Origin of the sequence: Tepidimonas sp., assembly GCF_046292505.1 — a bacterium.
In the GTDB taxonomy this organism is placed as follows: Bacteria; Pseudomonadota; Gammaproteobacteria; order Burkholderiales; family Burkholderiaceae_C; genus Tepidimonas.
This window is the reverse complement of record NZ_JBKBQX010000009.1, coordinates 1-80,929: the sequence shown is the minus strand read 5'-3', so window position 1 is coordinate 80,929 and position 80,929 is coordinate 1. Positions and strand designations below refer to the sequence as shown.

Below are 80,929 nucleotides of genomic sequence, written 5' to 3'. Positions count from 1 at the left end.
CCTCTCAGACCAGCTACAGATCGTCGGCTTGGTAGGCCTTTACCCCACCAACTACCTAATCTGACATCGGCCGCTCCAAAGGCGCGAGGCCCGAAGGTCCCCCGCTTTCATCCTCAGATCACATGCGGTATTAGCACAGCTTTCGCTGCGTTATCCCCCACCTCTGGGCACGTTCCGATGCATTACTCACCCGTTCGCCACTCGTCAGCACCCGAAGGCCTGTTACCGTTCGACTTGCATGTGTAAAGCATGCCGCCAGCGTTCAATCTGAGCCAGGATCAAACTCTATCGTTCGATCTTCAAAGTCAAGCTCACTCAAACGGAATCGAAGTGAATCCTCACTTCGCTTACTGTCTGCGCGAGCAAGTTGTCGCAGCACTCGTGCCACCTCCCCAGACAGAGTCTCCTCCGCCCAGGCCAGCAGCGCACCGCGCTTGCCCACGCTTATCGGCTGTTGTTTGTTAAAGATCCCACCGAAACCCGCCGCGATCAGCAGAGCCTCGTATTATGACACACTTTTGGGCGCTTTTGCAAGCACGTCTGTTTTTATGTGTCGGTCGACGATTGTGCTGTTGACTGTCTAGGTCGACACGTTCACGTCGTCGAGAGCCCGCTAGTATACACCTTTTTCCGCGGCCAGCGAAAGACCAAGACGACCAGCGAGCCCGGGCGCGATCTTCGAGGCTCCGGTTGTCGCGGCGCCCCCGCCTGGCCGCCTGGGATGCCCATGACTTGGATCTATTTGAAAAACGCTTCGCTGGCTTATGGCCACGTCCCATTGCTCGATCACGCGGAGTTCGTGCTGGATGGCGGCGAGCGTGTGGGCCTGGTAGGGCGCAACGGCACGGGCAAGTCGTCGTTGCTGCGGATACTGGCCGGGCTGGAGCGACCGGACGTGGGGGAGCTGCAACGCCGACAGGGGCTGCGCTGGGCTTATGTGGCCCAGGAGCCGACGTTCCAGGACGGGCAGACGGTGTTCGACGCGGTGGCCGACGGTTTGCAAGACATTCACGCCTGGCTGCGCCGTTACGCTGACCCTGGACCGGACGATGATCTGGATGCGCTGCAGAATGCCATCGAGGCGGTCGATGGTTGGCGCTGGGAGCAGCGGGTGGCGCAGACGCTGGCACGGCTGCGTCTGCCGTCCGACGCGGTCCTGGCGGCGCTGTCCGGCGGCGTGCGCAAACGGGTGGCGCTGGCACGGGCGCTGGTCGGGCAGCCCGAGGTGCTGCTGCTGGACGAGCCGACGAACCACTTGGACATCGATGCGATCGATTGGTTGGCGGACCAGTTGCGGGCCTTTCACGGCAGCGTCGTGGTGATCAGCCACGATCGACACTTTCTGGACCGGGTGACCACGCGCATCGTGGAGTTGGATCGCGGCCAGTTGCGCAGCTATCCCGGTGATTACACCCAGTACGAGTCCCTGAAGGCCGAGCAACTGGCGCAAGAGGCGGTGATCCAGGCCAAGGCCGACCGGCTGCTGGCGCAGGAGGAGATCTGGATCCGCAAAGGTGTGGAAGCGCGCCGCACACGCGCGCAGGCCCGCATTGAGCGGTTGCAGCGGCTGCGGCAAGCCCGGGCCGAGCGCCGCGAGGCGGTGGGACAGGTGCGGCTGGAGGTGGCCCGCGGTCAAGCCAGCGGTCGCCTGGTGGCCGAGCTGGACGGGGTGAGCCTGGCCTTCGGCGAGGGGGCGCAGCGGGTGGAGGTGGTTCGAGATCTGTCGACGACCGTGCTGCGGGGCGACAAGATGGGGCTGATTGGCCCGAATGGCGCGGGCAAGACGACGCTGTTGAAGCTGTTGTTGGGCGAGTTGCGGCCGGACCGAGGGCGGGTGCGGCTGGGCAGCCAGTTGACGGTGGCGTATTTCGATCAGATGCGCGCGGCGCTGGATCTGGACGCGACGTTGGAGGACTTCATCAGCCCGGGCAGCGAATGGATCGAATGCGCGGGGCGGCGCACCCATGTGCGCAGTTACTTGGCAGACTTTCTGTTTTCGCCGGCGCGGGCGCAAAGCCCCGTGCGCTCGCTGTCGGGCGGGGAGCGCAACCGGCTGCTGCTGGCGCGGCTGTTGGCTCGACCGGCCAATGTGCTGGTGCTGGATGAGCCGACCAACGATTTGGACATCGAGACGCTGGAACTGCTGGAACAGCGGCTCGCGGATTACCCGGGCACGGTGTTTCTGGTCAGCCACGACCGGCGTTTTCTGGACGCGGTGGTCACGAGCACGCTGGTTTTCGAAGGCAATGGCTGCTGGCGCGAGTACGAGGGCGGCGTCGAGGACTGGATGGCACAGTCGATGCGGCTGCATGGGCGTGTGCCGGTGTGGCCCTCGGCCTGGCGGGATGAGGGGACCGACGACAGGGGCAGGACCGACACCGCCCCCACCACGGCCCGCCCCGCCGCGGATGCCGGCACTGCGCCGCCAACCCCACGGCGACGGCTGGGCTACAAGGAGCGGCGCGAGTTGGAGGCGCTGCCCGAACGAATCGATGCGCTGGAGGCCGAGCAGCGCGCCATCGAAGCCGAGCTGGCCGACGGCACGCTGTACGGGCGCGACCCGCAGCGGGCGCAGGCGCTGGCCGAGCGGCACGCGGCGATCGAGGCGGCGCTGATGGAGGCCTTGGAGCGCTGGGAGGCGCTGGATCGCTGGGCGCGGGAAGAAACGTCCGGCAGCCGCTGATCGGCATGCCGCAGGTTCCGTGGGTATAGTGCCCTACTCCGACGACATTTGCGCGTTTCCATGCCCTGGAGTGAGTTCCTCGCCCTGTTGACGCTGGCCACGGCCACCAGTTTCACGCCCGGGCCCAACACCACGCTGTCCACCGCCCTGGCCGCTAACGGCGGTCTGCGGCGTGCGCTGCCGTTTGTGTGCGCGGTCCCGGTGGGTTGGTCGCTGCTGCTGGCGCTGTGCGCCGCCGGGGTAGGCGCGGCCGTGCTGGCGATGCCCGTCCTGCGGCAGGGGATTCTGTGGGGGGGTGTCGCTTACCTGCTGGTGCTGGCGTGGCGCTTGGCCCGCACCTCGACACTGGCCCAGTTGGGGGCGCAGCGCCTGCAGATGTCTTTTGCGCGCGGCGTGGCCTTGCAGTTTTTCAACATCAAGGCGTGGATGCTGGCACTGTCCATCGTCGCGGGGTGGATTGCCGGGCATCCGCAGGGGTGGTTCCGTTTCTGGTTGGTGCTGCCGGTGATGGTGTTTTATGCCTTTTCGAGCAACCTGACCTATGCGCTGGTGGGTTCGGTGTTGCGGGGCTGGCTGGCCGGCCCCGTGGTCGCGGGTCGACCGAGCGGACGGCGGCTGCGGGTGTTCAACCGCTTGATGGCGGCGGCCCTGGTGCTGACGGCCGTCTGGATGCTGTCGGCGGGATGGGGCGGCACGGGACGACCATGATGCGAAACCGCCCCGCCAGGGTGGCCAAGGGGATCGGTCCCCGTCACGGCCGCGACTGCCCACAAAGACCGGCAGACCCAGAATGCCGGGCATGGGAACCATCCACCTCGTGCGACACGGGCAGGCCTCCTTCGGCAGCGACGACTACGACCGGCTGAGCCCGCTGGGCTGGCGGCAGGGTCAGCGGCTGGGCGAGCACTTTCGCGCGCACGGGATGCGCGTCGAGGCTGTCTTCACCGGGACCTTGCGTCGCCACCACGAAACCTGGCAGGCGATCCGGACCGGCTGGGGGGAGGACTTGGACGCCCAGGTGTGGCCCGGGCTGGATGAATACGACAGCGCGGCGCTGATCGAGGCGCTGAACGTGCCGCCGCCGGCCGATCCGCACACGCCCGAGGGGTACCGCGAGCACTTTCGCCTGCTGCGTGATGCGTTGCGCCAGTGGATGGCGGGGGTGATCACCCCGCGCGGCATGCCACCATACCGGCAATTCGTGCGGGATGCCGTGGCGGTTCTGGACCATGTGCGCGCCGGGCATCGCGGCGACGTGCTGGTGGTGAGCAGTGGCGGGCCGATTGCAACACTGGTCGGTCACCTTCTGGGGGTCAGCCCCGAGACAACGATCGAGCTGAATCTGCGCATGCGCAACACCTCGGTGACGGAAGTGGCGCACAACCCCAAACGCTGCGCGCTGGTGAGCTTCAATGCCCTGCCACATTTGACGGGCCCAGAGCACCGCGACTGGATCACCCACGCCTGATCGCGACGGGGTGCGGGAAACGCGCGATTGACGGCAGCCCCACGGCCCTCAAGCAAGCGACGGGCCAGACACCGCGGTGGACAACGGGACGGCCACCGCATCCTGCAACAACTGGGCCAGCGACCGGCCGGCCGCCGCCACGGCTCGCCGGCCCCAATCGGCGTCCGCGGCGGCGGCGTGTCCGGCTGCGCCGGCGGGGTGAACATCCTGCATCTGCCAGGCGAACTTGGCGCTGCGCCCGTTGCCCAGCAGGGCGTAGCGGCGCGCGCGCGCTTCGGAGGTGGAGGGGAAATCGCGCAACGCATTTTGCGCGACACGGTCGGGGGCCATGGCCAGCATGACCGCGGTTTCGATCTGGCCGGCGTGCACGCCGAAGCGGCGCTCGCGCGCATCGACGTCGGCTTCCAGATCGTGGCCATCGGGCTCGATGAGCGGCAGATGGAACCAGTTGACCCCCCAGACGAGCATATCGTGCCGAGCACGCAGTTCCCGACCGACCAGATCCATCAGCCCGATGTGCCCGCCGTGGCCGTTGAAGATGATCAGCTTGCGCACCCCGGCGCGCGCGACCGAGGCGCCGAGGTCGCGCCACAGCGCCAGCGCCGTTTCGGCCGACAGGGTGAGAGTGCCGGGGAAGCGTTCGTGCTCCGGGCTCAACCCCACCGGCAGGGTGGGCAGGACATACACCGGCATCTCGGCCGGCAAATGGCCCGCGGCGGCGGCAAGGACCGCCTCCACGATAGCGGTGTCCACGTCCAGCGGCAGGTGCGGGCCGTGCTGCTCGGTGGCCCCGACCGGCAGCACCGCCACGGTGTGCGCGGGATCCAACGCGGCGAACTCGGGCCAGCGCAGGTCGGCCCAGCGTTTGAGGCGGGGCGCGGAATCGGCGGCGGGTGGTTGGCTCATGTCCTGCATCTTATCGGCCCATGGCTGGCCCGGCTGGTCGGTCCATGGATCGATCGAGGCGACGGTCAAGCCGATGGGGCTGCCCCGTTGCCATAGATCCAGCGGCGCGACCACGGCAGCTCCTGCGCGCTGCGGCCGGCCTGGCGGCACAGCACCTGGAACAGCGCGATCTGGTCGTGCTCGAACGCCCAGGCGCAGCCGGCCAGATACACGCGCCAGATGCGCCAGATGCGCTCGGGCACCATGGCACGCAGGCGCCCCCCCTTGGCCTCGAAGGTGGCGCCCCAGCACTGCAGTGTGCGCGCGTAGTGGCGGCGCAGGTTCTCGACGTCGAACGGCTCCAGCCCCCCCTCCTGCATGGTGCGCAGCACGGTGGCGATGTGCGGCAGCTCGCCGTGCGGGAAGACGTACTTATCGACGAAGCGTCCGCCGCCGTAAGGTGTCTCGCCGTCGCCGGGGTCGGTGGTGGTGATGCCGTGGTTCATCGCCCAGCCGTCCGGCGCCAGCCGCGCGCGGAGGAGGCGGAAGTAGTCCGCCAGGTGCTTGAGCCCGACGTGCTCGAACATGCCGACGCTGGTGATGCGGTCGAAGGTGCCCTCCACGTCGCGGTAGTCCTGCAGGCGGATCTCGACGCGATCCGCAAGGTCCGCGGCGGCCACCCGCTCGCGCGCCAGCTCGTACTGCGCCTGCGACAGCGTGATGCCGACGCAGCGCGCGCCGAAGCGCTGCGCCGCGCGCAGCACCAGCGCCCCCCAGCCGCAGCCGATGTCCAGCAGCGTCTGGCCGGGCTGCAGGCGGATCTTGGTGAGGATGTGGTCGATCTTCTTGATCTGCGCGGTGGCCAGATCCTCGTCGCCGCGCTCGAAGTAGGCGCAGGAATACACCATCGCCGGATCGAGCCACTCCGCGTAGAAGGCATTGGAGACGTCGTAGTGGTACTGGATGGCCTCGCGGTCGAGCTTGCGGCTGTGCGTCAGCCCCTTGACGACGCGCTGCAGCAGCGTCGGCGAGGCGGCGCCCCCGTCGGGGGCACGGCGCACCAGCGTGTGCGCCATCGCCAGCACGTCGTCGATGTCGCCCTCGACGTCGAGGCGGCCCTCGACGTAGGCTTCCCCCAGGGTGTCGAGGCTCGGGGCCAGCAACGCGGACAGCGCCGCGGCGTCGCGCACCGTGATGACCACGCGCGGGGCGTCGAACGTGCCCAGGTCCCAGCAGCGCGTCGGCTCGCCGCCCCCCACGCCCCAGCAGACGCGCAGGGGCAGGTCGACATGCTGGCGCCAGCGCTGCACCCAACCGTCGATGGCCTTGTCGATCGAAGGCATGCGTTGTCCTCCACGTCCACAGCGACCGTGCTGGATTGTTGGTCAGCGCGCGCGGCTTGTGAAGACGGCGTGCGACGATGGCGGGGATGGATTTTGGCTATTGGGCGCGTTGTCGCACAATCGGCGCCGCCCTTGGGGAACCCCCGGGGGATGCGACGGCTCCATGGATGGACGATGAGAACGATGCACGAGACGATGCGGCGCACGGCGCGCGCGCTGGTGGCGGGGCTGCTGGCCGCTCTGCTGCCGCTGTGGGGGGCGGCGCAGGGGGGGCTGGCGGGCTTGCCTGCAGCGAGCGGCACGGCCGGCACGCCGGGTGAGCGCGCCCGCACGGACTACGCCCAGGTGCAGCTGCTGGTGCACGCTCCGCAGGGCGTGGCGGCCGGGCGGCCGCTGTGGCTGGGGCTGCGCATCGAGCACGCGCCGCAGTGGCACACCTACTGGCACAACCCGGGGGATTCGGGCCTGCCGATCGAGCTGAACTGGACGCTGCCCGAGGGTGTGCAGGCCGGCGCGATCCAGTGGCCGACGCCACGCAAGTTTCCGCTGGGCGACCTGGCCAACTACGGCTACGACGGTACGGTGCTGCTGCCGGTGCCGGTGACGCTGCCGGCGGGCTGGCAGGGCGCGAGCCTGCCGGTGCAGCTGCACGCGACCTGGCTGATCTGCCGCCGCGAGTGCGTGCCGGAGGAGGCGACGCTCCGATTGGAGCTGTCGACGGACGGGCCGATCGTGCAGCACGCCGCGGAGTTCGAGGCCGCCTGGGCTGCCGCGCCGCGCGCGCTGCCGCAGGCGCGCGCCGAGCTGCGCGTCGACGAAGCCGGCCTGCACGTGCGCGCCGACGGCCTGCCGGCCGACTGGCGCGGGCAGACGCTGGAGTTCTTCCCCGAGACGGCCAACCTGATCGCCCCCGGCGCGCCGTGGACCCAGGGCTGGGACGGCGAGGTCTGGCGCGCGACGCTGCCGTTTCACCCTTACCGCAGCGAGGCGGTGCCACGGCTGGCCCTCGTGCTGGCGTGCGCCGAGACCGGTCACGGTCCAGCCAGCGCCGGCGTGCGACTGGAGGCCGACGTGCAGGGCGCTTGGCCGGCGGTGGCCGAACCCGACGCACCCCCACCCCCCGCACCGGCCCCGGCGATCGCGGCGGGCACCGGCGGGCCGACGACGCTGGGGCTGACGCTGGCGCTGCTCGGCGCGCTGGCCGGTGGCGTGATCCTGAACCTGATGCCGTGCGTCTTTCCGGTGCTGGCGATCAAGGTGATGGCGTTCCAGGCGCACGGGGCCGATGCGCGCGCGCACCGGCTGGGGGGGCTGGCCTACACGGCGGGCGTGGTGCTGTCGTTCCTGGCGCTGGGTGCGCTGCTGCTGGCGCTGCGCAGTGCCGGCGAGGCGGTGGGCTGGGGCTTTCAATTGCAGAACCCGTGGGTGGTGGCGGGGCTGACGGTGCTGTTCACCTTCATCGCGCTGAACCTGGCGGGACTGTTCGAGCTGCGGCAACTCGCGCCTTCGGGACTGGCGGGGCTGCAACTGCGCCATCCGCTGGCCGATGCCTTTCTCACCGGGGTGCTGGCCACCGCGGTGGCCTCGCCGTGCACGGCGCCGTTCATGGGCGCGTCGCTGGGGCTGGCGGTGACGCTGCCGGCGCCGGCGGCGCTGGCGGTGTTCGGCGCGCTGGGGCTGGGCATGGCGCTGCCGTACCTGGCGGCGAGCTGGTGGCCGGGGCTGGCGCGGCGGCTGCCGCGCCCCGGGCCGTGGATGGAGACGTTCCGCCAGGCGATGGCGTTTCCGATGCTGGCGGCGGCGATCTGGCTGCTGTGGGTGCTGGGCCAGCAAAGCGGCATCCACGGCGCGGCGGCGCTGCTGTTGCTGCTGCTGGCCCTGGCGTGGGTGCTGTGGGCGCTGGGGCGGCGCGCGCGCGCGCTGGCGGCGCTGGGGGTGCTGGCGCTGCTGGCGCTGGGCTGGAGCGTGGGGCCGGCGGTGGTGCGCGAGGCCGAGGTGGCGGCAACCCGCGCGCCAGCCAGCCCGGCCGACGGCGCGTGGGAGCCGTGGTCGGCACCGCGCCAGGCCGAACTGCTGGCCGCCGGGCGGCCGGTGTTCGTCGACTTCACCGCCGCGTGGTGCGTGACCTGCCAGGTCAACAAAGCCGCGGTGCTGGGCGATGCGGCGGTGCTGCGCGACGCCGAGGAGGCTGGCATCGCGCTGCTGCGCGCCGACTGGACGCGGCGCGATGCGGCCATCACGCAGGAGCTGGCCCGGCTCGGGCGCAGCGGCGTGCCGGTGTACGTGCTGCACGTGCCGGGGCGCGCGCCGCAGGTGCTGACCGAGGTGCTCAGCGTGGCGGAGGTGCGCGCGGCGTTCCAGGCGGCGCGGCGATAATGCGCCGCGATCTGCACCACCCGAGCGAACCTTCATGTCCTTTGCCCCGCTGACCAACGACACCTTCCTGCGCGCCTGCCTGGGCCAGGCCACCGAATACACCCCGATCTGGCTGATGCGGCAGGCCGGCCGCTACCTGCCCGAGTACTGTGCCACGCGCGCGCGCGCCGGCAGCTTCATGGGGCTGGCCACGAACGTTGACTTCGCCACCGAGGTCACGCTGCAGCCGCTCGAGCGCTACGCGCTGGATGCGGCGATCCTGTTTTCCGACATCCTGACCGTGCCGGACGCGATGGGCCTGGGGCTGCGCTTCGAGGCCGGCGAGGGACCGAAGTTCGAGCGCACCGTGCGCAGCGAGGCCGACGTGGCGGCGCTGGCGGTGCCGGACATGGAGCGGCTGCGCTACGTGTTCGATGCGGTGACGTCGATCCGGCGGGCGCTGGCGGGCCGGGTGCCGCTGATCGGCTTTTCCGGCAGCCCGTGGACGCTGGCGTGCTACATGGTGGAGGGCGGCGGCTCCGATGACTACCGCCATGTCAAGAGCCTGATGTACCGCCGCCCGGATCTGATGCACCGGCTGCTGGCGGTCAACGCCGATGCGGTGGCGGCGTACCTGACCGAGCAGATCCGCGCCGGCGCGCAGGCGGTGATGGTGTTCGACAGCTGGGGCGGCGTGCTGGCCGATGGGATGTTCCAGCGCTTCAGCCTGGCCTACACGCAGCGTGTGCTGGCGCAGCTGCCGCGCACGCACGACGGCGCCACCATCCCGCGCATCGTCTTCACCAAGGGCGGCGCGCCGTGGCTGGCGGAGATGGCGGCGCTGGACTGCGACGTGCTGGGGGTGGACTGGACCGTGCACCTGGGCCGCGCGCGCGCGCTGGTGGGCGGGCTGCCGGGCGGGCCGGGCAAGGCGCTGCAGGGCAACCTGGATCCGGCGGTGCTGCTCTCGAGCCCCGAGGCGGTGGCCGAGCAGGCGGTGGCGGTGCTGGAGGCGTTCGGCGCCCCGCACACCGACCCGACGCGGCGCGGGCCGACGCACATCTTCAACCTCGGCCACGGCATCAGCCAGCACACGCCGCCGCAGCACGTGCAGGTGCTGGTCGAGACGGTGCACGCGCACTCGCGGCGCATGCGCGGCACGGCTTGACCCCGCTCATCGGTCATGTGCGGCATCGGCTTTATGCACACTTTTGCGGGGACGGGACGCTCTGTCTGCTGGCTGACCCGCGCGCTGACAATTGCTGCAGCAAATTCCGCAAGTCGTTGAAAAAACTATGGTTTCATCGTTTTGCCAAAATTTTTGGCAATCCAGTCGAAGCCTTGTCGGACAATGCTTTGCGGTACCGATCCGCAGCTTGTCGACAAAGTTATCCACAGTTTCTCGGGGCAAGCGTGGAAACCCGCATGCCCGCCCGCGCATGACGTCCCTGGCACGGCCGTGACGGAAGCGCCCAGCCCCCCTACTCCGGGATCTCCGGCATCGACCTGGGTCGACGTGGTGGTGGCAGCCCCCGCCCACAGCGGGCTGGGCGACCGACTGACCTACCGCTGCGACCGCCCCGTGCCGGCAGGCACCCTGGTGCGCGTACCGCTGGGTCGGCGCGAGGTGCTGGGCATCGCTTGGGGCCCAACGCCCGCCGCTCCCATCTGCCCTCCAGAACAGGTGCGACCGGTCACCGAGGTCTGGGATGCGCTGCCGCCGCTGGACCCGGATTGGCGCGATTTCGTGGCGTTTGCCGCCCGCTATTATCAGCGGTCCCTGGGTGAAGTGGCCCTGTCGGCACTGCCCCCCGCCTTGCGGGAGCTGACCTTGGCGCAGTTGCAACGCCGACTGAAGCGTGCGGCACCGGCGCGCGCCCCGTCAGCCGACCACCCCACGCCCGTTCCCGCCTTGACGTCAGCCCAACTCGATGCGATCGCGGCTATCGAGGCGAGTGACCGGCCCGTGTTGCTGTTCGGCGCCACCGGCAGCGGCAAAACCGAGGTGTACCTGCAGGCCACCGCACGGCTGCTGGCACGCGACCCGCAGGCGCAGATCCTGGTGCTGGTGCCGGAAATCAACCTGACCCCGCAACTGGAACAGCGCTTTCGCTCCCGATTCGGCGATGCGGTAACGACGCTGCACTCGCGGCTCACCCCGGCCCAGCGGCTGCAGCACTGGCTGGCGGCGCACCGCGGGCAGGCGCGCATCGTGCTGGGCACGCGCATGGCGGTGTTTGCCAGCCTGCCGCGCTTGCGGCTGATCGTCGTGGACGAGGAGCACGACCCCAGCTACAAAAGCCAAGAGGGCGCACGCTACTCCGCACGCGACCTGGCCGTGTATCGGGCCCACCGGGGCAACGCGGACGGCTGCCGGGTGGTGCTGGGCTCGGCCACCCCCGCGCTGGAGAGCTGGCACGCCGCCGAGAGTGGCCGCTACCGCCGGGTGGACATGGCCGACCGCATGGGGGGCGCGGGCTGGCCGCGGCTGCGGCTGGTGGACCTGCGCCACCAGCCACGCGGTACCGCCCTGGCCGCCCCCTTGCTGGCCGCCATCGAGGCGCGGCTGGCCCGCGGCGAGCAGGCGCTGGTGCTGCTGAATCGGCGCGGCTACGCGCCGGTGATTGCCTGCGGCGACTGCGGCTGGAAGAGCGGCTGCCCGCACTGCAGCGCCCACCTGGTCTTCCACAAGGGCGACCGCAGCCTGCGCTGCCACCACTGCGGCCACGCAGCCCGCGTGCCCCGTGCCTGCCCCGACTGCGGCAACCTGGATCTGGCCCCCCTGGGCCGCGGTACCGAGCAGCTCGAGGAACAGCTCACCTCAGCCTTGGGAGCATTGCGGCGGCCGGACGGCAGCCCGGTGCGAATCGGCCGCCTGGACGCCGACACCGCGCGCGCGGCCGGGGCCTTGGAGCGCACCCTGGACGCCGTGCACAGCGGCGCCATCGACGTGCTGGTGGGCACGCAGATGATCGCCAAGGGACACGACTTCCGGCGCATCACTCTGGTGGCCAGCGTCAACACCGACGGGGCGCTCTTTGCCAGCGACTGGCGCGCGCCCGAACGGCTGTTTACCTTGTTGATGCAGGCAGCCGGCCGTGCGGGACGCGATGCCCGCTTCGTCGCTGCACAGGACAGCACCGTGGAACTGTGGGTACAAACCGCTTACCCCGAGCACCCCCTGTTTTCCGCGCTGGCCCGGCACGACTACGCGGCCTTCGCGGCCCAGCAACTGGACGAGCGGCGCGCCGCCGGCATGCCGCCATACAGCCACCAGGCCTTGCTGCGCGCCGAAGCGCGCCAGCTGGACGCCGCCCTCGCGTGGCTGCGGCACGCCGCCGACGCCGCGCACGACTTGCCCGGTCGCGCCCATGTCACGCTGTATGCGCCCGTGCCCATGACGCTGACCCGCGTGGCGGGGATCGAGCGGGCCCAGCTGCTGCTGGAAAGCCCCCACCGCCCCGCCCTGCAGGCGCTGCTGGCGGCGTGGATGCCGCGGCTGCATACCCTGCGCACCCACGCGGATACGCGAGGCCTGGCGCGCTGGGCGATCGACGTCGATCCGCTCAGCTTCTGACCGACGCCGCGCGAGCGCCTCATCGCAGCCAGGCCACGGCGGCCGAAAAAGTGAAAAACGCCAGCGCCGTGGACACGAGGATGATGCGTGCGACACGCCCGTTGTCGGCCCCCATGCGCTCGGCCAGCAGCGACACGTTGCTGGCACTGGGCAGCGCGGCCGTCAGCACCATCACGGTCAGCACCGCCGGCTGCAAACCAACGCCGATCTGGATGGCGCCAGCGCCCACCAGCAGCACCAGCAGCGGATGCAGCAGCAGCTTCATCAGCGCCAGCGGCACGTAATCGCGCAGCGGCATCGGATGATCGGCCTGCATTTGGGAGCGTGCCAAAACCGCCCCGATGGTGAACAGCGCCACCGGACTCGCGGCATCGGCCAGCAGCCCCACGGTCTTGTCCAACGGGCCCGGCAGCGCAATGCGCCACGCCGAGGCGAGCGCCCCCAGCCCGATCGCCCACGGCATGGGATTGCGCAGCACGCCCAGCAACGCCTGCCGCAGCGCCGCGCGCGCGCCGCCCTCGCCCGCATCCAGACGCGACAGCGCAATGCACAGCGAGCTGGTGATCACCATATCCACCACGATGACCACGATCACCGTGCCCACCGCCTGCGGCCCCAGCAGTGCGGCAATCAGCGGCACCCCCATGAACCCCGAATTGGGAAATGCGGCCACCAGCGCGCCAAAGGCGGCATCGTTCCAGCGGATGCGCCCGCCCAGGCTGACCGCGACCGCAAACCCCACCACCACCAGCGCGCACAGCAGCCACACCCCCGCCACCGCGCCGTCCAGCAGCCGGGCGATCGGTGTGGAAGCCCCAAAGCGATACAGCATGGCCGGCAACGCAAAAAACAGCACGAAGCCGTTGAGCCCGGGTATGGCCTCCAACGGCAACCAGCGTCGCCGCGCCGCCAGGTAGCCGGCCGCCACCAACGCAAAAAAGGGAAAGGTGACCAACAGGATGGAGCCCATGGGGCCCGATGGTAGCGACCGCGCCGGCGCACCGCTGTCGCCTGCTGCGCTCGGTATCATCGCGCCCTCGCCCGACGGTGAACGACCCCGATCGTCTGACCAACCGATGCACGACACCCTCAACCCCGCTCAGCTCGACGCCGTGCACCACCTGCGCGGCCCCTCGCTCGTGCTGGCCGGCGCGGGTTCGGGCAAGACGCGCGTCATCACGCACAAGATCGCGCGGTTGATCCAGGCCGGGCTGGCACCGGAGCGCATCGCCGCCATCACCTTCACCAACAAGGCCGCCGCCGAGATGCGCGAGCGCGCGCGCACGCTGGTCGGCAAGGCCGCGCAGGGCGTGCTGCTGTGCACCTTCCACGCGCTGGGCGTGCGCATCCTGCGCGAGGACGGCGCGGCGCTGGGCCTGAAGCCGCAGTTCTCGATCCTGGACACCGACGACATCGTGGGCCTACTGAAGGACTGCGGCGGCACCCCCGACGCCACCACCGCGCGCCACTGGCAGTGGCGCATCAGCCAGTGGAAGGGCGCGGGGCTGACGCCCGAGCAGGCGCTGGCGCAGGCGCGCGACGAGGCCGAGCGCCAGATCGCGCTCGTCATGGCGCGCTACCACGAGCGGCTGGCGGCCTACCAGGCGGTGGACTTCGACGACCTGATCCTGCTGCCGCTGAAGCTCTTGCGCGAGCACGCCGAGGTGCGCCAGCGCTGGCAGCAGCGCCTGGGCCACGTGCTGGTGGACGAGTACCAAGACACCAGCGCCGTGCAGTACGAGCTGCTGAAGGTGCTGGTGGGCCATGGCGAGCGGCCCGAGCCACACCTGACCTGCGTCGGCGACGACGACCAGTCGATCTACGGCTGGCGCGGCGCGACGCTGGACAACCTGAAGCGCCTGCCGCAGGACTTCCCGACGCTCAAGATCATCAAGCTGGAGCAGAACTACCGCTCCACCAACGCCATCCTGCGCGCCGCCAACGCCGTCATCGGGCCGAACCCCAAGCTGTTCCCGAAGACGCTGTGGAGCGCGCTGGGCGAAGGCGAGCCGGTGCGCGTGCTGGCCTGCGACCACGAGGAGCACGAGGCCGAGCGCGCCGTGGCGCGCATCCAAACCCTGCGCGCGCAGGGCGCGGCGTGGCGCGACTGCGCCATCCTCTACCGCGCCAACCACCAGTCGCGCGCCTTCGAGGTGGCGCTGCGCAAGGCGCAGATCCCGTACCGCGTCTCCGGCGGCACGAGCTTCTTCGACCGCGCCGAGATCAAGGACCTGTGCGCCTGGCTGCGGCTGCTCGCCAACGAGGACGACGACCCGGCCTTCCTGCGCGCGGTGACGACGCCGCGGCGCGGCATCGGCCACCAGACGCTGGCGCAGCTCGGGCAGGTGGCCGCCGGGCTCCGGCTCAGCCTGTTCGAGACGCTGTTTGCGCCGACGCTGCAGGCCACGCTGGCACCGAAGGCGCTCGCGGCGCTGCACGAGTTCGGCCGCTTCGTCAACGACCTGCAATACCGCGCGCGCCACGCGGTGGGGCACGAGGCGGCGCGCGCGGTGCTGATGGAGTGGCTCACCGACATCGGCTACGAGCGCCACCTGCACGACCACGCCGACAGCCCGCAGCAGGCCACGCAGCGCTGGGCCAACGTGCTGGACTTCGTCGACTGGATGGTGCAGCGCTGCGGCGGCCAGCTCGACGACACGGGCGGCGTGGCGCTGCAGTGCACGCCGCGGCCGCTGCTGGAGGTGGCGCAGACGGTGGCGCTGATCAGCACGCTGGCCGAGCGCGAGCAGGACCAGGACGCGGTGACGCTGTCCACCCTGCACGCGGCCAAGGGGCTGGAGTGGCCGCACGTGATGCTGGTCGGCGTCAACGAGGGGCTGCTGCCGTTCAAGCCCGACGCCGACGGCGAGGCGGCGCAGATCGCCGCGCGCATCGAGGAGGAGCGGCGGCTGATGTACGTCGGCATCACGCGCGCGCAGCGCACGCTGGTGGTGAGCTGGCTCAAAGCCCGGCGCCAGGGGCGCGAGCGCGTCGCTGCGCAGCCCAGCCGCTTCATCGCCGAGATGCAGCTCGACGCCGCCGCCGTGCCGGACGACCCGCGCGCGCGCCTGCGCGCGCTGCGCGAGGAGTTCGCCGCCCGTGCGGCGGCCGCGGTCCAAGCGCCTTCGCGTTCCTGAGCGTCGCCGAGCGCCACCCGGCCCGTGTCAGCCGCACGAGGGGGCGCCCGCCCGAACGGGTGGCGTTTGCCGTAAGATCGCGCCAAATTGTCACCTCTGATCACGACGCCGCCATGAAACATCGCATTTCGCGCAGATCGCTCGTGTTCGCCATCGCTGCGCTGGGCAGCGGGCTGGGTGGCGCCGTCGGCGCCCAACCGGGCACGCTGGCGCAGCCGAAGGAGCGGATCATCCTCACGGTCGGCGGGCAGATCGGGGTGCGCAACCAGGGGACACAGGCCGTCTTCGACCTGGCCATGCTGGATGCGCTGCCGCAGCACACCTTCACGACCCAGACGCCCTGGGACGACAAGCCGGTGACCTTTCGCGGCCCCCGGTTGCGCGACGTGCTCGCGGCCGTGCGGGCCCAGGGGCGGCAGCTGCGGGCCACGGCGCTCAACGACTACCGCATCGTGATCCCCATGGAGGACGCGCAGCGTTTCGACGTGGTCGTCGCCACGCGCAAAAACGGCGAGCTCATGCCCGTGCGCGACAAAGGGCCGCTGTTCATCGTCTATCCCTTCGACAGCGATCCGGCGCTCAAAGACAAGCGCTACTACGAACGCTCGATCTGGCAACTCAAGACGATCGACGTCGAATGACTGCGAGGCCCGCCCCGACGGCCGCGGCCTCCACCGCCACGGGCGCGGCCGAGGGCCGGCGCTTCCTGATCTGGGTCGCCATCACAACGGCCCTGCTCGGCGCGGGGCTGGCGGTGCTGCTGGCGGTCTTCCTGCGGCAGGTGCGCTCGGCGGAGGAAACCGCGCAACTGCAGGCCGACTCGCTCACGGCGATCGTCTTTCAGCACGAACGCGAGTTTTTGCGTCTGCGCGAAGAGCTCCGCGCCGCCGCTGCCCAGCCAGCCCGAGTGGATTGGGATGCCCTGGCTCTGCGGCAGGAGATCTTTGCCGGGCGGGTGGCGCTGTTGCGCGAAAACCCCACTGTGACCCCGCTGCGATCGCACCCCGACTACGTCGTGCTGCTGGGGCGTCTGCAGGGTTTGGTGGCCCGGGTGGACGCCCTGCTGCAGACCAACGACACCGGCGAGCTGCGGGCCATCGTGGACGAGATGGCGCGGCTCGGGCCCGACGTGCAGGCGCTGACGCTGACGGCCAACGGGGTGGTGGTCGGTATGATCGAAGCCAAGCTGCAGGAAGTTCGGCGCCTGCAGCACTACGTGGTCTGGCTCATGACCGCGCAGGTGCTGGTTCTGCTTGCCGCCGCGGCCGCCCTGTGGCTGCGCCAGCGCCGCCAGCAGCACGAGCGCGCCGAACTGGAGGCCCTCAACATCGCCCTGCGCGGCGCGCGCGACGCCGCCGAAGCCGCCAACCGCGCCAAAAGCCAGTTCCTGGCCAACATGAGCCACGAGCTGCGCACCCCCTTCAACGGGATGCTGGGCATGCTGGCCATGCTGGAGGACAGCCCGCTGACCCCAGCCCAACGCGACCAGTTGCAGACCGCCCGCTCCTCGGCCGAGCACCTGCTGAGCCTGCTCAACGACATTCTGGATCTGTCCGCACTGGATGCCGGGCAGATGCGCATCCAGCCCGAGCCGCTGAACCTACCGCAACTGGTGCACGACGTCCACCGCTGGCTGCAGCCGCACGCCCACCGCAAAGGTCTGGCCTTGGGCCTGACCATCGACGACGGGGGCACCCCGTGGGTGGAAGCGGACGGAACCCGGGTGCGCCAAATCCTGCTCAACCTGCTGGGCAACGCCATCAAATTCACGGAACAGGGCCGGGTGGACCTCTCCCTGCGGGCCGAGCCCGCCGGTGACAGCGGAACGCTGGTGCGCTGGACGGCCGTGGTGCGCGACACGGGCATCGGCATGGATACAGCCACCGTCGCGCGGCTATTCCAGCGGTTTCAGCAGGCGGACCCCTCCATCACCCGTCGCTACGGGGGCAGCGGGTTGGGGCTGGACATTTCGCGCACGCTGGCGCGCCTGATGGGCGGGGACGTGGTGGTGGACAGCCAGCCCGGTGTCGGCTCCACCTTCACCGCCACCTGGATTACCCGCGTCGCCGAGCCGGATGCCCAGCCTTCGGGCTTTGCGGTCACCCGGCCCAACCCGTGGCTGGCCCCGCCTCCGCCGGACGAGGCATCGCCCGCCGATGCGTCTGCACCGGCCGCCCCGTCCGCTGCCTTGGCCGCTAGCGCGGCGAGCGCCCCCGCAGCGACCCCGCCCGAAGCCCAGCGCAGTGGCTGGCGCGTACTGGTGGCCGAAGACCACCCCGTCAACCGCAAATTCATCGGCCTGCTGCTGGACAAACTGGGCCACCAGGTCGCCTTCGCCGAAAACGGCCGGCAGGCGGTCGATCTGGCCGCCGAGGGGGACTACGACATCGTGCTGATGGACGTGCACATGCCGGAGATGGACGGGCTGGAGGCCACCCAACGTATCCGGACGCTGCCGGGGCCGCGCGGGCGCGTGCCGATCGTGGCGCTGACCGCCGACATCGTGGACGACGCCGAGCAGCGCGCGCAGGCCGCCGGCATGAATGCCTTTTTGGCCAAACCGGTGCAACGCGCCCAGCTCGAAGCGGTGATGGCCCGCTGCATCGCAGCCCGGGCCGAACTCACCACCCCAGCCCCAGATGCAGCGGCAGGTACACCGCCATCCCCGTGACGATGGTGCCCAGCCCCCCCCCGCGCCAGAAGAACCACGCGGCCCCCACCGCCGCGGCATACAGCCGCGCATCCCGCCAGGTGTGGATGAGCTGACCCTGCTGCATCACCACCTCGGGCACCACTACGGCCGCCAGCGCGGCAATCGGCGCGTACTGCAGGCCGCGCTCCGCCCAGTGCGGCAACTGCCATGGCCGATCGGACAAAAAGAAAAAACCGCGCGTGATGACCGTCACCGCCGCCAGCGCGACGAAGGTCAGCAGCATCCAGGGATTCAGGTCAGCCATGCGGACGGTGGGGGGAAATGGGCGCGCCGCGCAGCCAACGCGGGCCGTGCGCCTCGGCGATCAGGCACACGACGACCGCGGCGGCGATCGCCACCACGATGTTGAGCTTGAGCGGCAGCGCCCAGGCCACGACCGCTGCCGACCCGGCCACGGCGGCCGACAACACGCGCAAGCGCGACGTGGCCAGCGAGCAGCCCACCCCCAGCAGCGCCAGAATCCCCGCAAAGCCCAGACCCCATTCGGTCGGGATGGCGTTGGCCAGCACGATGCCAATCACGCTGGCCGTCATCCAGAACAGGTAGTTGACGCCGCAGCTCCCGGCCAGGTAGGCCTCCTGATCCAGCCGTTCCTCGTCGGTGCGACCCGGGTGCGGAAAGCGCCGGGCGAAAAAGACGTAGCTCAAATCCCCCGTCAGGTAGCCGGTCAACAGCCGCTGGCCGCGCGGCAGGTGGGCCACATACGCGCGCAGGTGGATGGAAAACACCACGAAACGCAAATTGACGCAGAAGGCCGCCGCCAGGATCACCCACAGCGGCGCTCCGGCCGTGATCAGCGGCACCGCCGTGAGCTGGGCGCTGCCCGCGTAGACGAGCAGCGTCATCCACAGCGCCTCCAGCGGCGTCAGGCCGGACTTGACCATCGCCACCCCGGTCATCAGCCCCCAGGCCCCGATGCCGGTGGCCACGCTGACCAGCTCGCGCGCGCCCGCGGCGAAGGTGGGCCGACGCCACAAGACCGGGTTCAGAAACGACGCGCGCCAGAATGCGGTGGACGCCGCGGCACTCATCCGGCCGCCCCCAGGCGCACCCCGGGTGGCAACGCCGTGCCGCGCAAAAAGTCTCCGGCGGCCAGCCGCTTGCCACCCGCGCGCTGGACCTCGGTCAGCACCAGCACGCCTTGACCGGTTTGTACACGAATGCCCACCGCATCCGCCGCCAGCACCGTGCCCGGCGCGGCCGGCGGTGCCACCGCCGGCTCCGCCCGGGCGGCCCACACTTTGAGCATGGTGCCCTCCAGCGTGGTGGCCGCCCCCGGCACGGGGTCGAATGCGCGCACGCGCCGTTCGAGCAGCGCAGCAGGCGCCGACCAGTCCAGCATCGCCTCGGCCTTGTCGATCTTGTGGGCATAGGTCACGCCCTCGTCCGGCTGCCGGCGGCGGGGCAGCGGCGCGGCCTCGGCCGCCCGCAGGGCCTGCACCACCAGACGCGCGCCCAGATCGGCCAGGCGATCGTGCAGCGAGCCGGCGGTATCCGCCGGGTCGATTGGCACAGCCTCCATCGCCACGATGTCGCCGGTGTCCAGCCCCTCGTCCATCTGCATGATGGTGATGCCGGTTTGCGCGTCGCCGGCCTCGATGGCGCGCTGGATGGGCGCGGCACCGCGCCAGCGCGGCAACAGCGAGGCGTGGATGTTGAGGCAGCCCAGCCGGGGCAGCTCCAACACCCAGCGCGGCAGGATCAGGCCGTAGGCCGCCACGACCAGCACGTCGGGCCGGGCGGCCTGCAGCGCGGCGCAGGCCGCGGCCGCGTCCTCGGCCCAGCGGCCGTCCAGCCGCAATCCACGCGGCTGCGCGACCGTCCAGCCGTGCGCCTGGGCCAGCGCCTTCACCGGCGAGGGCTGCACCTTCATGCCACGGCCGGCGGGCCGGTCGGGCTGGGTCAGCACCAGCTCGACGGGAAACCCCGCCTGCGCAATCGCCTGCAGGGCCGTGGCGGCAAACACCGGTGTGCCGGCAAAGGCCACCCGCAGCGCGGGGATGGCCCCGGCCGCCGCGGTCAAAGCCGCGCCTCCGTCGGCTCCGGGTGCAGGCGGCTGCGCGGCCGAGCCTCGGCCGCAGCACGCGCGGCTTCCCGCTCGGCCTTGACGAGCTTCATCTTGATGCGCTCACGCTTGAGCGGCGAAAGGTACTCGACGAACACCTTGCCCATCAGGTGGTCCATCTCGTGCTGGATGCACACCGCCAACAGTCCTTCTGCGTCGATCACGCGGCTCGCACCGTGCTCGTCCAGCGCGCGCACGCGCACCGCCACCGAGCGCTCGACACCGTCGTAGATGCCGGGCACCGACAGACACCCTTCCTCGCCCTTACGCTTCTCGTCGCTGGCCCATTCGATCTCGGGGTTGATCAGCACCAGCGGCTGATCGCGGGCTTCGCTCACATCGATGACGATGATGCGCTCGTGAATGTCGACCTGCGTGGCCGCCAGGCCGATGCCATTGGCGGCGTACATGGTCGCCAACATGCGCGGGATGATCGAGCGCACACGATCGTCCACGGCCGCGACCGGTTTGGCCACCTTGTGCAGGCGGGGATCGGGATAGCGCAGGATGGGCAGGAGTTCGGTGGAGGCGTTCATAGGCGAATGTCGGTATTTTCGCCACTTTTGGCGGGGCCTGCCAGCACGGCGCGGGGCATGGCATTGCCAGAAGTGGGGGCAGACCGCACAATGGCAAGAGAGGAATCGCCACCCATGACCATCCCGCGCCAACGTCCCGCACCGCTTTCGCCCGCCCCGGTGCCTGCCGTCCGTAGGGGCATCGGCACAGCCCTTTCGCACTGGTTCGTGGGGGCGCTGGTGGGTGGCATGGCCTGCGTCGCCGCCGCTGCGCCGCCCTATCCCGTGACGCCGCAGCAGCGCGGCACCGCCGAGCAGGTGGCTCAGGCGGGTGTGCCCCTGTCCGAACTCGCCCCGAATGCGCCCGAGCGATACACCGTGCGCCGCGGCGATACGTTGTGGGGCATTTCGGGGCTGTATCTGCAGCGCCCGTGGCGCTGGCCGGAGCTGTGGGGCATGAACCTGCAGCAGATTCGCAACCCCCACCTGATCTACCCCGGGCAGGTGCTGGTGCTCACGCGCGTCGGCGACCGCGCCGTGCTGCAGTTCGCCGCGGACACACCCCCCACGGTCAAGCTCTCGCCACGCGTGCGCGCCGAGCGGCTGCGCGACGAGGGCATTCCGCCGCTGCCCCCGGGGGCGATCGAACCCTTCCTGGCCGACGTGGATGTCGTCGATGCCGACACCCATGAGCGTGCCCCACGCATCGTCGCCGGCCCGGAAGCACGGGTGCTGCTGGCCCGCGGCGACCGCGCCTACGCCCGCGGCCAATATGGCCCGAGCGATGCACTCACGGGCGACGCGCTGGAAACTCAGGCGGACCGCCCGCGCGTGTTGTCGATCTACCGCAATGCCGTCGCGCTGCGGGATCCGGAAAGCGGCGAGGTGCTGGGCTACGAAGCCCACGCCGTGGGTCGTGCGGAGCTGGTGCGCAGCGAACGAGCGACCGAGGGGCCCGACGGGCAGCCGACCCTCGTGCCCGCGACCGTCCACATCGTGCAGGCGCGCGAGGAAATCCGCATCGGTGACCGGCTGCTGCCCCAGGCCGGGCGCGAGATGCGCTTGTACGTCCCCCACGCCCCCGCGGCCCCGATCCGCGGGCAGATCGTCAAGGTGCACGGCGAAACCGTTCGCTACGCGGGGCAGAACCAAATCGTCGTGCTCAACCGTGGGCACGCCGACGGGCTGGAGGCAGGCCACGTGCTCGCCGTGCTGAAGGACCGTACCCGCCTGACCGACAAGACCGACGAGGCGCGCCCGGACCTCCTGCTGCCCGGGGAGCGCAACGGACTGATGATGGTGTTTCGCACCTTTGAGCGCGTCTCGTACGCCCTGATCTTGCAGATCACCGACGGCGTCAAGAGCGGGGATCGCTTCGTCAACCCCTGACGCGCGGCAGGCAGGGGGACCGGAACGGATGGCACCCGACGACTGGGTCGAGTGGTTGCGGCTGATCGCCACGCCAGGGGTGGGCTCGGCGACGGCGCGCCGGCTGCTGGCGGCGTTTGGCCCACCGGCCGCCGTGTTCGCGCAACGCCTCGGGGCCTTGGCCGAGGCGGTCGGGCCCACGGTGGCCGGCCGCCTGCAGGCCGAGCCCCCCGATTGGCCCGCGCTGCGCGCCCGCACCCAAGCCTGGCTGGCGCAGGCCGACCACCATCTGATCGCGCTGGGCGATGCGGCCTATCCGGCAAGCCTGCTGACCACCCCGGACCCGCCTCCGCTGCTGCATGTGGTCGGTAACCCCGCCGCGCTGAGCGCGCCACGGGCACTGGCGGTCGTCGGCAGCCGCAACCCCACCCCGCAAGGCGCCGACAATGCGCGCGCCTTTGCCCGCGCGCTGGCGGCGGAGGGCGTGTGCATCGTGTCGGGACTGGCCGCCGGCATCGACGCTGCCGCGCACGAGGGCGCCCTGGCCGCTGGCGGCCAGACCGTGGCAGTGGTCGGCACGGGGGTGGACCGCGTCTATCCGGCGCGGCACCGGGCGTTGGCCCACCAGATCGCGGCAGCGGGTTGCCTCGTCAGCGAACACCCTTTGGGCACGCCGCCCCTGGCGCCGCATTTTCCGCGCCGCAACCGCATCATCGCCGGGCTGACGCACGGCACGTTGGTGGTGGAGGCCTCGCTCGGGTCGGGGTCGCTCATCACGGCGGAACTGGCCACCCAGATGGGGCGTGAGGTGTTTGCCATCCCCGGCTCGATCCACGCGCCACAGGCACGGGGCTGCCATGCCCTCATCCGGCAGGGGGCCAAGCTGGTGGAAACTGCCGAGCACATCCACGAAGAGTTGCGTGCGGTCTGGGGACCAAGCGCAGATGCCCCGCCCCCCGCCAGTGGCGCGACACCGGCACCCGCCGACGACCCGGTGCTGACCGCCCTGGGCCACGACCCCACGCCGTTCGATCTGCTGCAAGTGCGCTGCGGCTGGGACACGGCCCGCCTGCAGGCCCATCTGCTGACGCTGGAGCTGGACGGACACGTGCAGCGCCTACCCGGCGGGCTGCTGCAGCGCGTGGTGCGGGCCTAGGTGGCAGGCCTCGGCGCGGGCCCGAGGCGCTCCTCCGCGCACCCTCACACCACGGCGCCGGCGTTCGGGTCGTCGCCCTCGCCCGCCTTCTTGGGCGCCTTGACCAGATCTTCGCGCCGGATGCCCAGCCACATGGCGATACCTGCCGCCACGAAGACCGACGAATAAATCCCGAACAGGATGCCGATGGTCAGCGCCAACGCAAAGTAATGCAGCGTCGGGCCGCCAAACAGCAGCATCGACAGCACCATCGCCTCGGTCGAGCCGTGGGTGATGATGGTACGGCTCATGGTCGAGGTGATCGCATGATCGATGACCTCGCGCACCGTCATCTTGCGCTGGCGGCGGAAGGTCTCGCGGATGCGGTCGAAGATGACCACCGACTCGTTGACCGAGTAGCCCAGCACGGCCAGCACCGCCGCCAGCACCGCCAGCGAGAACTCCCACTGGAAGAAGGCGAAAAAGCCCAGGATGATGACGACGTCGTGCAGGTTGGCGATGATGGCGGCGACCGCATACTTCCACTCGAAGCGCAGGGCCAAGTAAATCATGATGCCGCCGATGACGAAGGCCAGCGCGAGCAGCCCGTTGGTGACCAGCTCGCGGCCGACCTGGGGCCCGACGAACTCGGTGCGGCGCAGCTCCACCGCCGGGTCCTGGGCGCGCAGAGCCGCCAACAGTTGCTCGGTCTGCTGGCCGGAGTTCAGGCCTTCGCGCAGCGGCAGGCGCATCATCACGTCGCGCGAGCTGCCAAAGTTCTGCACCGGCACATCGGCATAGCCCAGGCCCGCCACGACCGCCCGCACCTGCCCCAGGTCGGCCGGCTGTGCGTAGGACACCTCGACCACCGTGCCGCCGGTGAACTCGACCGACAGGTGCAGGCCGCGCGTGACCAGAAAGAACACCGCCGCCAAAAAGGTGACGAAGGACACCAGGTTCAGCACCAGCATGTGGCGCGTGAACGGGATGTCCTTGCGGATCCGAAACAGTTCCATCGTCGATCTCCCGGCGGATCAGTCGGCTTTGGCGGCGCCCGAGGGCGCGACGCGAATGCCAATCGAGACGGCGCGCAGCTTCTTCTGGCGCCCGTACCACAGGTTGACCAGCCCGCGCGAGAAGAACACGGCCGAGAACATGCTGGTCAGGATGCCGATGCAGTGCACGACGGCAAAACCGCGCACCGGACCCGAGCCGAACGTCAACAGTGCCAGCCCGGCCAGCAGCGACGTGATGTTGGAGTCCAGAATCGTGTCCCAGGCGTGCTCGTAGCCCTTGTGGATCGCCGTTTGCGGCGCGGAGCCGTTGCGCAGCTCCTCGCGCACCCGCTCGTTGATCAGCACGTTGGCATCGATCGCCATGCCCAGCGTCAGCGCGATGGCGGCGATGCCGGGCAGCGTCAGCGTCGCCTGCAGCATGGACAGCACCGCCACCAGCAGCATCAGGTTGACCGCCAGCGCGACGCTGGAGAACACCCCGAACAGCCGGTAGTAGACGCACATGAAGGCGACCACCACCGCAAAGCCCCAGACCACGCTGTTGAAGCCCATGCGGATGTTGTCGGCACCCAGGCTCGGGCCGATGGTGCGCTCTTCGATGATCTCCATCGGCGCGGCCAGCGAGCCGGCGCGCAGCAGCAGCGCGGTGTCGTTGGCCTCCTGCGTCGTCATGCGGCCGGAGATCTGCACGCGGCCGCCGCCGATCTCGGTGCGGATGACCGGCGCCGTGACCACCTCGCCCTTGCCCTTCTCGAACAGCAGAATCGCCATGCGCTTGCCGACGTTCTCGCGCGTGACGTCGCGGAACACCCGCGCGCCCTTGCCGTCCAGCGTCAGGTTGACCACCGGCTCCTGCGTCTGGCTGTCGAAGCCCGCTTGCGCATCGGTCAGGTTCTCGCCGGTCAGGATCACCTCGCGCTTGACGATGACCGGCGCCCCGTTGCGGTCCAGATAGCGCTCGGCGCCAAACGGCACCGGCCCCGCATTGCGCTCGGCGGCCAACCCTTCGGGGCTTTCGTCCACCATGCGGATTTCCAGCGTCGCGGTGCGGCCCAGGATGTCCTTGGCCTTGGCGGTGTCCTGCACGCCGGGCAGCTGCACGACGATGCGGTCCAGCCCCTGCTGCTGGATCACCGGCTCGGCCACGCCCAGCTCGTTGATGCGGTTGTGCAGCGTCAGAATGTTTTGCTTGAGCGCCTGCTCCTGGATGCGGCGCGCCGCCTCGGGACGCAGGGTGAGCGCGAGCACCGTCTCGCCACCCTCGTCGCGTTCGGCCACCTGCACATCCGGAAAATCACGCGCGATCAGGTCGCCGGCGGCACGCGCCGTCGCCGCATCGCGCAGGCGCACCATCACCGCCTGCCCCTCGCGGCGCACACCGCCGTGGCGGATGCCCTTGTCCCGCAGCGCGGTGCGCACATCGGCGGCCAGGCCCTCGACGCGCTTGTCCACGGCACCGGCCATATCCACCTGCAACAGGAAGTGCACCCCCCCACGCAGGTCCAGACCCAGATACATGGGCTGCGCACCCAGGCTTTGCAGCCAGGCCGGGGTACGCGGCAGCAGGTTGAGGGCCACCACATGCATCGGGTTGGCCGGGTCGGGGTTGAGGGCCCGCTCGATCGCGTCGCGGGCCTTGAGCTGCGCATCCGTCGAGGCAAAGCGCGCCTTGACGGTCTGTCCGTCGAACTGGATCGCTTCCGCCCCCAGGTTGGCCGCCGCGAGCGCCTGCTCGACGCGGCTGACGATGCCTTCGTCCAGCCGGTGCGCGGCACGCGCCGAGGACACCTGCACGGCCGGCGCCTCGCCAAAGAAGTTGGGCAGGGTGTACAGGGTGGCGATGACGAGCACGACCACCAGGGTCGCGTACTTCCACCAGGAATATCGGTTCATGGACGAACGCCTTGCGGCGCGCACGGCGCCGCGAATGGGCTCGGGGCCGGTGGCGCCGGCCGCGGCTTATTTGAGGGTGCCCTTGGGCAGCACCTGCACGACGGCGGTGCGCTGCAGCTGCACTTCGACCCCGTCGGCCAGCTCGATGCCGATCGTGGATTCGCCCAGCTTGGAGACCTTGCCCAGCAGACCGCCGGCGGTGACGACTTCGTCCCCCTTGGCCAGGGCATCGATCATGGCTTTGTGCTCCTTCTGGCGCTTCATCTGCGGCCGGATCATGACGAAGTACAGCACCACGAACATGAGCACCAGCGGCAGCAGGCTCATGAGCGTGGAGGTGGTGTCGCCGCCCGCAGCGGCCTGGGCGTAGGCATTGGAGATGAACACGTCGGATTCCTCTGGCGTGCAAAGGGTTGGGGGCATCGCGGCCGGCGCGCACCGGCAAGCGCCAGCGGGCCATGCGCGATGGCAAACGTTCATTGTAGCCCGCGGCCTGCGCGCCGCGGGCATGCGGGGGCGGGCGTCAGTCCGGGTGCGCCTGCGCGATCACCGGCTGCGGGCGCACACGCACCCCCCACAACACCCCGGCCACCAACGTCCCGATGCCCAGCAACGACAGGGGCGCCGGCCACTCCCCCCGCCACAGGTAGGCATACAACAAGGCGGCCAGCGTCTCGAACACGATGAGCTGCCCCGCCAGCGCCGTCGGCAGCCGCTGGCTGGCCGCGTTCCAGCACAGCGTGCCCAGCCACGAGGCCAGCAGGCCGACCGACACCATCAGGCCGATGAACACCACCGGCCGTGGCCCGAACGGCATAGCAAACGGATCGCCCCGCACCGCGTCCAACCCCCAGACCAGGGCATAGCCGATGGCCGCCAGCGGCAGGGTGGCCAGCCCCTGCGCGGTGGACCAGGCGCGCGGGCTGCGGTCCGGGTGCGCGCGCAGCCAATCGGCGTTGTGCAGGGGGTACCACGTCCAGCAGGCCACCGCCCCCACGGCCAGCAGCGCGCCCAGCGCGTAGGCACCCACGTCGCGCGCGGGGTCGGCCAGCACGGCCTGCAACTCGGTGCGGTTGACCAGCGCAATGCCCAGCGCGATCAGGGCCAGGGCGGGCCACAGACGCCGCCACGGCAGCCGCCCGTCGCGCGCCGCGTTGCGGCGGTTGGCCACGATGGCAATCACCACCGGCAGGGTGCCGATGATGACCGTGGACAGGGGCCCGCCCGTGCGCTGGATGGAGCTGGCCAGCAACAGGTAGTACAGCAGATTGCCCACGAAGGCCAGCTTGAGCGCGTGCCGCCAGTCGGCGCGGCTCAGGCTGCGCAACTCGCGGCGATCGAACCACGCCAGGGGCAGGCAAATCAGCCCGAACGCCAGATAGCGCGCCACCGACTGCAGCGCCGCCGGATACTCGGGCAGCATCAGCGGCGCAACGAACACCAGCCCCCACAGGGCCCCGGCGGCCAGCGCCCACGCGACGCCGCGCCCGATCCCGCCCGCCGCTTCTGCCTCACTGCCTGCCCTGCCCGCTGCGGCCATCGCCACTCCCTTGCCTGCACGAAAAAGCGCGCAGTGTACGCGGGCCAGCGGAAGGTCGCTCCACGCCGCGTCGAGGCGGTGACAGGGCGGCCCGCTCACCGGTCGGCCGCGCCGACGCAGGCCGGCCCGCCCAGCGGGTCAGGCGACGCGCGCGGCCGGCGACGGCGCGGCCGCGGCGTCGCCCGCGCGCCACCGTCGCAGCAGGTCGTCCCACAGCGGGCGCGCTGCCCGCAGGTTGCGCTCCTTGACGTGGCCAAAACCCTTGACCCGCGCCGGCCAGCGGGCAATCTCCAGCGCCAGCGGCAGACGCTCCGCCCGCAGATCGCGCAACACCTCCTCGACCGCGGCCTCGTACTCGCGGATCAAGCCCCGCTCGGTGCGCCGCTCCTCCGTGTGACCGAAGGGGTCGAAAGCAGTGCCGCGCAGACCCTTGAGCCGCGCCAGCACGCGGAAAGCCCCCATCACCCAGGGGCCATATTCGCGCTTGACGAGTTCGCCCTTGTCGTTGCGCCGGGCCAGCAGCGGGGGCGCCAAATGGAAGCGCAGCGTGAAGTCGCCGTCGAACTGCTCGCGCAGACGTTGCAGGAAGGCACCGTCGGTGTACAGGCGCGCCACCTCGTACTCGTCCTTGTAGGCCATCAATTGCGCCAAATGCCGGGCCACCGCCTCGGTCAGCGCGGTCGAGCCCGTGCCCAGCGCCGCCTCGGCCGCCTGCACACGGCGTACCAGGGACTCGTAGCGCTGCGCGTAAGCCGCGTTCTGGTAAGCCGTCAGATGCTCCACCCGCACGCGGATCACATGCTCCAGCGTAGGCCGCGGCCGCAGCTCGACCACCTGCGCCGGCTGCAGCCAGCGCTTGACGGCCCCCTCGTCGTGCGCGGCGCGCCGTCCCCATTCGAAGGCCGCCTTGTTGGCCCCCACCGCCACGCCGTTGAGCTCGATGGCGCGCTCCAGCGACTCGCGCCGCAGCGGAATCCAGCCCTTCTGCCACGCATAGCCCAACACCATCGGGTTGACGTAGAGCGTGTCGCCCAGCACCTTGAGCGCCAGCGCCTCGGCATCGAACGCCCCCACGCCCACACCACCCACCGCCTCGGTGATGGCGGCGACGCAGCGCGCCGACGGGTTCTGCCACGCCCCGTCCTTGACGAAGGCCGCGGTCGGGGTGGCTTGTGCGTTCAGGGCGACGTGGGTGCGGCCTTCGCGCATGCGCGCCAGCGTCTCGGGGCTGGCCGCGACGATCGGGTCGCAGGCCAGGATCAGGTCGGCGGCGGCGGTGCCCACGCGCGTGGTCAGGATGTCGTCTTGGCGCGCACCGATGAGCACATGGCTCCAGGTCGCGCCACCCTTTTGCGCCAGCCCGGCGGCGTCCTGGGTGACGATGCCCTTGCCCTCGATGTGCGCGGCCACGCCGAGCAACTGACCAATGGTAATGACGCCCGTACCGCCCACCCCCGCCACGACGATGCCCCAGACCCCGGCGCCGGCCCGCAGCTCGGGCAGGGACGGCTCGGGCAGCGGCGGCAGATCCTTGAGATCGGGCCCTCCGGCGTCACGGCCGGGCTTGCGCGGCTTGGCGCCCTCCACCGTCACGAAGCTGGGGCAAAACCCCTTGGTGCAGGAAAAATCCTTGTTGCACGTGCTTTGGTTGATGGTCCGCTTGCGCCCGAATTCGGTCTCCAGCGGCTCCACGCTCAGGCAGTTGCTCTGCACGCCGCAGTCGCCGCAGCCCTCGCAGACGCGCTCGTTGATGACGGCGCGCTTGTCCGGATCGACCATCAGGCCGCGCTTGCGGCGGCGGCGCTTCTCGGTGGCGCAGGTCTGGTCGTAAATGATGGCGGTCACGCCCTCGGTATCGCGGCACTCGCGCTGCACGCGGTCGAGTTCATCGCGGTGCAGCACCGGCACGTCGGCCGGCAGCGTCAGCGTCACGCCACCCAGGGTGGTGTGCTGGGCATGGGCGTACTTGGCCGGCTCGTCGGTCACGATGAAGAGCTTGCGCACCCCCTCGCTGCGCAGGCTGTGCACGATCTGCAGCACCGAATGCCCCTCGGGCCGCTCGCCCACCGGCTGGCCGCCGGTCATCGCCACGGCATCGTTGTAGAGGATCTTGTAGGTGATGTTGACGCCGGCCGCGATGGCCTGGCGGATCGCCAGCAGCCCGCTGTGGAAGTAGGTGCCGTCGCCGAGGTTGGCGAAGATGTGCTTTTCCTTCGTGAACGGCTGCTGCCCGACCCACGGCACGCCCTCGCCACCCATCTGGGTAAAGGCGAGGGTGTTGCGGTCCATCCAGATCGACATGTAGTGGCAGCCGATGCCGGCCATGGCGCGCGAGCCCTCCGGCACCCGGGTGGAGGTGTTGTGCGGACAGCCGGAGCAGAACCACGGCACGCGCTGGGCATCGGCGGTCTGCACCTGGATGGCCTGCAGCGACCGTTCGCGCGCCTCGATCACGGCCAACTGCGCTTGCACCCGCGCTGCGATGTCGCTGCCCTCGGGCAACAGGCCGCGCTTGGTCAGCCGCCGCGCCACGGCGCGCGCGATGACGGCGGGCGTCAGATCCGCATTGGCGCGCAGCAGCGTGTGGGCGCTCGGGTTCGGCACCGACCACTCGCCGCCCGAGTGATCCCCCTCGATTTCGTCGAACTTGCCCAGCACGTCTGGCCGCACGTCCGGGCGCCAGTTGTAGAGCTCTTCCTTGAGCTGGTATTCGATGACCTGGCGTTTTTCCTCGACGACCAAAATCTCGCGCAGCCCTTCGGCGAACGCGCGCGTGAGCTGTGCCTCCAGCGGCCACACGACCGCCACCTTGTGCACGCGGATGCCCAGCTGGCGGCACGTTTCGTCGTCCAGCCCCAGGTCGTGCAGGGCTTGCCGCAGGTCGTTGTAGGCCTTGCCGCTGGCGATGATGCCGTAGCGGTCGTGGGGACCTTCGATGACATTGTGGTTGAGGCGGTTGGCGCGCACGTAAGCCAGCGCCGCATACCACTTGTAGTCCATCAGCCGCGCTTCCTGCTCCAGCGGCATGTCGGGCCAGCGGATGTGCACGCCGCCTGGCGGCATCTCGAAGTCGTCCGGCAGGACGATCTGCACCCGCTCGGGGTCGATTTCGACGGTGGCGCTGGACTCGACGATCTCCTGGATCGTCTTCATGCCGGTCCACACGCCGGCGTAGCGGCTCATCGCCCAGGCGTGCAGGCCCAGGTCCAGGATCTCCTGCACGCTGGCCGGAAAGAACACCGGCAGCCCGCAGGCCTTGAAGATGTGGTCGCTCTGGTGCGCGGCGGTGGAGCTCTTGGCCACGTGGTCGTCGCCCGCCACCGCGATCACGCCGCCCCATGGCGTGGTGCCGGCCATGTTGGCATGCTTGAAGACGTCGCTGCAGCGGTCCACCCCCGGCCCCTTGCCGTACCACAGGCCGAAGACGCCGTCGTACTTGGCACTGCCCGGAGGAGCGAAACCGAGCTGCTGCGTGCCCCAGACGGCGGTGGCGGCCAGCTCCTCGTTGACACCGGGCTGGAAGACGACGTGGTGGGCCTTGAGGTGCTCGCGCGCCTTCCACAGCGCCTGGTCGTAGCCGCCCAGGGGCGAGCCGCGGTAGCCGCTGATGAAGCCGGCGGTGTGCTTGCCGACCAGAGCGTCGCGTTGCTGCTGCAGCATCGGCAGGCGCACCAGCGCTTGCACCCCGCTCATGAAGGCGCGGCCGCGATCGAGGGCGTATTTGTCATCGAGCGAGACGGATTCCAGCGCGCGCCGGACGTGCTCGGGCAAGGGAGCGGTCATGGCAGAGAACTCCTTCGAGGCAAAACGGGCCGGTAAGCCCCCATGCGGACGTCGGGCCTGCCAACTGCGCCCAAGGTAGCCAGCACCGGGATCACCGGCTGCCGCACCTGCCCATCGCGCCCGTCCGCGCATGGGCCGCAGTGTAGGGCCGGCGCGCGCTGACGGCACGGTTTCCCGTGCCGGCGCAGGGCCATTTGCGGGTAAACCCTGATCGCACCCCCCCTGGGCCGCCCATCCTGCCCCGGGGCCGACAGGGCTGGCAACCGCGCCCGTCGGAAGGCTCGGTGCGCGGTGCTACAGTGCGGCCACTTTCAAACCATCATGGACGTCGTTGCCCCTGCTGCCAACACCGCCCTCACGCGCCACGGGCTGCGCGGGGTGGGGTACGCTCTCATCACGGCGCTGGCATATGTGATCGGCGGCTGGCTGGCTTTGCAACTGCGCGTTCCGCCGGACTACGCCATCGTGGTGTTTTTCCCCGCCGGCGTGGCGGCGGGCGCCGCGCTGGTCTGGGGCCGGTGGGCCTGGCCCGGCATCCTGGCCGGCGCACTGGCGGTGCAGATCCTGACGCACGACAGCCTCGGCGCCGACTGGCGCCACTGGGCGATCGCGGTTCCTGCGATCGGCGCGACAGCCATGGCCGCCGTATCGGCCTGGGCCATCCGGCGCTGGGTCGGCTACCCGTCCACCCTCGACGAGCCGCGCCTGGTGCTGCGGCTGCTGTTCGTGGTGCTGCCCCTGGGTGCGTTGCTCAACGCCAGCGTGGCCGTGCCCACGCTGGTGGCCCGCGGCGTCATCGCCTCCGCCGACGGCTGGGGACAGTGGGCCAGTTGGTGGCTGGGCGATGCCTTGGGCGCGGTGCTGGTCGTGCCGCTGATGTGGGTGGGCTTTGGTGAACCGCGCTCGGCATGGCAAGCGCGGCGCCGGGGCGTGGGCATACCGCTTGCGCTGGCGCTGCTGCTGGCCGGCGGTGTGGTGCGGCTGCTGGCCGACGCCCAGGCCCAACAGTTGCGGCTGCGCGCCGAACAGGCGGGGGAGCAGGCGGCGCAAACGCTGCAACGCCGGCTGGACGCGCAAATCGATGCGCTGGAGGCCATGGGCCAACTGATGGCGCGCGCCCCCGCCATGGGGCAAGACGAGTTCGAGCGTTCGGCCGAGCTGTGGCTGCGCCGCTACCCCGGCACGCAAAATTTCACGTTCAACTGGCGCGTCTCGCGCGCCGACCGTCCGCACTACGAATGCTGCGACCCTGGCTGGCCGATCCTGGCGCGCGACGCCACGGGCCGCCGCTTTCCCGCGCCGAACGCCGACGAGCACATGGTGATCACGCGGCTGGCGCCGCTGGCCACCAACCAAGCCGCGCGCGGGCTGGACATTCTCACGTACGAACCGCTGCGGCGGGCCGTTCAGCGGGCCATCGACAGCGGACGCCCACAGGCCACCGAACCCTTCCGGCTGGTGCAGGAACAAGGCTCCCAGCGCGGCATCGTCGTCTATCACGCGGTCCGCGCCACCCACGGCAGCGGCGAGGTACTCGGCATCGTTTCGACCGCATTTCGCATGGGGGACGTCACCCAGGCGGGGCTGGAGGCCGTGCCGCTGGAGGGTTTGACCCTGTGCCTCATGGACAGTGATGCCAGCCCGGACAACCGGCGTCTGGCGGGGCCGGAGGGCTGCGAGCGCACCGCGTCGCCGGACCATCTGGGCGTCCGCACCGAGTGGCCGCTGCGGTTTGCCCAGCGCGCCTGGGTGCTGCGACTGGATACCACCGAAGGCTTTTGGCGCCAGAATGCGGCCGACGCGCGCATGCACCTGACGGCGAGCACGGCCTTCCTGACCGTGGCGCTGCTGGCGGCGTTTTTGCTGGTCACCACCGGCCAGCGGCGGCGGGTCGAGCAGTTGGTGGAGCAGCGCACGCTCGAGCTGGCGCGCAGCCACGCCAGCCTGATCCAGCTCGCCCACTTCGACGCCCTCACCGGCCTGGTCAACCGCAGCTTTTGGACCGAACAGGCCGAGACGGTGCTGTCCACGGCGCGGCGCAGCGGGCAGGAGGTGGGCATCATCTTCCTGGACCTGGACCGCTTCAAGCACGTCAACGACAGCCTGGGGCACGCCCAGGGGGATCGCCTGCTGCAGACCGTGGCAACGCGGCTGCAGGCATGCTTGCGCTCGCGCGACGTGCTGGGACGCTTCGGCGGCGACGAATTCATCGCTCTGCTGCCGTGGGTGAAAGGGCGCGACGGCGCCGCCACCGTGGCGCGCAAAATCGCCCGCACCCTGGACGAGCCGATCGAACTGGACGGCGTGCAGGTGCGCGTCAGTGCCAGTCTGGGGGTGACGGTGTTCCCTTACGACGGCAGCGCGGTGGAAACCCTGCTGCGCCACGCCGACACGGCCATGTACGCCGCCAAGGCCGCGGGGCGCAACCAGTGGCGCTTCTTCGAGCCGGCCATGCACGAGCACGTCTCGCGCCGGCTCGCGCTCGAATCCGCCCTGCGCCAGGCGGTCGACGATCCGCAGCGCGGCGGCTTAAGCCTCGTCTACCAGCCCCAGATCGACGCCGATGATGGGCAGCGCCTGCTCGGGCTGGAGGCCCTGCTGCGCTGGGACGACCCCGCGCTGGGCCCGATCTCGCCGGCGGAGTTCATCGGCGTGGCGGAGGACGCCGGCATCATCGATCGCCTGGGGGCATGGGTGCTGCAGACCGCATGCCGGCAGCTCGCCGCTTGGCACGCCAGCGCCGACGCGCCCCTGTTCGCGCAGGTCCGGCTGGCGGTCAACATCTCCCCCATCGAATTTGCCCGCCCGGGTTTTCTGGACCGTGTGCGCGACGCGCTGCGGGATCTGGGCCCGGCCACCCGACTGGTGGAGCTGGAGATCACGGAAAGCCTGCTGGTGCAGGCCGGCGCCGACGTGACCGAGCGCATGCGCACCCTCACCCAAATGGGGTTGGAGCTGTGCTTAGACGATTTTGGAACCGGCTACTCCAGCCTGGGCTATCTGCAACGCCTGCCCATCGGCAAGCTCAAGATCGACCGCTCCTTCGTCAACGGAGTGCCTGGGGATCCGGACAGCGCGGCCATCGTGCGCGCCACCCTGTCCATGGCACACGACCTGGGCCTGCGGGTGGTGGCCGAAGGGGTGGAAACCCCCGAGCAGCGCGACTTTTTGCGCCAACATGGGTGCGACGCCTTCCAGGGTTGGCTGTATGCCCGCGCAATGGCGCCGGCCGAGCTGTTGGCCTGGCTGCGCGCCCGGCAAACCGTGCCCGCCTGAGCGACCCGCGCACCCACCGGCCGCGCCGGATCAGCCGACGTGCTGGCGCAAAAAGGCCAGCGTGCGCTCGCGCGCCAGCCGCGCCGCCGCCGCATCGTAGGCCCCACGTTGGTCGCAGTTGAAGCCGTGGTCAGCGGCATAGGTGTGCACCTGGACCGTGGGATGGGCCGCCGCAAAGGCCTGTACCTCCGGCAGGGGAATCCAGCGGTCCCGCTCGGCGAAATGGGCCAGTACCGGACAGCGCGGCTCGCGCGCCGCCTCCACCGGCGTCGTGACGCCGCCCCCGTAGTACGGCACCGCGGCACTCAGACCGTACAGCAGGCACGCGCTGCGCCACGCCATCAGCCCGCCCCAGCAATAACCCACGACACCGACGCGCCCACCGCTGGCGCGCGCCGCCTCGTCGATGGCGGCCTGAATGTCGGGCAGCACCCCAGGCGCCGGCAGGGCCTCCACCGCCGCCTTCAGGCCCATGCCGACCTGCATGTCCTCGGCGGTGTAGCCCAGCTCCACCCCAGGACGCACGCGGTGAAACAGCGCCGGCGCCACGGTCACATAGCCCTCGGCGGCGTAGCCGTCGGCCACGGCGCGGATGTGCGCGTTGACGCCAAAAATCTCCTGCAGCACCACCAGACCGCCGCGCACAACCCCGGCGGGGCGAGCCACATAGGCCGGAATGCGCGCCCCATCCGCGGGCGCCAGTTCGGTGACGGTGTTCATGCCGATGCCATCCTTTCACGGGCGCAGTGCCCCTGCAGGCCCGAGCGTAGCGCAATCCGGCGGGCGCGGGCGCACAATGGCCGCACAATGGCGACCATGGATCTCAAGCCACTGATCACGCTGCTGGCCATCGTCAATCCGCTGGCGATCGTCCCTTTCTTCATCCACTACACCCTGGGCTTTTCCGCACGCCAGCGCCAGCGCACCATCGCCATCTCGGCCCTGTCGGCGTTTGCCGTGATCGCCGTCTCCGCGCTGGCGGGGCTGCAGATTCTGGAGTTTTTTGGCATCTCGCTGGCCAGCTTCCAGGTCGGCGGCGGCATGCTGCTGCTCATGTCGTCCCTGTCCATGCTGAACGCCCAGCCGGCCGAAGCCAAAACCACCCGCGACGAGGTGGACGATGCGGCCAGCCGCGCTTCCATCGCCGTGGTGCCGCTGACCATTCCGCTGCTCACGGGCCCGGCAACCATGTCCACCGTGGTCATCTACGCCGACCAGGCCAAAACCTTTTGGCAGCATGCGGCGCTGGTGGGCTACGGCGTGGTCATCGCCGCCGCCACGGCACTGTGCTTCACGCTGGCCGAGCCGATCGCGCGCGTGCTCGGCAAGACCGGCATCAACGTCATGACGCGGCTCATGGGCCTGATCCTGGCCGCGCTGGCGGTGGAGGTGATGGCCAGCGGACTCATCCGCCTGTTCCCCGCCCTGGCCGGCTGAGGCGGCAACGGGCCCGATCCGGCACAATCGCCGCATGGATGCCGCGCACGAATACCGGGTCGTCTTTTTTTGTATGGGCAACATCTGCCGCAGCCCCACGGCGCACGGCGTGTTTCGTCACCGGCTGCAGGCGCGCGGCTTGCACCATCGCGTGGCGGTGTCGTCGGCCGGCACGCACGCCTACCATGTCGGCCAAGCCCCCGACGCCCGCAGCCAGCACCATGCCCGGCTGCGCGGCTACGATCTGGCCGATCTGCGCGCGCGGCAACTGGCGGCGCTCGATTTCGAACACGCCGACCTGCTGCTGGCCATGGACTGGGACAACCTGGCCCTGGCCGAAGCCATGTGCCCACCGCCGCACCGACGCAAGCTGCGGCGACTGACGGAGTTTTGCCGCCGCCACGACAGCCCCGTGGTCCCGGACCCGTACTACGGCGGCGCCGACGGCTTCGAGCAGGTGCTGGATTTGGTGGAAGATGCCTGCGACGGCCTGCTCGATCACATCGAACGCGTGCTCGCGGCCCGTGTCGATGCGCGCCACTGATCCCATGAACGCCCATCCCTCCCCAACCCAAGCGCGCGCGGGCGGGCCGCTCGCCGGCATCCGCGTGCTGGAACTCGGTCAACTCATCGCCGGGCCCTTTGCGGCCAAGACGCTCGCCGACTTTGGCGCCGACGTCATCAAGATCGAGCCCCCCGACGGCGGCGACCCGCTGCGCAAATGGCGCTTGCTGCGTGAGGGCACCTCGGTGTGGTGGGAGGTGCAGTCGCGCAACAAACGCTCCGTGCGCGCCGACCTGCGCAGCGCGGACGGGCAGGCCCTGGTGCGGCGCCTAGCCGCCGAAGCGGACGTGCTGATCGAAAACTTCAAGCCCGGCACGCTGGAGGGCTGGGGCCTGGGCTGGGACGCCCTGCACGCCCTCAACCCGCGGCTGGTCATGCTGCGCCTGTCGGGCTATGGTCAAACCGGACCTTATGCACACAAGCCGGGCTTTGGCATTTTGGGCGAGGCCATGGGCGGCCTGCGCTACCTGACCGGCGAGCCGGGCCGGGTGCCGGTGCGCACCGGCGTGTCCATCGGCGACTCGATCGCGGCGCTGCACGGCGTCATCGGTGTGCTCCTGGCGCTCTACCACCGCGACGCTCGGGGCGGCCAAGGTCAGATGGTGGACGTCGCGCTCTACGAGAGCGTGTTCAACCTGATGGAGAGCCTGCTGCCGGAATACGACGCCTTTGGCGTGGTGCGCGAGCGCGCTGGCAGCGCCCTGCCCGGCATCGCCCCCTCCAACGCCTACCGGTGCCGCCCCGGCGCGGACGGGCAGGACAGCTATGTGCTGATCGGCGGCAACGGTGACGGCATTTTCCGGCGCCTGATGCGCGCCATCGGCCGCGACGACCTGGCCCAGGACCCCGACCTCGCCCACAACGACGGCCGGGCCCGGCGCGCGGCGGAACTCGATGCCGCCATCGAGGCCTGGACCCGCGACCGCAGCGTGGACGAGGTCATCGCCACCCTGGACGCCGCCGACGTGCCGGTGGGCAAGATCTACACCGCCGCCGACATCGCCACCGATCCGCAGTACCTCGCGCGGGGCATGGTGCTGCAATCCACCGACCGCGAGGGCCGCCCGCTGAAGGTACCTGGCATCGTCCCCAAACTGAGCGACACCCCTGGAGCGCTGCGCCACCCGGCCCCGCGCCTGGGCGAGCACGATGCCGACGCGGCATCCGCGACGGGCTGGCCGCGCCCCCGGGATAGCCGAGGCAAATAACAAAAAACCCGTTGGCGAATCGCCAACGGGTTGGAATGCTTGGTTGCGCGGGATGGATTTGAACCACCGACCTTTGGGTTATGAGCCCAACGAGCTACCAGACTGCTCCACCGCGCGTCAGAAGCAGAAATTATAGCACGATTATTCGGCCTTGTCGCCAGCCGCCGCAGCGTCCGCCGCCGGCTCGGCGCGATCGACCAGCTCCATGTAGGCCATCGGCGCGTTGTCGCCGACGCGGAAGCCCATCTTCAGGATGCGCGTGTAGCCGCCGGGGCGGCTTTGGAAGCGCGGGCCCAGCTCGTTGAACAGCTTGACCACCGTGTCGCGGTCGCGCAGGCGATCGAAGGCCAGACGGCGGTTGGCCAGCGTCGGGGTCTTGGCCAGCGTGATCAGCGGCTCGACGACGCGGCGCAGTTCCTTGGCCTTGGGCAGCGTGGTCTTGATGGCCTCGTGCTTGAGCAGCGAGTTGGCCATGTTGCGCAGCATCGCCTGGCGGTGCGAGCTGGTGCGGTTGAGTTTGCGAAGTCCGTGTCCGTGACGCATGGTAGGTTCCTTTCTGTCTTGTCACCGGCGGCCGGATCAGGTACCGCCGGGGGTCACTGGGTTGAGGAAAACCGGGGTCAGTGCTTCTCCAGCCCCGCCGGCGGCCAGTTGTCGAGCTTCATGCCCAGCGTCAAGCCGCGCGAAGCCAGCACTTCCTTGATCTCGTTGAGCGACTTGCGGCCCAGGTTCGGGGTCTTGAGCAGCTCGTTTTCGGTGCGCTGGATCAGATCACCGATGTAGTAGATGTTCTCGGCCTTGAGGCAGTTGGCCGAGCGCACGGTCAGCTCCAGCTCGTCGACCGGACGCAGCAGGATCGGATCGAACGCCGGAGCGCCCGCCTTGGCGCCGGCACCGGCCTCGAACGCCGCGCCGCCCTCGAGCTGCGCGAACACCGACAGCTGCTCGACCAGGATCTTGGCCGCAGCGCGCACGGCCTCCTCCGGGCCGATGGCGCCGTTGGTCTCGATGTCCAGCACCAGCTTGTCCAGATCGGTGCGCTGCTCGACACGGGCGTTTTCCACTGCGTAGCTGACGCGCTTGATCGGCGAGAACGAGGCGTCCAGCACGATGCGGCCGATGCTGTTGCGGTGGTCGTCGCCCTTGCGCAGGTTGCCCGGCACATAGCCGCGGCCCTTCTCGACCTTGATCTGCATGTCCAGCTTGGCGCCGGGCGCGAGCGTGGCGATCGGATGCTCGGGGTTGAGGATCTCGACGTCGTGCGGCGTCTGGATGTCACCGGCCGTGACCACGCCTTCGCCTTCCTTGCGCAGGCTCAGCGTCACCTCGTCGCGGTTGTGCAGCTTGAACACCACCCCTTTGAGGTTGAGCAGGATGTGCACCACGTCCTCCTGCACCCCATCGATGGTGGAAAATTCGTGCACCACGCCCGCGATCGTGACCTCCGTCGGTGCGTGCCCGACCATCGACGACAGCAACACCCGCCGCAGCGCGTTGCCCAGCGTGTGGCCGTAGCCCCGCTCGAAGGGCTCGAGCGTCACCTCGGCACGATTGGCCGACAGGCGCTCGACTTGGATGGTCTTGGGTTTGAGCAGGTTATTCAGCATTCGGACTTCCTTCAATACCCTCGGCTCGTTACACCGATAAGGCCGATGGAGCACAAAATCCCGGATCCCGCAGGATGCGGAATCCGGGCTCTAATGGGGCACGCCCGAGGATCAACGCGAGTACAGTTCGACGATCAGCGACTCGTTGATGTCGGCGCCGAACTCGTCGCGGTCCGGCACCTTCTTGAAGACGCCTTCGCACTTGTCGGCCGCCACTTCGACCCAACCCGGGAAACCGATCTGCTTGGCCAGCTCCAGGGCTTCCTTGACGCGGTTCTGGTTGCGGGCCTTCTCACGCACAGCGACGACGTCACCCGCGTTGACCAAGTAAGACGGGATATTCACCGTCTGGCCATTGACGCTGATGCCCTTGTGCGAGACGAGCTGGCGGGCCTCGGCGCGGGTGGAGGCAAAGCCCATGCGGTAGACGACGTTGTCCAGGCGCGACTCGAGGATGGACAGCAGGTTCTGACCGGTGTTGCCACGGCGGCGATCGGCCTCGGCAAAGTAGCGGCGGAACTGACGCTCCAGCACACCGTACATGCGCTTGACCTTTTGCTTCTCGCGCAGCTGCAGACCGAAGTCCGAGGTGCGGGAACCCGAAGTGCGGCCGTGTTGACCGGGCTTGGTGTCGAACTTGGCCTTGTCGCTGATGGAGCGGCGCGCGCTCTTCAGGAACAGGTCGGTGCCTTCACGGCGAGAAAGCTTGGCCTTGGGGCCGAGGTAACGTGCCACTGGTAATCCTTTCCGTACTGCCGCAACCCACCCCAACCGGGGCCATTGCGGGAGCCAGCGGGTGGGCGCGACGCCGGCGACGGGTCTCGCTCGGCCGCCCGGGTATCGACCCCGGGCCTGTCGTCGCACCAGCCCACGCTGGCGGTGGTCCAAACATCGATGCCACCCAACGAACGGGCGCAGGTGGCGCTCAAAGAAAAGCTTGCTATTGTAGCGCGCTTGGCGGCCTTCGCGTCAAGCGGCCCATCGCCCGCATCAGATGCGGCGACGCTTCGGGGGGCGGCAACCGTTGTGCGGCACCGGCGTCACGTCGGAGATGGACGTGATCTTGATGCCCAGCGCACCCAACGCGCGCACCGAAGACTCGCGACCCGGGCCGGGGCCCTTGATCTCGACGTCCAGGTTCTTGATGCCTTGCTCCATCGCGGCGCGGCCAGCCGCCTCGGAGGCGACCTGCGCGGCAAACGGCGTGGACTTGCGCGAACCCTTGAAACCCTGACCACCGGCCGACGCCCAGGCCAGCGCATTGCCTTGACGGTCGGTGATGGTGATGATGGTGTTGTTGAACGACGCGTGCACGTGCGCGATGCCGTCGGCGATGTTCTTGCGAACCTTCTTGCGCACGCGGGCCGCGGCGTTAGCGGAAGGAGACTTGGCCATGACTGTCCTTTATGCGGCGGATTACTTCTTCAGCGGCTGAGCGGCTTTGCGCGGACCTTTGCGCGTGCGCGCATTGGTCTTGGTGCGCTGTCCACGCACCGGCAGCCCACGGCGGTGACGGAAACCGCGGTAGCAGCCGATGTCCATCAGGCGCTTGATGTTCATCGTCACCTCACGACGCAGGTCACCCTCGATCGTGAGCCGACCGACCTGCTCGCGCACCTTTTCGAGTTCGGCGTCGGACAGGTCCTTGATCTTCTTCGAATACGGAATCCCGCAGGCGTCGCAGATCAGGCGCGCACGGGTGCGGCCGATGCCGTAGATCGCCGTCAGGCCGATTTCGGCGTGCTTGTGCGGCGGGATGTTGATACCAGCGATACGTGCCATGGTGGTCCTCTACTCGAATCAGCCTTGACGCTGCTTGTGTCGCGGGTCGGTGCAAATCACGCGCACGACGCCATGGCGACGGATGATCTTACAGTTGCGGCACATTTTCTTGACGGAAGCCGAAACTCGCATGTTGCTCTCCTAAAAACGAAAATCGGTCGCTCACTTGGCGCGGAACACGATGCGGGCGCGGGTCAGGTCGTACGGTGTGAGCTCGACCTTGACCTTGTCCCCGGGCAGGATGCGGATGTAGTGCATCCGCATCTTGCCGGAGATGTGCCCCAGCACGACATGCCCGTTTTCCAGTTTGACCCGGAAGGTGGCATTGGGGAGGTTTTCGATCACCTCACCCTGCATCTCGATGACATCGTCCTTCGCCATGTTCTTACGCACCCGTGGCCTTGAACGAGGCCTTCTTCAACAACGACTCGTACTGCTGCGACATCATGTAGTTCTGCACCTGCGCCCAGAAGTCCATCGTCACCACGACGATGATCAACAGGGACGTGCCGCCGAAATAGAACGGCACGTTGTACTTCAGGATCAGAAACTCCGGCAGCAGGCACACCAGCGTGATGTAAACGGCGCCGGCCAGCGTGAGCCGCAGCAGAATCTTGTCGATGTAGCGCGCGGTCTGGTCGCCGGGACGGATCCCGGGGATGAACGCGCCACTCTTCTTCAGGTTGTCGGCCGTCTCGCGGCTGTTGAACACGAGCGCCGTGTAGAAGAAGCAGAAGAACACGATCGCCGTGGCGTAGAAGGCCACATAGATCGGCTGTCCCGGCGACAGGGCCGAGGCCAGATCGCGCAACCAGCGGGTGCCGTCGCCCGTGCTCATCCAGCTCACCAGCGTGGTGGGCAGCAGAATGATCGACGAAGCGAAGATCGGCGGAATCACACCGGCCATGTTGAGCTTGAGCGGCAGATGCGACGACTGGCCACCGTAGATCTTGTTGCCGACCTGGCGGCGCGCGTAGTTCACCAGAATGCGGCGCTGGCCGCGCTCGACGAACACCACGCCGTAGGTCACCACGATCACCAGCGCGACGATGAAGATCGCCGCCAGGATGCTCATGGCGCCGGTGCGCACCAGCTCCAGCAAGCCACCGATCGCATTGGGCAGGCCCGCCGCAATACCGGCGAAGATCAGGATCGAAATGCCGTTGCCCAATCCGCGCTCGGTGATCTGCTCGCCCAGCCACATCAGAAACATCGTGCCGGCCACCAGGCTGACCACCGCGGTGAAGCGGAAACCCAACCCGGGGTCGATCACCAGGCCCGGTGAGCCCTCCAGCGCCAGCGCAATGCCCAGCGCCTGGAAGACCGCCAACACCAAGGTGCCATAGCGGGTGTACTGGGTGATCTTGCGACGACCGGCCTCGCCTTCCTTCTTGAGCTGCTCGAACGTCGGCACGACGTAGGTCATCAACTGCATGATGATCGACGCCGAGATGTACGGCATGATCCCGAGCGCGAACACCGTGAAGCGCGACAGCGCCCCGCCCGAGAACATGTTGAACAGACTCAGGATGCCCCCCTGCTGACCCTTGAACAGCTGTTCGAGCTGAACGGGGTCGATGCCCGGCACGGGGATGTGCGCCCCGATCCGGTACACCACCAGGGCGAGCAGCAGGAACACCAGCCGGCGACGCAGGTCGCCGAACTTGCCCGTCTTGGCGAGAGTCGTTGCGTTGGTGGCCACGAGCGATCCCGGGTGCGTGGTACGACCGATCAGGCCACCGAGCCGCCCGCCGCCTCGATGGCGGCCTTGGCGCCGGCCGTGGCCGCGACGTTGGTCAGCTTGACGGCGATGCTGAGCTCACCGGTCTTGATGACCTTGACCTTCTTGGCCAGTTGGGGCACGAGCCCGGCCTGCTTGAGGGTGAGCAGGTCGACCTCGGCCTGACCCAGCGCCTGCAGGTCGGCCAGCGTCACTTCGGCGTTGAACTTGAGCGCCTGAGACTTGAAGCCGCGCTTGGGCAGGCGGCGCTGCAGCGGCATCTGACCGCCTTCGAAGCCAACCTTGTGGAAGCCGCCCGCGCGGGACTTCTGGCCTTTGTGGCCGCGGCCCGCCGTCTTGCCCAGACCGGAACCGATGCCACGGCCGACACGGCGGCGGGGCTTCTTCGAGCCCGCAGCGGGCTTGAGGGTATTGAGTTCCATCTCGAGACTCCGATCAGAGCACCTGAACCAGGTAGCTCACCTTGTTGATCATGCCGCGCACGGCAGGGGTGTCCTGCAGCTCGCGCACGCTGCCCAGCTTGCGCAGCCCCAGGCCGCGCACCGTGGCGCGGTGGGACTCTTTGCAGCCGATCGGGCTGCGCACGAGCTTGACTTTGACGGTGTTGGGGGTCGTCATGGTGTTCTCCCGATCAGGCCACGAGTTCCTCGACCGACTTGCCGCGCTTGGCGGCAATCTCGGCCGGCGTGGTCGACTTGCGCAGGGCGTCCAGCGTCGCGCGCACCAGGTTGTACGGGTTGGTCGAGCCGTGGCTCTTGGCCACGACGTCGGTGATGCCCATGACCTCGAAGACGGCGCGCATCGGACCGCCGGCGATGATGCCGGTCCCCTTGGGGGCGGGCATCATGATGACGGTGGAGGCGCCGTGGTGGCCCTTGACCTCGTGGTGCAACGTGCCGCCCTTGAGCGACACCTTGAACATGCTGCGACGGGCCTCGTCCATGGCCTTTTGCACGGACACCGGCACTTCACGCGCCTTGCCCTTGCCCATGCCGATGCGGCCGTCGCCATCGCCCACCACGGTCAGCGCCGCGAAACCCATGATGCGGCCACCCTTGACCACCTTGGTCACGCGGTTGACCGAGATCATCTTCTCGCGCAGGCCGTCGTCGTTGGCCTCGGTCTTCACGTTAGCTTGCATTTTTGCCATTTGCGTCACCCGCTCCGTCAGAATTGCAGGCCGGCTTCACGCGCGGCTTCGGCCAGGGCCTTGACGCGGCCGTGGTATGCGAAGCCCGAGCGGTCGAACGCCACCTTCTCGATGCCGGCCGCCTTGGCCTTCTCGGCGATGCGCTTGCCGATCAGGGCCGCCGCCGCGGTGTTGCCGCCCTTGCCGGCACCGCCAAGCTGGGCACGGACTTCGGGCTCCAGCGTGGAAGCCGACGCCAGCACGCGCGCCCCATCGCCCGAGATGATGTTGGCGTAGATGTGCAGGTTGGTGCGGTGCACCGCCAGGCGCACGGCGCCCTGCTGGGCGATGCGAATGCGGGTCTGCCGGGCGCGACGCAAACGCTGTTCTTTCTTGGTCAACATGTTCGCAGTCCTTACTTCTTCTTGGTCTCTTTGATGACGACCTTCTCATCCGCATACCGGATGCCCTTGCCCTTGTAGGGCTCGGGGGGACGCACCGAACGGACCTCGGCGGCCACCTGGCCCACGCGCTGGCGATCCGCACCTTTGATCAGGATCTCGGTCGGGCTCGGGGTCTCGGCCTTGACGCCCGCGGGCATCTCGATCTCGACCGGGTGCGAGTACCCGACGTTGAGGTTGAGCTTGCTGCCCTGGGCGGCGGCCTTGTAGCCCACGCCCACCAGCGTCAGCTTGCGCTCGAAGCCCTTGCTGACACCGACGACCATGTTGTTGACGAGCTGGCGCACGGTACCGCTGAGCGCACTGGCTTCGCGGGTTTCGTCCGCCGGGGCGAACGTCAGCTTGCCGCCGTCCTGAACCACCTGGACCCGCGGATTGAGCGGCAGGCTCAGCGCACCGAGCGCGCCCTTGACGTTGATGCTGTCTTGGCCAATCGCCACCTCGACGCCTTGCGGGATGGTGATAGCGGCTTTCGCTACACGAGACATTTGCGTTGCTCCTTCCTGCCTCGCATCAGGCGACGTAGCACAACACTTCGCCACCCACGCCGGCGGCGCGCGCCTTGCGGTCGGTCATCACGCCCTTGGGCGTGGTGACGATGGCCACGCCCAGGCCGTTCATGACCTGGGGGATGGACTTGGCGCCGCGGTAGACGCGCAGGCCCGGACGGCTGACGCGCTCGATGCGCTCGATGACAGGACGCCCGGCGTAGTACTTCAGGGCGATTTCCAGCTCTTTCTTGCCGTCGGCCTCTTTCACCTGGAAGCCGTCGATGTAACCCTCATCCTTCAGCACCTGCGCGATGGCGGTCTTCAGCTTGGAAGCCGGCATCGTCACGACGGCCTTGTCCACCATCTGCGCATTGCGGATGCGGGTCAGCATGTCGGCGATCGGATCACTCATGCTCATTTGGGGTTCTCCTTCGCGCCTTACCAGCTGGCCTTGGTCATGCCGGGGATTTCGCCGGCAAAGGCCAGCTCGCGAATCTTGGTGCGGGCCAGACCGAATTGCTTGAACGTGCCACGCGGACGACCGGTGATCTCGCAGCGGTTGCGCTGGCGGGTCGGGTTCGCATTGCGGGGCAGCTTCTGCAGCGCCGCACGGGCGGCGTCACGCTCCTCGTCGGAACGCTTGGCGTCCTTGGCGATGGCCTTCAACTCGTTGTATTTGTTGGCGAACTTGGCGACCAGTTTGTCGCGCTTGAGTTCACGCTGGAGCAAAGCTTGCTTAGCCACGGACCACCTCAGTTCTTGAACGGGAAACGGAAACCGGCGAGCAGCGCCTTGCACTCGTCGTCGGTCTTGGCCGTCGTCGTGATGCTGATGTTCAGACCACGCACCGCATCGACCTTGTCGTACTCGATTTCCGGGAAGATGATCTGCTCTTTGACGCCGATGTTGTAGTTGCCACGGCCGTCGAACGCGCGACCCGAGATACCGCGGAAGTCGCGCACGCGCGGCAGCGCGATGGTGACGAAGCGGTCCAGGAATTCGTACATGCGCGCACCGCGCAGCGTGACCATGCAGCCGATCGGCTGGCCTTCGCGGATCTTGAAGCCGGCGATGGCCTTGCGGGCACGGGTCACGACAGGCTTTTGGCCGGCGATCTTGGTCAGGTCGGCGACGGCGTTTTCCAGCACCTTTTTGTCGGCCACGGCCTCACCCACGCCCATGTTGAGCGTGATCTTGGTGATGCGCGGCACCTCCATGACGGACTGGTAGCCGAACTGCGCCTTGAGCGCCGGGGCGATTTTGTCGCGGTAGAGTTGTTGGAAACGTGCCATGGTCATGCCACCTTGATTTCTTCGCCGCTGGACTTGTAGACGCGCACTTTCTTGCCGTCGGCCAGCACCTTGATGCCCACGCGGTCGGCCTTGCCCGTCACCGGATTGAAGATCGCGACGTTGGACTGGTGGATGGGCATGGTCTTCTCGACGATGCCGCCGGGCACGCCCTTGAGCGGGTTGGGGCGCACGTGCTTCTTGACCACGTTGACCCCTTCGACGACCACGCGCTGCTCATCGGCGCGGCGCAGCACCTTGCCGCGCTTGCCCTTGTCGCGTCCCGCGATGACGATGACTTCGTCGCCTGTACGGATCTTGTTCATGACGGTTCCTCAGAGAACTTCGGGCGCCAGGGACACGATCTTCATGAAACGCTCGGTGCGCAGCTCGCGCGTGACCGGGCCGAAGATGCGGGTGCCGATCGGCTCCAGCTTGTTGTTGAGCAGCACGGCGGCGTTGCCGTCGAACTTGATGAGCGCGCCATCGGGGCGGCGAATGCCCTTGGCCGTGCGCACCACGACCGCGTTGTAGACCTCGCCCTTCTTGACGCGGCCACGCGGCGCGGCTTCCTTGATGCTGACCTTGATGATGTCGCCCACGCTGGCATAGCGGCGCTTGGAGCCGCCCAGCACTTTGATGCACATCACGGACTTGGCACCCGTGTTGTCAGCAACATCGAGTCGAGTTTGCGTTTGGATCATGATGTAGTCCCAACTTGAATCCCTGGGCCACCGCGGCCTAGGCGATCAGTCTTGGGCCCGTCGTCGCAGGCGCCGCCCAGCGACCGGCCAGCCATGCGCCGACACGATCCGCTGCGCTGCCACCGTGCTTCGGTGGGCAGATGGTCTTCACCCAATCAGGCGAAGCCGCATATTGTCGCGGGCTTCGGCGCGCCTGTCAACCCCTCTGGATGCATCCAGATTGGCCGACAATGCGGGGCATGACTTCCGATTCGCCCGTGTCCCCGTCGTCCCCCGCGACATCGTCGCCCCTGCTCGGTCAGCGCATCGCGTTCATCGGCGGGGGCAACATGGCCAGCGCCCTGATTGGCGCGCTGCTGCAGGCCGGCTGCCGCCCCGCGGACATCGCCGTCGTCGATCCCGGCGAGGCCGCGCGCGAGCGGCTGCGCGCACGCTTCGGTGTGCACACGCTGGCCAACGCGGGGCCGGCGCTGGCGGGCTGCCGGCTGGCGGTGTGGGCGGTCAAGCCGCAGACCTTCCGCGAGGCCGCAGCCACCGCGGCCCCCCACCTGGGCGGGGCGCTGCACCTCAGTGTGGCCGCCGGCATCCGCTGCGCGAGCATGCGGGCGTGGCTGGGCTGCGACCGCATCGTGCGCACGATGCCCAACACGCCGGCACTGGTTGGGCAGGGCATGACCGGCGTGTATGCCCTGCCCGGCGTGACGAACGAAGACCGGACGCTGGCCGAAGCGCTGATCGCCGGCACCGGGCGCTGGGTGTGGGTGGCCGACGAGGCGGCGCTGGATGCGGTCACCGCGCTGTCCGGCTCCGGCCCGGCCTATGTGTTTTATTTTCTGGAAGCGATGCGCGAAGCCGGCACCGCGATGGGGCTGTCGGCCGAGGTGGCGCTGGAGCTGGCGATCGGCACCTTCATCGGGGCCGCCCGGCTGGCCCAGGAGGCGGGCGAGCCTCCCGAGACGCTGCGCGAGCGCGTCACGTCCAAGGGGGGCACGACCGCCGCCGCACTGGCCGCGCTGGAGGCGGCCGGGGTGAAAGACGCCTTCATCGGCGCGATGCACGCAGCGCGCCAGCGCGCCCAAGAATTGGGCGACGCCTTCGGCGCCTGAGCCCGGGCGGCCACCCGCCCGTCACCCCAGCACCTGCTGCAACACGAGGCCCGCGAACAGGGTGGCACCCAGCCAGTGGTTGAGGCGAAAGGCACGGAAACACCCGTCGCGAGTGCGGCCGCGGATCAGCCAGGCGTGCCACAGCACCTGCGCCACGGCCGCCGCCACGCCGGCGGCGAACCACGGCCCGCCGGCGTGCGGCCACACCAACGCCGTCCACAGCACCAAGTGCAGCGCGTAGAACGCCAGCACCGCCGCGACGTCCCAGCGGCCGAGCGTGATGGCCGAGGTCTGAATGCCGATGCGCAGGTCGTCGTCGCGGTCCACCATCGCGTATTCGGTGTCGTAGGCCAGCACCCAGAACAGGTTGGCCACCAGCAGCCCCCAGGCGAGCGCCGGCACCTCGCCGCGCACCGCGGCGAACGCCATCGGGATGCCGAAGCTGAACGCCACGCCGAGCACCGCCTGCGGCATCGCGAAGAAGCGCTTGGTGTACGGATAGAACACCGCCACCGCCAGCGCCGCGAACGACCACGCCACCGCCACCGGGCTGGTGGTGAGCACCAGCGCGAAGGCCACCAGCGCCAGCGCCGCGCCGACCGCCAGCGCCTCGCGCGGGCTCAAGCGGCCACTGGTCACGGGCCGCTGCGCGGTGCGCTTGACGTGGCGGTCGAACTCGCGGTCGGCCACGTCGTTGACGCAGCAGCCGGCGCTGCGCATCAGGACGGTGCCGGCGACGAACACCAGCAGCAGGTGCCAGCCGGGCCAGCCGCCGGCGGCCAGCCACAGGGCCGACAGCGTCGGCCACAACAGCAGCAGCCAGCCGGCCGGGCGGTCCCAGCGGATCAGGTCCAGGTACAGCGCCAGGCGCGTGCGCCAGGCCGGGGGAGGGGAAGCGGGCATCAGGTCAGACGCTTGCATCCGGGCAGCTCACAGGCATAGACGGCATTGCGCAAGGCAGCGATGGCTTCGTAGCGGGTGAAGCTGCGCCGCCACACCAGCACGACGCGCCGCATCGGCGGCTCGCCAGCGAAGGGAATGTAGCGGACGTAGGCGCCATCGCCCGGCGATACGGCGGCGACCGCCTCGCGCGCGGCCGGATCGAGCGCCCCTTTGGGCACCGAAAGCTGTGGCACCAGCGTCACGCCCATGCCCGCGGCCACCATGTGTTTGATCGTCTCCAGCGACGAGCCTTCGAAGCTCTTTTGGATGCCCTCGGCGCTGTCGGAAAAGCGCGCGAACTCCGGACAGACCTGCAGCACATGGTCGCGAAAGCAGTGGCCGTTGCCCAGCAGCAGCATGGTTTCGCGCTTGAGCTCCTCGGCGGTGACGCTCTCGCGCGCGGCCAGCGGATGGTCGCGCGGCACCACCGCGACAAAGGGCTCGTCGTACAGCGGTGCGACGGCCAGGTTGGTGTCGGGGAAGGGTTCGGCCAGGATGGCCGCATCCAGCTCACCCAGGCGCAGCTGCTCCAGCAGCTTGGCGGTGAAGTTCTCCTGCAGGATCAGCGGCATCTGGCGCGCGCGATCGATGACCTGACGCACCAGATCCGGCAGCAGATAGGGCGCGATGGTGTAGATGAGCCCCAGGCGCAGCGGCCCGGCCAGCGGGTCCTTGCCGCGCTTGGCGATTTCCTTGATCGCGGCGGCCTGCTCCAGCACCACCTGCGCTTGGCGCACGATTTCTTCGCCCAGCGGGGTGACGGTGACTTCGCTCGCGCTGCGCTCGAAGATTTTGACTTCCAGCTCTTCCTCGAGCTTTTTGATGGCCACCGACAAGGTGGGCTGCGAGACGAAGCAGGCCTCGGCCGCCCTGCCGAAGTGGCGCTCGCGCGCCACCGCGACGACGTACTTGAGTTCGGTCAGGGTCATGGGCAGACTCCGTGGCCCCGGCGGTCCTGCCGGGGAATCGGCCGGACAGCCGGCAACCGGGGGATTATCGGATCAAGCCTTCAGATAGTCTAACTTGCCCCCCAGCCAGCGGTCGAGGTGCCGCTGCGCTTGCTCGGGGTGCCGCTGCCACAGGCGCGGGGCCCAGCGGCGCGCCCATTCGATGAGGGGCTCGTCGGTCTGCAAATCGGCAAACCGCAGCAAAGGCGCCCCCGATTGGCGCGCCCCCAAAAACTCGCCCGGGCCGCGGATGGCCAGATCGCGGCGCGCGATCTCGAAGCCGTCCTGGGTCTCGACCATGGCGCGCAGGCGTTCGCGCGCCGATTCGCTGACGCGGCCCGACTCGCCGGGACTGTAGAGCAGCAGGCAGACCGAGGCCACCGCGCCGCGCCCGACACGCCCGCGCAACTGGTGCAATTGGCTCAGGCCGAAGCGCTCGGCGTGCTCGATGACCATCAGCGACGCATTGGGCACGTCCACGCCGACTTCGATGACCGTGGTGCTGACCAGCACGGCGAGGGCCCCTGCGGCGAAGGCGGCCATGATGGCTTTTTTGTCGGCGGGCAGCAGGCGCGAGTGCAGCAGCCCGACCTGGACCGGGCGGCCATCCGCGCCGGTCACGCCGTGCAAGGCGGCGGCCAGCTCGGCATGGGTGGCGGTGGCGGCGCGCAGATCGAGCGCCTCGCTCTCCTCGATCAGCGGGCACACCCAGTACACCTGCCGGCCCTGCGCCACCTGCTGGCGGATGCGCTCCAGCACCTCGGGCCGGCGGTGCTCGGCCAACACCTTGGTGACGATGGGACTGCGCCCGGGGGGCAGCTCGTCCAGGGTGGAGACGTCCAGATCGGCATAGACGCTCATGGCGAGCGTGCGCGGGATGGGGGTGGCGCTCATCATCAGCAGGTGCGGCTCCATCCCCGCGGCGGCGGTCCCGGCCTTGTGGCGCAGCGCCAACCGCTGGGCGACGCCAAAACGGTGCTGCTCGTCGATGACGGCTAGGCCCAGCCGTTCGAACGTCACCTGCTCCTGGATGACGGCATGGGTGCCGACCACCAGCGCCGCCTCCCCCGCTGCGATGCGCGACAGCATGGCTTGGCGCTGGGCGCGCGGCTGGCTGCCGGTGAGCCACGCCACACACCGCCCCAGTCGGGCGAGCAACGGCTCCAGCCACTGCACCATCTTGCCAAAGTGTTGCTCGGCCAGGATTTCGGTCGGTGCCATCAGGGCGCACTGCCAGCCCGCATCGACCGCGACGGCCGCGGCCAGTGCGGCCACCACCGTCTTGCCGCTGCCGACGTCGCCTTGCAGCAAACGGTGCATGGGGGTGGGGCGGGCCAAGTCGGCGACGATTTCGGCCACCACCCGCCGCTGCGCCCCGGTCAGCGCAAAGGGCAGCGCGGACTGCAGGCGCCTCGGCAAGCCGTCGTCCGGCGCGCGCAGCACGGGGGCGCGCAGGGCGTCGCGCTCGCGGCGTGCGCGCACCTGGGCCAACTGCTGGGCCAGCAGCTCCTCGGCCTTCAGGCGTTGCCAGGCGGGATGGGTGCGATCGTCCAGTGCCGGGCGCGGAGCGCGGGGATCGGGATGGTGCAAGAATGCCAACGCCGCCTGCAGCGTCCACGGCGAACCACTGGCCCCCGGCAGGTCGGCCAGGGCCTCGGCGGGCACGGTCTCGGTCAGGTCGGCCTGCTGCAGCGCGCGCGCGACCGCCGCCCGCAGATAGGACTGCGGCAGGCCGGCCGTGGTCGGGTAAACGGGGGTCAGACCGGCGGGCAATGGCGCATCCGGCGACAGCAGTCGGGGATGGACCAGCGTCCAGCCCGCCCAGCCTCCACGCAACTCGCCATGCGCCCGCACGCGCGCACCGACGGCCAGTGCCCGCTGGTGGCTGGGGTAGAAGGTGAAAAACCGCAGCGTGCAGCGCCCCCCGCCGACCACGGCCAGGGTGGCGACGAGCTGGCGGCGCGGGCGCAGCTGCACCTCGCAGGCCAAGACCTCGCCCTCGATCAGGGCTTCGTCCCCGTCGCGCGCGTCGGCCAGCGGGCGCACGCGCGTCCAATCCTCGTAGCGCAAGGGCACATGCAGCGCCAGATCGATCGGCCGCACCAAACCCAGCCGCCGCAGCGCGCGCTGCGGGCCGCTGAGCCCTTCGCGCCCCGCGCTGGCGGATGCCGCGTCGGGAACGGTGGGGGCGGACGGACGGCGGGAGCGGGTAGCGGACGTGGCGCGAGCCATGGACCGATCCTAGCAGCGCCATCGGGAACGATGGGAGAAAGCGACAGTCACCCGCCCGCTGCATCGACAGCGCCGGGCGCTTGCCCTACGCTGGCTTGGATCATCCCCCATCCTTGCGGGCCGCCCCCTGCACTGCCATGACCCAGCACCGCCTCAACCCGGCTTCGCCCCCGTATCTGCCGTCCGACGCCGACTTCGAAGCGATCTTCGAGCTGGCGCCGGTGTCGCTGTGGCTGGAGGATTTTTCGGCCCTGCGCGCGCTGTTCGAGCGCTGGCGCGCCGAGGGCGTGACGGATCTGGCTGCGCATCTGGCATCCGACCCGGCGCGTGTGGACGCGTGCATGCGCAGCCTGCGTGTGCTGCGGGTCAATCAGCGCACGCTGGCGATGTTCCAAGCACCGGATCACGCCACGCTGCTGTCCAACCTGCACCGCGTTTTTCGCGACGACATGCGCGCCAACGTGGTGCGCGAGCAGGTGGCGCTGTGGAATGGTGCCACACTGGTGGAAAACCTGACCGTCAATTACGCCCTGGACGGGACGCGGCTGGACGTGCTGGTGCGCATCCGTATCCTGCCGGGGCATGAGGACACCTGGGATCGGGTGCTGGTGTCGCTGGAAGACCTGACCGCGCGTGTGCGCGCCGAGTCCAGCCTGAACGCGAGCGAGCGCTATGCCCGCGACCTGTTCGAGCGCTCGCCGGTGTCGTTGTGGGTGGAGGATTTTTCCGCGGTCAAGGCCCTGCTCGACGAGGTGCGTGCCAGCGGCATCGACGATTTCAGCGTCTTTTTGAAAGTGCATCCGGAATTCGTCTCCCGCTGCATGCAGGAGATTCGCGTCATCGACGTCAACCGGCAGACGCTGACGCTGTTTGGCGCCCCGGACAAAGGCACGTTGCTCGCGCGGCTGCACCAGATCTTCCGCGATGAGATGCACGATTCCTTCGCAGAGCAACTGCGCGAGCTGTGGAACGGCCAGTACACGCAAGAGCGCGAGGTGGTGAATTACTCACTCAAGGGCGAGCCGCTGCATCTGCACATGCAGTTTGCCGTGCTGGAGGATCGGCTGTCGCGCTGGGATCTGGTGTTGGTGTCGCTGGTGGACATCACCGCGCGCAAGAAGGCCGAGGCCTACCTGGAGTACCTGGGCAAGCACGACGTACTGACGCGGCTGCGCAACCGCGCCTTCTTCAACGAAGAGCTGGCGCGCCTGGCCCGCAAGGGGCCCTGGCCGGTGGCGGTGCTGGCGATCGACGTCAATGGCCTCAAGCAGATCAACGACGAGCTGGGCCACGGCGCAGGTGACGCCCTGTTGCGCCGCGCGGGCGAGGTGCTGCACAAGGCGGTGGATGCGCCCGGGGTGGCCGCGCGCATCGGCGGCGACGAGTTCGTGGTGCTGCTGCCCGGCTTCGACGAGGCGGCGGCACGCGATGTGCAGGCGCAGATCCAGCAGGTGCTGGATCTGAACAACCAGTTCTACCCGGGGCGCACGCTGTCGCTGTCGATGGGGCTGGCGGTGTGCGGCGCGGGCGAGTCACTGGAGGCCGCGCTGCAGGCGGCCGACCGCGCGATGTACGACGACAAATCCCGCTACTACGACGTGCACCCGCCCGCTCGACGGCGCAGCGACCGCGTGACGCCGGTCTGATGAGTCGGCCCAGGCGCTTCAGGTGCGGCTGGACGCGCCCTCGCCCGGCGACGTCCACACCACGCGGTCGCGCCCCTCGCGCTTGGCCCGATACAAGGCGGCATCCGCCCGGGCCAGACAGGCCTGCCAGGACTCCGGCGCCGAGTGCACGGCCACGCCGGCCGACAACGTGACGGCCCGGTCCGCGATACGCACCCGCTCGCGCACCACTTGGCGGATGCGCTCCAGCACCGCTGCGGCGGCCGCGGCATCGCCCTGCCCCAGCCAGACGACGAACTCCTCACCGCCAAAGCGGTAGAGGCGGTCCGTCTTGCGCAAAGCCGACTGCACCACTGCCGCCAGATCGCGCAGCACGGCGTCGCCGGCCTCGTGGCCATGGCCATCGTTGATGGCCTTGAAGTGATCGACATCCAGGACGGCCAGTGAACCCACGGAGGCCCCGCACCGGAAAGCCTGCGCAAACTCCACCTCCATCAGGCGGCGGTTGCCAACGCCGGTCAGCGGATCGATCAGGCTCAGGGCCTGCCAGCGCTCGATGCGCCGGTGGGCCTGCTGCGACACCAAATACCCGAAAACCCCGGTGAGCACATTGGTGATGACGAAAAACGACAGCCCCTCGGTGCCGCCGAGCTCCTGCCAGGACAGCGCTGCGGCCCCCAGCACCGCGGCCGCTCCCAGCACGACCGCCGCTGGCGCGGGCACGAGGAAAAAGTTCATGAGCACGCCCGGGTAGGCCCAGAACAGGGCGGCGAACTGGGCTGCGATGCCGATGGCCCAAATGCCACCGACGATGGCCACCGCCATCACCCAGCCGGGCCAGCGGGTGTCGCGCGTGCGCCAGGCGTACCACGCGGCGGCCCCGATGGCGACGGCCAAAATGGCGTCCGAGGCGGCCGCCAGCCAGTTGGCGGTCAGGGCGCGGTAGACGGCAAAGGGCGCCAGCCACACCACGGCGACCACGCCGCCGAGCGTGAGCACGGCCAGGGCGTAATCGTTGAGCAGCGCGTCACGCCAGTCGGCGCGCTGCGGGGTGTCGGGCAACAGGGGGATGCGGCAGACACGACCGGCGGGTCTCCTCGGTGACGGTCCGGACACTTCGGGTGGCGTCCGTGACAGGCAATCCATTGTGCCGAAAACGCCACTGCCGCGCACGCCCGCAGGTCAGCGGGCCGGTGGCGCGCTGGGCGAACGCAACACGCTCGTCACCAGCGCGATCACCGTCAGCGGCACGACGAAGCCCAGCATCACCGCCGAGAATGCGGGCAACGCCGCGTGCGACTGGGCCGCGAGGATCAGATACGCCGTGTACGCGGCGTAGTAGCCGAGGAAGACCGCGCCCTCCCATCGCGCAATCTCGCGCCCGGTCAGAAACACCGGCAGGCATGCCAACGCCACGGCCAACATCACCCAGATGTCGAACGACAGCACCGACGGGGCGATGGTGATGCCGGCGCCGGCCGAGGCCAGGCCGCTCAGGCCCACGCACCCCAGGATGTTGAAGGTGTTGCTGCCTACGGCATTGCCGACGGCGATGTCGCGTTCGCCCTTGAGGGCCGCGGCGATCGACGTGGCCACCTCGGGCATGGAGGTGCCGGCGGCGACGATGGTCAGACCGATCACCACATCGCTGACGCCGAAGGCTTGGGCGAACGCGACCGCCGCCCCCACCAGCCAGTCGGAGCCCAAGACCAGCAGCGCCAGACCGACGCCCATCAGCGCCACCTGGACGGGCCAGCGGGCGTCCCACGCCCCCGCGCTCGCCGGTTGCAGTTCGGCATCGAACGCGGCGGCATCGGCGGCCGACGCGCGGCGCGACTGCACGATCAGAAACGCCGTGTAGACGATCAACAGGCCGAGCAGCAGGCCACCCTCCCACCAAGCGATACGGCCGTCCAGCCCCAGCACCAGGAGCAGCACCGACGCGCCGATCATGATCGGCACCTCCTGCCGGATGAGCTGCACATGCACCACGAGCGGGGTGATCAGCGCGCTGGCGCCCAGGATGAACAGCACGTTGAAGATGTTGCTGCCCACGACGTTGCCCACGGCGATATCGGTCTGGCCCGCGAGCACCGCCCCGGTGGACACCGCCATCTCGGGCGCGCTGGTGCCAAACGCCACGATGGTCAGCCCGACGACCAGCGGCGAAATGCCCAGCGACAGCGCCAGCTTGGACGCCCCGCGCACGAGCGCGCTGGCCCCCGCCACCAACGCCGACAAACCCGCCACGAACCACACCACCTGCATCCACATGCTTCCACCCTATTCAATGACACGGCGTGACTGTAGTCGATAGCGGAACGGCCCGCCGGCGGCGATCCGGCGCCCGGCCACGTCGCTCAGCCCAGACGCTCGTACAGCGCCACGAAAGCCTTCGTCAGACGGTGCCGCGGGTCCAGGTGGATGAGGGGCCGGGCCGCCTCGTGGGACTCGCGCACCTTGACCGAGGCGGGCAGATATGGCTCCAGCACCGGCAGCCCCTCGTCGCGCAGCGCCTGTACGAGCCGCTGCGGCAGCGCGGCCCGCGCCTGAAACTGGTTGACCACGATGCCGCGCACCGCCAACGCCGGGTTGTGGTCGGCGCGGATTTCCGCCACATGGTCCAGCAGCGTGTAGAGCGCCTGACGCGAAAAGGCATCGCAATCGAAGGGGATGAGGCAGCCGCTGGCGCCCATGAGCGCGCTGCGCGTGTAGAAGTTGAGCGCCGGCGGCGTGTCGATGACGATGGCGTCGTAGTCCGCGCGCAGGGTGGCCAGTGCCTCACGCAGCTTGTAGATTTTGTGGCGCGCCTCCAGCTTCGCCTGCAACTCCTCCAGCACAGGGCTGGCCACCAGCACGTCCAGCCCGTCGAACGGGGTACGGCGCACGAAAGCCTGCGGCGGCTCGCTGCGCAGGCTGTATGACAGCGTCTGCTCGAAAAAGTCCGCCACCGTCGGGCCGGGTTGCGCCACGGCATCGCCCAGCAGATAACGCGAGGCATTGCCCTGCGCATCCAAATCCACGACCAGCGTGCGCCGCCCCCGCGCTGCCCCAATGGCAGCCAGGTTGCCAGCGATGGTGGACTTGCCCACCCCGCCCTTTTGATTGAAAACGACCAACGGCATGACCACACCCCCGCACCACCGACCGGCCCCGCGCCGACCTACCCCCGCATGCTAAAGGGCGAGCAAGACAGGGGCCTGACACGGCCGCGCGCCGTGGGACAATGCGCGTCCCTTGGACTTGGCACGGGCCCGTCCGGCCCTCGAGCGACATGACGACCCTCTCCCCCGCCACCGCACCGGCGCGCGCTTGGACCACCAGCGATTTCGACTTCGCCCTCCCGCCCGAGCTGATCGCCCAGCACCCGGCGTCCGAGCGCAGCGCCTCGCGCCTGCTGGACGGGCGCAGCTGGCCACCGGCCAACCGCATCTTCCGCGAGCTGCCGGCGCTGCTCGCGCCGGGCGACCTGCTGGTCTTCAACGACACGCAGGTGATCAAGGCCCGTCTGTACGGCGAAAAGCCCACCGGCGGACGGCTGGAGCTGCTGGTGGAGCGGGTGCTCGCCGACGGCGAGGTGGTCGCGCACATGAAGGTGAGCAAGAAGCCCCCCGCCGGCACCGTGCTGCGCATGGCGCCGCAGGCCGACGGCCGGCCGGCCTTCACCGCGACGCTGCTGGGCCGCTGGCCCGACGCCGACGGACCGCTGTTCCGGCTGCGCTTCTCCGACGACCCTTACGCCCTGATGGCGCGCCACGGCCACGTGCCGCTGCCGCCCTACATCGAGCACCCCGACACCGCCGAGGACGAGCAGCGTTACCAGACGGTCTTTGCCAAAAACCCCGGCGCGGTGGCGGCGCCGACCGCGGCGCTGCACTTCGACGAGGCGGTGCTGGCGGCACTGGCCGCGCGCGGCGTGCGGCGCGCCAGCGTCACGCTGCACGTGGGGGCCGGCACCTTCCAGCCGGTCAAGGTCGAGGATCTGCGCGCCCACCGCATGCACCGCGAGTGGTACCGCATCCCGCCCGAGACGCTGGCGGCGCTGGAGCGCACGCGGCGCGCCGGCGGGCGCGTGCTGGCGGTCGGCACCACCAGCGTGCGCACGCTGGAGAGCTGGGCGCGCAGCGGCGCCACCGAGGGCGACACCGACCTCTTCATCACGCCGGGCTTCGACTTCCGCGTGGTGGACCTGCTGATCACCAACTTCCACCTGCCGCGCAGCACGCTGATGATGCTGGTGTCGGCGTTCGCCGGCTACGAGCACGTCATGGCGCTGTACCGCCACGCGATCGAGCGCCGCTACCGCTTCTTCAGTTACGGCGATGCGATGCTGCTGCAGCGCTGTCCGGTCGCTTCCCCTGCTTCCGCTTGATCACATGCTCCAGTTCTCCGTTCTCCAGACCGACCCGGCGCGCGAAGGCCATGCCGGCAGCCACGCCCGCCGCGGTGTGCTCACGCTCAACCACGGCGTGGTGCAGACGCCCATCTTCATGCCGGTGGGCACCTACGGCACCGTCAAGGGGGTGATGCCACGCAGCCTGCACGACATGGGTGCCCAGATCATCCTGGGCAACACCTTCCACCTGTGGCTGCGGCCCGGGCTGGAGGTGATCCGCGCCTTCGGCGGGCTGCACCGCTTCGAGCAGTGGCACAAGCCCATCCTGACCGACTCCGGCGGCTTTCAGGTCTGGTCGCTCGGCGCGATGCGCAAGATCACCGAGGAGGGTGTGCACTTCGCCTCGCCGGTCAACGGCGACCGGCTCTTTCTCTCGCCCGAGGTCAGCATCCAGATCCAGACAGCGCTCGACAGCGACATCGTGATGCAGCTGGACGAGTGCACGCCGTACTGGCAGGGCGACAAGACCAGCGGCCACGTCACCACCGAGGCCGAGGCGCGCGCCAGCATGGAGCTGAGCCTGCGCTGGGCACGGCGCAGCAAGGCCGAGTTCGAGCGGCTGGGCAACCGCAACGCGCTGTTCGGCATCGTGCAGGGTGGCATGTTCGAACACCTGCGGCAGGAGTCACTCGAGGCGCTGGTGGAGCTGGACTTGCCCGGCTACGCCATCGGCGGCGTGAGCGTGGGCGAGCCGAAGGAGGAGATGCGCCGCATCCTGGCGCACACCCCGCACCGCCTGCCGGCGCACAAGCCGCGCTACCTGATGGGCGTGGGCACGCCGGAGGATCTGGTGGAGGGCGTGGCCTGCGGCGTGGACATGTTCGACTGCGTGATGCCGACACGCAACGCGCGCAACGGCACCCTTTTCACCCGCTACGGTGACCTCAAGATCCGCAACGCCCGCCACAAGGCCGACCCGCAGCCGATCGACCCGAGCTGCACCTGCTACGCCTGCGCGGGCGCCAGCGGCGTGCCCTGGGCCGACGGCGGGCGCGACGGGTTCAGCCGCGCCTACCTGCACCACCTGGACCGCTGCGGCGAGATGCTGGGCCCCATGCTCACCACCATCCACAACCTGCACTACTACCTGAATCTGATGCAGGAGGTGCGCGACGCGCTGGACACCGGCTCCTTTGCCGCATTCCGCCAGCGCTTCGCGGTCGAGCGCGCACGGGGGGTGTGACCTCAACCGCCGGGCGCGTCCGCCACGAACACCGTGAGCACCCCGGTATAGCCATATAGGCGGTGGTGGGCAATCTCGCCCGCGGCGAAAAAACCGACCAGCGGCACGTCGCCAAGCGCGTGCCGCACGATTTGCAGCTCGGCGCTGGGGCCGCCGAAATGCGGACCACCCCGGCCATTGCAGCTCACGTACACCGCGCCCGCGATGCGCCGTACGGGGTCGCCACCGGCCTCGCCCTCCTCGGGGCTGAGTTCGTCGCGAATCTCGGCGCAGATGCGCACCAGATCCGTGCGGGCGGCCTGCACGTCGCGCGCGCACAGGGTCAGGGTGCTGCCGACGGGCACTTCGTCGGCAACGACGAAGGCGCGCCGCGCCGGGTCCAAGCCCACCAGGTGGCGCACCAACAGATCATCGCCCAGTCGCAGCGGCACGCGCCCCACATGGCCGATATGTCGTCCCTCTTGCCCCTCTTGCCCCGTTCGGGGGGCCGAGGCTCGCGCCGCCGGCGCCTGCCAGCCGACCAGGGTCTGCCGCAGGCGCGCAACCACCGCGGGCAGATCGTCCAGCGACAGGTCCAGCGCGCGCAACAGCACATCGAGCGCGGGCTGACCGTCCAGTTCGTCCACACACTGCGCCCGCGCGGCCGTGACGCGGTACGCGGGCGAGACGGCGCGCACGCCCTGCGTCACGCGCGAGACGATGCCCACATCCGGCCCGAAGGCCACACCGCTCAAGCCCCCGCGGAACAGGCCGGCCGCCGCCTCCCGCCCATGTCCGGCCAAACCGCCCCGGCTGGATCGCGCGATCTGCAGCGAGCCGGCGCGGCTGGCCGCCAGACCCCCGAACAGATAGTGGCCCAGCGTGCGTTCGGCCAGCTCCTGCACCAGTTCCGTGACGTCGGGCGTGGCGGGGTCCGCGTGCACCAGCGCGGTCTGCGGCACGAAACCTTCTGGCCCCTGGGTGGCCCCCAGAGGGGCCAGCCCGCTGAAGACGCGGTAGCGACTGGGCGCCAAGTCGCACAGCATGACCGCCAGCCCCGGTTCGTCGATGTATTCGGCCCCGCTGGCGCAAATGCCCACGCCCACCGCCCCCACCCAGTCGGTCACCTGCGGCAGCTCGGCGCTCAGGTGATCCAGGATGTCGGCGGCAGCATCGGCATAGTGATCGGTCAGGTACAGCAGCCCCAGCGGCGTGACGGCCTGGCCGACCTCCAGGCGGCCGGCCGCACGACCCTGCCCGGCAGGGTCGGCCGGCGCCGCGGCGGCCAGTTGAGCACGCAATTGGGCCAGCACCAGCGCAGCAGCCATGGGCCAGTGCGGGTGGGTGGCGTGGGCCTGCAGAAACCGCTTCACCCGCGCAGCCTCCGGGGCGATGCGGGCGGCGTGGCCCGGGGCTTGGGTGCGGAGGTCTGCCCGCGCAACGCCCGGGCCGCCGCAGAAGCGGACGCTGGCGCACCCGGGGATGGGGCGGCCGCCTTGCGCTCTCGGGTCGCGGCGCCGCCCTGGGCGGGGGGGCGGGGGGATTGGGGCGGTTGAGGCGTTTTGGCGGCTCGGGCCGCTCGGGGCGCCCGCGACGCAGGCGGTGAAGCAGGCGAGGCCACAGGGGCTGTCGGCGCCGCTGCCGTGGCCGCCATCGCCGTCGCGGCGGCCGTCGCGGTGTGTTGCGCCATCTCTTGCAAGGTGTTGGCCGCGATCGTCTGGAACTGATCGGTCAGCGACCGCCACCAGCGCACCGGATCGACGCCGGGCGCTGCGGCTGACGCCTCTGCGGGTGACTCGCCGGCCGGTATCCCACCCGCCGCCGTCGCTTCCGGCCCAGAGCCGGGGCTGGGGGCGGGACCGGCGAAGGCCTGTGCCATTTCGTGGAGGCTGACGTTCATGCCCTTGAGGGTGGCCAGGGTCATCTTCTGCACCTCGAGCGCCTGAATCGTCGCCTGCAGCGCCCGGGCGTTCTGTTCGAGCCAGAAGTGGACGGCCTTGAGGTCGCGTATGCGGCGCTCGAGCTCATCGACGTCGAACACCGGGGCCACCCACTGCGCCATGGGCGGCGCATCCGCGGCCGGGCTGCCACCGGCCAGGCCCTGCAGAAAGGCGAACCCAGGGACGTAACGGGCATAGGGCGCGAAGGCCGCCTGAAAGGCGCCGAAGTCGGGCGGGGTCATGGTGGGCATCCTTTGCGCGGCATCGACCGCATGCGCCGTAGCATGCCACAGCCACGACGCGCCCGGGCACCCTGCGGCCTGCCCTCGGCACCCTTGATCGGCGTCAAAGGCCGATCTGCTCGGCCCGGCTGACCTTGGGCATCGCCGGGAATCGGCGCCACAATGTCAGACATCGGCCCAGGCCCGGGCCGCTTCCACGAGCCGACAACCATGAGCCAGCCCATCTCCGATACTTTTGCCCAGCAGCTGCAACAGATGCGCGCCGACCTGATCGCGCAGATCCGCGCCCAGCGCGGCGGCAAGATCGGCCGCGCGGAGTCCGCCCTGGATCCGCACGAGGTCCAGAGCGGCGACTGGAGCCAGGTGGATGGCGAGCGCGATCTGGCGCAGGCGCTGGACGAGCGCGAAACGGCGGCGCTGCGCGCGATCGACGATGCCCTGCAACGCATCGCCAACGGCACCTTCGGCCTGTGCACGGACTGCGGGGCGGAAATCCCGACCGCCCGGCTGCACGCCGCCCCGACCGCGCAGCGCTGCATCGGCTGCCAGACCCGCTACGAGCGCGACCACCCCGGCGCAACCCCGTCGCTCTGAGCGGGGGACCACTCGACGTCAATGGGTCCGAAAGGGGCGCGGCCATCGGGTAAGCGCGCGTCGATGTGCACCCGGTCGCCCGGTGCCAACCAAGGTGTACTCGCACGGCCGAGGGTCTGGCGCTCGGCCGCACGGCGCATGGCCAAGGTGGCATAACCGCGCGGCCAAGTGGGGGGGTCGCCCGGCTCCTGCGGGGTGGGCAGGATGCCGCCGGCAACCACCGCCCCGGCCGTCAGGCCGCGAATCCGGGCCGCGCGGGCGATCAGCACCCCAAAGGACACCGCCTGGTCGGCCCCGTCGGCAATGCCCAGCTTGCGCCCGTTCCACGTCGTGGTCACGCAGGCCGCCAGGCGGCCGCCGCACCACGCTGCACCGACCTCGTCCGGTGTGACCACGCACGGCGCGAGCGTCACACCCCAAGGCTGCTCCGGTGCCGCCGCCTGCGCATCGCCATGCCGCCAGTGGCAGGCCAGGGCCAGCAGGCGGACCGCATCCAGCGCAGCGGCCGGATCCACCCCGGGGGCGACGTCACCGCAGACCACCGCCAGTGACGGTCCGATATCCGCTACACCGTCCACACCCGGCAGCGGCCGCACCGGCCCCCATACGGCATCGCTGCACCAGGAGCGGGGCTCGGCGGTGCCATCCTCGGGGGCCAACCATGCCACGGCCCGCGGCAGCGGTGCGGCGCACAGCCGCGGATCGAAGGGAAACGCGTGGCGGGCCTTGCCCTGGTCGAGCGTCAGGGCCAGATCGCGCAGCTGCGGAGCGATGAAGTTCCAGTCGTCGAGCGCCTGCTGCAGGGTGTCGGCAATCCCGCTGGCGTAGTGCGCCAACGTGCCGTCGCGCGACACGACGACGAGCTGGCCATCGCGGCTGCCGTCGCGGTAGGTGGCAAGTTTCATGGGCGGGTGTCTCACGGATGGCGTGCGCAGCCGCTAGTATCGCGCCCATGAGGGCACCGCATTCGCGATCGGCGCGCGCACTGACCGTTGGCGCGGCGGTGGTCGCGCTGCATGTCGCCGCGGTGACGCTGGCCTGGCGCCCGAGCGAGGCGCCCGTCGGCGCGGGGGGCGGTGGGCGGGTTCCGACGGTATCGGCCGCTCTGCTCCCGCCGCCCGAGCGGGTCGCCCCCACCGGAGAGCGGCGGCCGGCATCGCCCCCGGTCGCGCGGCCGCGCCAGACGACGGCCCCAGTGGCACCCCCTGCCCCGGCCACCACGGACACCCCGGTGGCGGCATCCCTCGGCGTCGCGCCGTCGTCCGGGGTCGAAGACGCGGATGGCCTCAACCCCTCCACCCTCGCGGACGCGGCGAGCGGCCCCGCTGACGAAGCCCCCTCCGCCCCACGAGACCCCGAGGCGAGCGGATCGGCCATCATCGCTGCCGCAGCCGGCCTGTTGGCCTCGACCCCGCCCGACACCGATCCGCCCGGGGGGAACCGCTGGCAGCCGCCGCCCGCCGGCCGGATGGAGTACGAGGTGCTCGGCGAAGCCAAGGGTCTGAGCTACCGGGCCGACGCCGTGCTGGACTGGCGTCCGGACGGCGAGGGCTACCGGTTGGAGCTGGCGCTGCGGGCTTTTTGGGTGGGCAGCCGTGTGCAGGTCAGCAGCGGGGCGCTGACCCCTGCAGGTCTGCAACCGGCCCGCTTCGAAGACCGGGCACGACGCGAGCGCTGGCTGGCGTTCGAGTGGCCGGCCGCGCCCGAGCCCGGGCGGGCGCGCACCGATGGCGGCGCCTCCATCGAGGGTCTGCCCCCGGGCACACAAGACCGGCTGGGGGTGTTCGTGCAACTGGGCGGCTGGGTGGACGCCATGGCGCCTGGACAACGCTGGCGCATCCCCGTGACCAGCCTGGGGCGACTGGAGCACTGGACCGTCGAGGTCGTGGCGCGTGAACCCATCACCGTTCCGGCGGGCAGCTTCGACGCGATGCGCCTGCGGCGGGTGCCGGAGGGCGAGCAGGGCCTGATCGTGGAGGCGTGGTACACCCCGGCCATCGCAGGCCTGCCCGTGCGCATCGTGCTGCAGCAGCCCCACGGCGAGCGCGTGGACCAGCGGCTGCGCCACTGGCGCCCGGCCGGCACCCCCCCTTGAAAAACCCCGTCCCGCCCCGATGTGCCTGCCGAGGCGACAACGCCGGCACCAGCCTGGACCGTCAGCGCCGCCTCCGACTTGCAGGGACTTTGTGTTTCGAGGATAGTGTGGCCATGCACATGCTCTACAACTCCGACAGCTTCGCGGTGGTCCACATCTTGGCCAACGCCCAGGAGATGGCGGGCGCGGCCGAAGGGGACACCCAGCGGCCGGTGATGCCGCGGCACGGTTTCGAGATCGTGGACAAGCGCTCCGGCAAAGAGGTCTACCTGGACGGCTCCTGGGCCGAACTGTTCCAGCAGCAGATCGAAGCGTGGCAACAAAACACCCCCACGCAAGAAGAGGTGGAGGACACGCTGGAGAGCTACGCCTCCCTGGCCCAGACGCCGGTGGTGGTGCACTGATCGATCAGGCACCAGCGCGGACGGATGGCGCTCAAGCGAGGCTCGCGGTCAATACGCGGGCGTAGTTGTCGAACGCGATCTTGCGCAGGACGGCTTCGGACAAGCCCGCAGAGACCAGCTCCTCCACCGCCTTGCCAAGGTCGCCGTAGTGGCGCAGCACCGTCCAGTTGCGCAGCCCCGACATGTCGGTGCCGAACACGACGTGATCCTCGCCGAGGTGTTCGACGGCCTCCAGGATGAGCCGCACGTAACCCGATAGCCGGTACCCGGCGGTCTGATCGAAACCCCACAGACCGACGACCCCGCCACGGCGAACGATCGCCCGCGCTGCCTCCAGCGGCAGCAGGCGCTCGTGGCGCGAGGCGAGAAGACGCCCGACGCGCAAAGCGCTGTGTGACCAGATGACCGGCCTCGTCGACAGATCGGCGGCCTCGATGGCTGCCTCCGGGGTCAGATGGGCCAAGTCGGCCAGGATACCCAGCCGGTTGCAGCGCGCGATCAACTCCCGCCCCAGCGGCGTCAACCCGCCGTGCTGGGCCGGCCGCGCCTGCACGTCGCCCAGCGGGTTGGGGGTGTAGTGCACCAGCTGCAGGTGGCGCACCCCCATCCGGTAGGCCGTCTCGATGCGCTCGAGCGCCGGGTCGACGAAATCGCAGCCCTCGCTGGCCAGCACCACCGAGGTGCGCCCCGCGCGGGCCGCGGCCACATCGTCCTTGCCGAGGACGAGGGCCACGCCAGCCTGGGTGGCACTGTCGATCATCGCGCGCCAGCCGGCCTCGGTCGTCGCCCACATGCGGTCCGGGTCGGGCGGCACGGGAGGTGGCAGCAGCTCGCCGTTGGCCCCGCGGCGGATCAGCTCGTAATCCGGCACCCACTTCCACGCCACCAGCTTGACATGCCCTTCGGCCATGAAGCGGTCGGGGCTGAAGGTGGCCGACTTGGTCGGTCCGAACAAACCCATGTGGCTGTGCGTATCGGCCAGCGGCAGCACGGGCGCCGGCGACTGCGCCCACGCCGGCCGACCGACTGCCGCCGCCATCAGCCCCCAGCCGAGGACGGCCCGCCGCGAACACCCCACGACCTGCCAGCGCGCTTTGGCGCTGCCTTGGCAGGCGAGACTCTGCTGCTCATCCATGGTGTCACCCCCGCACACCGCTGCACACCGGCATGCTAGACAGTGGGGGGCGCAACGTCAACATGCCGGGGACGAGCGTCAGGGCCTTGCACGCTCGTCGATAATGGCCCCATGGCTCTCAACCCGGCACGGCGGCGCTGGCTGCGCCACGGGGCTGCCGCCACGCTGGCGGCGCTGGCCCGGTGGGCGGGTGCGACCGCGCGCACCGTGCCAGCACCGGTCGACGACGCGCGCGCCGTGGTGGCCGACGAACAGGCGCGGCTGGCGTGGGTGCACGCGCGGCTGGCGGCCATGGGGACGCCCGACTGGCTGCTGCTGGGCGAGCAGCACGACGCCGATGCCCATCAGCGGCTGCAGGCCGCCGCGGTGCAGGCGCTGGCGCGGCAGGGGCGGCTGGCCGCGCTGGTGCTGGAAATGGCCGAGCGCGGCGCCGACACCGCGGCGCTGACCCCCGACGCGGACGAGGCCGCGGTGCGCGCGGCGCTGGCCTGGCACGAGGCCGGCTGGCCGTGGCGCCGCTACGGCCCGGTGGTGATGGCGGCGGTGCGCGCCGGCGTGCCGGTGGCCGGCGGCAACCTGCCGCGGCGCCAGCACGGCGAGGTGATACGCGACGCCGCCTGGGACGACACGCTGACCGACACCGAGCAGCGCGCCGCGCTGCACCGCGCGCTGGACGAAGGCCACTGCGGCCTGCTGCCGGCGGCGCAGCTGCCGGCGATGGCGCGCATCCAGCTGGCGCGCGACGACGCCATGGCCGCCACGCTCCTGGAGCGCCGCGCGCCGGGCCGCACGGTGCTGCTGGTGACCGGCGCGCAGCACGCGCGGCGCGACCGCGGCGTGCCGCACCACTTGGCGCGCCGGGCGGGTGCTGCCGCCGCGCGCGCCTGCGTCAGCGTGGAGCTGCGCGCCACCGACGCCGCGCGCGTCGAGCCGGAGCCGGCGTTCGACGCGCTGTGGCTGACGCCGGCCATCCCGCCGGTCGATCACTGCGCCGGGCTGCGCGGCCGCGGCTGACGGCACCGATGCCGCCCCCGCGCCGTCAGGCCCACGCCACCAGCGGCTCGGGCGCCTCGGGCCCGGCGGCCTGCAGCGCCTGCGCAATCACGCGCAGCACCTCGGCGCCATAGGCGGCGCGCTTCTTCTCGCCCAGGCCCGGGATGCCGGCCAGGTCGTCGTCGCACAGCGGCAGGCGCTGCGCCAGCGCCACGAGGGTCGCGTCGTGGAAGATCACGTAGGCCGGCAGGTCGTGCGCGCGCGCCACCTCGGCACGCCAGCGCTTCAGCGCCGCCAGCACCTCGCGCTGGCGCAGCGGCAGCCGCTCGACGCTGGCCAGCGCGCGCGCCGGCCGCGCCGCCCGCTCGGTACGGCGTCCCTCGGCGATCACGCGCAGGTGCAGCGGCTGCTCGCCGCGCAGGATCGGCCGCGCCGCCGGCGTCAGGTGCAGCGTGTGGAACTCCCCGGCGACCTCCACCGCGCCGCGCGCCACCAGCTGGCGCAGCACGCGCCGCCAAGTGGCCTCGTCCAGCTCGCGCCCGATGCCCCAGGTGGACAGCCGCTCGTGGCCGTGGGCACGCACCTTGTCGGTGGCCTGCCCGCGCAGCACGTCGATCACGTGCCCGGCGCCGAACGCCGCGCCACTCTGCTGCAGGCGGTAGATGCACGACAGCAGCTTGCGGGCCGCCTCGGTGGCGTCCCAGGTCTGGGGGGGGTGCAGGCAGTTGTCGCAGTTGCCGCACGGCGGGCTTTCCTCGCCGAAGTAGGCCAGCAGCTGCTGGCGGCGGCAGCCGGTGGATTCCGCCAGCGCCAGCAGCGCCTCCAGCTTGGCGCGCAGCACGCGCTTGAACGCCTCGTCGGCGCCGCTGTCGTCGATCAGGCGGCGCTGCTGCACCACGTCCTGCAGCCCGTAGGCCATCCAGGCGTTGGCCGGCTCGCCGTCGCGGCCGGCACGGCCGGTCTCCTGGTAGTAGCCCTCGATGTTCTTCGGCAGGTCCAGGTGCGCGACGAAGCGCACGTCCGGCTTGTCGATGCCCATGCCGAAGGCGATGGTGGCCACCATCACCAGCCCGTCCTCGCGCAGGAAGCGGTCCTGGTGGCGCTGGCGCGTGGCGGCATCCAGCCCGGCGTGGTAGGGCAGCGCGCGCAGCCCGGCGGCCTGCAGCCGCGCGGCCACCTCCTCCACCTTGCGGCGCGAGGCGCAGTAGACGATGCCGGCGTCGTGGCGCCCGTCGGGCAGCGTGTGCTCGTCGGCGACGAAGCGGAGCAGCTGGCGCAGCGCGTGGTCCTTCTCGACGATGGTGTAGCGGATGTTGGGACGGTCGAAGCTCGCCACGAACGTGCGCGCCCCTTCCAACTGCAGGTGCGTGACGATGTCCTCGCGCGTCAACGCATCGGCGGTGGCGGTCAGCGCGATGCGCGGCACGCCCGGGCAACGCTCGGCCAGCACGGCCAGTTCGCGATACTCCGGGCGGAAGTCGTGCCCCCACTGGCTGACGCAGTGCGCCTCGTCGATCGCCAGCAGCGCCAGCCGCCCGGCCGCGTGCAGCGCCTGCAGCCGCGCCAGAAAGCGCGGCGTGACGATGCGCTCCGGCGCCGCGTAGAGCAGCGTGAGTTCCCCCCGCATCAGCCGCTGCTCCACCGCCGCGGCCTCCTCGGGCGAGAGGGTGGAATTGAGGTAGGCCGCCTCGACGCCGGCCTCGCGCAGCGCGCCGACCTGGTCGTGCATCAGCGCGATCAGCGGCGAAACGACCACGGTGACGCCCAGCCCCGCGCGCTGGCGCACGATGGCCGGGATCTGGTAGCACAGCGACTTGCCGCCGCCGGTGGGCATCAGCACCAGCGCATCGCCTCCGGCGCCGACGTGCGCGACGATGTCGGCCTGCTGGCCGCGGAACGCCGCGTAGCCGAACACCTCGGCCAGCACGCGCCGGCCCTCGGCGAGCGCCTGCGCAGGCGTCAGCGTCACATCTGTTCCCAGGGCAGCCCGTCGAAGCGCCAGCCGTTGCGGCTGGAGCGGTGGAAGTGCTCGTCCAGCTCGCCCTCGAAGCCGTGCACCACGTGCGCCACGTCGGTGAACCCCGCCGCCTCCAGCGCCGCGCCGGCCTCCAGCGTGCGCTTGCCGCTGCGGCAGATCAGCAACACCGGGCGGTCGAGCCGACCGGCCTCCTGCAGCACCTTGCGCGCAAAGCCGTCCGGGTCCGGCGTCAGGTCCGGGTATTCGTACCAGGGGATGTTGACGACGCCCGGCGGACGGCCGACGTAGAGCGACTCGATCTCCATGCGCACGTCGACGAACAGCGGCTGGTCCTCCGGCGGCAGCCCGCGCTGCGCCTGCAGCCAGGCCCACGCTTCCTTGGGTTGCAGATGCCGCATCGCGCGCCCCGCTCTCAGCCCTGCGCCGCCAGCTTGCGCGCCGCCTCGAGCGCGAAGTAGGTCAGCACCCCGTCGGCGCCGGCGCGCTTGAAGGCCAGCAGGCTCTCCATCATCACCGCGTCGTGATCCAGCCAGCCGTTGGCGGCGGCGGCCTTGAGCATCGCGTACTCGCCGCTGACCTGATAGGCGAAGGTGGGCACCTTGAACTCGTCCTTGACGCGGCGCACCACGTCCAGGTACGGCATGCCGGGCTTGACCATCACCATGTCGGCGCCCTCGGCCAGGTCCAGCGCCACCTCGCGCAGCGCCTCGTCGGAGTTGGCCGGGTCCATCTGGTAGACCTTCTTGTCGGCCTTGCCGAGGTTGGCCGCACTGCCCACCGCGTCGCGGAACGGCCCGTAGAAGCTGCTGGCGTACTTGGCGCTGTAGGCCATGATGCGCGTGTGCACGTGGCCGCGCGCCTCCAGCGCCTGGCGGATGGCGCCGATGCGGCCGTCCATCATGTCGCTGGGGGCGACGATGTCCACGCCCGCAGCGGCCTGCACCAGCGCCTGCTTGACCAGCACCTCGACGGTGGCGTCGTTGACGATGTAGCCCGTTTCGTCCAGCAGGCCGTCCTGGCCGTGGCTGGTGTACGGGTCCAGCGCCACGTCGGTCATGACGCCGAGATCGGGCACGCGGGCCTTGAGCTCGGCCACCACGCGCGGGATCAGCCCGTCGGGGTTCCATGCCTCGCGCCCGTCGGGGGTCTTGAGCGCCGGGTCGATCACCGGAAACAGCGCCAGCACCGGGATGCCGAGGTCGGCGCACTCGCGCGCCAGCGGCAGCAGCTGGTCCAGACTGAGACGCTCCACCCCGGGCATGGAAGCCACCGGCTCGCGCCGGCCGTGACCGTCCAGCACGAACACCGGGTAGATCAGGTCATGCACCGTCAGATGGTGCTCGCGCACCAGGTTGCGCGTGAAGACGTCGCGGCGCAGGCGGCGGGGCCGCGACAGCGGGTACGGGGCCGGGTGGCCGCTGGTGGGAGTGGGCGCATTCATGGGCGTTATTGTGACCGCTTGGCGCGTGGGCTACACTGCCTTGCGCATTGTGTGCGCCCCTCCGACCCCCGCCCGGTTGCTTTTGTCGTGACCCCACCCGCCGCCCCATCCTCCCCCACGCCCGCCCCGTCCGGCGATGCCCCCTGGCGCATGGCGGCGCACTGGCCGGATCTGGCGGTGGCGCTCACGGACCAGGCCATCGAATCGGTGGACCATTTGTTGCGGGGCCTGGACTTGCTGCTGCAACGCGGCCGCCTCACCGAAGCGGAGTACCGCATCCTGGCGCTGCCCGCGCAGCGGCTCAAGCAGTGCGGCGTCCATGCGCAACAGATCGTTCGGCTGCAAAGCGGGCAGGTGCGCCAATCGCACGAAAAAATCGATCTGGCCTACGTCGTCGAATCGGTGCTGCAAGAGCGGCGCGAGATCCTGGCCCTGCAAGGCATCACGGTGCGGCGGCAGTTTCGCCCCGTGGAGCTGCTGATCGACCCGACCGTAGCTTATAGCCTGGTGCAGGCCATGCTGGAGTGGGCGGTGCAGCAAGGCAGCCGGCTGGAGCTGCGCGTCGAACCCCGCGTGCCCGACGACGCAGCCCCTGCGACCGCCATGCCCGGCCCGCCACGCGGCTGGCTGGCCGTGGACGTGCTGCTCGATGGCCCCCTGGTGCCGGAATCGGTCTATGCCGACGGCGTGCTTTGGCTGCTGGCGCAGCAGCTCGCCAGCACCGATGGCGGCATCGGCCTGCAGCGGCAGGTGGAGCCCGGCCGGGTGCGCCTGACGGCGCAGTTTCGGCGCACGGTCGGACAGGCCCGCACCACCGATGCCACCGGCCACGACAGCGGCGCCCCCTCGACCGTGTTCAAAACCATCGGGGGCAGCTACGCCGTGGTGTGCTCGGCCGATGCGCCCACCCGGCTGCGCGCGCTGGACGTGGTCAAAAAGCTCGGCATCGCCGCCGACGGCGTGGCCAGCGCAGCGCAAGCGCTGGCCGCCCTGGCCGCGCGTGACATCCACCTGCTCGTGCTGGACGAAGCCCACCTGCCGGCGGACGCTACCGAACTGGCCAACACCTTGGCCCAACGCCGGCCCGGCATCGCCGTCGTGCGCCTGGTCAACGACGCCCTGCCCGGCACCGATCGGGACGCCGCCGGCGAGCCCCACGAGCCCCCGCGCATCCCGCTGGAGGCCCTGGATGCGCGGCTCGGCCCGGCGGTGATGTTCAGCCTGTCGAAAGTGGTGTAGCCCCCGCACAACGGGCGCAAATACAGGCCAGCCCCCGGGCACCCGCGGGCACCCGATCCAGCACCTCGGCGCCAAACTGCGCCTGCGTGCACCAACACGGCGGCTGGGCGCGCCCGGTTTGCCGCTCCCGCTCCATCGCGCAGCCGTTGGCGCCACCACAAATCGGACACCGGGTGGGATCCACCCGCGCGGCCGCCACCGTCATGTCCTCAGCCACGCGTTCGCCCTCCCCGTCTCACGCCGCCACGGCCTCGCGCAAAAACCGCTCCATCGCCGTGACCAGGGCAATCGGCGTCTCGTCCATGGGGTAGTGGCCGGCGTTGGCCATCACCTCCAGCCGCGCCTGGGGGTAGTGTTGCATCCAAGTGGCGCGGCAGGTGGCTTCGCCCAGGGCCGGGTCGTGCTCACCCGGGATGACCAGCACCGGCACGGTCTGCCCCTGGATGCGCTCAACGAAGGCGGTCTTGGCCCAGGCGGTCAGGTAAGCGGCAAAGGCCTCCACATCCGAATGCGCCAGCGACGACCGCACCATCGCATCCAACCACGTCCCGGTGAGCCGGCGCCCCGTGGTGAGGTCGATGATCGCGCGGCGCGTGGCCGGATCCTGCGCCGCGGCCGAGAAAAACGCCCACCCTTCCGGATCGAACGGCACACCCCCCGCCGGCACCGGGGTGATGCCAACCAGCGCTTGCACCCGCTGCGGCGCCTCGGCCAACACATACTGGATGGCGCTGCCCCCCATGGAATGCCCCACCAGCGCAAACCGCTCCCAGCCCAACTGGTCGGCCAGCGCCAAGGCATCGTGGGCGATCTGCTCGATGGTGTAGGGCCCCCCGCTGCCCCGGCGGTGCCCGTAGCCGCGGTAGTCCATGAAGGCGTAGCTGAAGGCGTCGGTGTCCAGGTGCTGAACCATCGCTCCCCAGCCGCGCGCATGGCCAAACCAACCATGCAGCATCAACACCTTGCGCCGACCCTGCCCGATGACGTGGGCGTCATGGCGGATATTCATGACATCGTCTCCTCTGGTGCGGGCCTGTGCCCGTGGTTCACACCGGCATTGTGCCGCCATCCGCCGTTCGCGCAAGCCCAAACGAAACGGCGCCCGAAGGCGCCGTCGTGACCGGGGGCCGGGGCCCTGCGGATCAGGCCGCCGTGGCCTTGACCTTCAGGCGCCAGGCGTGCAGCAGCGGCTCGGTGTAGCCGCTGGGCTGCGCCTTGCCCTTGAACACCAGATCCAGCGCCGCCTGGAACGCCAGGCTGGCCTCGAAGTTCGGCGCCATCGGCCGATAGGCCGGGTCGCCGGCGTTTTGCTGGTCCACCTTGCGCGCCATGCGCTCGAAGGTGGCGCGCACCTGCGCCTCGGTCACCACGCCGTGGTGCAGCCAGTTGGCCACGTGCTGGCTGCTGATGCGCAGCGTGGCGCGGTCCTCCATCAGGCCGACGTCGTGGATGTCGGGCACCTTGGAGCAGCCGATGCCCTGGTCGACCCAGCGCACCACGTAGCCGAGGATGCCCTGGATGTTGTTGTCCAGCTCGGCCTGCTTGTCGGCCTCGCTCCAGTTCGGGTTGGCCGCCACCGGCACCGTCAGCAGCCCGGCCAGCAGCGTGTCGCGCTCGGCGTCGGCGTCGATCTTCTCCAGTTCCTGCTGGACCGCGGCCACGTCCACCTGGTGGTAGTGCAGCGCGTGCAGCGTCGCGGCGGTGGGGCTGGGTACCCAGGCGGTGTTGGCGCCGGCCTTCGGGTGCGCGATCTTCTGCTCCAGCATCGCGCGCATCATGTCCGGCATCGCCCACATGCCCTTGCCGATCTGGGCGCGGCCGCGCAGCCCGCACTTCAGGCCCACCAGCACGTTGTTGCGCTCGTACGCCTGGATCCAGGCGCTGGCCTTCATGTCGTTCTTGCGGATCATCGGCCCGGCCAGCATGGCGGTGTGGATCTCATCCCCCGTGCGGTCCAGGAAGCCGGTGTTGATGAACGCCACGCGGCTGGCCGCCGCAGCGATGCACGCCTTGAGGTTGACGCTGGTGCGGCGCTCCTCGTCCATGATGCCGAGCTTGACCGTGCTATCCGCCAGACCCAGCATGTGCTCCACACGGCCAAACAGCTCCGCCGCAAACGCCACCTCGCGCGGGCCGTGCATCTTGGGTTTGACGATGTAGACGCTGCCGGTGCGGCTGTTGCGGATCGGCTCGCCACTGGGCAGGCGGCCGCGGCCCTGCAGGTCGTGCAGCGCGATCGTCGTCGTGACGACGGCGTCCATGATGCCTTCGGGGATCTCGCGCACCGTGCCGTCGGCGTCGGTGTAGAGGATCGCCGGGTTGGTCATCAGGTGACCGACGTTGCGCACGAACAGCAGCGAGCGACCATGCAGCACCACCTCGCCGCGGCCGTCCGGTGCGGTGTAGCGGCGGTCGCCGTGCAGGCCGCGCGTCAGCGTGCGTCCGCCCTTGTCGAAGCTCTCGGTCAGCCAGCCCTGCAAAATGCCAAGCCAGTTGCGGTAGCCCAGCACCTTGTCCTCGGCGTCCACCGCGGCGACCGAGTCCTCCAGGTCCAGAATGGTGGACAGGGCCGCTTCCACCACCACGTCGCAGACGCCGGCGGCGTCGGTGGCGCCGATCGGATGCGCGCGGTCGATGCGGATGTCCAGATGCAGCCCGTGGTGGCGCAGCAGCACCGACGACGGCGCCGCCGCCTCGCCCTGGTAGCCGACGAATTGCGCCGGGTCCTTCAGGCCCGTCGCCGCGCCGCCGCGCAGCGTCACGCGCAGCGCGCCGTCCACCACCGCGTAGGCGGTGGCGTCGGCGTGCGAGCCCTGCGCCAGCGGCGCCGCCTCGTCCAGCACCCGGCGCGCATACGCGATGACCTTCTCGCCACGCTTCTCGTTGTAACCCGGGCCCTTGGCGCAGCCGTCGTCCTCCGGGATGACGTCGGTGCCGTAGAGCGCGTCGTACAGGCTGCCCCAGCGCGCGTTCGCCGCGTTGAGTGCATAACGGGCGTTCAGGATCGGCACCACCAGCTGCGGACCGGCCTGCGTGGCCAGCTCGGCATCGACGTTGGCGGTGGTCACGCGCACGTCACCCGGCGGCGGCACCAAGTAGCCGATCGTCTCCAGGAACTGCCGGTAAGCGGCCGGGTTGCTGACCGGGCCGGGGTTGGCGCCGTGCCACTTGTCCAGCTCGGCCTGCAGGCGGTCGCGCTCGGCCAGCAGTGCGCGGTTCTTCGGCGCCAGGTCGGCGACGATGGCATCGAAGCCGCTCCAGAAGCGGTCACTGGTGATGCCGGTGCCGGGCAGCACCTGGTCTTCGATGAAACGGTACAGCACTTCGGCCACCTGCAGCCGACCGACGTTGATACGCGGTGTCGTCATGAGCCTCTCACCTCCGATGGCGGCCCGCCGCCAGGGGCGCGGGCCGGGATTGTCGAAACATGGCACTGTAGGCGAAATCCGGGTCTGGATCGACGGCAGGCCGCCCTCTTCAGCCATGACTTTTTGTTCAATAATGCAGACATGGACCGGCTCAAGGCGCTGGAAACGTTCGTTGCCGTGGCCCAACGCGGCAGCTTGGCCGCGGCCGCGCGCGCCGAAGGGGTCGTACCAGCCATCGTCGGCCGGCGGCTGGACGCGCTGGAGGAATACCTGGGCGTCAAACTGATGGTGCGCACCACGCGCCGCATCACCCTCACGCCGGAGGGCAACGCGTTTCTGGAAGACTGCCAACGGCTGCTGGCAGAGCTGGCGCAGGCCGAGGCCAACGTCAGCGCCGGCGGCACGGCGGCGCGGGGTCACCTGCGCATCACCGCCCCGGCCGGCTTTGGGCGCCAGCATGTCGCACCGCTGGTGCCCGCCTTTCGTGCCCGCCACCCGGAGGTCACCATCTCCCTCAACCTGAGCGACCGGGTCGTGGACCTGATCGCCGAAGGCTACGACTGCGCCGTGCGCGTGGGGGATTTGCCCGACTCGTCCTTGGTGAGCGTGCGGCTGGCCGACAATCGGCGGCTGGTCGTGGCCACCCCCGCCTACCTGCAGCGCCGCGGGGTGCCGCGCCACCCGCACGACCTGCTGCAACACGACTGTCTGGTGCTGTCGTCGGATGCCTCGCAAACGCGCGGCTGGGCGTTTGCCGTGCCCGGCCCCGGCGGGCGCCGGGACCTCATGCATGTGCGCCCCCGCGGCCCGCTGGACTGCAGCGATGGCCAAGTGCTGTACGAATGGTGCTTGGCCGGGCTGGGCCTGGCTTGGCGCAGCACCTGGGAGGTGCAAGCCGACATCGACGCCGGCCGCCTGATCGCCGTGCTGGACGACTACGCCGCCCCCCCCAATGGCATCTACGCCGTCTTCCCCACCGCCCGCCACCTACCGCGGCGCGTGCGGGCGTGGATCGACTTTTTGAAGGACCACTACGGGCGGGTGGAGTTTTGGGGAACCAACAAGTCCCTTTGATTCGTGCTCCAAACAATAAAAAGCCCAGCAAGTAAACTTGCTGGGCGGATTCAGGCTTGTGCCTTTATTGTAGCAACGGCTCTCACCCCGGATAGCTACAATGACTATATTATAAGGGAGATTATCGTGAGCCACAACAAGACACCGGAAAGTCTGGTCTTTGGATTCGACATCGGCATCGCTTCGGTCGGCTGGTGCGTGCTTTCCGACACCCGCATCGTCGATCTTGGCGTGCGCTGCTTCGACAAGGCCGAAACCGCCAAGGACGGCGAACCGCTGAATTTGGCGCGACGCATCGCGCGCTTGATGCGCCGCCGGCTGCGCCGCCGCGCTTGGCGGATGACCAAGCTCGCCCGCCTGCTCAGGCGCGAGGGCTTGATCGCCCACATCGACGAGGTACGCAGCCCCGCGCCCGTCTCGCCCTGGCGGCTGCGCGTCGAGGGTCTGGATCGGCGGTTGACGAATGCGGAATGGGCGCGGGTGCTCTACCACCTGTGCAAACACCGCGGCTTTCATTGGCTAAGCCGCGCCGAAGAGAAGAAGGCCGAAGGCGACAAGAAGGAAGGCGGCAAGGTCAAAGATGGGCTCGCCAACACCCAGCGCCGCATGAAGGAGAAAAACTATCGCACCGCCGCCGAGATGGTGCTGGCCGAATTCCCGGACGCCCAACGCAACAAGGCCGGCAATTACGACAAGGCGCTCTCGCGCGCCCTATTGGCAGAAGAACTGGCCCTGTTGTTCCGCCGCCAGCGCGAACTCGGCAACCCGCATGCCGGCGCCGGGCTGGAGGCGAAGATCCTCGGCTCGGGCGACAGGAAGAGCGGTCTCTTCTGGGAGCAGAGACCACCGCTGTCGGGCGAGGCGCTGCTCAAGATGCTGGGCCGGTGCACCTTCGAGAGAACGGGTGGGCCTGATGGCAAAGGCGAATACCGCGCGCCGAAGGCGAGCTTCACCGCCGAGCGCCACGTGTGGCTGACAAGGCTCAACAACCTACGCCTCGTCGTCGATGGCGTCACCCGGCCGCTCACCGAGGCCGAACGGCAGATCATTCTGCCGCTACCTTACCGGCAAGCGGGCGACTTCAAGTACGAACACGTGCGCAAGGCGCTCACCAAGGCGGGGCTTGGCGATTTCACCTTCGCTGGCGTCAATGAGGACAAGGAAAAAGACGTGCTCGTCAAACTGCCCGGCTGGCAGACGCTGCGCAAGGCGATGAAAGACAAGGGGCTCGAAACCGAATGGGAGGGCCTGGCCGGACGCGCCATTGGCGGCGACCCGGCGATGCTCGATGCCATCGCCTGGGTGCTCTCCGTCTACAAGGATGGCGCCGAGGTCGAGGCCGAGCTCGCCAAGCTGAACCTCCCGGGTGGCGAGAGGATGATCGAGGCGCTCGCGGAGGTGAGTTTCGACAAGTTCCACAACCTGTCGCTCAAGGCGCTCCGAAAGATCGTGCCGCACATGGAGGCGGGGCTGCGCTACGACGAAGCCTGTGTGGCGGCCGGCTACCACCACAGCCAGCCGCAGGCTGGCAACGGCGAAAAGTCGCTCTATCTGCCGCCGCTCTATTCCGGCCGCGACAAGGATGGCCGGATGATCTTCAATGACCGCTTGGACGTGCCGCGCAATCCCGTCGTGCTGCGCGCGCTCAACCAGGCGCGCAAGGTGATGAACGCCTTGATCCGCAAATATGGCTCGCCCGCGGCCGTGCATATCGAGATGGCGCGCGACCTCTCGCGGCCCTTCGACGAACGCAACAAGATAAAAAAAGAACAGGAGGAATACCGTGAGAAGAACGAACAGGCCAAGGCCGATTTCGCCGAGCAGTTCGGCATCCCCGCGAAGAGCCGCGAGTTCGAGAAGTTCCAGCTCTACCGCGAGCAGCAGGGCAAATGCGCCTATTCACTAAAGCCGCTCGATCTGCATCGCGTGATCTTCGAGACCGGCTACGCCGAGGTGGATCACGCGCTGCCCTACTCGCGCAGCTTCGACGATGGTAAGAACAACAAGGTGCTCGCGCTCACCGCGGAAAACCGCAACAAGGGCAACCGCACGCCTTACGAATACCTGATGGCGACCGACCCCTCGGGCGAGCGCTGGCGCGAGTTCTCCGCCTTCGTCGAAGCGAACAAGAACTACCGGTCGCCCAAACGCCAGCGCCTGTTGCGCAAGGATTTCACGGGCAAGGCGGCCGAGGAGTTCCGCGAACGCAACTTGAACGACACGCGCTATATCTGCCGCTTCTTCAAGAACTGGGTCGAAGACCATTTGCTGCTCGCCGAAAAAGTCGAGGCGGACGGGACGGTGTTGCCCGCCGCCAAGCGCTGCGTGGTGTTGAACGGCCAGACCACCGCCTTCCTGCGCGCGCGCTGGGGCTTGCTGAAGATTCGCAGCGAAAACGACCGCCACCATGCGCTCGATGCCGCCGTCGTCGCCGCCTGCAGCCATGGTATGGTCAAGCGCCTGGCCGATTATTCACGGCAGAAGGAACTGGAAAACTTACGCGCTGGCTTCCCCGACCCCGAAACCGGCGAGATCCTCGACCCGGCGATGTTCCAGCGCCTCGCCGCGCATTTCCCCGAGCCGTGGCCGCATTTCCGCCAAGAGTTGCAGGCGCGCTTATTCGTGGACGACGCGGAGGAGCTACGCACTCGTCTGGGCGAGTTCCGCACCTATTCCACCGAGGCGCTCGCCGCCGTGCGGCCGTTATTCGTCTCGCGCGCGCCGCAGCGGCGAAATGGCGGCGCGGCGCACAAGGACACCATCTATGGTCAGCCCGCACGCTTGAAGGCCCAAGGTGGTGTGACACAACGCGTGGCGTTGACGAGCCTCAAGCTCGCCGATCTCGACAAGCTGATCGACCCGCACCGCAACGAAAAGCTCTACGCCGCAATCCGCGCACGGCTCGAAGCACACGGGGGCAAGGGCGAGAAAGCCTTCCCGCCCGACAACCCGCTGCGCAAACCCGATCGCGCCGGCAACCCCACTGGCCCCATCGTCCGTACCGTGACGATGGTGATCGACAAGCTCTCGGGCATCCCGGTGCGCGGCGGCATTGCCAAAAATGACACCATGCTGCGCGTCGACGTCTTCCGCAGCAAGAAGGATGGCAAGTTCCATCTCGTGCCCATCTACGTGCATCACGCGGCGATCTACCGGCGCACCGGCGAGCTGCCAAACCGGGCGATTGTCGCTTTCAAAGGCGAGGAGGAATGGACGCTCATCGATGACCAGAATTTCGAGTTTCTGTTTTCCACGCACCCCAACGATTTCTTGCGTGTCACTCTGAAGCAGGAAGTTTTCTCAGGCTATTTCGCCAGCTGCGACCGTTCGACCGGGAATATCGGCCTTTGGGCGCATGACCGTAACTCCGGCGCCGGCAAGGACGGCTTTATCCGCACCGGCGTGAAAACTGCATCTGCTTTCGAAAAATTCCACGTCGACGTCCTCGGCAATCTCTACCCCGCGCCGAAGGAGGTGCGCCGTGGTCTGGCGTAGCGTGATGATCTCGCGTCCGGCGCGGCTGCGGCGGGCGCATTATTCACTTGCCATCGAGCAGGAAGAAACCGCCTTCGTGCCTTTCGAAGACATCGCGGTAATCGTGCTCAATCACCGCGAGATCACGCTCACCCACCCGGTATTATCGGCGTGTGCCGAATACGGGATCGGTCTTTATGCGACCGGGCACAATCACCAACCCGCGGGCATCTTTTTGCCTTTTCTTTCGCACTCGCGCAGTACGCGCATGATGCGCAAGCAACTGGGCATTTCGAAACCAACGGCCAAGCAAGCCTGGGCCGAGATCGTGCGGCGCAAAATCGAAAACCAAGCTGCCTGCCTGGCGCTGAGCGCTCGCCCAGGTGCGGAGCGCTTGGCTTCCTATGCCCGCCGCGTGCGCTCAGGCGACCCTGATAATCTGGAGGCGCAAGCCGCGGCTTTTTATTTCGCCCAGCTATTTGGCAACGATTTCAATCGCGTCGACACGCATTGGACGAATGCCGCCCTCGATTATGGCTACGCCGTGTTGCGCGGCGCGATAACCCGTGGCTTGGTCGCGCACGGGCTGCACCCTAGTATTGGGCTGTTTCACGATAGCGAACAAAATGCCTTCAACCTGGCTGACGATTTGATCGAGCCGTTTCGGCCCCTCGTCGATCTGCATGCGGCGCAACACCCTGCTAGCACCACCGGCGATCTGATCCCAAGCGACAAAGAAGCCCTGGTGGCGCTGCTCAATGTGGATGTCGACATGCCTCAAGGGCGAATGTCCGTGCTGTCTGCCATCGAATATGCGGTCGAGAGCTTAGTTCGCGTCTATGAGGGAAAGGCCAAAGGTCTTGATCTACCCCGGCTGCTTGGCTTGCAGCGTCACCGGCTGGAATACTGATGGGCGTCGAAACCAGGCGATACATGCGGCTGCTTGTCTTCTTTGACCTGCCCATGGTCACCAAGGCCGAAAAGCGCGCCTACGTGCAGTTCCGTAGGTTTTTGCTCAACGACGGCTACGACATGATCCAGTGGTCGGTGTACGGAAGAATACTAAATGGGATTGATGCAGAGAATAAACATTTGGCACGCCTAACACAAAATCTACCATCGCGCGGCTCAGTTCGATGCATGACCGTAACAGAACGTCAGTACGCCGGCATACGTTTACTCGTTGGTAAACCAGTTTCACAAGAAAAAAACGTTACAGCTTCCCAGCTACTCCTTTTTTAGAAAATTTAACAACAGCGCAAACCGTTTAAGACGTGCCCCGACAACGAGTTACGTAACGGGTATTGTAGCCATCCGGGGTGAGAGAGGGAGCTACAACAAGCACAACAAGGCCCTGCTCGAGGCTGGCATTGTAGC

General features: G+C 69.5%; 75 protein-coding genes, 1 tRNA gene and 1 rRNA gene. 28 read left to right on the top strand and 49 right to left on the bottom strand.

Features of this window, described 5'->3' with window-relative positions; all coding sequences use genetic code 11:
* Positions 1–294: ribosomal RNA gene (locus tag ACK4TH_RS06335) — 16S ribosomal RNA — on the bottom strand; the annotation flags it as partial.
* A gap of 433 nt (positions 295–727) precedes the next feature.
* Between ACK4TH_RS06335 and ACK4TH_RS06330 the strand changes: the two genes are divergently transcribed.
* From ACK4TH_RS06330 to ACK4TH_RS06320, 3 genes are all read left to right on the top strand, one after another.
* Positions 728–2,683 carry an ATP-binding cassette domain-containing protein gene (locus tag ACK4TH_RS06330; RefSeq protein WP_409623950.1) on the top strand — a complete coding sequence of 652 codons (1,956 nt, stop codon included), beginning with the start codon at positions 728–730 and terminating at the stop codon, positions 2,681–2,683.
* Between the two features lie 60 nt (positions 2,684–2,743).
* A complete protein-coding gene (locus ACK4TH_RS06325) occupies positions 2,744–3,391 on the top strand; it encodes a LysE family translocator (protein WP_409623948.1) in 648 nt (215 codons plus the stop codon).
* A 91-nt stretch (positions 3,392–3,482) separates the two neighbouring features.
* Complete coding sequence (locus tag ACK4TH_RS06320) at positions 3,483–4,151, top strand: histidine phosphatase family protein (RefSeq protein WP_409623946.1); 669 nt, start codon at positions 3,483–3,485, stop codon at positions 4,149–4,151.
* A 48-nt stretch (positions 4,152–4,199) separates the two neighbouring features.
* On the opposite strand, the gene ACK4TH_RS06315 is transcribed toward ACK4TH_RS06320, so the two are convergent.
* Both ACK4TH_RS06315 and ACK4TH_RS06310 read right to left on the bottom strand, forming a co-directional pair.
* Positions 4,200–5,057, bottom strand: a complete 858-nt coding sequence (locus tag ACK4TH_RS06315) for a creatininase family protein (protein WP_409623944.1) — start codon at positions 5,055–5,057, stop codon at positions 4,200–4,202.
* Positions 5,058–5,122: 65 nt separating this feature from the next.
* Positions 5,123–6,379, bottom strand: a complete 1,257-nt coding sequence (locus ACK4TH_RS06310) for a class I SAM-dependent methyltransferase (protein ID WP_409623942.1) — start codon at positions 6,377–6,379, stop codon at positions 5,123–5,125.
* A gap of 183 nt (positions 6,380–6,562) precedes the next feature.
* Between ACK4TH_RS06310 and ACK4TH_RS06305 the strand changes: the two genes are divergently transcribed.
* The 3 genes from ACK4TH_RS06305 to priA all read left to right on the top strand — a co-directional run bounded on the left by ACK4TH_RS06305 (position 6,563) and on the right by priA (position 12,311).
* Positions 6,563–8,755: a protein-disulfide reductase DsbD family protein gene (locus tag ACK4TH_RS06305; protein WP_409623940.1), complete on the top strand. Its 2,193-nt coding sequence runs from the start codon at positions 6,563–6,565 to the stop codon at positions 8,753–8,755.
* A 34-nt stretch (positions 8,756–8,789) separates the two neighbouring features.
* A complete protein-coding gene (gene hemE, locus ACK4TH_RS06300) occupies positions 8,790–9,902 on the top strand; it encodes a uroporphyrinogen decarboxylase (RefSeq protein WP_409623938.1) in 1,113 nt (370 codons plus the stop codon).
* A 354-nt stretch (positions 9,903–10,256) separates the two neighbouring features.
* Positions 10,257–12,311, top strand: coding sequence for a primosomal protein N' (gene priA, locus ACK4TH_RS06295; protein WP_409623936.1), 2,055 nt, complete (start codon positions 10,257–10,259; stop codon positions 12,309–12,311).
* Between the two features lie 19 nt (positions 12,312–12,330).
* Here priA and ACK4TH_RS06290 read toward each other — a convergent pair whose 3' ends face one another.
* On the bottom strand, positions 12,331–13,281 hold the full coding sequence (locus ACK4TH_RS06290) for an AEC family transporter (RefSeq protein WP_409623934.1): 951 nt from the start codon (positions 13,279–13,281) through the stop codon (positions 12,331–12,333).
* Between the two features lie 106 nt (positions 13,282–13,387).
* On the opposite strand from ACK4TH_RS06290, the gene ACK4TH_RS06285 reads away from it, so the two are divergent.
* From ACK4TH_RS06285 to ACK4TH_RS06275, 3 genes are all read left to right on the top strand, one after another.
* The gene (locus tag ACK4TH_RS06285; RefSeq protein WP_409623960.1) at positions 13,388–15,448 is read left to right on the top strand and encodes an ATP-dependent helicase; all 2,061 of its coding nucleotides are present in this window, start codon (positions 13,388–13,390) and stop codon (positions 15,446–15,448) included.
* 113 nt (positions 15,449–15,561) lie between these two features.
* Positions 15,562–16,089: a molybdopterin-dependent oxidoreductase gene (locus ACK4TH_RS06280; protein WP_409623932.1), complete on the top strand. Its 528-nt coding sequence runs from the start codon at positions 15,562–15,564 to the stop codon at positions 16,087–16,089.
* Entirely contained in the window at positions 16,086–18,119 is a 2,034-nt protein-coding gene (locus ACK4TH_RS06275) for a response regulator (protein ID WP_409623930.1), read from the top strand. The genes ACK4TH_RS06280 and ACK4TH_RS06275 overlap by 4 nt, the downstream gene beginning before the upstream one ends.
* Here ACK4TH_RS06275 and ACK4TH_RS06270 read toward each other — a convergent pair.
* The 4 genes from ACK4TH_RS06270 to def are packed head-to-tail and all read right to left on the bottom strand — an operon-like array spanning position 18,070 to position 20,762.
* The gene (locus ACK4TH_RS06270; RefSeq protein ID WP_409623928.1) at positions 18,070–18,405 is read right to left on the bottom strand and encodes an AzlD domain-containing protein; all 336 of its coding nucleotides are present in this window, start codon (positions 18,403–18,405) and stop codon (positions 18,070–18,072) included. The genes ACK4TH_RS06275 and ACK4TH_RS06270 overlap by 50 nt on opposite strands.
* On the bottom strand, positions 18,398–19,192 hold the full coding sequence (locus ACK4TH_RS06265; RefSeq protein ID WP_409623926.1) for an AzlC family ABC transporter permease: 795 nt from the start codon (positions 19,190–19,192) through the stop codon (positions 18,398–18,400). The genes ACK4TH_RS06270 and ACK4TH_RS06265 overlap by 8 nt, the downstream gene beginning before the upstream one ends.
* A complete protein-coding gene (fmt, locus tag ACK4TH_RS06260; protein ID WP_409623958.1) occupies positions 19,189–20,154 on the bottom strand; it encodes a methionyl-tRNA formyltransferase in 966 nt (321 codons plus the stop codon). Before fmt ends, ACK4TH_RS06265 begins: the two co-directional genes overlap by 4 nt.
* A gap of 26 nt (positions 20,155–20,180) precedes the next feature.
* Positions 20,181–20,762 (bottom strand): peptide deformylase, encoded by a 582-nt coding sequence (def, locus tag ACK4TH_RS06255; protein ID WP_409623924.1) that lies wholly within the window; start codon positions 20,760–20,762, stop codon positions 20,181–20,183.
* A 228-nt stretch (positions 20,763–20,990) separates the two neighbouring features.
* Here def and ACK4TH_RS06250 point away from each other — a divergent pair, with 228 nt between their 5' ends.
* The gene (locus ACK4TH_RS06250) at positions 20,991–22,130 is read left to right on the top strand and encodes a LysM peptidoglycan-binding domain-containing protein (protein WP_409623956.1); all 1,140 of its coding nucleotides are present in this window, start codon (positions 20,991–20,993) and stop codon (positions 22,128–22,130) included.
* 28 nt (positions 22,131–22,158) lie between these two features.
* Positions 22,159–23,265: a DNA-processing protein DprA gene (dprA, locus tag ACK4TH_RS06245; protein ID WP_409623922.1), complete on the top strand. Its 1,107-nt coding sequence runs from the start codon at positions 22,159–22,161 to the stop codon at positions 23,263–23,265.
* Between the two features lie 44 nt (positions 23,266–23,309).
* Here dprA and secF read toward each other — a convergent pair whose 3' ends face one another.
* The 5 genes from secF to ACK4TH_RS06220 all read right to left on the bottom strand — a co-directional run bounded on the left by secF (position 23,310) and on the right by ACK4TH_RS06220 (position 31,476).
* On the bottom strand, positions 23,310–24,260 hold the full coding sequence (gene secF / locus ACK4TH_RS06240) for a protein translocase subunit SecF (RefSeq protein WP_409623920.1): 951 nt from the start codon (positions 24,258–24,260) through the stop codon (positions 23,310–23,312).
* 18 nt (positions 24,261–24,278) lie between these two features.
* Positions 24,279–26,153, bottom strand: coding sequence for a protein translocase subunit SecD (gene secD, locus ACK4TH_RS06235; protein WP_409623918.1), 1,875 nt, complete (start codon positions 26,151–26,153; stop codon positions 24,279–24,281).
* Between the two features lie 66 nt (positions 26,154–26,219).
* Positions 26,220–26,540 carry a preprotein translocase subunit YajC gene (yajC, locus tag ACK4TH_RS06230; RefSeq protein ID WP_068608208.1) on the bottom strand — a complete coding sequence of 107 codons (321 nt, stop codon included), beginning with the start codon at positions 26,538–26,540 and terminating at the stop codon, positions 26,220–26,222.
* Between the two features lie 136 nt (positions 26,541–26,676).
* Complete coding sequence (locus tag ACK4TH_RS06225) at positions 26,677–27,693, bottom strand: DMT family transporter (protein WP_409623915.1); 1,017 nt, start codon at positions 27,691–27,693, stop codon at positions 26,677–26,679.
* Positions 27,694–27,831: 138 nt separating this feature from the next.
* On the bottom strand, positions 27,832–31,476 hold the full coding sequence (locus ACK4TH_RS06220) for an indolepyruvate ferredoxin oxidoreductase family protein (protein WP_409623913.1): 3,645 nt from the start codon (positions 31,474–31,476) through the stop codon (positions 27,832–27,834).
* A gap of 321 nt (positions 31,477–31,797) precedes the next feature.
* On the opposite strand from ACK4TH_RS06220, the gene ACK4TH_RS06215 reads away from it, so the two are divergent.
* Positions 31,798–34,752, top strand: a complete 2,955-nt coding sequence (locus ACK4TH_RS06215; protein WP_409623911.1) for an EAL domain-containing protein — start codon at positions 31,798–31,800, stop codon at positions 34,750–34,752.
* Between the two features lie 30 nt (positions 34,753–34,782).
* Here the strand turns inward: ACK4TH_RS06215 and ACK4TH_RS06210 are convergent, their stop codons facing one another.
* Complete coding sequence (locus ACK4TH_RS06210) at positions 34,783–35,472, bottom strand: dienelactone hydrolase family protein (RefSeq protein ID WP_409623909.1); 690 nt, start codon at positions 35,470–35,472, stop codon at positions 34,783–34,785.
* Positions 35,473–35,568: 96 nt separating this feature from the next.
* Between ACK4TH_RS06210 and ACK4TH_RS06205 the strand changes: the two genes are divergently transcribed.
* Genes ACK4TH_RS06205 through ACK4TH_RS06195 form a run of 3 tightly spaced genes read left to right on the top strand, consistent with a single transcriptional unit; the run spans position 35,569 to position 37,961 of the window.
* Positions 35,569–36,189 carry a MarC family protein gene (locus tag ACK4TH_RS06205; RefSeq protein ID WP_409623907.1) on the top strand — a complete coding sequence of 207 codons (621 nt, stop codon included), beginning with the start codon at positions 35,569–35,571 and terminating at the stop codon, positions 36,187–36,189.
* Positions 36,190–36,223: 34 nt separating this feature from the next.
* On the top strand, positions 36,224–36,733 hold the full coding sequence (locus ACK4TH_RS06200; RefSeq protein WP_409623905.1) for a low molecular weight protein-tyrosine-phosphatase: 510 nt from the start codon (positions 36,224–36,226) through the stop codon (positions 36,731–36,733).
* A 4-nt stretch (positions 36,734–36,737) separates the two neighbouring features.
* Positions 36,738–37,961, top strand: coding sequence for a CaiB/BaiF CoA transferase family protein (locus tag ACK4TH_RS06195; RefSeq protein ID WP_409623903.1), 1,224 nt, complete (start codon positions 36,738–36,740; stop codon positions 37,959–37,961).
* A gap of 40 nt (positions 37,962–38,001) precedes the next feature.
* Here ACK4TH_RS06195 and ACK4TH_RS06190 read toward each other — a convergent pair.
* The 19 genes from ACK4TH_RS06190 to rplN all read right to left on the bottom strand — a co-directional run bounded on the left by ACK4TH_RS06190 (position 38,002) and on the right by rplN (position 47,165).
* Positions 38,002–38,078, bottom strand: a tRNA-Met gene (locus ACK4TH_RS06190).
* A gap of 24 nt (positions 38,079–38,102) precedes the next feature.
* Entirely contained in the window at positions 38,103–38,504 is a 402-nt protein-coding gene (rplQ, locus tag ACK4TH_RS06185; RefSeq protein WP_409623901.1) for a 50S ribosomal protein L17, read from the bottom strand.
* 77 nt (positions 38,505–38,581) lie between these two features.
* The gene (locus ACK4TH_RS06180; RefSeq protein WP_068608197.1) at positions 38,582–39,568 is read right to left on the bottom strand and encodes a DNA-directed RNA polymerase subunit alpha; all 987 of its coding nucleotides are present in this window, start codon (positions 39,566–39,568) and stop codon (positions 38,582–38,584) included.
* 111 nt (positions 39,569–39,679) lie between these two features.
* Complete coding sequence (gene rpsD / locus ACK4TH_RS06175) at positions 39,680–40,303, bottom strand: 30S ribosomal protein S4 (RefSeq protein WP_334153961.1); 624 nt, start codon at positions 40,301–40,303, stop codon at positions 39,680–39,682.
* 255 nt (positions 40,304–40,558) lie between these two features.
* Positions 40,559–40,963, bottom strand: a complete 405-nt coding sequence (rpsK, locus tag ACK4TH_RS06170; RefSeq protein WP_043700250.1) for a 30S ribosomal protein S11 — start codon at positions 40,961–40,963, stop codon at positions 40,559–40,561.
* Between the two features lie 21 nt (positions 40,964–40,984).
* Positions 40,985–41,350, bottom strand: coding sequence for a 30S ribosomal protein S13 (gene rpsM, locus ACK4TH_RS06165; RefSeq protein WP_068608194.1), 366 nt, complete (start codon positions 41,348–41,350; stop codon positions 40,985–40,987).
* 18 nt (positions 41,351–41,368) lie between these two features.
* The gene (rpmJ, locus tag ACK4TH_RS06160; protein WP_072242940.1) at positions 41,369–41,482 is read right to left on the bottom strand and encodes a 50S ribosomal protein L36; all 114 of its coding nucleotides are present in this window, start codon (positions 41,480–41,482) and stop codon (positions 41,369–41,371) included.
* Positions 41,483–41,512: 30 nt separating this feature from the next.
* Positions 41,513–41,731: a translation initiation factor IF-1 gene (infA, locus tag ACK4TH_RS06155; protein ID WP_043700245.1), complete on the bottom strand. Its 219-nt coding sequence runs from the start codon at positions 41,729–41,731 to the stop codon at positions 41,513–41,515.
* Between the two features lie 4 nt (positions 41,732–41,735).
* The gene (gene secY, locus ACK4TH_RS06150; RefSeq protein ID WP_409623897.1) at positions 41,736–43,052 is read right to left on the bottom strand and encodes a preprotein translocase subunit SecY; all 1,317 of its coding nucleotides are present in this window, start codon (positions 43,050–43,052) and stop codon (positions 41,736–41,738) included.
* Positions 43,053–43,081: 29 nt separating this feature from the next.
* On the bottom strand, positions 43,082–43,513 hold the full coding sequence (rplO, locus tag ACK4TH_RS06145; protein WP_409623895.1) for a 50S ribosomal protein L15: 432 nt from the start codon (positions 43,511–43,513) through the stop codon (positions 43,082–43,084).
* A 13-nt stretch (positions 43,514–43,526) separates the two neighbouring features.
* Entirely contained in the window at positions 43,527–43,709 is a 183-nt protein-coding gene (gene rpmD, locus ACK4TH_RS06140; RefSeq protein WP_068608188.1) for a 50S ribosomal protein L30, read from the bottom strand.
* A 13-nt stretch (positions 43,710–43,722) separates the two neighbouring features.
* Positions 43,723–44,241 (bottom strand): 30S ribosomal protein S5, encoded by a 519-nt coding sequence (gene rpsE / locus ACK4TH_RS06135; RefSeq protein WP_068608186.1) that lies wholly within the window; start codon positions 44,239–44,241, stop codon positions 43,723–43,725.
* Between the two features lie 17 nt (positions 44,242–44,258).
* On the bottom strand, positions 44,259–44,624 hold the full coding sequence (gene rplR / locus ACK4TH_RS06130; RefSeq protein WP_068608184.1) for a 50S ribosomal protein L18: 366 nt from the start codon (positions 44,622–44,624) through the stop codon (positions 44,259–44,261).
* A gap of 11 nt (positions 44,625–44,635) precedes the next feature.
* Positions 44,636–45,169 (bottom strand): 50S ribosomal protein L6, encoded by a 534-nt coding sequence (gene rplF, locus ACK4TH_RS06125; protein WP_409623892.1) that lies wholly within the window; start codon positions 45,167–45,169, stop codon positions 44,636–44,638.
* Positions 45,170–45,194: 25 nt separating this feature from the next.
* The gene (rpsH, locus tag ACK4TH_RS06120; protein WP_068608180.1) at positions 45,195–45,590 is read right to left on the bottom strand and encodes a 30S ribosomal protein S8; all 396 of its coding nucleotides are present in this window, start codon (positions 45,588–45,590) and stop codon (positions 45,195–45,197) included.
* Positions 45,591–45,610: 20 nt separating this feature from the next.
* Positions 45,611–45,916 carry a 30S ribosomal protein S14 gene (gene rpsN / locus ACK4TH_RS06115; RefSeq protein ID WP_409623890.1) on the bottom strand — a complete coding sequence of 102 codons (306 nt, stop codon included), beginning with the start codon at positions 45,914–45,916 and terminating at the stop codon, positions 45,611–45,613.
* 8 nt (positions 45,917–45,924) lie between these two features.
* Entirely contained in the window at positions 45,925–46,464 is a 540-nt protein-coding gene (rplE, locus tag ACK4TH_RS06110; RefSeq protein ID WP_058615883.1) for a 50S ribosomal protein L5, read from the bottom strand.
* A 2-nt stretch (positions 46,465–46,466) separates the two neighbouring features.
* Complete coding sequence (gene rplX, locus ACK4TH_RS06105) at positions 46,467–46,787, bottom strand: 50S ribosomal protein L24 (protein ID WP_409623887.1); 321 nt, start codon at positions 46,785–46,787, stop codon at positions 46,467–46,469.
* A gap of 9 nt (positions 46,788–46,796) precedes the next feature.
* A complete protein-coding gene (rplN, locus tag ACK4TH_RS06100; protein ID WP_043700216.1) occupies positions 46,797–47,165 on the bottom strand; it encodes a 50S ribosomal protein L14 in 369 nt (122 codons plus the stop codon).
* 239 nt (positions 47,166–47,404) lie between these two features.
* Between rplN and proC the strand changes: the two genes are divergently transcribed.
* Positions 47,405–48,271, top strand: coding sequence for a pyrroline-5-carboxylate reductase (proC, locus tag ACK4TH_RS06095; protein ID WP_409623885.1), 867 nt, complete (start codon positions 47,405–47,407; stop codon positions 48,269–48,271).
* A 21-nt stretch (positions 48,272–48,292) separates the two neighbouring features.
* Here the strand turns inward: proC and ubiA are convergent, their stop codons facing one another.
* The 3 genes from ubiA to recG all read right to left on the bottom strand — a co-directional run bounded on the left by ubiA (position 48,293) and on the right by recG (position 52,392).
* Entirely contained in the window at positions 48,293–49,174 is an 882-nt protein-coding gene (ubiA, locus tag ACK4TH_RS06090; protein ID WP_409623884.1) for a 4-hydroxybenzoate octaprenyltransferase, read from the bottom strand.
* The gene (locus ACK4TH_RS06085) at positions 49,174–50,142 is read right to left on the bottom strand and encodes a hydrogen peroxide-inducible genes activator (protein WP_409623882.1); all 969 of its coding nucleotides are present in this window, start codon (positions 50,140–50,142) and stop codon (positions 49,174–49,176) included. Before ACK4TH_RS06085 ends, ubiA begins: the two co-directional genes overlap by 1 nt.
* Before the next feature lie 72 nt (positions 50,143–50,214).
* Positions 50,215–52,392, bottom strand: coding sequence for an ATP-dependent DNA helicase RecG (gene recG, locus ACK4TH_RS06080; protein ID WP_409623880.1), 2,178 nt, complete (start codon positions 52,390–52,392; stop codon positions 50,215–50,217).
* Positions 52,393–52,529: 137 nt separating this feature from the next.
* Here recG and ACK4TH_RS06075 point away from each other — a divergent pair, with 137 nt between their 5' ends.
* Positions 52,530–54,038 (top strand): diguanylate cyclase domain-containing protein, encoded by a 1,509-nt coding sequence (locus tag ACK4TH_RS06075; protein ID WP_409623878.1) that lies wholly within the window; start codon positions 52,530–52,532, stop codon positions 54,036–54,038.
* A gap of 18 nt (positions 54,039–54,056) precedes the next feature.
* Here the strand turns inward: ACK4TH_RS06075 and ACK4TH_RS06070 are convergent, their stop codons facing one another.
* The 3 genes from ACK4TH_RS06070 to ACK4TH_RS06060 form a co-directional block, all read right to left on the bottom strand.
* Positions 54,057–55,079, bottom strand: a complete 1,023-nt coding sequence (locus ACK4TH_RS06070; protein ID WP_409623876.1) for a diguanylate cyclase — start codon at positions 55,077–55,079, stop codon at positions 54,057–54,059.
* A 120-nt stretch (positions 55,080–55,199) separates the two neighbouring features.
* Positions 55,200–56,285 carry a calcium/sodium antiporter gene (locus tag ACK4TH_RS06065; RefSeq protein ID WP_409623954.1) on the bottom strand — a complete coding sequence of 362 codons (1,086 nt, stop codon included), beginning with the start codon at positions 56,283–56,285 and terminating at the stop codon, positions 55,200–55,202.
* Positions 56,286–56,377: 92 nt separating this feature from the next.
* A complete protein-coding gene (locus ACK4TH_RS06060; RefSeq protein ID WP_409623874.1) occupies positions 56,378–57,142 on the bottom strand; it encodes a ParA family protein in 765 nt (254 codons plus the stop codon).
* Positions 57,143–57,291: 149 nt separating this feature from the next.
* Here ACK4TH_RS06060 and queA point away from each other — a divergent pair, with 149 nt between their 5' ends.
* Positions 57,292–58,389 (top strand): tRNA preQ1(34) S-adenosylmethionine ribosyltransferase-isomerase QueA, encoded by a 1,098-nt coding sequence (gene queA / locus ACK4TH_RS06055; RefSeq protein ID WP_409623871.1) that lies wholly within the window; start codon positions 57,292–57,294, stop codon positions 58,387–58,389.
* Positions 58,390–58,393: 4 nt separating this feature from the next.
* Positions 58,394–59,596 (top strand): tRNA guanosine(34) transglycosylase Tgt, encoded by a 1,203-nt coding sequence (gene tgt, locus ACK4TH_RS06050; RefSeq protein ID WP_409623869.1) that lies wholly within the window; start codon positions 58,394–58,396, stop codon positions 59,594–59,596.
* Positions 59,597–59,598: 2 nt separating this feature from the next.
* On the opposite strand, the gene ACK4TH_RS06045 is transcribed toward tgt, so the two are convergent.
* Both ACK4TH_RS06045 and ACK4TH_RS06040 read right to left on the bottom strand, forming a co-directional pair.
* Positions 59,599–60,948, bottom strand: a complete 1,350-nt coding sequence (locus ACK4TH_RS06045) for an FIST N-terminal domain-containing protein (protein WP_409623867.1) — start codon at positions 60,946–60,948, stop codon at positions 59,599–59,601.
* On the bottom strand, positions 60,945–61,757 hold the full coding sequence (locus tag ACK4TH_RS06040) for a PhaM family polyhydroxyalkanoate granule multifunctional regulatory protein (protein ID WP_409623865.1): 813 nt from the start codon (positions 61,755–61,757) through the stop codon (positions 60,945–60,947). Before ACK4TH_RS06040 ends, ACK4TH_RS06045 begins: the two co-directional genes overlap by 4 nt.
* Positions 61,758–61,967: 210 nt before the next feature.
* On the opposite strand from ACK4TH_RS06040, the gene ACK4TH_RS06035 reads away from it, so the two are divergent.
* Positions 61,968–62,351: a TraR/DksA family transcriptional regulator gene (locus ACK4TH_RS06035; protein ID WP_409623863.1), complete on the top strand. Its 384-nt coding sequence runs from the start codon at positions 61,968–61,970 to the stop codon at positions 62,349–62,351.
* Here the strand turns inward: ACK4TH_RS06035 and ACK4TH_RS06030 are convergent.
* Entirely contained in the window at positions 62,312–63,256 is a 945-nt protein-coding gene (locus ACK4TH_RS06030; RefSeq protein WP_409623861.1) for a fumarylacetoacetate hydrolase family protein, read from the bottom strand. The genes ACK4TH_RS06035 and ACK4TH_RS06030 overlap by 40 nt on opposite strands.
* A 47-nt stretch (positions 63,257–63,303) precedes the next feature.
* Between ACK4TH_RS06030 and ACK4TH_RS06025 the strand changes: the two genes are divergently transcribed.
* Positions 63,304–64,446: a DUF3108 domain-containing protein gene (locus ACK4TH_RS06025; RefSeq protein WP_409623859.1), complete on the top strand. Its 1,143-nt coding sequence runs from the start codon at positions 63,304–63,306 to the stop codon at positions 64,444–64,446.
* A 113-nt stretch (positions 64,447–64,559) separates the two neighbouring features.
* Positions 64,560–64,850 (top strand): DUF3567 domain-containing protein, encoded by a 291-nt coding sequence (locus ACK4TH_RS06020; RefSeq protein ID WP_409623857.1) that lies wholly within the window; start codon positions 64,560–64,562, stop codon positions 64,848–64,850.
* 31 nt (positions 64,851–64,881) lie between these two features.
* Here ACK4TH_RS06020 and ACK4TH_RS06015 read toward each other — a convergent pair whose 3' ends face one another.
* Entirely contained in the window at positions 64,882–65,985 is a 1,104-nt protein-coding gene (locus ACK4TH_RS06015) for a dipeptidase (RefSeq protein WP_409623855.1), read from the bottom strand.
* 111 nt (positions 65,986–66,096) lie between these two features.
* Between ACK4TH_RS06015 and ACK4TH_RS06010 the strand changes: the two genes are divergently transcribed.
* Positions 66,097–66,999: a ChaN family lipoprotein gene (locus ACK4TH_RS06010; RefSeq protein WP_409623853.1), complete on the top strand. Its 903-nt coding sequence runs from the start codon at positions 66,097–66,099 to the stop codon at positions 66,997–66,999.
* Positions 67,000–67,024: 25 nt separating this feature from the next.
* Here ACK4TH_RS06010 and recQ read toward each other — a convergent pair whose 3' ends face one another.
* From recQ to hemB, 3 genes are read right to left on the bottom strand one after another with little or no spacing between them, the layout of a single operon-like run.
* Positions 67,025–68,947, bottom strand: coding sequence for a DNA helicase RecQ (gene recQ / locus ACK4TH_RS06005; protein WP_409623851.1), 1,923 nt, complete (start codon positions 68,945–68,947; stop codon positions 67,025–67,027).
* Positions 68,944–69,354 carry a rhodanese-like domain-containing protein gene (locus tag ACK4TH_RS06000; protein ID WP_409623849.1) on the bottom strand — a complete coding sequence of 137 codons (411 nt, stop codon included), beginning with the start codon at positions 69,352–69,354 and terminating at the stop codon, positions 68,944–68,946. The genes recQ and ACK4TH_RS06000 overlap by 4 nt, the downstream gene beginning before the upstream one ends.
* 14 nt (positions 69,355–69,368) lie before the next feature.
* Positions 69,369–70,397 (bottom strand): porphobilinogen synthase, encoded by a 1,029-nt coding sequence (gene hemB, locus ACK4TH_RS05995; RefSeq protein ID WP_409623847.1) that lies wholly within the window; start codon positions 70,395–70,397, stop codon positions 69,369–69,371.
* Between the two features lie 87 nt (positions 70,398–70,484).
* On the opposite strand from hemB, the gene ACK4TH_RS05990 reads away from it, so the two are divergent.
* The gene (locus ACK4TH_RS05990; RefSeq protein WP_409623845.1) at positions 70,485–71,636 is read left to right on the top strand and encodes a hypothetical protein; all 1,152 of its coding nucleotides are present in this window, start codon (positions 70,485–70,487) and stop codon (positions 71,634–71,636) included.
* Here the strand turns inward: ACK4TH_RS05990 and ACK4TH_RS05985 are convergent.
* From ACK4TH_RS05985 to ACK4TH_RS05975, 3 genes are all read right to left on the bottom strand, one after another.
* Positions 71,614–71,841, bottom strand: a complete 228-nt coding sequence (locus tag ACK4TH_RS05985) for a cysteine-rich CWC family protein (protein ID WP_409623952.1) — start codon at positions 71,839–71,841, stop codon at positions 71,614–71,616. The genes ACK4TH_RS05990 and ACK4TH_RS05985 overlap by 23 nt on opposite strands.
* 30 nt (positions 71,842–71,871) lie before the next feature.
* Entirely contained in the window at positions 71,872–72,645 is a 774-nt protein-coding gene (locus ACK4TH_RS05980) for an alpha/beta fold hydrolase (protein WP_409623843.1), read from the bottom strand.
* A 133-nt stretch (positions 72,646–72,778) separates the two neighbouring features.
* On the bottom strand, positions 72,779–75,004 hold the full coding sequence (locus ACK4TH_RS05975) for a malate synthase G (RefSeq protein WP_409623841.1): 2,226 nt from the start codon (positions 75,002–75,004) through the stop codon (positions 72,779–72,781).
* A 141-nt stretch (positions 75,005–75,145) separates the two neighbouring features.
* On the opposite strand from ACK4TH_RS05975, the gene ACK4TH_RS05970 reads away from it, so the two are divergent.
* The 4 genes from ACK4TH_RS05970 (at position 75,146) to cas2 (ending at position 80,794) form a co-directional block, all read left to right on the top strand.
* Entirely contained in the window at positions 75,146–76,078 is a 933-nt protein-coding gene (locus ACK4TH_RS05970) for a LysR family transcriptional regulator (RefSeq protein ID WP_409623839.1), read from the top strand.
* Positions 76,079–76,204: 126 nt separating this feature from the next.
* The gene (cas9, locus tag ACK4TH_RS05965) at positions 76,205–79,573 is read left to right on the top strand and encodes a type II CRISPR RNA-guided endonuclease Cas9 (protein ID WP_409623837.1); all 3,369 of its coding nucleotides are present in this window, start codon (positions 76,205–76,207) and stop codon (positions 79,571–79,573) included.
* Positions 79,560–80,462 (top strand): type II CRISPR-associated endonuclease Cas1, encoded by a 903-nt coding sequence (gene cas1 / locus ACK4TH_RS05960; RefSeq protein WP_409623835.1) that lies wholly within the window; start codon positions 79,560–79,562, stop codon positions 80,460–80,462. The genes cas9 and cas1 overlap by 14 nt, the downstream gene beginning before the upstream one ends.
* The gene (cas2, locus tag ACK4TH_RS05955) at positions 80,462–80,794 is read left to right on the top strand and encodes a CRISPR-associated endonuclease Cas2 (RefSeq protein ID WP_409623833.1); all 333 of its coding nucleotides are present in this window, start codon (positions 80,462–80,464) and stop codon (positions 80,792–80,794) included. Before cas1 ends, cas2 begins: the two co-directional genes overlap by 1 nt.
* Positions 80,795–80,929 lie beyond the last annotated feature (135 nt).

Bases quoted from the DNA above. Each gene is read 5' to 3' on its own strand.
- ACK4TH_RS06330 (WP_409623950.1), top strand. From the start codon at position 728: ATGACTTGGATCTATTTGAAAAACGCTTCGCTGGCTTATGGCCACGTC.
- ACK4TH_RS06325 (WP_409623948.1), top strand. From the start codon at position 2,744: ATGCCCTGGAGTGAGTTCCTCGCCCTGTTGACGCTGGCCACGGCCACC.
- ACK4TH_RS06320 (WP_409623946.1), top strand. From the start codon at position 3,483: ATGGGAACCATCCACCTCGTGCGACACGGGCAGGCCTCCTTCGGCAGC.
- ACK4TH_RS06315 (WP_409623944.1), bottom strand. From the start codon at position 5,057: ATGAGCCAACCACCCGCCGCCGATTCCGCGCCCCGCCTCAAACGCTGG.
- ACK4TH_RS06310 (WP_409623942.1), bottom strand. From the start codon at position 6,379: ATGCCTTCGATCGACAAGGCCATCGACGGTTGGGTGCAGCGCTGGCGC.
- ACK4TH_RS06305 (WP_409623940.1), top strand. From the start codon at position 6,563: ATGCACGAGACGATGCGGCGCACGGCGCGCGCGCTGGTGGCGGGGCTG.
- hemE (WP_409623938.1), top strand. From the start codon at position 8,790: ATGTCCTTTGCCCCGCTGACCAACGACACCTTCCTGCGCGCCTGCCTG.
- ACK4TH_RS06290 (WP_409623934.1), bottom strand. From the start codon at position 13,281: ATGGGCTCCATCCTGTTGGTCACCTTTCCCTTTTTTGCGTTGGTGGCG.
- ACK4TH_RS06285 (WP_409623960.1), top strand. From the start codon at position 13,388: ATGCACGACACCCTCAACCCCGCTCAGCTCGACGCCGTGCACCACCTG.
- ACK4TH_RS06280 (WP_409623932.1), top strand. From the start codon at position 15,562: ATGAAACATCGCATTTCGCGCAGATCGCTCGTGTTCGCCATCGCTGCG.
- ACK4TH_RS06275 (WP_409623930.1), top strand. From the start codon at position 16,086: ATGACTGCGAGGCCCGCCCCGACGGCCGCGGCCTCCACCGCCACGGGC.
- ACK4TH_RS06270 (WP_409623928.1), bottom strand. From the start codon at position 18,405: ATGGCTGACCTGAATCCCTGGATGCTGCTGACCTTCGTCGCGCTGGCG.
- ACK4TH_RS06265 (WP_409623926.1), bottom strand. From the start codon at position 19,192: ATGAGTGCCGCGGCGTCCACCGCATTCTGGCGCGCGTCGTTTCTGAAC.
- def (WP_409623924.1), bottom strand. From the start codon at position 20,762: ATGAACGCCTCCACCGAACTCCTGCCCATCCTGCGCTATCCCGATCCC.
- ACK4TH_RS06250 (WP_409623956.1), top strand. From the start codon at position 20,991: ATGGCCTGCGTCGCCGCCGCTGCGCCGCCCTATCCCGTGACGCCGCAG.
- dprA (WP_409623922.1), top strand. From the start codon at position 22,159: ATGGCACCCGACGACTGGGTCGAGTGGTTGCGGCTGATCGCCACGCCA.
- secF (WP_409623920.1), bottom strand. From the start codon at position 24,260: ATGGAACTGTTTCGGATCCGCAAGGACATCCCGTTCACGCGCCACATG.
- secD (WP_409623918.1), bottom strand. From the start codon at position 26,153: ATGAACCGATATTCCTGGTGGAAGTACGCGACCCTGGTGGTCGTGCTC.
- ACK4TH_RS06225 (WP_409623915.1), bottom strand. From the start codon at position 27,693: ATGGCCGCAGCGGGCAGGGCAGGCAGTGAGGCAGAAGCGGCGGGCGGG.
- ACK4TH_RS06220 (WP_409623913.1), bottom strand. From the start codon at position 31,476: ATGACCGCTCCCTTGCCCGAGCACGTCCGGCGCGCGCTGGAATCCGTC.
- ACK4TH_RS06215 (WP_409623911.1), top strand. From the start codon at position 31,798: ATGGACGTCGTTGCCCCTGCTGCCAACACCGCCCTCACGCGCCACGGG.
- ACK4TH_RS06210 (WP_409623909.1), bottom strand. From the start codon at position 35,472: ATGAACACCGTCACCGAACTGGCGCCCGCGGATGGGGCGCGCATTCCG.
- ACK4TH_RS06205 (WP_409623907.1), top strand. From the start codon at position 35,569: ATGGATCTCAAGCCACTGATCACGCTGCTGGCCATCGTCAATCCGCTG.
- ACK4TH_RS06200 (WP_409623905.1), top strand. From the start codon at position 36,224: ATGGATGCCGCGCACGAATACCGGGTCGTCTTTTTTTGTATGGGCAAC.
- ACK4TH_RS06195 (WP_409623903.1), top strand. From the start codon at position 36,738: ATGAACGCCCATCCCTCCCCAACCCAAGCGCGCGCGGGCGGGCCGCTC.
- rplQ (WP_409623901.1), bottom strand. From the start codon at position 38,504: ATGCGTCACGGACACGGACTTCGCAAACTCAACCGCACCAGCTCGCAC.
- ACK4TH_RS06180 (WP_068608197.1), bottom strand. From the start codon at position 39,568: ATGCTGAATAACCTGCTCAAACCCAAGACCATCCAAGTCGAGCGCCTG.
- rpsK (WP_043700250.1), bottom strand. From the start codon at position 40,963: ATGGCCAAGTCTCCTTCCGCTAACGCCGCGGCCCGCGTGCGCAAGAAG.
- rpsM (WP_068608194.1), bottom strand. From the start codon at position 41,350: ATGGCACGTATCGCTGGTATCAACATCCCGCCGCACAAGCACGCCGAA.
- rpmJ (WP_072242940.1), bottom strand. From the start codon at position 41,482: ATGCGAGTTTCGGCTTCCGTCAAGAAAATGTGCCGCAACTGTAAGATC.
- infA (WP_043700245.1), bottom strand. From the start codon at position 41,731: ATGGCGAAGGACGATGTCATCGAGATGCAGGGTGAGGTGATCGAAAAC.
- rplO (WP_409623895.1), bottom strand. From the start codon at position 43,513: ATGGAACTCAATACCCTCAAGCCCGCTGCGGGCTCGAAGAAGCCCCGC.
- rpmD (WP_068608188.1), bottom strand. From the start codon at position 43,709: ATGACGACCCCCAACACCGTCAAAGTCAAGCTCGTGCGCAGCCCGATC.
- rpsE (WP_068608186.1), bottom strand. From the start codon at position 44,241: ATGGCAAAAATGCAAGCTAACGTGAAGACCGAGGCCAACGACGACGGC.
- rplR (WP_068608184.1), bottom strand. From the start codon at position 44,624: ATGTTGACCAAGAAAGAACAGCGTTTGCGTCGCGCCCGGCAGACCCGC.
- rplF (WP_409623892.1), bottom strand. From the start codon at position 45,169: ATGTCTCGTGTAGCGAAAGCCGCTATCACCATCCCGCAAGGCGTCGAG.
- rpsH (WP_068608180.1), bottom strand. From the start codon at position 45,590: ATGAGCATGAGTGATCCGATCGCCGACATGCTGACCCGCATCCGCAAT.
- rplE (WP_058615883.1), bottom strand. From the start codon at position 46,464: ATGGCACGTTTCCAACAACTCTACCGCGACAAAATCGCCCCGGCGCTC.
- rplX (WP_409623887.1), bottom strand. From the start codon at position 46,787: ATGAACAAGATCCGTACAGGCGACGAAGTCATCGTCATCGCGGGACGC.
- rplN (WP_043700216.1), bottom strand. From the start codon at position 47,165: ATGATCCAAACGCAAACTCGACTCGATGTTGCTGACAACACGGGTGCC.
- proC (WP_409623885.1), top strand. From the start codon at position 47,405: ATGACTTCCGATTCGCCCGTGTCCCCGTCGTCCCCCGCGACATCGTCG.
- ubiA (WP_409623884.1), bottom strand. From the start codon at position 49,174: ATGCCCGCTTCCCCTCCCCCGGCCTGGCGCACGCGCCTGGCGCTGTAC.
- ACK4TH_RS06085 (WP_409623882.1), bottom strand. From the start codon at position 50,142: ATGACCCTGACCGAACTCAAGTACGTCGTCGCGGTGGCGCGCGAGCGC.
- recG (WP_409623880.1), bottom strand. From the start codon at position 52,392: ATGGCTCGCGCCACGTCCGCTACCCGCTCCCGCCGTCCGTCCGCCCCC.
- ACK4TH_RS06075 (WP_409623878.1), top strand. From the start codon at position 52,530: ATGACCCAGCACCGCCTCAACCCGGCTTCGCCCCCGTATCTGCCGTCC.
- ACK4TH_RS06065 (WP_409623954.1), bottom strand. From the start codon at position 56,285: ATGCAGGTGGTGTGGTTCGTGGCGGGTTTGTCGGCGTTGGTGGCGGGG.
- ACK4TH_RS06060 (WP_409623874.1), bottom strand. From the start codon at position 57,142: ATGCCGTTGGTCGTTTTCAATCAAAAGGGCGGGGTGGGCAAGTCCACC.
- queA (WP_409623871.1), top strand. From the start codon at position 57,292: ATGACGACCCTCTCCCCCGCCACCGCACCGGCGCGCGCTTGGACCACC.
- tgt (WP_409623869.1), top strand. From the start codon at position 58,394: ATGCTCCAGTTCTCCGTTCTCCAGACCGACCCGGCGCGCGAAGGCCAT.
- ACK4TH_RS06040 (WP_409623865.1), bottom strand. From the start codon at position 61,757: ATGACCCCGCCCGACTTCGGCGCCTTTCAGGCGGCCTTCGCGCCCTAT.
- ACK4TH_RS06035 (WP_409623863.1), top strand. From the start codon at position 61,968: ATGAGCCAGCCCATCTCCGATACTTTTGCCCAGCAGCTGCAACAGATG.
- ACK4TH_RS06030 (WP_409623861.1), bottom strand. From the start codon at position 63,256: ATGAAACTTGCCACCTACCGCGACGGCAGCCGCGATGGCCAGCTCGTC.
- ACK4TH_RS06025 (WP_409623859.1), top strand. From the start codon at position 63,304: ATGAGGGCACCGCATTCGCGATCGGCGCGCGCACTGACCGTTGGCGCG.
- ACK4TH_RS06020 (WP_409623857.1), top strand. From the start codon at position 64,560: ATGCACATGCTCTACAACTCCGACAGCTTCGCGGTGGTCCACATCTTG.
- ACK4TH_RS06015 (WP_409623855.1), bottom strand. From the start codon at position 65,985: ATGGATGAGCAGCAGAGTCTCGCCTGCCAAGGCAGCGCCAAAGCGCGC.
- ACK4TH_RS06010 (WP_409623853.1), top strand. From the start codon at position 66,097: ATGGCTCTCAACCCGGCACGGCGGCGCTGGCTGCGCCACGGGGCTGCC.
- ACK4TH_RS06000 (WP_409623849.1), bottom strand. From the start codon at position 69,354: ATGCGGCATCTGCAACCCAAGGAAGCGTGGGCCTGGCTGCAGGCGCAG.
- hemB (WP_409623847.1), bottom strand. From the start codon at position 70,397: ATGAATGCGCCCACTCCCACCAGCGGCCACCCGGCCCCGTACCCGCTG.
- ACK4TH_RS05985 (WP_409623952.1), bottom strand. From the start codon at position 71,841: ATGACGGTGGCGGCCGCGCGGGTGGATCCCACCCGGTGTCCGATTTGT.
- ACK4TH_RS05980 (WP_409623843.1), bottom strand. From the start codon at position 72,645: ATGAATATCCGCCATGACGCCCACGTCATCGGGCAGGGTCGGCGCAAG.
- ACK4TH_RS05975 (WP_409623841.1), bottom strand. From the start codon at position 75,004: ATGACGACACCGCGTATCAACGTCGGTCGGCTGCAGGTGGCCGAAGTG.
- ACK4TH_RS05970 (WP_409623839.1), top strand. From the start codon at position 75,146: ATGGACCGGCTCAAGGCGCTGGAAACGTTCGTTGCCGTGGCCCAACGC.
- cas2 (WP_409623833.1), top strand. From the start codon at position 80,462: ATGGGCGTCGAAACCAGGCGATACATGCGGCTGCTTGTCTTCTTTGAC.